The organism is Nonomuraea sp. NPDC050394 (genome assembly GCF_044459065.1).
In the GTDB taxonomy this organism is placed as follows: Bacteria; Actinomycetota; Actinomycetes; order Streptosporangiales; family Streptosporangiaceae; genus Nonomuraea.
Genome location: NZ_JBITIO010000015.1, coordinates 169619 through 280215 on the forward strand (window position 1 = coordinate 169619; position 110597 = coordinate 280215).

Consider the following 110597-nt stretch of genomic DNA (forward strand, 5'->3'; position numbering starts at 1 on the left):
CGCTCAGATCATGGCGCATGGGCAGCCAGCATCGGTTTCGAGCAAGTTTGGCTCGTAGGGCCCGTGGGGGACCTGACGCAGCGACTAGACCTTCACGACTAATGGAGAGGGAGGCCAGGATTCGGAGCCCCCTCTCGCGGACGACTGGTTGGCTGAGCGCGGCTGCTCGTGTTGACCAACGCAGGCCGGGACGCGCTGGCCAGTAGCGTGCCCCTCAGGATATGGCAGCAGCGCTCCCTGCGCCCTGGACTGCGGGACGAAATGGTTCGCGGCGAGTGCCATCATGCCCGCATGGACCTTGCAGCCTTCTGGGATCTGATCGAACGCTCCGGCGCTGAACACTCCACGCGACAGGCGCGCTTGGAGTGGTTGGAGAACGAGCTGTCTCGCATGCCGCTGCAGGAGATCGTCGAATACCAGGTCCTCTATGAGACGACGCATGCTCGTGGCCTCGAATACGACCTGCTCGGCGCGTATTGGCGGGTGTTCGGGTCGTCGATTGACGGCTTTGACTACGGCGTGCGCTGGCTGATCAGCTTGGGGCGCGAGCCGTACGAGAAGGTCGTCGAGCAGCCGGACCTCCTGACCACGCTGCCTGAGGTGGTGGCGGCGTACGCCAAGCTGTGGTGCTGGACAGACGAGGAGCGGCCGGAGTTCGAGCGCCTGGGCTACGTGGCGTCGCGGGCCTGCAAGAAATTGGGCGTCAAGGACGCCTTCCTTGATGCCGTCGTCGAGCGGCGTCCCTCCGACTACGGCTGGCTTGGGCAGAAGTGGGATTGTGAGGATTGGGCCGAAGCCGAACGACGCCTGCCCCGCACGATGGCTTTCCTGGACTCCGATGGTGATTCAGTCTGACGTCTTGAAGCGCGGCATTGCCTGCCTTGTAGCTGCTAGGCAGGGCTGGTGGGCTCGTTGCAATGATGAGACGCTGCGCGATTTACCATCGCGAACGCCCAAAGTGGCTATGGAGGCCTTGATGTCTGAGCGTTTGGGGGAGATGCCCCCCGATCCTGGTCTACCCCAGAACCCGTTTACGCCTCCGCCGCACCACGATCCATCCTGCGGCGCGCCACCGTCGGTCCAGCCGAGGAAACACAGCCGGGCATTCGCATTCGTCATGCTGTGCATCGGCGCTGTCGTCGGTGCCCTGGGCGTTCTCGGTGCCATCGCCGCCATGGACGGGTACGGGCCCTTCGCCCCGCAGGCGCCCATGGGCCAGGTGGTCACGGTTGGTGATTTCCGCATCGTCGTCATTGCGGTCGAGCGACAGGGCCCCGTCGAGGGCATGTCGGCCGAACTGATCCCCCAGGGCGAATTCGTCCTCGTCAGGATGTCGGTGCAGAACACCGGCTCCAGTGCTCAGACGTTCGCGGTCGCCCCTCAAAAGCTGCAGGCGGGCGGGGCGGAGTATGACAGTGTCCGCGTACGTGAAACTGGGCCAACGTTCGATCGGATCCCGCCCGGCGGCACTGCCTCCGGCCCGATCGTCTTCGACGTGCCAGAGGGCGCTCAACTCGAAGCGGTCGAACTGCACGGGAGCGCCTTCTCGTGGGGGGCCAAGGTGAAGGTTTCAGAAGGCTGAACCTCTTCGTGTCGCACATTCGTTCGGTCGTATGATCCCACAAGAGGAAAGCCCGCTCCCTTTCGGCGTTGGGGGCGGGCTCTCTGCATGTTCACTGCGCCAGCAGTTTTGCAGCCAGTCCGAACTGGCCACCGGTTATAGGAAGTCGCGCCAGAAGGGGACGACTGTTGGCGGAGTCCAGTTTGGGTTGATGCCGAGGCCGGCTCCGCCGAACTCCTGCTGGATGTAGTCGAAGAGGTCGGTGCCGTAGTAGATGATGTCTGTCTGGTGCATCGACAGGACCGGGTGTCCGTAGGACCCTCGTCCGGCTGACAAGTCCCGTCTACACCAGCCGGCGGGCGGCTGATGTGCCGAGCGCGGAACCTGCGGTGGAATCGTAGCCGGGTCTTCGAGCAGCTGGGCTGCTTGGCCTACGTTGGCGTCGCGGCGCGCGCAGGAACTGCGTCGGTGGCCTCTGGGATACGCCGCCCCAGGCCGCCCTGCACGACTTCGGTGCCCTTCTCAGTGCAGCCGTCGCCGCGCCGGTCCCGTAGCCGCATCACCCATCCTGACCAGCTCTCTGCCTGCTCCCATCCACCGCTGGTGATGACGATGTGTGGTGCGGCTGCAGCCGGCGCGAGCCCGAATCCGTCATCGAGCGCCGCCCAGACCTCGTGGTGGACGGGGGTGGAGTACAAGAGATCTTGGCTGGCGACCGCACGGCGCTGGTCGTGAAGCCCTAGCGGGGAAAGTGGGGAGAGACGATCTTGAGCTGGATTCACCGAGATTCACGAGCGTTGGCCCTGCTCGCCTCGTGACCAGCGGAATCCATGATCCGCCTGGTCGGCGTGATCGCCTGACTGTGCGGATAAGAGGTCCCAGGTTCAAGTCCTGGTAGCCCCACCCAGTCTCATCAGTACAAGCAGAGCCGCTCTCGATCGTGAGGCGGCTCTTTTGCGTGTCCGGGGTTCAGCAGGGGTAGACGGAGATGCCGGGTGGGTCCTGTAGGCAGGCGAACGTGCCGTCGGGCAGGGCGATGATGACGACCTCGATGGTCTGGCCGTCGTCGGCCTGGGTGCTCTGCTTGGGCTCGTACTTGACCAGCGAGTCGGCGGGGAAGTCGCGGTCCAGGGTGCGGCCCATGATGAGGCTCACCTCGTAGAGGCGGCTCTTGACCTCTTCGGTGAGCCTTTTGACCCGCGCGCGGTCGTCCGTGCTCAGAGGGACGCGGGTCTGTTCTGTGGTGCTCGTCATGATGGGTCCCTTTCGTGGTTTCTAGGACCATCGTGTGGTTGCGGGGTTCCTGCCGGCATGAGCAACCCCCTACTCAACCTGGTCACCGGGATGAGGGTCAGTGCCGTCACCGCCGCCAGGGCGCCGAAGGCGAGGCGGAAGTCGCCCATGGTGTCGCGCAGGGCGCCGACGAGGACGGGGGCGAGGGCGGCGCAGCCGTACCCGATGAAGAAGGCCATCGCGCTGATGCGGCCCGCCTGCGCGGCGTCGTGGCTGAGGACCACGGGGAGCGTGAGGACCAGGGTGAACAGGCCGCCGTGGCCGACGCCCAGGGTGGTTATCCACAGCCAGGTCGCCGTGGCGGGAGCGAGGGACAGGCCGGCGAAGCCTATGGCGGTGAGGGTGGTCGTCAGTGCCAGTCCTACGCGACGGTCTCGTCGCTCGCCCAGCAGCGCGGGTACGGCCAGCATCGCCGCCACCTGGATGCCGATCATCACGGTCAGCAGGCCACCGCCGCCGGTGCCGCTCTCCCGCAGAAGGGGCACGATCCAGGCCAGCTCGCAGTAGTACAGGGCGGAGCTGGCGGCCGACAGGACGGTCACCCGCCAGGCCACGGCGCTGCGCCACGGCAGGCCCCTGGTGGCGGGGCCGGCGGGGGCGGTCGCATCGTGCAGGGCCAGTGAGCGCCGCGATGCCGTCCAGACGGCGGTGCCGGCGAGCGCGAGCAGGGACCAGGACGCCAGCGCGCCGGGCCACGAGTTCAGGAAGCCGGCCAGGGGAGAGCTGACCCCGGCCGCGACGGCGCCGCCCGCGCCGAGCCCGGCGGTGTAGACGCCGGTGGCGAGGCCGGCGCGGTCGGCGAAGCGGGTCTTCACGACGGCGGGGAGCAGGGTCTGGGCGATGGCGATCCCGGCTCCGACCGCCGCCGCGCAGCTCAGCTGCAGCCAGGTGGACGCGCCCGCGGCGCGGGCGGCCGTGGCCAGGGTGATGACGGCCAGGCCGAGCAGTACACCGCGCTGAAGCCCGAGACGCCGGCCGGCCACGGCGGCGAGTGGCGCGCACAGGCCCATGGCCAGGGTCGGGATGGTCGTCAGGAGCGCGACGGCGGTCGCGGTCAGGTCCAGGTCGGCGCGGATGCGGTCCACGAGCGGGGAGACGGCGGCGATCGCCGGCCGCAGGTTGGCCGCCGCCACGAACATCGCCAGCCCGGCCATGCCGAGCGTCTGCTTGCCCATCGTCCAGCCTCCATTGATCTCGGACATTCTCTATCCGAGTTCTATCACACAACTCGGACAGAAAATGTCCGTAAGATGGGGCCATGAAGCTGTCCAACGGGGTGGAGTGGGCGCTGCACAGTTGCGTCACGCTCAGCCAGAGCCGCGAGCCCGTGCCCGCGGCGCGGCTCGCCGAACTGCACGGCACCCCGCCCGCCTACCTGGCCAAGCATCTGCAGGCGCTGTCGCGGGCGGGCATCGTGCGCTCCACGGCGGGCCAGGTCGGTGGCTACTCCCTGACCAGGCCCGCGGCCGAGATTTCTGCGCTGGAGGTGGTACGGGCCATCGACGGCACCGAGCCCGCCTACCGGTGTACTGAGATCCGTCAGCGTGGGCCGCTGGCCCTTCCGGCCGAGCGGTGTGAGCGGCCCTGCGCGATCGCCCGCGCGATGGCGGCCGCCGAGGAGGCCTGGGCGCGGGCGCTCGGCGAGGTCACGGTCGCGGACCTCGCCGAGCGCATCGACGCCGACAGCGGGGGTACGGCGATGGCCGCCGTCGGACGCTGGCTCACCCGCGAAACCGCCGGTCGTTAGACCACCGGGGCGAGGCCGGCCGATCGGGTGCGGGCCGGCACGAGATAGAGCGGGACGGTGACGGCGAGGCTGATGTCAGTGCCCGACGGGGCTGCGGCGACCGTGGTCAGAGGCGCCGGATCGGAAGGGTTCTGGGGCCGCGGACCTGGCCGGTGGCCCAGGTGACGGCGTCCGGGTCGGACAGGGTGAAGGACGGGACGCGTTCCAGCCACACCTCCAGCGCGATCCGGAGCTCCATGCGGGCCAGGTGCGAGCCGACACAGCGGTGGATGCCGAGGCCGAAGGCGACGTGCCGGTTGACCTCGCGGTCGATCACGACCTCGTCGGCGCGCTCGAAGTAGGCGGGGTCGCGGTTGGCGGCGGGGAACGACAGCAGGATCCAGTCCTCCGCCTTCATCTCCACGCCGTTCCAGCTCAGATCCTCCTTGACCAGCCGCGCCATGGTCACCGGCGCGTAGGCGCGCAGGAACTCCTCCATGGCGGTCGGCAGCAGCTCCGGCTCGGCGACCAGGCGTTCGCGGTCGGCGGGGGTCTTGGCCAGGTGCCACAGGGAGGCGCCGATCGCGCTCCACGTGGTGTCGATGCCGGCGATGAGAAGCAGGGCCATCGTGCCGGCGACGTGGTCGGGGGAGAGCTTCTGGCCGTACAGCTCGGCGTCGATGAGGAAGGTGGTCAGGTCCTCGCGCGGGCGGTCGAGGTGGTCGCGGATCTGGACCAGCAGGTAGTCGAAGAGCCTGCCCATGTTGGCGATGCGCTGGTCCGGCGGCAGGTTGACGCCTTCCAGCGCGCTTTCGATGAACTCGCGGAACCTGGGCCCGTCCTCCGCCGGGAAGCCGAGCATGTCGGCGATGACGCGTACCGGGATGTGCTGGGCGTAGTCGCGGGCGGCGTCCACGACCTCCCGGCCCTCCATGGCGTCGATCAGCGAATGACAGAACGCCCTGGTCGCCGCCTCTCTCTTGCCCACCTCGGTCTTGGTGAAGGCGGGCAGCAGCAGCTTGCGCGCGTCGTGGTGGAAGGGCGGGTCGGAGGAGATCGGCGGCACGCCGCCCACGGGCGCGATCTCCTTGGGCGGGCGGAAGTTGCTCATGATGATCGAGCGCGAGGAGAAGCTCTCGGTGTCGTAGGCGATCGCGGCGACGTCCTCGTAGCGGGTGGGCAGCCATCCGCCGCCGAACCGCTCGGTGTGCGCGATGGGACACCGCTGCCGCAGATCGTCCTGGATGGGGTACGGATCAGCCGCCCATTCCCCCTCGGTGTGGGAGAAATCGGTCGCCCAGTCGGCGACGGGGCCGGTGATGATCTCGTTGCGGGTGCCTTCGAGCGGGGCGTCCTGCCGGTCGTCCGCGGCTGGGGTGAAGCGGTCGTCGACGGTCATCTCACGCCTCCTGTACGGCTATCGCGCGTTCCGGGCAGTTGGCCGCGGCCAGCCGGGCGGCGGGTACGGCGGCGTCCCGAACGAGGCCGTCGCCGGCGACCTGCCCATAACCCTCGTCGTCCTCGGTGAACAGCTCGGGCGACAGGTCGTAGCACCGCCCGTGACCCTGACATCGTTCGGCGTTGATGTGGACTTTCACTGCTTGTGCTCCTGTGCTCCTAGCGCGGTCACGACGCGGGAGAGCAGCTTGGCCCACTCCCCGGCGTCGACGGCGTGCAGGTCGGGGGTGATCAGGGCGCTGCCCATCGCGAGCAGGAGGCAGAAGTGGGCGAGGGCGTCCGGCGACAGGTCGGACTCGATCTCCCCGGCGTGCTGGGCCGCCTCCACCAGCCCGGCCAGCCAGTCGGCGCGCTCGCCGACGTACCCGCGCATGGGCCTGGCCAGTTCCTCGTCCCGGCGGGCGGCCACCAGGGCTTCGACGATCAGGTAGCCCGCGGCCTCGCGCCGTTCGGGCAGGCGGCCGCCGACGATGAGGAGCAGATCGGTGATCGAGCGGTCGGGCTCGGCGGTGAGCAGTTCGGCCAGCAGTCGCGGGCCGTGCGCGCGCAGCGCGGCCACGAGCAGGTCGGCCTTGGAACCGAAGTGCGCGTAGAGCGCCCCGTTGCTGACCCCGGCGGCGGCGGCGATGTCGGCCACCCTGGTTCCGTCGTACCCGCGCTCGGCGAACGCCTCGGCGGCGGCGTGCAGCAGCCGTTGACGTGTCTCGGCGGCGGTGACGCCGGCGATGCGGCCCATGCCCGAATTAAAAGACCGTTCATTTGATACGTCAAGCCCCCGAGGGACATGCCTGGGGTCCGGACGGGCCCGTGATGGTGGGCCCGTCCGGGCTTTGGGTCAGGGGTGGTCGGGGCCCTGGGTGTTCCAGAAGTGGCGGACGATGTGGCTGCTCGGGCACAGGGCCCGGGACACGCCGGTGCCGCCGGTCATGGGGCCGAGGTGGTCGCGGTCTGGGCGTCCGCGGGGGTGAGGAGGAGCAGAGGCGCCAGGTGGGCGAGTTTGAGGGTCATGGGCGGCTCTGTCCGGGGTTGATGCAGCTTGCCCAGCCGTTGCCGACCTTCTCGCCGGTGTCGCGCCAGGTGCTCCGGTAGAAGTTGTGGATGTTGTTGTCGACGTGGTCGTAGGTGAAGTCGATCCGGCCCTGGCGCCATCCCCAGCTCATGTACTTGCTGTAGTCCTTCTTGTCGCAGTCGTTCGGGAAGGGCCAGTTCGGGTCGGCCTGTACCGGGCTGGTGAGGATGGCCAGGGTTCCGGCGGCCATGAGGGCGGCTACGAGGGCGCTTCTTACGCGCATGGTGGATGTCTCCTGTTCGGTTCGCCTGTGTGGCTGATGTCAGCCAAGCCGCCCCGACCGGGTGTCCAACAGCGCCGCGGACGGACTCGGCCGTTCCCGGACACGTTCGGCGATCGCTCGTACACTTTCTGTCGTGGTCGATAGGGGTGGGCTGGATTCGGTGATCAGCCACGAGGACCTGGCGAGGCTGCTGGCCGAGGAGTTCGCGCGGGCCGATGTGTCGCTCAGGGAGCTTGAGACGCGGGCCGAGCGGGCGGGCGGGGCGCGGCTGCCGCGTACGACCTGCGCGGACATGCTGGCCGGTCGGCGCTTTCCCAAGAAGGCGGTCATGGTGGCCTTCCTGCGGGGGTGCCGTGTTCCCGATGATCAGGTTCCGGCTTGGGAGCGGGCGTGGGATCGGGTGCGGATCGGTCGGCTGCCCGCGGGGGGCAAGGAGGAGGAGGCGCCTCCGGCCGCCGGACGGCGCTGGTGGTGGGTCGGGCTGTCGGCTCTGGTGGCGGTGGCCGCCATCGGCCCCTGGTTGATGGCGCGGGGGGAGGCGCCCGACCGGGCGGTGCGCCCTGCCCAGGTCGTCAGCGACGACGGGCGGGCGTTTCCGCGCGGCGGGTCGAGCCGGTTCACGGTGGCCGTCGACCCCGCCAACACCGGTGTACGCCTGACCCGCCGCCTGGACGTGGGCGTGGGCCTGCAACATGCGACGATCACCGTCAACGGGAGTCCGGCGGGCCAATGGCGGCCGTTGCTCGAGGACGGCGTCTACAAGTGGCGCAACCAGGTCATCATCATCCCTCCGCACCTGACGGCGGGACAGCGTTCGCTCACCGTGGTCAACACGTCGGTGTCCGCCTCGGGCTACAACGAGTTCCTCTACACGGTGGAGCACCGGGTCGGCGGCGCCTGGTCGGTCGCCGACACGGTCGACGTCGGTCGCGACCATGCCGCCAGCGAGGCCGCGCATGACTACCGGGTCGTGGGGGAGGACTGGGCGGATGTCCAGACCTTCGCCTATCCGCCCCGGAAGGAAGACTGGAACGTCCGATAGGTTAGTTATGCGAATATAATCGTTCTATGACTATAACGAGTCAGCGACCCGGGCTGAGCTCACGGCGGCGGATGCTCGTGCTGGCCATCTGCTGTACGAGCCTGTTCATCGTCGGCCTCGACAACACGATCGTGAACATCGCGCTGCCCTCCATCCGGCGCGACCTGCACGCTTCCCTCTCCGGCCTGCAGTGGATCATCGACGCGTACACGGTGGTGCTGGCGAGCCTGCTCATGCTGGCCGGTTCGACGGGTGACCGGATCGGGCGGCGCCGTACGTTCCAGATGGGGCTGGTGCTGTTCACGCTCGGCTCGCTGATGTGCTCGCTCGCGCCGAGCCTCGGCTGGCTGATCGCGGCGCGGGCGCTGCAGGCGGTCGGGGGTTCCATGCTCAACCCGGTCGCCATGTCGATCATCACGAACACGTTCACCGAGCCGCGCGAGCGGGCGCGGGCCATCGGGGTGTGGGGTGGCGTGATCGGGGTCAGCATGGCGCTGGGGCCGCTGGTCGGGGGCTCGCTGGTGGGGACGGTCGGGTGGCGGGCGATCTTCTGGATCAACATCCCGGTGGGGCTGGCGGTGTTCGTGCTGTGCGCGCGGTTCGTGCCGGAGTCGCGCGCGCCGCGGCCGCGCCGGGTGGACCCGGTCGGGCAGGTGCTGGTCATCGTGTCGCTGGCCGTCCTGACGTTCACGCTCATCGAAGCTCCGGCGCTCGGGTGGGGGTCGCCGTGGACGGTCGGCGGGTTCGCGGTCGCGGGGCTGGCGCTCGTTCTTCTGGTGCCGTACGAGCTGCGCCGTGCCGAACCCCTGATCGAGCTGCGCTTCTTCCGCAGTGCGCCGTTCACCGGGGCCACGGTGACCGCGGTGTGCGGGTTCGCCGCCTTCGGCGGGTTCCTGTTCGTCAACACGCTCTATCTCCAGGATGTGCTGGGGCTGTCCGCCCTGCACGCCGGGCTCTACACGCTGCCCATGGCCGGGTTGACGCTGGTCTGCTCGCCGCTGTCGGGGCGGATCGTCGCGAACGCCGGTCCCCGGGTGCCGCTGCTGCTGGCCGGAACCACCATGGCGGCCAGCGGGCTGATCATGACGGGGCTCACGGCGGAGACGCCGACCTGGCGGCTCATGGCCGCGTACGTGTTGTTCGGGCTGGGGTTCGGCATGCTGAACGCGCCGATCACCAACACCGCCGTGTCCGGCATGCCGCGCACCCAGGCCGGGGTGGCCGCGGCCGTGGCCTCGACCAGCCGCCAGATCGGTCAGTCGCTCGGCGTCGCGATCATCGGCTCGCTGGTGACCTCGGCGGTGGTGGGGTCGTTCGCCACCGGGTTCCCCTCGGCCAGCCGCGTCGGATGGTGGATCGTCGCAGGCTGCGGGCTCGCCATCGCGCTGCTCGGTATTCTGACCACGACCGGCTGGGCTCGCCGGAGCGCCGCCCGTACCGCGGAACGGCTTGCCCCAGCTCCCGACAGAACGGCGGACGCCTCATGAGCGACACCCTCGACCAGGAGGCGGTGACCCGTGTGTGGACCACCATGTACGACATCGTCCTGCGGCAGGAGGACCGCCGCAAAGAGGTGGCCGAGACGCTGGGCGTGAGCTTCTTCCGGGTCAAGGCGCTACGCCGCCTGCTGTCCGGGCCGATGACCATGCGGGAGCTGACCGCCGAGCTGTCGACGGACAAGCCGTACACGACCCTGATGGTGGACGACCTGGAGGAACGCGGCTACGTGACCCGCAGCGTCTCCCCCGACGACCGCCGTATCAAGATCGTCACCCTGACTCCGGAGGGCACGGCCGCCGCCGAGGCCGCCGAGCGCATCCTGGCCCGCCCGCCCCGTTCCCTGCTCGCCCTGGACCCCGACGACCTGGCCAGCCTCGACCGCATCCTGACCAGCCTGCGCACCTGAGCCGGTCAGCGCCAGGTGATCTTCTCGGTGGAGCGGCCGGGGTAGACGACGATCAGGTGTTCCTCGCCGGGGGCGTCGGGGTCGAGGTCGTCCCAGGGCAACTCGCGGGCGTACACGCGCATCCGGTACTTCCCCGGCCCGGTCACGGCCAGGTTCGGCAGCGGGCCGATCGCGCCGCTGTCGCCCCACTCCGGGTAGGGCGGCACCACCAACCGTCCGGTCCGGCTGGCGATCCCCACCTCGACCACCTTGTCCCAGCCCTTGAGGCGCAGCGGCGGAGCCTTCTTGAACGCCTTGACCGTGAGGCACATCGGCTCGTTCCCGCCGAACGTCATGATGGACGCGCTGGTGCCAACAGCTTCGATGAAGCCGTCCTCGGCGGCCCTGAAGAAGTCGGCGCCCTCGCCGGAGACCTCGTCCCGGTCGTCGAAGACGGCGTAGCCGCCGCCCTCGAACAGCAGGTACCCGGAGGTGCCCTGCCGGACAGCCCGCTGCCGGCGCCACGGGTCGGAGCAGCGCGCGTTCGTCTTGGCCAGGTAAGCCTTCCACTCGGCCTGTTCACGCTCGCGGACACGGTCGTACTCAGCCTGTACGCGCGCTTCGTCGGCCTTCTGCCGGGCGAGGATGCCCGGGCACAGGAACTCCAGGGCGGCGGCGAGCTCCGGCGGCTCGGCCGAGCCGCCCACGGCCTCGAGGTGGTCCCCGCGCTCCTTGGCGGTGGGTAAGGCGCACAGGTCGGCGCCGTGCGCCAGGACGCGCTGGTCAGGCTGGTCCTCGGGGAACATGGGCGCCCTGACGGCGTTCTCCTCGCTCCTGGCCAGGCACAGGAACGCGTCGCGCGGGTCGGCGTAGGCGGGGCAGGTCTCCCGCGCGGCGGTGAAGCTGAACCGGGCGCTCTCCTCGGAGCCGACCAAGAGGACCGGCAGGGCGAGCAGGAACGCGACGTACGCCCTCGGCGCGCGGGCGGCGGCGGGTCCCGCGGCGGCGTCGGGACGGGCGAGTTCCTGCGCGGTCCGCGCCATCCACACCGTGAAGAAGACGCCGAGCGCGTTGAACAGGGTCACCAGGCCGCTGAAGTACAGCTCCCCGAGGGCGTCGTTGAGGATGATCAGGGGGAAGATCAGCCGGGGGAGGAGGCTGAGCTGCCCGATGCCGATCGTGGCGGCGCTCCAGCGACCGTCCCGGACCTGCCCGATGAGGATCATCACCGTCAAGGCGGAGCCCGCCACCGCAAGCAGGACGGTGCCCACCGGGGGCAGGCGGCCGAAGAAATCCGACACGAGGCCGGCCAGGCTGAGCGCGACGGCCACCACCCGGAACCACGCCGGGACCCCCGAGATCACGCGGAACAGCAGGATCACCGTGGCGACCCACAGAGCCGAACTCCCGAAGTCCGCCACGGGGTCGGACAGGATGTCGACGAGTTCCCAGAGCAGCAGGTCTCCGGCGATCCCCGCATAGAGCAGGCGCCGCAGCCAGGCCACGACCGGCGGCAGGCGTTCCGCCCGGGGCAGCGCCGGTCCGCGCAGCACCTGCCACAACATCCAGGCATGGAGCCCGCTGTACACGAGAACCACCAGCGTGTGGCGGTCTCTGAGGCCGAAGCCCCAGAACGAGCCCAGATCCCAGTCGTCGCCGGACACGACGGAGCCCGCCAGGACGACGGCCCCGGCGACCAGGTAGAGGGCGGCGATGACGGCGGCCGTCCGGCCGAAGCGGTAGCGGCCGACGGCGGCCCGGAGGCGAGCGACGATGTGGTGATCTTATTGGGAAATATCAGTTGAAAAGGTCGGGCTCGGTGCGGATGATCTGCTCGTAAAGCGGCTGGAAGTTGAGCCAGCCGACGAAGTCGTTGCCGATCTGGCCGTGGGTGAGCTTGGCCTGGTCGTGGTCGATCCGCACAGTCGGGCCCGCGGCCTTCGCCAGCAACTGCGCCTGGCACGAGCGCTCCATCGTGATGAACCACCAGGCGGCGGCGTCCACCGAGTCGCCCACGGTCAGCAGGCCGTGGTTGCGCAGGATGACGGCCTTGTGGGAGCCGAGCGCCGTCGCGATCCTGCGGCCTTCCTCGGTCTCCACGACGACGCCGGTGTAGTCGTCGAACAGGCCGTGGTCCTCGTAGAAGGCGCAGGCGTCCTGGGTGAGCGGTTCCAGCATGGCGCCGAGTGAGGACAGGGCCTTGCCGTACACGGAATGTGAGTGCGCGGCGGCCACGGCGTCGGGGCGGGCCTGGTGGACCATCGCGTGGATGGCGAACGCGGCCTGGTTGACGTGGTGGCGGCCGTGGACGACCTGGCCCTCGTGGTTGACCAGGATGAGGTCGCTGACCTTGATGTGCTTGAAGCTCATGCCGAACGGGTTGACCCAGAAATGGTCGGTGTGCTCGGGGTCGCGGGCGGTGATGTGCCCGGCGACGCCCTCCTCGAAGCCGAAGCGGCCGAACAGCCGCAGCGCGGCGACCAGGCGCTCCTGGCGGTGGCGCCGCTCGTCGGCCACGTCGTCGAACTTCGCCGGCATGGGGAAGGACAACTGGTCGGTGGGGATGGGCTCCAGGTTCATCGTTCCTCCAGGATCGACGGGTCGAGTTCGGCCGGGGTGCGGAAGCCGGCCAGGCCGAGGGTGAGGTCGAGGTCGGCGAGCAGCGCGCGCACGACGTGCCGCACGCCGTCCTCGCCGCCGCACGCCAGCCCCCAGACGTAAGGGCGGCCAAGGAGTACGGCCCGCGCCCCGAGGGCGAGCGCCTTGACCATGTCCGCCCCGGTCCGGATGCCGGAGTCGAACAACACGGTCAGCCGGTCCCCGGCCGCCGCGACGACCCCGGGCAGCGCGTCGAGCGAGCCGAGCGCGCCGTCCACCTGGCGGCCGCCGTGGTTGGAGACGACGACGCCGTCCATGCCCGCGTCGGCGGCGCGACGGGCGTCGTCCGGATGCTGGATGCCCTTGAGGACGATCGGCCCGTCCCAGTTGTCACGCAGCAGCGGGAGCTGGTCCCAGGTGTGGGCGCGGCCGTTGAACATGGGCGCCCACGTCATGATCGCGGCGTTGAGGTCCTCCTCGACCGGCCGCTCCAGCCGGGACCGGAAGACCGGGTCGGACAGCGGGATCGCGAGCCCGGTCCCGCGCAGGAACGGCAGGTAGGCGCGGTCGAGGTCGTTGGGCCGCCAGGCCAGCGTGAAGGTGTCGAGGGTGACCACGAGCGTGTCGTAGCCGTTCTTGCGGGCCCGTTCCAGCAGGCTGAGCGTGACCTCGTCGTCGTGCGGCCAGTAGAGCTGGTACCAGCGCGGCCCGCCCGCCTCGGCCACCTCCTCCAGCGTGTGCGAGGAGGCGGTGCTCAGGATGGTCGGCAGCCCCAGCGAGGCGGCGGCGCGAGCGGTCGCCAGTTCACCGTGCGGGTGCACAATCGACTGCACGCCGATCGGTGCCAGGGCGAGCGGCGCGGGATAGGTACGGCCGAACAGTTCGGTGCTCAGGTCGCGCTCGGTGGTCTCGCGCAGCATCCTGGGCACGATCGCGCGCCGCAGGAACGCCGCCCGGTTGGCCGCGTCGGTCTCGCCGCTGCCGGCCGAGCCGGCCACGTACCAGTAGGGGCCCTCCTCCAGCAGGCTGCGGGCGGCCTCCTGGAGCTTGGCCGGGTCCACCGAGTACGGCGGGAGCGCGCCGGTCAGGCCGTTGAGGTAGATCTCGAGCTGGAAGTCGGAGTAGGCCACCAGGCCAGCCTGTCTCGCGGATCACCGGCGGGCAACGTTCACCGGTCGCGAATCCGGTTCGGCAGATTGTGTCGTGGCACAATGAGCGGGTGGATCCCAGGTTCGCGGCGCTGAGCGCGCGGTTGCTGGAGCGGGTGGACGAACTGGGCGGCGAGCTGGCAAGGCGGGTGCGCGCCGCGGAGGCCGAACTGGCCGTGGTGCCGCCGGACGACCTGGCCGCGGTCTGCGCCGGGCAGTTGCGGCTTTCGCTCACGCACCTGTCGGGCGGCGCGGGGATCTCGACCGCCTCCACCGAGGCCAACGCCCGCCGCCGCGCCGAGCGGGGAGTGCCGCTGGCCGCGCTGCTGCACAGCTACCGGGTGGGCACCCAGTTCCTGTGGGAGAGCTTCGTCGCCGAGGCGGGCGACGACGAGCACGCGATCCTCATCGCCAGCGCGAGCGAGATGTGGCTCGGGCTCGACCTCATGTCGGAGGCCATCCGGACCGCCTACCGCGAGGTGGAGGCCGAGCGCGACCAGCGGGCCAGGCGGGATCGGGACGTGCTCTTCGACGCCCTGCTGGGCACCGATCCGGTGCGGATCCGGCAGAGCGCCGACGCGCTCGGGCTGCCGCATCGCGGACGCTTCCACGTGATCGCCGCCGAGGTCACCGCGGGGATGCCGGTCGCCGCGGTGTGGCGGCACCTGCCGACGGAGCGGCTGGCCGTACTGCCGCTGCCGGAGAACGCGGCGTTTCCCGCGTTGACGGGAGGACGCTACGGGGTGAGCCCCGCCTACGAGCAGATCTCGCAGACCGCGGCGGCGCTGCGGCTGGCCAGGCTGGCGCTGGCGGCGGGCGCCGAAGGCGTCTCCCACTACGGCGACCGCCCGGTGGCCACCCTGGTGGCCAGCAGTCTGGAGACCGCCGACGACCTGGCCCACAGGGTGCTCGGCAGGCTGCTCGACCTGCCCGCCGACGACCGGGACGCCCTGCTGGCCACCGCCTACACGTGGTTCGCGGAGGGTGGCTCGACGGTGCGTACCGCGCAGGCGCTCTTCTGCCACCGCAACACCGTCCGCTACCGGCTGGGCCGGGTGAAGGAGCTCACCGGCCGCTCGGTCGACCACCCGCGGCAGGCGGCCGAGCTCTTCCTGGCCCTGGAGACCGTCTACGTCCGCAGATAGGCGGCGAACGGCTCCCGCACCTCGGCCGGCGTGACGTGGGGGAGATGGACGATCCTGTTCCCCACGGTGGGGCCGTGGCGCGGCGGCCCCACCGGGCGGGAGTCCGACGTCAGCGGCGGCTGATCCGCGCGTCCCTTATGTCGGCGGGCAGGACCGGCTTGCCGTCCACGGGCGGTGTCGGGCCGTCCGGGGTGGGCTGGATGCCACCGGCCGCGATCCGGTCGAGGGCGGCCAGGCCGGGGCCGTCGACGGTGCCGAAGACCGTGTAGTTGGGCGCCAGCCCGGAGTCGCCGATGACCAGGAAGAACTGGCTGCCGTTGGTGTTGGGCCCGGCGTTGGCCATGGCCAGCAGGCCGCGCGCGTACGTCTTGCGCACGCCCGTCGGGTCGCCCGGCCACGGCGGCAGGTCGGTCGGCAACTCGTCCTTGTACTTGTAGCCGGGTCCGCCCTCTCCGGTGAAGCTCGGGTCGCCGCACTGCAGCACCTTCAGCCGGTCGTAGGCGGTCAGGCGGTGGCAGGAGGTGCGGTCGTAGAAGCGGTGCCTGATCAGGTGCACGAAGCTCTGGACAGTGCACGGCGCCTTGACCGGGTCGAGCCTGAGGCGGATGTCGCCGTGGTTGGTCTCCAGGACGGCGGAGACCGGCCGGGTGGGGGTGCGGCGCGGGTCCGGCGGTAGGTGCACCCAGCGGGCCGGCGGCTCGTCGGGCGTCTGGGTGTAGGCGCACGGGCCCTTGGTCGTCTTCGGCGGCCGGTCGGCCGAGACAGCCGAGGCGGGGGTGGCTACGAGCGCGACCAGCGAGCCCGTCGCCGCTGCGGTTAAGGCGAGTCGTGCCAGCGACATCTGTCCTCCACAGGGGTTGTCAACGGATCAACCCTAGGACGTCAAGGCATGGGCGTCGACAGCCGGAAAACCAGAGGAGTTCCCGGCTCCGCATTGCTACCTTCGGCGGAAATCAGCGAGCGAAAAAGGAGAGCGAAAATGCCGATGACCGCCGACCGGCTCAGGTCAGCGTTCCTGGACTATTTCACCGCGCGCGCCCACGAGCGCCGGTCGTCGGCAGGTCTCATCCCGGCACACGCGGCCGCCCCGCTCTTCGTCAACGCGGGCATGGTGCCCTTCCTGCCGTATTTCCTGGGCGAGGAACGGCCCGGCTTCACCCGGGTGACCACCGCGCAGAAATGCGTGCGGGTCCGCGGCAAGCACGACGACATCGACGTGATCGGCATCAGCCGGCGCCATCTCACGTTCTTCGAGATGCTCGGCAATTTCAGCTTCGGCGACTATTTTAAGCGCACGGCCATCGAATACGGGTGGGATTTCCTCACCGAGGTGCTCGGCATCGATCCCGACCGGCTGTGGGTGACCGTGCACGAGAGCGACGGCGAGGCGGCCGAGCTGTGGCGGGAGATCGCGGGAGTGCCCTTCGCGCGGATCCAGCGGCTCACCGGCGACAACTTCTGGGAGATGGGGCCCACCGGACCCTGCGGGCCCTCTTCTGAGATCTTCTACGACATGGGCGCCGAGCTCGGGCCCGACGGCGGGCCCGCGCACGGTGGCGAGGACCGGTTCGTGGAGATCTGGAACCTCGTCTTCATGACCTACAACCGGCTTGAAGACGGCTCCCTGCGGCCCTTGCCGCAGGTCAACATCGACACGGGCGCGGGCCTGGAGCGCATCCTGCCGATCCTCCAGGGCACCTCGTCGGTGTTCGAGACCGATGTGGCGCAGCGGTTGATCTCGGTGGCCGAGGAGGCGTGCGGCCGGCCGTACGGGATGGATGAGGGGCGTGACGTCAGCCTGCGCATCGTCGCCGACCACGCGCGGTCGATGACGTTTCTGCTGGCCGACGGCGTCGTCCCGAGCAACGGGGAGCGCGGGTACGTGCTGCGCCGCATCATCAGGCGGGCGGCCCTGCACGCGCGCCGGGCCGGGGCGCGCTCCGGCGTGCTGCCGCGGATGGCGGGAGCGGTCGCGCAGGTCATGGGCCAGGGGTATCCGGAGCTCGCCGGTACGATCGAGCAGGTCCAGGAGACGCTGGAGCGTGAGGAGCACCGCTTCCACGAGACGCTCACCCAGGGGCTCGGGTTGCTCGACGGCCTGGCCGGGCGGGAGGGGATCTCCGGCGAGGTCGCCTTCCTGCTGCACGACACCCACGGCTTCCCGATCGAGCTCACCAGAGAGGTCGCGGCCGAGCGCGGGCTGGCTCTGGACGAGGACGGCTTCGCCGCGGCCATGGAACGCCGGCGGGCCGGCCCGAGGGTCGTGAAGGCCGTGACCACGAGCGGCACCGGCCGGGAGGTCCTGGACGAGTCCGGCACCACGGAGTTCCTGGGCTACGAGGTCACCGAGGCCGACGCCACCCTGCTGCGCGTCACCGCGACCGAGCGGGGCCGCGCCGAGCTGTACGCCGACGCCACCCCCTTCTACCCCGAGGGCGGCGGCCAGATCGGCGACACCGGCCAGGTCCGCGGACCGACCGGGCAGGGCCGGGTGCTCGACACCGACGCGCCCGTCCCCGGCGTGATCCGCCACCTGGTCGAGGTGGAGGAGGGCACGTTGGAGCCGGGCCAGCGGGTACGCCTGGAGGTCGACCGGGACCGGCGCGCGGCGCTGCGGCGCAGCCACACCGGCACCCATCTGCTGCACTGGGCGCTCAACAAGGTCGTCGGCGGGCACGTGCGGCAGCAGGGCTCGCTGGTCGCCCCCGACCACCTGCGCTTCGACTTCAACCACCACGCGCCGCTCACCGACGACCAGATCCACGAGGTCGAGGCGCTGATCGCGGCCGAGGTCCTCGGCAACCATCCGGTCGAGGTCACCCGGGCCGGCTACGACGAGGCCAGGCGCGCGGGCGCGATCTCCTTCTTCGGCGAGAAGTACGGCGACGTGGTGCGCGTGGTCAAGGCCGGTGAGCACTCCATGGAGTTGTGCGGCGGCACCCACGTCTCCCGGCTGGGCGACATCGGCCAGGTGCTCATCACCGCCGAGTCGTCCATCGGCGCCAACCTGCGGCGCGTGGAGGCGCGGGTGGGCCTGGCGGCGTTCGAGGAGGTCCGCGGGCAGCGCGCGCTGCTGCGTACGGCCGCGCGGCTGCTCAAGAGCGAGCCGGGCGAGGTGCCGGACGGCATCGAGCGGCTGCGGGAGTCCGCGCGCGGCGCCGAGCGCGAGCGCAGGCGGCTGGCGGCCGAGCTGGACGGGGAGCTGGCCGCGGCGATGGCGCGCGGGGCGGAGGGCGGCGTCGTGGTGCGCCGGTGTGACGGGCGCGACCAGGCGGCGCTGCGGCACCTGGCCGGCGAGGTCCTGGCGGCCGGCGTCCGCGCGGTGGGCCTGGTCGGCTCGCCCGACGGCAGGACGGTCGCGCTCTCGGTCGACCTGGCCGAGGGCGGTTCCGGCGCGCCGGAGATCGCCCGGCGGGCGGCCGGGGCGGTGGGCGGCGGCGCGGGCGGCAAGGACCCGCGCCGCGCGGTGGCCGGTGGGCGTGACGTCTCCGGTGTCGAGCGGGCGCTGGCGATCCTGCGCGAAGAGCTTGCCTGAAGCATGTCGAGAACAGGGCGTCGGCTTCTACGTCCCGGGTGAAGACGTACATGAGGAGGAACGATGTCCTACACCCGTGACCCGCGAGTCGACGCCTACATCGACGCCCTGCCCGAGTGGCAGCAGGCGATCTGCCAGGAGGTGCGCGACCTCGCCCACGCCGCCGACCCCGAGCTGGGCGAGACGGTCAAGCGCACCGTCCTGCCGTACTTCGTGCTGCGGGGCAACGTCTGCGCGCTGCTGGCGGCCAAGAACCACGTCAACGTGTTCCTGTACGACGGCGCGATCGTGCCCGACCCCGAAGGCATCATCACCGCGGGCCACGGCAACAAGACCGCCAGGATGATCTCGGTACGGCAGGGCGAGCCGATCAACAGGCCCGCCCTGCTGGCCATGCTCCGGCAGATCATCGCCAACAACCGGGCCGGAGGCTGGCGCAAGATCAAGGCCCAAGGCTGACGCCTGTTGCGCACACCGTTCTCCATGGGTACAGTGTTCTCATACGGGAACGACGTACTTCGCAGCTGGAGGCAACCCCATGGACGCCCGCAATCCCCGCAGGTGGCTCATCCTCATCGTGTTGTGCCTGAGCACACTCGTGCTGGTCATCGACAACATGGTCCTCACGGTGGCCATCCCGCCGCTGGCCGTCGACCTCGGCGCCACCGCGCAGGACGCCCAGTGGATCCTGGACTCCTACATCCTGGTCTTCGCCGGCCTGCTGCTCACCGCGGGCAGCCTGTCCGACCGGTTCGGCCGCCGCCGGGTGATGATCATCGGACTGGCCCTGTTCGGGTTGTCCTCCCTGGCCGCCACCTTCGCGACCGACCCGGGCACGCTGATCGCCGCCCGCGCCGTCATGGGCATCGGCGGCGCGCTCATCATGCCGAGCACGCTGTCCATCCTGATCGTCGTCTTCGACGAGGAAGAGCGGCGCAAGGCCATGGGCGCCTGGTCGGCCGTGGCCATGCTCGGCCTGGTCGGCGGCCCCGTCCTGGGCGGCGCGCTGATCGCCTGGTTCTGGTGGGGCGCGGTCTTCCTCATCAACGTCCCCATCGCCGCCATCGCCATCGTCGCCGCGCTCGTCCTCATGCCCGAGTCCCGCGGCCCGGCCACCAAGGCCGACCCGCTCGGCGCGATCCTGTCGGCCGTCGGCATGGTCACCCTGGTCTGGACCATCATCGACCTCCCGCACGGCCTCAACTGGGTCAGCCTCGTGACCTCCGTCGTCTCGCTCGCCGCCTTCGTGGTGTGGGAGCTGCGCACGCCGTACCCGATGGTCCCGCTCGCTCTGTTCCGCAACCGCACCTTCTCCGGCGCCAGCTTCTCCCTCACGCTCGTCCAGGTCGGCAACGGCGGGCTGCTGCTCGTGCTGACCCAGTTCCTGCAGTACGTGCTCGGCTACACGCCCACCGAGGCCGGTATGGCCTTCATCCCGATGGCCATCGCCTCGCTGGTGTTCAACGGGCTCGGCGCCGGGCTGGGCGCCAAGATCGGCAACCGGCCGCTCATCGCGGGCGGCATGCTGGTCATGGCGGGTGGCTTCGTCCTGCTCGCCTCCCTGGGCACCGGTTCCGGGTTCGTGCTGACGGCCGTGGCGCTGTTCGTCCTGGGCGCCGGTGGCGGGCTGGCCATGCCGGCCGCGATCGCCGCGCTGATGGGCACCGTCCCGCCGGAGCAGGCCGGCGTCGGCTCCGCGCTCAACGACACCATCCAGCAGGCCGGCGCCGCGCTCGGCATCGCCGTCCTGGGCAGCATCCTCACCTCCGGCTACACCGGCGCGCTGCCCGCCGGCGCCCCCGCCGAGGCCAAGAGCTCCATCGGCGACGCCCTGGCCCTCGGCGACGCCGGTCTGGCCACCGCCGCCAGGGACGCCTTCACCACCGCGATGTCCAGCGCCTTCACGCTGAGCGCGATCGGCGTCGCGGCGGCCGCCCTGCTCGCCGTCCTGGTCATCAGAGACCGCAAGCCCGCTGCCGCCCCCGATCGGGAGCTGACCCTCACCCACTGAGACGAACGCCCATGACCCCGGCCTCGACCAGGCCGGGGTCAAACGCGTGTCGGGGGGCGGGCGGGCGGCGGCGCGGGGTTAGCCTGCGGTGCGATGAAGAGTGCCGCCGCCTGGCTCCTTCCCGGCGAGGAGCGCGGAGTCCTGCCCGCCATGCTCGTCGTCCTCACCGTGGTGACGGGGATCGTGGACTCGGTCAGCTTTCTCGGCCTGGGCAACGTGTTCGTGGCCAACATGACGGGCAACGTGGTGTTCGTCGGGTTCGCGCTGGCGGGGGTCACGGAGCCGAGCCTGTGGGCCTCGCCGCTGGCCATCGCGTCGTTCGCGCTCGGGGCGTGGGCGACGGGGCGGGTGGCGCGCAGGGTGTCGTTCGCGGCGTTCACGCTGGTGCATCTCGGACTGCTCGTCGCGGCCGTTCTCGTGCTGGCCGGGCCCGGGGCGGAGGCGGTGGTGATCGTCCTGCTGGCGCTGGGCATGGGCATCCAGAACGCCTCCGTACGCCACACCGGCATCCCGGATATGACCACCACGGTGCTGACCACCACGCTGACCGGCCTGGTCGCCGACTCCCCGGGAACCGCCAACCGGCGGCGGGCGGCCTCGATCCTGGCCATGTTCACCGGCGCGCTGATCGGCGGGTTCCTTCACCTGCGCGTGGGTGACGCCGCCGCGCTCGCGGTCGCCGCCGTCCTGCTCGCCGCCGTGAGCGTGGTGCTGGTGCGGCTATCCGGCTGAGGGCAGGCGGGCCACGGCGCCGAGCAGGCCAGGCTTGCCGAAGTCGGGTTTGTGCTCCTCCCACTCGGCACGCCAGGCGTCGACCGGGACCACGCCGGGATCCAGCAGGTCGAGGCCGTCGAAGTAGGAGCCGAACGTGTCGGCGCCGCGCGGGACCACGGAGCCCGTCGAGGACGCCCGGTAGACGGCCTGCCCGGCGCGGACGGTCTCGGTGGCCAGGTCACCGGCGTAGCCGTGCGACATGGCGAGATAGCTGCCGGCCGCCATCGACGCGCGCAGACGGCTGACGATCGAGGCCGCCTCCAGGTCGGAAGGGACGAAGTGCAGGATCGCGAACAGCAGCATCGCGACCGGCCGGTCGAAGTCGATGTGGGCGCGGATCTCCGGATGGCCGGTGATCGTCTCGGGCCGCCGGAGGTCGGCGTCGACGACGATGGTCCGCGTGTTGTCGGCCAGCAGGGCGCGCGCGTGGGTGAGGACGATGGGGTCGTTGTCCACATAGGCGATGCGGCAGTCGGGGGCGGCGCCGAGCGCGACCTCGTGCACGTTCCGCTGCGTGGGCAGACCGGCGCCGATGTCGACGAACTGCCGTACCCCCGCCTCGACCAGCACGCGGACCACCCGGATGAGGAAGTCGCGGTTGGCGCGGGCGATCTCGGTGATTTCGGGGACCAGCCGCACGATCTTCTCGGCGGCCTGGCGGTCGGCGGCGAAGTTGTCCTTCCCGCCGAGGAAATAGTCGTACATTCGCGCGACGCTCGGCGTGTGTGGATCGATGCCCGGGACGTGCTCGCCAGCCGACATGGGTAAATCTTAGGTCCAGACGGTCACTATTACCCCGCTGGTTACGTCATAGAGACTATGAAGAGCAATCTGCGTGACGTGATCAAGGGCCGGGTGCTGCTCCCCGGCGACGAGGACTTCGACGAGGCCCGCAAGCCCTGGAACTCCGCAGTGGATCAGCCGGTCGCCGCGGTGGCGCACGCCGCCGACGCCGAAGACGTCGCCTCCCTGGTACGGCATGCCGCCCAGGCCGGTCTGACCATCGCCACCCAGCCGAGCGGCCACGGCGCCTCCGGCAACACCGACGGCGTGATCCTCCTGCGCACCGCCGCGCTCGACCGGGTGGAGATCGACCCGGAGCGCCGCCTGGCCCGCGTGGGCGCGGGCGCGCGATGGGGCCAGGTGCAGGGGGCGGCGGGCGAGTACGGCCTGACCGGCCTCGCGGGCAGCATGCCGCTGGTCAGCGTCACCGGCTACACGCTCGGCGGCGGCCTCAGCTGGTTCGGCAGGAAGTACGGCCTGGCCAGCGACGCCGTCCTGGCCTTCGACGTGGTGTCCGCCGACGGCGTGCCCGCCCGGGTCACCGCCGACTCCGACCAGGACCTGTTCTGGGCGCTGCGCGGCGGTGGCGGCGACTTCGCGCTGGTCACGGCGGTCGAGTTCGCGCTCTACCCGGAGCCGGAGCTCTACGGCGGCAGCATGATGTGGCCGGACGAGCGCGCGCCCGAGGTGTTCGCGGCCCTGCGCGAGGTCGTGACCTACGCGCCGGACGAGCTGTCGATCTGGCTGAACCGGGTGCAGTTCCCCTCGGCGCCGCCCATGGCCGGGATCAGCACCGCCTTCCTGGGCTCGGCGGAGGAGGGGCGGCGGCTGCTGCGCAGGTTCGAGGAGATCGGCGGGATGCTGTCGGACAGCCGGGGGCCGCTGCCGACCGCGGAGCTGGGCTCCATCACCAACGAGCCGACGAACCCGTCGCCCGGCGTCTCGCGGGGCGAGCTGCTGACCGGGCTCGACGACGAGGCCGTGGCGATCCTGCTCGCCGAGCCGATCGACCCGCTGATCAACGTTCAGGTCAGGCAGCTGGGCGGGGCACTGGCCAGGGGCGGGGAAGGCGCGAGTGGCGGGGTGGCGGAGCCGTACCTGCTCTATCTGCTCGGTCTGGCGATCGATCCGCAGCTCTCCGCGGCGTCGCGGGACAAGCAGGAGCGCCTCGTGGCGGCGCTGGGCGAGCGGGTGCCGGGGCGCAAGCCGTTCACCTTCGTGGCGTCGGGGGAGAGCGCGGCGGCGGCGTTCTCCGCGCAGACGCTCCAGCGGCTGCGGGCGATCAAGCGGGCCCGCGACCCCGAGGGCGTCTTCCGCTCCAACTTCCCCGTGCTCGGCTAGGACGGGCACGGCTCCCGCGCGGGGGCGGGGCGCAGCGCGCCGGCCAGGACGCCCATGAGGAGCACGACCACGATGATCAGGGCGAAGGCCGCGGGATAGGACAGGACATCCGCGGCCCCGCCGATGACGGCGGGCGCGATCAGGCTGGACAGGTAGGTGATCGTGGTCACGCCGGCCACGCCCTCGCCCGGCGAGCTTCCGGTACGGCCGGCCGCCGCGTAGGCCAGCGGCGCGCTGACCGCGACCCCGATCCCGATCAGCGCGAAGCCCGCGGCGCACACCCAGGTCGTCCGCCCGGCCACGACCAGGACTCCGCCCACGGCGGCGACGACCCCGCCCGCGCGCACGACGCCGACCGCGCCGAACCGGCCGACGATCCGGTCGCCGAGCAGCCGGGTCCCGGCCATGAAGAGCATGAAGACCGTGTAGGTGGCGGCCGCGGCGGCGGGTGCGGCGGCGGCGACCTGGGTGACGTAGACGGCGGCCCAGTTGGCGGAGGCGCCCTCGGCGAAGGTGCCGCAGAAGCCGACCAGCCCGATCGCCGCGATGGCCCGCGTCGGCAGCGCGAACCTGCGCGGCGCCGGTTCGCCGGCGGCGGCGGGTTCGTCGGCCAGCAGTCCGCGTCCGGCGACCGTGCTCAGTCCGAGCAGCAGCACGGCGACCGCCGCCAGATGCAGCCGGGCGTCGATGCCCAGGTGGGCGGCGAGCACGCCGAGCCCGCCCGCGGCGAGGCTGCCGACGCTCCACAGGCCGTGCAGCCCGGCGATGATGGAGCGGCCGAGCCTGCGCTCCAGGACGACGGCGTGCGCGTTCATGACCACGTCGCTGGTGCCCGCGGCGGCGCCGAGCAGCAGAAACGCCCCGAACAGCCATGCGGGCCCCGGCGCGACCACAGGCGCCAGGACCAGCACACACCACAGCGCGATGAGGATGCGCGTGGCCCGCCGCCCGCCGATCCGGTACGCCAACCGGCCGGCCATCGGCATCCCGATGAAGGCCCCGATGGGCTGACAGAGCAGAACCAGCCCGAGCATGCCGGGAGTGAGCGCGAAGTGGTCCTGCAGCCAGGGGATCCGCGTGGACAGGCTGCCCGCGACGGCCCCGTGGGTGGCGAACACGAGAGCGATGGCGCGATGGTTGGTCACAGACGAAAATTAACAGTTAGCCTTCCTGATGAAAAGAGCGCGTGGCTATCATGGGCCCGTGAAGACCGCGACCCCGGCCATGGCGCGCGCCATCAACGATCGGCTCGCCCTCGACCTGCTGCTCGAACGCGGCCCGCTGACCGCGCCACAGCTGCGCGAGATCACCGGCCTGTCCCGGCCCACGGTCTCCGACCTGGTCGAACGGCTGCGCTCCGCCGGACTGATCGAGGTCACCGGGGAGTCGGGCGAAGACCGGCGCGGGCCGAACGCCCGGGTCTACGGGCTGGTGGCCGATCGCGCGCACGTCGCCGGGGTGGACATCCGCTGGACCGGGCTGCGCGTGACCGTGGCCGACCTGACCGGGCGTGAGGTCGGCACCGCCGTACGGGAGCCCTCTGAAGATCTGTACGAGGCGATCACCGGAGCGGTCGCGCAGGCCGCGGGCGGGCGGCGGCTGCAGGCGGTCGTGATCGGCTCGCCCGGCCTCGTGCATCCGGAGACCAGCGCGCTGACCAGCGACTACCGCGTGCGCGGCTGGCATCCCGGCCTGCTCGGCGAGCTACGGCGGAGCCTGGGCGTCCAGGTCGTCCTGGAGAACGAGACCAACCTGGCGGCCATCGCCGAACACCGGCAGGGCTCGGCCCGCGGCGTCGCCGACTTCGTGCTCATGTGGCTGGACGACGGCGTCGGCGGCGCGATCGTCCTGGGCGGCAAGCTGCGCAGGGGCATGTCCGGTGGCGCCGGCGAGATCGGCACGCTCGACCTGGGCATGCACGATCCCACCCTCTGCCGTGCGGTCGAGGCCGCGCTGGAGGACGGCACCGCTCTGGCCGAGCGCATCGCGAGGGGCGTGTTCGCGATCGTCGCCGTGCTCGACCCCGGGCTGGTCGTGCTCGGCGGGCGCATCGGCCGGGAGGGCGGCGAGGAGCTGGCCGCGCTGGTCGAGGAGCAGGTCGCGCTGCGCTCGCCGGCGCCCACGCGGGTGCGGCCGAGCACGGTCGAGGGCAACGCCGTCCTGCAGGGCGCCGTGCTGACCGCGCTGGACCTGGCCCGCGACGAGGTGTTCGGCTAGCGGAAGCCGAGCTTTTCGCCCATCTCGCGCAGGCACTCCTCGTAGACCGGGGTCAGGTCGGTGAAGGCGAAGTCGAGCTGGTGAAGGACCTCCATGCACAGCAGGCCGTACAGGCGGATCCAGCAGGACAGGAAGACGTGCGCGGCCTCGGGCGGCAGCGCGCCGCCGATGGCGGCCGAGTAGGCGCGTAGCTGCTCCCGCAGGGAAGGTGGCAGGTCGGCCAGGTCGGGCACGGGGAAGGGCCTGGTCCGCCACAACTCCGCGATCAGGCCGCTGAAGACCAGTTCGAAGCGGTGGGCGGCCTGGTACCTGGGTGATTCCGGCAGCTGGTTGGGCGGGCTCGGCGGGCTGGCGAAGATCCAGCCGAACTCGGCCGGGTGCGCGATCGCCCACGCGCGCATGGCGCGGCACGTCTCCAGGATGCGCGTCTCCAGCCGTTCGCCCGCGTGCCGGTCGCGGGCGGCCTCCATCACCTCGGCCATCTCGCGCAAGAAGCCCGCGGTCACGGCGCCGACCAGCTCGTCGTGGCCGGAGTAGTAGTGGTAGAGCGCGGGGCCGCTCATCCCCACCTCCCTGGCGACGGCGTTGATCGTGACCGCGCCCGATCCCTGTTCGACCAGCAGCCGCCGCGCCGCCGCGTGAATCTCGGCCAGCGTCGCCTGCCGGAGTCTGTCTCGCCTTGTCGTTCCCACGTTGACATCCTAGAGCATCTATGTTTGCTTAATAGCTCTAAGGTAGCTTAGCTCTATTAAGGAGGCGTGATGCGGAAATACTTCGCCCGTTACACGGTCGAGGCGACCGTCACCGACAACGAGCTGGTCACGCCCACGATGCGGCGGATCCGGCTGGTGGCGAGCGCGCCGATCGGCCTGCCGTACCGGCCGGGCCAGCACGTCAGGGTCCAGATCATCGACCCGCTGTCGGTCCCCGGAATCCTGCGGCCCGGTGAGACGCTGCGCACGTACACCATCTGGGAGCTCGACGGGCTAGCCATCGAACTGCGCGTGCACGACTACCCCGGTGACGGCATCGGCCTGGCCTGGGCCCGTGAGACCAAGCCCGGATCGGCCGTCACGCTGTGGTGGCCGCAGGGCGACTTCTTCACCCGCGAGGCGCCGTTCCACGTGTTCGTCGGCGAGGAGACGGCGAGCGCCGCGTTCGGGCCGATGATCCGCGAGCTCGGGCCGACGGCGCGGGTGTACGGCGTGCTGGAGAGCGAGAGCGCCGAGCACGACCTGCCGATGCCCGGCGAGCACCCGCTTCGGCGCGTCCATCGGCGCGGTGCCCCCGCCGTGTCCTCGACCGTGCTGCTGGCCGGGCTGGCCGAGCTCGAACTACCCGGCAACACCGGTGCCGCCTATGTGGCCGGCGAGGCCAAGACCTGTCAGATGGTGCGCGACTTTCTGGTGCGCGAGCGGAACTGGGCGCGTACCTCGATCAAGGTCAAGCCCTTCTGGGCCCCCGGGAAGAAGGGGCTGCACTGAGTCAGATCAGCGCGCTCAGGCCGGTGTGGAGGTCGGCGCGCTCCCTGTCCGTGAGGATCTTGTACGGCTCGGCCGCCGCCACGTTGGTGGCGTGTTCGATCTCGGCGTGCAGGGGGCCCTCCCGAAGGTTCACCACCTCTTCGGCCGTGAGACCCGCTGCCCGCCAGGCGGCGGCGTGGGCGTCGGCCCGGCTGTAGCGCAGGGCGGCCAGGCGGTTGAACAGCAGCAGGCCCGGTGCGGCGCCGGGGGGTTCGTAGGGCGGGGCCATCAGTTCCAGCGCGCCGCCCGGCTGCCTGGGGGCGGCGGCCAGCACGCGGGCCACCTGGGCGGCCAGGTGCGTCACGTCGGGCCAGATTCTGGCGGCGGTGGCTTCGTGGTGGGCGTACAGGGCCCTGATGAACGTGGCGGTCTTGGGGGTCGGGTGGAGGGCGTCGGTCTCCTTCAGGGTGCCTTGGGCCAGGTGGACGGCCACCTCTTCGGCCAGGTCCGCGGGCTTGGTGTAGCGGTAGATCGTGGACAGGCCGGCGCGGGTCAGGGGGCGGAGGGGGAGCGTGTAGCGCAGATCGACCAGGAAGCCCGGCGTGAACGCCGGGTGCTCGAAGCCGGGGCGGGCGGCGGCGTGCAGGCTGACGTGGGCGGCGTCGATGAGCGGCGCGATGCGTGCGGCGAAGAGGTGAAATTTCGGCATTTGGGTTGTGGGCGTTTGGGGTGCTGGGCATTTGGGGTGCTGGGCATCTGGGGTGCTGGGCATCTGGGGTGGTGGACGTCTGGGGTGCTGGCGTTTGGGGTGCTGGGCGGTCTGGGGGTTCTGGCATTACGGGGAGATTATGCGGCATCCGTAGCCGATCAGCAGGGGATCGGAACCGGCCGGGAGCAGAGTGAAACCGGTTCGACCGGGCTGGTGTTCAACCACCGCTCATCCCTCTCGCCCCAGGAGCCGTCGTGGTCCTCGCCAGTCCAGCCGTGCGCAGCCCCAGCCGCTGGCTGCCCCTGCCCGTCGTGCTGGTCGCGGTGTTCGTGACCACGCTCGACTTCTTCATCGCCAACGTCGCCATCCCCTCCATCCGCACCGACCTCGCCGCCGGTCCCGCCGCGACACAGCTCGTGTTCGGCGGGTACGGCCTGGCCTACGCCGCCGGCCTGATCATCTCCGGCCGCCTCGGGGACCTCTACGGGGCGCGCAGGATCTTCATGGCCGGGCTCGCGCTGTTCACGCTGGCCTCCGTGGCCGCCGGTACGGCGCCGGGCATCCTGGTGCTGATCGTGGCGCGGGTGGTGCAGGGGGGCGCGGCCGCCCTCCTGGCGCCGCAGGTCCTCACGCTGATCGGCGCCCTCTACCCCGGCGCCGACCGCGCTCGGGCTTTCGGCTGGTACGGCACCGCCACCGGCGTGGCCGGCGTCAGCGGGCAGGTGGTCGGCGGGCTGCTGATGGCGGCCGACCTCGGCGGGCTGGGCTGGCGCGCGGTCTTCCTCATCAACCTGCCCATCGGCGTCGCCGCACTGCTGATGGCCAGGATCGTCCTGCCCGAACTCCCGGCCGCCGCCCCGGCGGGTGCGGGGCGGACGTTGGACGTGCCGGGGGCGCTGCTGGTGGCGGGTGGGCTGGCGGCGATCGTGCTGCCGCTGGTCCAGGGGCCCGAGCTGGGCTGGCCGCTGTGGACCTGGCTGCTGCTCGCCCTTTCCGCGCCCCTGCTCACGGCGTTCGTGGCCCGCCAGCGTACGCGCCCAGAACCCCTGCTTGACCTGCGCGTGTTCGGAGAGCCGGGCTTCGCGACCGGGCTGGTGGCCGTGGCACTGCTGTTCGGAGGGTCGGCGGGGTTGTCGTTCGTCCTGGCCGTCTATCTGCAGGACGGCCTGGGCCTCGGACCGCTGTCCGCCGGGATGGTCTTCACCGCGCTCAACGCGGGCTTCTTCGTGGCCTCGCTGCGCCGGGGCCGCCCGGTGGCAGGGGCGCTGGCCATCGTGACCGGGCTGGTGCTGGTGCACGAGGCGGTCGGCGCGGGCGAGCCGTACCTGATAGCGGCGGCGCTCGGAGTGACCGGGGCGGGGATGGGCCTGCTGATGTCACCGCTGATCTCGACGGTCCTGGCGGGAGTACGCGGGGAGCGGGCCGGCGCCGCGGCCGGAGTGCTGGGCACGGCCCAGGAGACCGGCGGCGTCCTGGGCGGAACACTGACCGGCGCCGTCTTCCTTGCCGCCGCCGACCGGGGCTGGACGGCGGCGGCCCAGAGCGCATTGGTGCTGCTCGTGGTGTTCGCGGCGATCGTGGCCGTGCTCGTGCTCGCCAACAGGCAGTAGTTTCGGACGCTCGACGGAGGACGCTCGACGGAGGACGCTCGACGGAGGACGCTCGACGGAGGACGCTCGACGGAGGACGCTCGACGGAGGACAACCGGCTGAGGACGACGGAGGACGGCTGATGGAAGCGGCCGGCCGACGCCCGGCCGGGCCGCTTCCGCGCGGGAACTCAGGTCAGAAGGCCCGCGACGGCCACCCCGGTCTCCGGGTACGCCGCCAGCAGCGCGCCGATCTCGGCGTTCAGGTCGGCGACCGGCTCACATCCCAGCAGCTCCCCGACCGCCGCCCCGGTCGCCGGATACGCGGCCAGCAACTCACTGACCGGCCCGGAAACCGCCACAGCCCTGCGCGACGAAGGCTTAGCCAGCCACGGCGGCGTGAACGAGTCCACCTCGCCCAGCCGGGCGGGGAACGTCCGTTCGGCCTCACGAACCAGCACCGGCACCAGTTCGGGCGCCTGCTCCCGCAAAGTGGTGATCAGCTTGGGCAGCCAGGGCAGCAGCACGTCGTCGGGCAACTGCCCGAACGCCCTGGACAACACCTCCACCACGAACGGCGCCAGCGCGGGCGCCGACTCCAGCGCCTGCACGAACCCGCTCACGTACTGCGGCACCGACGGCACCACCAGCGGGCTGCCGAGCAGCTCACCGACCAGTTCCCGAAGCTCGGCCATGCTGAGCAGCCCGAGCTGGTACCGCGCCGTCCACAGCAGCGCCACCTTCGCGGGCACCGTGGGGTGCGACTGCTGTACGGCCAGCTCAAGCTGGGCCCGGTCGCAGCCCAGCGACAACGCCAGGCTCTCCATGGTGAACAGGAACCCGAGCATCGCGCCCACCTGGCGTACCCCGGTCTCCTCCTCGACGAAGGCCGTGGGCAGCAACGTGCAGTAGTGCGCGTACCCGGTGGTCACGAACGCCTTGGCCCATTCGGGCAGCTCCGGCTCCGTGGCCCGGTAGTGGGCCAGCAGGCGGCGGATGCGCCGTAGCACGTCGGGGGCGTCGTCGACGGTGCGCTCGCCGGACAGCAACTCGATGGCGCGGGCGCCGAGCTCGTCGGTGAACCGCCTGCTGCCCAGGTAGAGGATGGAGTCCTCGACCGCGTCCAGCGCCACCGAGGCGGTCGCCTTGGGGTCCCAGACCGCGCGCCGTAGCCGCTGCTCAAGGACCTGCTCGATGGTGACGCCCTCGTAGCCCAGCTCGATGATCGAGCGCTGGTTGCGGCCGATCGACAGGTCCCAGCTCTCCTGGTGGGAGCGCTCGCCGAGCCGGCGCGAGCCCATGATGGGACGGACGGCGTCGTCGGGCAGGAGCCTGCGCAGGATCCACAGCAGGTGGGAGCAGGGTTCGAGCTCGGGGTGGGCGTCGAGGTCGATCAGGGCCCGCTGGATGGTCCGCTTCTCCAGGTCGAGCCCGAGCGGCTTGAGCCGGTCGAGCACGTCCCTGGCCAGGGGCGGCAGCGAGTCGTAGCCGACCTGCCCGACCTTGTCGCCGCCGAGCATGATTTCGACCAGCCGCCGCACGTCCCTGCGGCCGGGCACGACGTCCTTCTCGATGCAGGTGACCGCGGCGTCCTGGAAGTCGTACGGCGTAGGCCGCTTCCTGTTGCGCATGCCCGCGAGCAGGATCGACGTCTCGAACACCGCGATGGCGTCGGCAGTGCTGGCCAGGTAGCCGTTGCGCCTGGCCAGCCGGACGATCTCGACGCACCACCCGAGCAGTTCCGCCTCGTCGAAGCCGTCGAGGACGGGCGGCTGGGTGAGGAAGGCGTGCAGCCCTTGCGACTCGACCGGGGCGGGCGCCTTGCCTTTGCGCTTGGAGCCGAGCTGGTAGGAGGCGAGGCCATGCCGTTTGAGTGACTTGTCCCAGGTCGCGGCCGCGATCGAGACCGAGCCCGGCGCGAGGCCGAACTGATTCTCGATGGCCGAGTGGCTGGAGGGGATGAGCCCGTAGAGCCAGCTCGTCTTGGTGCGCGGGCTGATGTCGAGGTGCTCGTCCATGACCGGGCTGGCGGCGTGGAAGGCGCCGCACACGTACAGGCAGTCGGCGGGGTCGGCGCCGGTCGCGGCCAGGTGCTCGCGCATCCTGGTCCACATGTAGCGCTCGCGGTCCTCGTCCACCTCGTTGCCGCCGGGCTTGATCCGGCGGAACAGGCTGCCGATGAGCACCATGACCTGACGGTAGGTCTCGTAGTCGGCGCCGGACAGCGGCTGCTCGACGTACTGGTCCCACCACTCCGACCAGTGGCGCACCTTGCCGTGGTGGAGCAGGTGCTCCTCCAGGGCGGCGAAGCCGGGCCGCAGGTCGCCGATCTCGATGCCGACGTCGGCCGGCTCCGCCCGCGGCTCCCACTGGAACACGTGGTCCACCGACCGGTCCACCAGGACGATCTCCACGCCCGGGGTGTCCAGGGCGTAGGCGATGGCCTGGTACTCCGCGGACGACTCGGTGATGGGCGCGACCACGCTCAGCGGCGCCCACTCCTTCGGGAAGCCGTCGATGTCGGTGGCGAAGGCCTGCAGCGCGACCGGGAGCTTGCAGTTGTGCAGCTCGTCCAGGACGGGGCGCAGGTCCTCGCACAACTCCAGGTAGATGACCTTGGGCTGCTTCTCCCGCAGCCGCCGGACCATCGCCATTCCGGAGGCCGGCGAGTGGTGGCAGACCGGGAAGATCTCCACGTCGGTCCGCAGCGCCTGCTCGACGTCGTCGATCAGAGCGGCGCCGAACGTCTCCGCGGCGCTCGCGAGCTGCTCGCGCAGGGGGTCGAAGGGGTTCATGACAGGGTGGAGATCGCCTCACGGCCGCCGTCGAGGAATTCCTTCCACGGCCCGCCCTCGTCCTTCTTGCTGCGCGGCTCGATCACGCCGTGCAGGTACTTGTTGAGGATCGCCAGGTCCTCGGGGCTGCGCCTGGCCAGCGAGCCGACCAGCGAACTGGCCAGGGTCGCCGCCTTCAGCGTGTTGTCGCCGAAGAACTGGCTGTGCAGGATGGCGTCCTCCAGCACGCCGATCTGCTCGGCGGTGGACAGCGCCGACTCCAGCTTCTCGTCGTCGCTGGTGGCCGAGGCCGCGGCGGCGCGCAGGTCGGCGAAGCTCTGCAGCAGGATGTCCAGCAGCGTGGGCGGCAGCTCCAGCTCGATCTGGTGCCTGCGCAGCAGCTCCTCGGTACGGAAGCGGACGATCTCCGCCTCGCTCTTCTTGTTCGTCACCACGGGGATGCGCACGAAGTTGAACCGGCGCTTCAGGGCCGAGGACAGGTCGTTGACGCCCCGGTCACGGCTGTTGGCGGTGGCGATGATGGAGAAGCCGGGCTGGGCGAAGACGATGTTGTCGTCGTCGGGCAGCTCGGGGATGGAGACGTACTTCTCCGACAGGATCGAGATCAGCGCGTCCTGCACGTCGCTGGTGGAGCGGGTCAGCTCCTCGAAACGGCCGATCACGCCGCGTTCCATCGCGGTCATGATGGGCGAGGGGATCATCGACTCCTTGGACTGGCCCTTGGCGATGACCATGGAGACGTTCCAGGAGTACTTGATGTGGTCTTCGGTGGTGCCGGCCGTACCCTGGACGACCAGTGTGGAGTTGCGCGAGATCGCCGCGGCCAGGAGCTCGGCCAGCCAGCTCTTACCCGTGCCGGGGTCGCCGATGAGCAGCAGGCCGCGGTCGGAGGCGAGCGTGACGATGCTGCGCTCGACGAAGCTGCGGTCGCCGAACCACTTCTGCGGGATCTCGCGGTCGAGCCCGTCGGCGCGGTCGGAGCCGAGCACGAAGATACGCACCATGCGCGGGCTGAGCCGCCAGGAGAACGGCTTCGGGGAGGTGTCGATCGACTCGAGGTAGTCGAGCTCTTCGGCGAACTTGATCTCTGCGGGGGCACGCAGCAACGGAGGCTCCTAGGTGTTCAGGAAAGTCTTGAGCTCGTTGACGAGCTTGCGGATGTGTCCGGAGATGACCGGTGTGCCGAGAGCTTTGAGCTTCTGGCGGTACCACGGGTCCACGCTGGCGTGGCCCGAGCTGTTCACCGAGCCCACCGGGATGAACTTGACGCCCGACTTGTGCAGTGCCTCGAAGTCCGTGATCAGCGACCGGTTGTCGTAGAAGTCGGAGATCCACACCATGACGGTGTTGCGCGGATCGGTGATCTTCGGGCGGGCCAGCGCCATCGCGACCGTGCCGTTGGTGCCGCCGCCGAGCGTGGTGCGCAGCAGCACCTCGAACGGGTCGTTCACCCACGGGGTCAGATCGAGCGCCCGGGTGTCGTACGCGACCAGGTGCACGTCCACCTTCGGCAGCCCGGAGAAGATCGAGGCCAGGATCGTGCAGTTGACCATCGCGTCGACCATCGAGCCGGACTGGTCGACGACCACGATCATCTTGGCCGGGGTGGTGCGCTTGGCGGTCTGCTTGTAGAAGAGCTTGTCGACGTAGAGCCGCTCGTCCTCGGGGCTCCAGTTGGTGAGGTTCTTCCAGATCGTGCGCTCAAGGTCGAGGTTGCGGTAGACGCGCTTCGGCGGCACCGACCGGTCGATCGTGCCCGCGCTGGTCTTCTCCACCTGTGTACGCAGCACCTGGGCGACCTCGTCGACGAACCGGCGGATCAGCGCCTTGGCGTTGGCCAGCGCCACACCGGAGAGGTTCGCCTTGTCACGCAGCAGCTGCTCGATCAGCGACATGCTGGGCGTGAGCTGCTTGGCCAGCTGCGGGTCGGCCAGTACCTCGCGCAGGTGCATGCGCTTGACCAGGTCGGCCTCGACCTTGCCGAGCTCGCCCGCCGCCTCGCCGCCGAACGCCTCCTGCAGCCACCCGGCGTCCTGCTTCCACCCGGCCAGCTGGGTGGCGCTGACCGTGCCGCCGCCGGTGGCGAAGGTGTTGAGCAGCAGCTTCGACACCAGCGCCGCGTTGGTCACCTCGTCGCCGTCCAGCTTGCGCAGCCTGTCGGCCAGCTCGGGGTGGCGCTGCACCAGGTTGTCGATGGACACGCCCGGGTCGAGCAGCGCGGGCGGCAGCCCGAGGTCGTCGACGATGGCGACGCTGGCCTTCTCCAGGGAAGGCTGCTCCTCGCCCTCGAACACACGCGCCAGCAGGCGCCAGTAAAGAATCTGACGTCGGGTTTCGCTCATTTGCGCAGCAACCGTCCCGCTCGCTCCTTGAGTACCGAGACGGGATCGCCAGCCTTGGCGCCGCTCTTGAGCACCTTCTGGTCGGTGGGTCCCTGCGCCCAGTCGCCGTTGTGCGCGGCCACCGGCTCCTTCTTCACGCTCGCCTGAACGGCCAGCGGTTGCAGCCGCCATCCCCCGCCGTCCCAGCGCATCAGCCCGATGCACGCGGTGGACGCCTTGAGCAGCTGCGGCGTCAGCGGCCCCGACTGCGGCAGCCGGTCGAGGTCGAAGGGCAGCTCGGCGCCGTCGAGCCGGATCATGGCCCCGTCGCTCTTGTAGCCCTCAACGAACACCGGCTCGGCGACGCGGACCGGGTGGCGGTCCAGCGGCGGCACCGCCGGCGCGCTCGCCCCGCCGAGCTGGACCCGGGCGGTGGCGAACGGGTCGCTGTACGCGCCCACACCGGCCTTGGCCTCCTGCCAGAGCAGGTCGCCGCTGGACAGCAGCGTCATACCGGTGATCTCCAGGCTGAGGTGCTTGGCCAGCGCGCCGGTCAGCACGGGGTAGTCCTGGAACAGCTGCCACACGAACGGCCCGGCGATCGTGTCGACCTTGGCCGCGGACACGCTGGTGCGCACCAGGCGGCCGTGCGGCTCCAGGATCGCGTGGAGCTGGATCTGCGCGGCCGTACCGTGCTCATGGATGTCGACGCCGAGCGGCAGCAGCCGGCCGGAGACCTCTTCGGCGCCCTCCACCGCGCCCGTCTGGGTGAGCAGCAGGGCGCGCGCCCACAGGTCGGCCCAGCGGCGCACGGGCAGGTGCTCCATCGCGCCGACCGGGGAGGAGGCGCGCAGCTCCGCGGCGAGCCCGTCGAGCAGGACGCCCGCCCGGCGCAGCCGCGGCTCGGCCAGCATGCCCTGGATCGCCTGGTCGGCGGAGGAGGCGAGTTCGTGGTCGACGCCGCGCCAGCCGGTGATGGCCAGTTCGGCCAGCCAGGAGCGGCAGGCGCTGGTGAGCGGGTCGGCGGCAGGGGGCTGGGCACCGTTCCAGGGGGCGCGGGTACGGCCGAGCGCGGTGTCGAGCCGGGCGAGCAGCATGTCGTGCACCGCGCCGAGCAGCGTGGTGCGCGCTCCTGCCAGCGCCGTCAGGTGCTCCTCCGCGATCGAGCCCGCGGTGAGCTTCCCGGCGGCGTCCGCGGCCAGGGGGCCGAGGGGAGTGGCGGCGACGGCGCCGGCGAGCGCGGTCAGCGCTTCCGCGCGCTCCTCGCCCAGCCGGGCGAAGCCGTTGGCCAGCGCGTCGTCGAAGCCGGCCACCAGGCCGAGCGCCTCGTCGAGTCCGGGCTGCGGGCCTTCGCGCAGGGCCGCGAGCTGCGTGGCGAGCATCAGCTCACCGCCCCGAGCGAGGGGAACCAGTGCATCTCGGCGACCGGTTCGCCGGTGGAGGGCAGTTCGAGGTAGGCCAGGTGCCGCAGGAAGCGGCTGAAGACCACGGCGGCGGGGATGGACTCGTGCCCGCCGTCCAGGTTGCGCACCAGGTCGCCCGCGCTCTCGCCCTCGACGCGCAGGTAGCGGGTCACCTGGTCGAGGCCGTACTGCAGGATGGCCTCGTCGACCAGCGAGCGCAGGTGCTTGCACGGCGCGCCGCGCAGCCCCCCGCAGGGCCGGTTGTTGTTGGTGCTGCAGTTGTAGCCGTGGGTTCCGGCGGTGATCGAGGAGACGTACACCCGCTCGATGTCGGAACCGCTGGACACCACACCTTGCAGCCGGCCCTCCGCCATCTCGACGAAGGGCACTTTAGCCAGCTTGCGCGGCTGGAGGGGTGACACCACCCGCAACGCGCTGAGCTGCTCCCACGCGGGTCTGTCCGCGTTCAAAGGACGACCTCCAAGATTGGTATCGGTCGATCAGTGAACGGGAATTTACCCGACCAGTCCGACAATTTCCGATCAACGAAAACCTTCGCCGGGCAGCGCGCGGCGCAGGAAGTCGAGCTGGTGCGTGAGGAGGAACTCGGCCGTCGGCCGGTGCCCCGCGCGGGTCAGCGGCAGCACCTCGTGCGGGCGTCCGGCCTCCAGCAGCGCAGCCGAGAAGCGCAGCGTGTGCGCGGCCACCACGTTGTCGTCGGCCAGCCCGTGGATCAGCAGCAGCGGCCTGGTCAGCCGCTCGGCCTCCAGCAGCGGTGAGCACCGGTCGTAGGCCTCCGGGTGCTCGTGCGGCTGGCCGAGGTGCCGTTCGCGCCAGTGGGTGTCGTACATGCGCTGGTCGGTGACGGGCGCGCCGGCGATCGCCGCGTGGAAGACGTCCGGCCGGCGCAGCACCGCGACCAGCGCCAGGAAGCCGCCGAACGACCAGCCGCGGATCGCCACCCGGCTCAGGTCGAGCGCCGGCTCCAGCTTCGCCGCCTCGTGCAGGCCCTCGACCTGGTCGTCGAGCACCGGCTGGGCGATGTCGAGGTGGATCGCACGCTCCCAGGCGGGGCCGCGGCCAGGGGTGCCCCTGCCGTCGACCGCGAGCACCGCGTAGCCCTGCTCGGCGAACCACTGCGAGACATAGGTGGCCCAGAACGGCTCGGCGGTCACCTTGCGGATGGCCGGCCCGCCGTACGGGTCCACCAGGACCGGAAGCGGCCCGTCCTCCTCCCGGTGCCACGACGGCAGGAACAGCGCCGCCCGCAGCTCGCGCGGGCCCAGCCTGAGCAGGCGCATCCTGAGGTCGAGCACCGGCTTCTCGGCGTGGGAGACGATCTCCTCGCCGCTCTCGCGGATCCTGGCGCCGATCACCGTGGTGCCGCCGCGCGCGGTGTCGTCGAGCCCGGCCCGGCCGAGCTTCTCCAGGCCGGCGTCCGGGTGGTAGGACCACAGCTGGGTCTCGGTGGGCTCGTCGGTGGCGGTGAACAGCACGCTCTCGCCGTCCACCGACCGCACCGTCAGCAGGTTCAGGCCGGGCGGGGTGACGGGCCGCCCGCCGTACAGGAGGGTGCGGGTGTCGTCGCGGTCGTCGCTCGTGAGCCACACCCCCTTCCCGGTACGGCGCGGCAGTCCCGGCACCAGCGTCACCCAGGCGGCGTCACGCTGCTCGGCCAGGAGTTCCGTCCGCCCGGTGGCGGGATCGACGGCGAACATCCGGACCCGGCGCTGGTCGCGGCTCTGCACGGCGGCATAGGGCCCGTGCGCGTCCCAGCCCGCGGCGGTCAGGTACTCGTCGTCGGCTTCGACCCGGATCCGTGTGCCGTCGAGGTCGACGATCCACAACGTCACGTCGGCGTTGGCGGTCCCCACGGCCGGATACGGGAAGGAGCGCGACGGCCGGGACGGATCGGACGGATCGGCGAGATGCCAGCGCTGGACGGGCGCGGTGTCCACCCGCGCCACCAGCAGCCGCCGCCCGTCGGGCGCCCACCAGAAGCCCTCGCGCCGCCCGATCGACTCGGGCGCGACGTACTCGGGCAGTCCCCATGTCACCTCCGGCCCGTCGGGCTCGGCCACGGCCCGGTCGCCGTCGCCGTCCACGCCGATGACCCGGAGCGCGCCGGCGCTGACGTAGGCGATGCGCTCGCCCGTGGGGTCGGGCCGGGGGGCGCGCACCGGCTCGGCCGAGGGCAGCGCGCCGCCGGCCGTGCACAACTGCCCGTCGCGCTCGAAGGCCAGGACCCGGCCCTCGTCGTCGGCCGCGTACGCGGTGATGCCGGGCCCCGCCACCAGGCGTTCCTCGCCCTGGGCATGCGCCCACAGACTGCTGTCACGCAGGAAGAAGACAGTACGCCCGTCGGCGGAGACGGTGAAGGAGGACGGCCGGCCGAGCGTGAACCGCTCGGTGCGCGCGAGCTGGCTGAGAAAGGTCATGAACGCAGCATGGCCGCCCCCGTGATCACGGGAAGCGGCCTTCTCCATCTTCATTCTACCAGGCTGGTGTCTCCCAGCGACTCCAGCAAGGTGCGCAGCAGCCCGGCCAGCTGATCGCGCTCGGCGGGACCGAGGGCGGCCAGCAGGCGTTCCTCGTTGTCCACGTGCGCCCCGACGAGCCGGTCGACCAGCTCAAGGCCCTGCGGCGTGAGCCGGATCCGCACCGACCTGCGGTCGTCGCTGGCCCTGACGCGTTCGACGAGGTCCTTGGCCTCCATGCGGTCGATTCGGTTGGTGATCGCGCCCGAGGTGACCATGGCCGCCTTGAGCAGTTCCCCCGCGCTCAGCTCGTACGGCGCGCCGGACCTGCGCAGCGTGGCCAGCACGTCGAACTCCCACCGCTCCAGCCCGTGCTCCTGGAAGAACGCCTTGAGCTCGCCGCCGAACAGCAGGCTGAGCCGGGAGATCCGGCCGATGACCCCCATCGGGGAGGGGTCGATGTCGGGGCGTTCCCTCTTCCACTGGGCCAGCAGCATGTCCACCGCGTCGCTCATGGCGAAACCTCTTAACGTTCATAGACTTGACGTTCACACAATAAAGTGATGATATCTCAACGTTGAGATTATCAATGAGAGGTGATCGGCGTGTCCATCGTCACGCAAGAAGAGGTCTCACTGAAGGAATGGCTGGCCGTGGCGGCCGTGGCCGTGGGCACGTTCGCCATGGTCACCGTGGAGCAGTTGCCCGTGGGCCTGCTCACCGCCATCGGCGGATCCCTGGACATCTCCGAGGGCGCCGCCGGGCTCATGGTGACCGTGCCCGGCCTGGTCGCCTCCGCCACCGCGCCCCTGCTGCCCGTGGCGATCGGGCGGCTGGACCGGCGTACCGTGCTGATCGGGTTGCTCAGCCTGATGGTGGTGGCCAACGCGGTCTCCGTGGTGGCGCCCAACTTCGGCGTCATGCTGGCCTCCCGGTTCCTGGTGGGCATCGGGATCGGCGGCTTCTGGGCCCTCGCGGCGGGCATCGCCGTACGGCTGGTGCCGGAACGTCATGTCGCGCGGGCCACCTCGCTGGCCTTCGGCGGTGCGACCGCGGCGAACGTGCTCGGCGTCCCCGCCGGGACGCTCGTCGGCGGGCTCACCGACTGGCGGGTCGCCTTCGCCGCCGTCGGCGTGCTGGCCCTGCTGGTGGTCGGCGCGCTGCTGTGGCTGCTGCCGAGGATTCCCGCCACCGCCCCCGTCCGTCTGCGCGAGCTGCCGCGCCAGTTCCGCAACCCGGTCGTACGCGCCGCCGTCATCTCCACGTTCCTCGTGGTCAGCGGCCAGTACGCGGCCTTCACCTTCATCAGCCCGATCCTGCAGAACGTCTCCGGCGTGCCCGCCGACCTGATCGGCCCGGTCCTGCTCGGCTTCGGCGTCGCCGGAGTCATCGGCACCTTCGTCGGCTCGTCCTGGAACGTCAGGCGCCGGGTCATCACGCTGAGCGTGACCCTGGCCGTGATCATGCTGATCTTCCCGCTGGCCGGCACCACGCCGGTGACCGGCTCGATCCTCCTGCTGATCTGGGGTCTGGCCTACGGCGGCGCCCCCGTGGCCGTGCAGACCTGGATCCTGCAAGGGGCCGGAGCCTCGGCCGAGGCGGCGACCGCGCTGAACACCACCGTCTTCAACCTGGCCATCGCCTTCGGCGCCGCGTTCGGCGGGATCGTGGCCGACAACCTGGCCATCACCGGTGCCCTCTGGTTCGGCGCCCTCCTGATGGGACTCACCGCGCTGGCGGCTGTTACTGTGAGCGCGCGACGCGGGGTGCCCGCCAAGGGCTGAGATCCAAACCCGTCGAACCTGATCTAGTTCGGACTAGCGAAGGGACTGTCGTGTTCACCGACGACGCCTGGGCCCAAACCGCCGACCTGCTGCGGGCCATCCACGAGCACCCGTTCAACACCGCCCTGGGCGACGGCACGCTCTCCCGTGAGCGCTTCGCCTTCTACATCGTCCAGGACGCCCGTTACCTGGAGGCGTTCGCCAAGGCCCTGGCCACCGCGGCCGTCAGGGCGGCTGACCCGGACGAAATGGCCTTCTGGTCGCAGGCCGCCCACGACGCCATCGCCGCCGAGCGCACCCTTCACGAGGGCTACATCGAGCAGTACGGCCTGACGGCCGCCGACCTGACCGGCGTGCCCACCTCGCCGACGGCCCTCGGCTACTCCTCCTGGCTGCAGGCCACCGCGCTGTCGGCGCCGTACCCGGTGCTGGCGGCGGCGGTGCTGCCCTGCTTCTGGATCTACGAGGACGTCGGCGCCGCGCTGGTCGGCCGCAGCTCCGAGACCCATCCGTACCGCGCCTGGATCGCCACCTACGTCGATCCCGCCTATACCGCGTCGGTCACGCGGGCCAAGCAGATCACCGACCGCCTGGCCGCCGAGGCCGACCCGGCGCTCCTGGAGCAGATGCGCGCCGCCTTCGTGAAGGCGGCGGAGTTCGAGTGGATGTTCTGGGACAGCGCCTGGCAACTGGAGTCCTGGCCTACCGCGAAGTGGCTTTAGCCACCCGGATCAGCAGCACCACCACGGCGACCGAGCCGGCGGTGGTGAGCACGAGCTTGGCCCAGCTGGCGGCCGTCGCCCAGGCGGGCATGGCGTCCAGGGCCGCGGCGACCAGCGCGTGCGTGTCCACGCCGGGCAGCACCGGCTCCAGGAAGCGGGCCGTGAACACCTGGCCGGGAATGATGACGACGCCGAGCACGAGCAGGATCGGCTGGAAGATCCAGGAAAGGATCCGGCCGATCCGCCTGCCGGTCAGGTTGAGCACCGCCAGGGCCACCAGGATGACGATGATCACGATCGCCAGGCCCTCGCTGCCGGCGAAGCTGATGCCGTTCCGGGTCAGCAGTTCGAGAGGCTGGTTCTGGCGGGCCATCTCGGTCTCGGCGGCCTGCTGGGCGGCGGCGCCGTAGAAGGTCACGGAGTAGATCCCCAGCAGGAACGGGACCACGGTCAGTAGCTGGATCACCGCTGCGGCGATGCGGGCGTTCATGGATGTCTCCTCGTTTTTGAACTTAGTAAAACTGTAGGGCGTTGTTGAACTAAGTGCAATACGATGGCCGTATGTCGCTGACCAAGGAGCAGATCGTCCTGGCCGCCGTCGAGGTCCTGGATGCCGAAGGCGTGGCCGGCCTGAACATGCGGCGGCTCGGCGCCCAGCTCGACTCCGCCGCGACCGCCATGTACTACCACGTCAAGAGCAAGGACCGGCTCGTCGAGCTGGCCGCCGACCACGTCTTCGGCGAGATCGGGCTGCCCGATCCGGTCGCCATGGGCTGGCGCGAGGCCGCCGCTGAACTCGCCCGCGGCGCCCACGAGATGGTCGTCCGCCACTTCTGGCTGATCCCGGCCATGAGCACCCACGTCATCTACGGCCCCAACAAGGCCCGCTACGACGAGCACTGCCTGACCATCCACGAGTCGGCCGGGTTCGGCGCCGCCGCCGCCGACCGGGTCGCCGCGTCGATCCTGATGTTCGTGATCGGCGCCGCGCAGGGAGAGGCGGCCGAGTCGGCCCTGCGCGCGAAGGTACGCCGGGCGGGCGCCGACGAGGAGAAGCGGATGGACGAGGCGATGGCGGAGATGATCGAGACCGCCCGGCGCTTCCCCCGCCTGCGGGCCCGCCTGGAACCGGATTACCCCGGCGGCGGCGACGCCTTCGAGTTCGGCCTCTCGTCGCTGCTCGACGGTCTTTTCGCGCGCCTGGCTTGACCTCAACCTTGCTAGAGGTTGAAGAGTAGGGGGCATGAGAGCCATTCACGTGCGAGAGTTCGGCGGCCCTGAAGTCCTGACGCCCGTCGAGGTGCCCGACCCGGTCCCCGGCGCGGGCGAGCTGGTCGTCGACCTGGCCGTCGCCGACGTCATCTACCTGGACACCCTGTTGCGCGCCGGCTGGGGCGGTGACTACTTCCCCCGCGACCTCCCCTACGTGCCCGGCGGCGGCGGAGCGGGCGTGGTGTCGGCCGTGGGCGCGGGCGTCGACCCGTCCTGGACCGGGCGGCGGGTGGTCGCCAGGTCGTCCACCGGGTACGCCGAGCGGATCGCCGCCGCCGCCGGCGAGGTGGTCGAGATCCCGGACGGGCTGGGGTTCCGGGAGGCGGCGGCCGTACTGCATGACGGGGTGACGGCGCTGATGCTCGCCCGGGACGGGGCGATCGGGAAGGGGGAGTGGGTTCTGGTCACCGCGGCGGCGGGCGGGGCCGGGTCGCTCCTGGTGCAGCTCGCCCGTGACGCCGGAGCCAGGGTCGTCGCGGCCGCGCGGGGCGGGAAGAAGCTGGACCTGGCCCGCGAGCTGGGCGCCGAGGTCGTCGTGGACTACTCGGCCGGGGACTGGCAGCAGCGCGTACGCGCGGCCACCGGCGGCGTCGACCTCGTCTTCGACGGCGTGGGCGGCGCGCTCGGGCTCGCGGCGTTCGAGACGGCCGCCGAGGGCGGGCGCTTCATCACGTACGGCACCTCCGGCGGGGAGTTCACCACCATCGACCCGGACCTCGCCGAGCGGCGCCGGGTACACGTCCACAACGCGCTGGAGGCCGGCCCGCCCGAGCAGGACGAGGTCCGCGACATGCTGGCCCGTGCGCTCGACCTCGCCGCGAAGGGCGTCATCACGCCGCGCGTCGGCGCCACGTTCCCGCTGGATCGCGCCGCCGACGCCCACACCTCCCTCGCCGAACGCGCCACGGTCGGCAAGTCGCTGTTGATCGTCACCTGACGCCGGCGGGTGCGGCTCACCGGCGCTCGGGGAACACGATCACCAGGAGATGCCCCACCCCGTCGTCGTGCGCGATCCGGTAGTGCGTCCGCACCCGGTAGCGTCCGGGCCCGGCGATGGCCAGGTTCGGCAGTCCTGACGGCCCCGCCAGCGGATCGTGCACCACGATCGCGCCGGTCGGGCTGAGGTACGCGACCTCCTCGACCCGCTCCCACCCACGCGACTCCCGAGGAGGAGCCTGGCGATACGCCTCGGCGGTGACGCAGACGGGGTAGTCCCCGGCCACGTCGAACGCCAGGCCGTCCTCCTCGGAGTCCTCGAACACCGCGAGCCCGGCTTCTGACAGGATCCGCTGCCTGCCCGCGACCACCGGTTTGATCTTCGGCCGGTGCCTGCCCCGGTCACAGGCCCGCAGGCTGTCCGCCTCCCACCGCTCGAACTCCCGTTCCTGCTCTTCCTCGGCCCGCCGCAGGTCCGCGGCCGCCCTCGGGCACAAAGGGGCGACGAACACGGCGTCCGGCAGCTCGCCCGAGTAGGCGGCACAGGCCGTACGCGCGTGGGCCAGCACCACATGATCCGGCACACCTTGGTACTGGCCGCCGCGCCGGGCCTTGCACACCAGCGCCCGCTCACCGGTCTCCCCGGCTCCCTCGCAGTCGGTGGTGATCGGCCCGGATCCCAGGTCGGCCGCGGGCACCAGGGCCAGCGTCACCACTACAGCCAGGCCGGTCACCCGCCGGGCGTTCAGGAGCCTCCGTCCGGGCGCGCGTACCGCCGCGATCATGCACAACGCCGCCAGCGGCGGAAGCAGGTCGAGACGCGTGAACGCCGACCAGCCCCACATGTCCAGACATCCCGGGCTCAAGAACAGATCCACGAGGAAGCCGAACTGCTCAAGGCCGAAGAAGAGCAGCAGCAACGCCGCCAGCCACCGCACGATCTGCCGGGCGATCCACGGCTCCCACAACCAGCACGTCACCACGACCAGGCCGACCGCCGGTATCCCCGAATACCAGACCAGCGGAACCCACTCCGCGATCGACCGCAACTCTGCGGCGACCACCTGATACAGGCCGATCCCCGCACAACCGATGCCGCCGGAGGGGACGGCGAAGACCATGTGCGCGTGCGTGAGCACCACGGCGACGCCCCACCATAACCACGATCTTGGCGACATGGCCCGACAAGATATCCCTATCCTGGAACGGTGTGGTGGGCAGGCTCGTTCGCGGCCGTCGCGGTGGTGGCGGGACTGTCCTTTTCCTGTACGGCCCGCGTCGTCCTCTGGTTCGTGACCCTGGCCGCGGCGAGCGCGACAACCGTGACCCTGGCCGGCGGCGGCACCCCCGACCAGGTCGCCGGGGTGGCCTTCCTGGCCGCGGGCCTCAGCGCCGCCGGCTGGGCACTGGGCAGGTCGGCACGGGTACGCGGAGCCAGGAGGCGCGCGTTCGCCGCGTACGCCTCGGGTGCGGCGGCGGTGCCCGGTCTGGCGGCCGAGGCCGAGCGGCACCGGCTGGCCGCCGACCTGCACGACACCGCCGCCCACCGGCTGACCGGCATCATGATCGGCGCCTCGTCCGCGCTGCATGTGCGCGATGACCGGCTGACGGCCGAGGCGGGGGCGCACGCCGTACGGGAAGGGCGGCTTGTCGTCGCGGAGCTGACCAGGCTGACCGGGCTCGACTCCCGCGCGGACCACGCGCGTCTGGCCGACCTGGACGCGCTCGTCGCCGGCTGGCCGGAGCGCGGGGTCTCCTACCGCAGGGACGCCGAGGACGCGCCGCCACCGATCGCGGCGCTGGCGGTGCGGATCGTGCGCGAGGCGCTGACCAACAGCCGGCGCCACGCACCGGGAGCGCCGGTCGAGGTGCTGGTCACGGAGCATGGCGGGCGGCTGGTCGTCGCCGTCACCGACCAGGGGCGAGGCGGCGCGTTCGACGCGGGCAGCGGTTGCGGCCTGGCGGTTCTGCGCTCGGAGGCCGCGGCCGCGGGCGGATCGCTGGAGGCGGGCCCCACAGCGGGCCCCACAGCGGGACCTACAGCGGGCCCCGCAGCGGGACCCATGGCGCGCGGCTGGCGGGTGCGTGCCGTGCTGCCGCTCGGCGACGGCGGGCCGCGGCGGGCGCGGTGGTGGAGCGAGCATGTCCGGAACTGGGCGCCGGTGGTCCTGGGCGTCGGGATTCCGGTGGGCGGGCTGCTGGTGCCCGATCCGGGCGACGTTCCGCTGCCGGCCAAGGAGATGGCGCTGCTCGTACCCCTGCTGATCCTGCACGCGCTCCCCCTGCGCTGGCACCGCGCGCGCCCGATCCCCGCGCTCGCCGTGGCCCTGTCCCTCTACCCGCTGATCGAGCTGGCGCGGGTCGCCGGCTGGCCGATCACTCCGGGCGGGGACCTCCTGCTGTGGTGCGGCTGGATCGAGTTGATCATGGTCTACGGCATCGGCGTCGCCCGCGGCCCGCGCGGCGTGCTCGCGCCGCCGGCCGTGGGTGCCGCGATGGGTGCCGCGCTCGCCTGGGGGCCGGGGATCGTCGGGAACGGGTTCGCCGCGTGGGCGGTGCTGAGCGCGTTCGCGCTGGTCCCGGCGGGGGTCGCCTGGGCGGCCGGTGTGCTGCTCGCCGCCGGCGGGGCGCGCCGCCGCGACGGGGCGGCAGCCCGCCACGGGCGGCTGGGCGAGCGGGCGGCGCTGGCCGAGCGTGCCCGCGTCGCCGCCCGGCTGCGCGCGACCGCGCTGCGGCACGCCGAAGCGCTCGTGGCCGCGGGCGACGACCTGCCCGTCGTCGCCGCGCGGTCGCGGGCCGCGCTCAACGCGCTGCGGGACCTGCTCGGCGAACTCCGGCGCCCCGCCGACGACGACCCGCCGCCGTGCCTGGCCGGCATCGACGCCCTCGCCGTACGGCGTGGCGGGCTCGTCACCAGCGTCGGTGAACGGCGCCAGATGCACGGCGCGGTGGAGGCGACGGCGTTCTGGGCCGCCCGCGAACTCCTCGGCCACGACGCCCCGCTCACCGTCACCTACCTGCCGGAAGGCGTAGAACTGTCCGCCCCGGCCGCCCGCGTCACCCACAGCCTGCGCGCGGTCGCGGAAGCGGCCGGCGGCGCCGTGTCCGCCAGAGGTGCCCGGGTCCGCGTCTGGCTGCCGGCATGATCAGCGTCCTGCTCGCCGACGACCACGCGATGGTACGCGCCGGCATCGCCGCCGTCCTGTCCGCCGAATCCGACATCACCGTCGTGGCCCAGGCCGCCGACGGCGCCGCCGCGATCGCCCTCGCCGAAGACCTGCGTCCCGACGTCATCCTGATGGACATCAAGATGCCCGGCACCGACGGCCTGGCCGCCACCCGGACGATCACCACCGCGCTGCCCGGCTCCCGCGTCGTCGTCCTGACCACGTTCGGACTGGACGAATACGTCTACTCCGCCCTGCGCGCCGGCGCCTGCGGCTTCCTGCTGAAGGACGCCGAGCCCGGCCGGGTCATCGAGGTCGTCAGGCTGACCGCCACCGGACAGTCGTTCCTCGACCCCGCCGTCACGGGCCGCCTGATCCAGCAGTTCGCCCGCCACCGCCCGCCCAGCCGTTCCGAGGCGCTCGCCGCACTGACGCCCCGGGAGAACGACGTCCTCGGGGAGGTGGCCAGGGGCCACAGCAACGCCGAGATCGGCGCGAAGCTCGGCATCAGCGCCGCCACCGTCAAGGACCACGTCGCCGCCATCCTGGCCAAGCTCGGCGTCCGCGACCGCCTGCACGCCACGATCTTCGCCTACGACAACGGCCTCGTCCTGCCGGGCGGCGACTAGTACGCTGAAGTGATCGCGCGGTCGCGAGGGAGGACCCCATGGTCTTACGGATCACCGTCACCCTGCTCACTGCACTGGCGCTACCCGCTCAGCCGGGCGCCCCCGGGTTGACCATCAAGGAGAACGCCCACCAGGTCAGAGCCGTCGGCCCCGGCTTCGTCCTGAAACTCACCCCCCACAGACTGTCGGTACGCGTGGACGAGGACCGGTTCGGCGACCCCACCACCGGCAACCCGATCGTCCGCGAGACCATCGACCTGACCGGCCGCACCCTGCGCCCGTTCGTGTGCGACCACGGCACGTACACCATCAGGACCGGCACCTTCAAACGCATGTGGCGGATCTCCCAGCTCGCCAAGCGCCCGCAGCCGTACCCGGACGGCTTCGCCACGGCCGCCCCCGGCCTCTTCACCCCGTTCCTGGGCGAACTGGAAGGCACGGTGACCGACGCCGGAGGCCGCACCCTGCGCTTCCTGATCTCCGACCTCGTCCAGGAGGTCCAGGGCCGGCATGGTTTCGCCGCGACCGCCCCCATCCACGGCTACTTCGTGGACAGCCGGGGAAGGGTCCGCGACCGCATCTCCCTGACCGGCCGCTTCAACATCGGCCGCGACGGCCGCCCGATCTACGGAATCGAGGACCGGGGAACCTGCCGCCAGATCGCCGACCTCCCCTTCGGACCGGGCAGCGAACAGGCGGTCGTCACCGGCCCCCTCTTCGTCCTCCCCTTCAAGGCCCCCCTGACCACCAAGGTCCTGCCGTGATGGACGAGGCGTTCTACGACGATCCGCACTCCCGCTACATCGCCTGGCGGAGCGAATCGCCGGTGCTCTGGATGGAGCAGGCGCCGGGTGGCACCCCGGGCTGGCTCATCACCGGCTATGCCGAGAGCCGGGCCGCGCTGGCCGATCCCGCGCTGTCCAAGGCCAACGCGAACGTCGAAGCCGCGCTCGCCCGGTACGGCGCCCGCCCGATGATCAGCGGCCTGTGGCTCACCCAGAACATGATCAATTGCGATCCGCCCGACCACACGAGGCTCCGCCGCCTGGCGGCCAAGGCGTTCAGCCCGAAGGCGATCGACGCGCTCCGCCCCCGGATCGTCGAGATCACCGAATCGCTCCTGGACGACCTCGCCCGCGACGGCGGCGTGGCCGACCTCATGGCCCGATTCGCCGGGCCCCTGCCGATCACCGTCATCTGCGAGATCCTCGGCATCGTCCCCGGCGAACGCGGCGACTTCGAGGCCTGGACCGACGCGCTCATCGGCCACGCGCCCGCCGAGGAGAAGGCGGCGGCGACCGCCGCGATGGTCGGCTACCTGTCGGCGCTGGTCGCCGCCAAGCGGGCCGACCCGGGCGAGGACATGCTGTCGACGCTGGTCCAGGCCCGCGACGAGGGTGACGCCCTCACCGAGCGGGAGCTGATCGCCACTGCGTTCCTGCTGCTCGTCGCCGGTTACGAGACGACCGTCAACCTGATCTGCAACGCCCTGAACGCCCTGTTCGACCATCCCGACCAGCTTGCCGCGCTACGTGAGGACCCGTCCCTGGTTCCGGGCGCGGTCGAGGAGTTCCTGCGCTTCGACGGCCCGGTCGGTCAGGCGAGCCTCCGGGCGACGACCGCGCCGGTGTCCTATGGCGGCGTCAAGATCCCGGCCGGTGAGGTCATCCACGTGTCCTTGCTGGCCGCCAACCGGGATCCGGCCCGTTTCAACGGGGCCGACGCGCTCGACGTCAGGCGCCCCGCCTCCGGCCACCTGGGGTTCGGCCACGGCATCCACCACTGCCTCGGCGCGCCGCTGGCCAGGATGGAGGCGGAGATCGCCTTCACCGCGCTGCTGGCCCGCTTCCCCGCCTTCTCCCGCGCCCCGGGCCGCCCTCCGGTCTGGACGCGCAGCGACCGCCTCCGGGGACTGCGTTCCCTCTGGGTGGATCTGGGCCCACCCGCTCAGGAACTCACCCCCAGCCGCAGCGGCCGGTAGATCAGCCCGTCGGAGCTCCACCGGACCGACGCCAGATCCTCCGCCGCCCGCAACCCGGGCAGCCGCCCGCTCAGCGCGCGGAAGGCCTCCTGGAGCTCCATCCGAGCCAGGTTCGCGCCCAGGCAGTAGTGCGTCCCATGCCCGAAGGACAGGTGCGGATGGGGCGGGGACGTGGCGAAGCGCCGGATGTCGAAGCGGCCGGGATCGGCGTACACGGACGGGTCGTGGTTGGCGGCCGACGGGTTGGGCAGCACGACGGAACCGCCGGGCACGACCCCGCCGGACAGTTCGAGGTCCCTGGTCACCAGCCGCAGGAGCCCGTTGCCGCCCGACCCCTCGTAGCGGAGGATCTCCTCCACCGCGGGTTCCAGCAGCCCGGGGTACGCCACCAGCTGCCCGTACTGCTCAGGATGGCTCAGCAGGCGGAACACGCCCCTGATGATGATCGAGGCCGTGGTCTCGTGCCCGGCCAGGATCAGCGTGAACACCATGTTGGTCAGCTCGTCCTCGCTCAGCCGGTCGCCCTCGTCGCGGGCCTCGATGAGCAGGTCGAGCAGATCGTCGCCGGGCTTGGCCCGGTGGGCGGCGATGAGCTCGCGGGCGTAGTCCAGGAAGGCGCCGAACTCCGCCGCCCTCGCCTCGGCGCCGGCGTCGGAGGTGGACAGGAACGTCTCGGTCCAGCCGCGGAATTGCTCGAAGCGGTCCATCGGGACGCCGAGCATCTCGCAGATCACCCGGGCGGGCAGCGGCAGCGCGAAGTCGGCCACCACGTCGAAGTCCGTGCCCGCCCGGTCGAGCAGTTCGTTCGCGATGGCCGCGGCGCGCGGGCGCCAGCGTTCGATGTGCCGGGGCGTGAACGTTCCCTGCATGATCCGCCGGTACCGGGTGTGTTCCGGCGGGTCCTGGTTGATGAGGGCGGCGGGGTCGTCGTCCACGCTGGTGCCGCTGACCATCCTGGGCAGGCCGGGAGTCCGCAGGTTCCGGCTGCACGACGGCGAGGTCATCAGGGTGCGGACGTCTTCGTACCGGACGGCCATCACGATCTTGTCGCCGCTGGGCATCGTCGTCGGCTCCAGCGGAGCCTCGGCGTGCCGGCGGGACAGGTCGGGCGAGGGTGCGCCGAGGGGGCCGGGCGGCAGGTCCGGCCAGGGCCATGTGGTGCTGGACTGTTCCATTGAGGTCGCCTCCTGGCGATACGTCCAACGCGCTGAATGGAACGTACGAGACCGTCCGTAGCTGGTCAATCTCTCCAGGTGCTTATGGCGTACGACACCAAGATTAAGAGCCGCGAAATTTCATTCGACAAAGATTGAATGAAGACAACCTTCGCCACTATCTTCATGATCTATATCGGGGGACCGCACCCCCCGAAATGCGCTTTCAGAGAGGTAAGCATGCCCACCACCTGGCCGAAGCTCCTCACGTCCGCGACCGTCACCGCGTTATGCGCGCTCGCCGTCGCGACGATCCCCCAGGTTGCCTCGGCACAGGACGCGAGTGTCCTGGCCGTGTCCCACAAGAGCCCGTTCAACTGCGGAAAGACCTTCAGCGCCAATAACTGGACCCCGAACCACAACCCCGTGGGCTCCATCGACTGGCAGAACCACAACGGCGACGACATCAACGGCGAAACCGTGCGCGCCACCGCCGCCGGAACCGCGTACTTCCGCGACGCGGGCGGCTCCAGTTACGGAAAGTGGGTCGAAATCCGCCACAGTGACGGCAGCAGGACCCGGTACGCGCACCTGTCGAGCATGGTCCGGGGCGCCGGGGGCTCGATGAGCGTCGGCCAGGGCACCGTCATCGGGGCGGTCGGCTCGACCGGCGGCTCCAAGGGTCCGCACCTCCACTACGAGCAGCGGACCTCCGGCGGTGCGATGGACACCAGCCCGACCGTGGAAGGCGTGACCGTTTCGCTGGGCCAGCGCAGGCCCGTCGGCAGCACCAACGGCTGCGGCGGTGGCGGCAACCCGGCCCCGACCAACCCGTACACCCCCGAGAAGGCCTGCGGCGGCGGTTACGCGGTCATCGACTCCGCCGCGCTCACCGGCGGCCGTACCTACCTGCTCTACAACGCGGGCAACGGCAACAACTGCGTCGTGACGATGAAGTCGGCGAACCTCGGCACGGCGTCGGCGGTGTCGGCCTTCCTCGAACCGCAGGGCGAACGCCGTGCCGCCGACTCGGGCAACTACGGCTACTACGCCGGGCCGGTCCGGTCGAACGCGGCCAAGCAGTGCGTCAGGTGGGGCGGCTCGATCGGCAGCAGCGGGTACACCAGCCCGTTCGAACACTGCGGCTGACCTTCTCCGGAGTGGTTCCTCGGAGGCCACTGCCCGGGTCACCGGGGAGTGGCCTCCGCCAGCACGGCCTGTTCCTCGGCCGCCGTGAACCCGCTGCGCAGCGGTGGCTCGCCGCGCTCGCGATCCCACGCCAGGACGTCGGCCGCCGTGGTCTCCAGCGGGGTCGCGGGCAGGCCCGCCGCCCGCGCCTTCGCGGGGTCGCGTTGCTGCGAGGGCCAGTTCGGGCGTACGAGGGGGAAGAACGGCGGCACTGACCCGGGCGGAACCGGCACGATCTCCACCTCGCTGCCCGCCACCCGCGCGCAGGTCTCGATCAGCCCGCCGAGCGTGGTCGGCTCGGCCGGACCCACCGCGTGGAAGGCGCCGGGCCTCTCGTCGGCGAGCAGCCGCACCACCAGGTGGGCCAGGTCGCGCGAGTCGACGACCTGGATCGGCTGCCCGGGGTCCGCGGGGAGCGCCACCCGGCCGCCCTGTGCGGCCCGCCGTACCCAATAGGTGAACATGTCCGACGGGTCGTACGGCCCGGCCACCTTGCCCGGCCGCACGATCGTGGCCCGCGAGCCGTACCTGGCCATGACGTCGTCCTCGCACGCGACCTTGAGCGGACCGTAGGTGTCGTCGTCGAGCTCCTCGGCGTCGCGCAACGGCGGCCTTCTCGGAGTGTCCTCATCCGAGCCAGGTCCCACGCCCGTGCGCTGGTAGACGGCATGGCTGGAGATGAACAGATACCGGCCCACCCGATCTTCCAGCGCCGCCATCGCCTGCTCCACGTGGCGCGGGAAGTAGCCGCTGACGTCCACCACCGCGTCCCACGTCCCGTCGCGCAGCGCCGCGTAGTCGCCGCTGTCGCGGTCTCCTCTGTACCGGGTCGCCGACGGGAACAGCTCCGGCCCGGTCCTCCCCCTGCCGAACAGGCTCACCTCGGCGCCCGTCCGCAGGGCTTCCTCCACGATGGCGCGGCCGATGAAGGACGTGCCGCCAAGAACAAGGATCCGCATGGTCGGCGACGTTACCAAGCTGCGAGGATGGACCGCCCCAGCTTCAGGAGCCTTCATGCGTACGTACGCGGTGATTGCCGCCATGATCGCCATCGCGGCGCTCACCTCATCCTGCGCCGATGCTTCCGCTCCCGCGCCGGTCGTGGCGCCCAGCGCCTCCCAAGACACTCGGATCCCGCCCGTTCCGGGCCCGGAGGCGCGGGCCGGCTACATCCGCGCACTGGACACGATCGACCGGGACATCGTGCACGGCGACGAGGAGAAGGCCGTGGACCGGGGGCGCAACCAGTGCCCATGGCTCCGGGAATGGCCGAAGGTGAAGATGGAGGCGCTCATTCAGGCGAGCAAGCGTTTCACCTCCCCTAACCACCCGAAGGGCTTCGGGGCGGCCAAGGAGAAGGGCATCAACAACGCGATCAAGAAATACATCTGCCCTACCTGACCACACCGGCCATGGCCACCCCCACCGGATGCACGTACCAGATCGGCTCAGGCTCGGCCTCCAGCACCTGCACCGGCGGCACCGGCGAACACCGCATCCACGTCGTCCAGCGGCACTTCTCCCCGGAGGTCGGCCTCATCGCGATCGAGGGCCCGTGGGCCCCCGTGGGATCTGTCTCCTTCACCCGGATCACCCCGCACACGGTGATCAGAGTCTGGGTTGAGACCCGAGGCTAACCTTTCCTGGGTACGGTCTCCGGCATTGCGCCGCTCCTCCCCGCGTGGGTACCGCCCGGTGCGCCGGGCGGCAGGCGATCGGGCACGGCGCCGAGGAAGCTGGACAGCACCGGAGACCGTGCCTTTGGTCGTGGACGGCCGCTTCATGAGTTGAGAACCGACGCTCTCCAAAGGGCCGTGAAGGATGAAGTGGCAAGCACGGCGGGAGCCTGGAGCGGCGGAGCAGCAGCTGTCGAGGGATTTCTCCGGAGGGTCGTCGCCGATATCGGCCGGCTTCCTCACGTTGGAGTTCACCACGCGGAGTACCGGCATTACGGTTCCGGATACGCGTCCTACGTCGACGTGTTCGTGACCAGGCGTGCCGGTCCTGATATCGAAGGGCTGTCCCTGGCACTGTGCCGGCTCGCTCCATTCGCAGCGCTCTTCAGGTCTTCGAGCCTTCATGAAATGCCTCAGCTGTCGCGGGTCGCGGATGGCGATCTCCCGGGATGGAAAGAGGAATGCCGGGAGCTCCGCCATATCCTCGATCGGCACGGCATCGCCTTGCTCGACTCGCGGGTACTCGCCCTGCCCTTGGACCCGCTACTCCGGGTGGAGACGATCCTCGGCGACCCGCCGTACAGGGTGTTCGACGCCTGGTTCCACTGGATCGACTAACCGCGGATGGCCGCCGTGGACCGTTGGGCGGTGAAGAAAGCCGTTGCTGAATACCGGCCGCCCTGCCTACCGTGTCACGATGAGAGAGGCCGATGAGGCGAGCAGTCCCACCCTGTTGTGCATTGTCGGACCACCCGCGGTCGGCAAGATGACCGTCGGCGATGAAATCGCGAAACGAACCGGCTACAAGCTGTTCCACAACCACCTGTCGGTCGAGCCGGTACTGCGATTCTTCGACTTCGGCAGCGAGCCCTTCGGCAGACTGGTCGGAGAGTTTCGCAGGCGAGTGTTCGAGGAAGTGGCCGAGAGCAACCTGCCCGGCCTGATCTTCACCTACGTGTGCGCATTCGACGTCCCGGAGGACCTAGCCGAACTGGACGGCTACGCCACCCCGTTCCGCGACAACGGCAGCAGAATTCTCCATCTGGAACTCTCCGCAACCCAGGAAGTGCGCCTGGAGCGGAACCAAGGAGAACTCCGCCTGGCCGAAAAGCCCTCCAAACGCGACCTCACCCGATCACGACAGCACCTGTTGGACGCCGACGCCCGGTACCGCCTCAACTCGAACGGCGAATTCGACGGCCGGGCGGACTACCTGCGCATCGACAACACCGCCCTGTCGCCAGAAGCAGTCGCGGCACGCACCATCGAACACTTCGGCCTGCCTTGAGACACGGTGGCTCCCCGTATCCAAAGGCATGCCACGCCCGGTGCGGGAAGTACAGCGCGGGTTACCCTGCACCGGCCGACCACGCGCGTCTAACCACACGCACTTTCCACACCCTGTGGACAATGCTTCTGGATAATGCCCGGCCGGCATCGAGGCATGATGCCCACACGCGCTTACCTCTACTGCTCCAGAGCAAGCAGGCGGCCACCATTCAGCGCTACGTCATGCCTGGCCGGGGAAGCGTTCGCCCCTACCTGAAGCTGCTCGGCGGTTTCCCGTACCTGCCGGACAGGGAAGCGATCCACTTCGGGCGCGCCTCGGCAAGAGACGCCCGCCGAATGCACGGCAGACATGGACGAACGCTGCGCCTTCGCCGCCATGTACAGAAGACTCCCCGAGTGCGCAACTGGCCGCAAAACATAGCGGCGAAAGCACGTACCGGCAGATGCCTTTTAGCTCCCTACGGTCTTCTGCAAGTTTGTGCCCTTGTCACCCATAAATGCCGAGCCACTACCTACGGGGACGCACGATGGCGCATCTCCCTCCGTACGCCGGAAATCCTGCGCGGACCAAGAAAGCGGTTGAAGCGACCCCACTCGCTTACGAACGCGACGTCCTGGACATCGCGAACATGACATCCCAAACCTAAGCTGTTCGGCCAATTCTGAGGGCAACGGCATCAGGCCTTTCCGCTTAAACCCTCAACGCAATCGATCGTCCAGGAGCCGGGAAGGCCCCGCGAGCGGCACAATGAAGCGAAAGGCGGCCGAGCGGAAGGCAGTTGTCGATGTCTGATGTCCAGCGGGTGGATCACGGCACTTGTACCGTCCTGCGACTCGTCGGCGCGTTCGGCAGAGAAACCGAGCCCGCGATGCGGCTTCAAGAGGTGATGGACCTGCTTCCTGCTCCAGCGTGCGTGGTACTCGACGTGGCCGACATGACCGACTGGGATGAGACGACAGTCGGCGCCCTCATCGCCGCCGGAAAGCAAGCCTGGTCCGAGGCCGGATGGCTGGTGATCGCCGCCGCACCACCGGCCCTGGCCGAACGTTTCCACGAAGCAGCACTCCCGTTCGTGCTGTACGACACGACAGCAGACGCCATAGCCGCCTTCGGCAGCCAGCGCTAACACTCCGGCCGTAGTTCATGATCCCGATGTGAGCGGGTGCCGGGGAGACAGATGGCCGGCGTCGATCGTCCGGACGAGATCGGCCACGCCATCGTGGGCGTCGGTTCCTTCTCCGCCTACCCAAGCCCGCCGAGACGGAGGGCGTCCTCAATCTCGGTGAGCTTCGCGGAGGACAGGACGCCCGCCCGCTCGATCAGGTCGTCCCGGGACACGGTGGTCAGCCACGTGCAAGGGGTGAAGCCCGGACGCGGGAACGCGAGCCGCAGCACGCCTTCAAAGGGCAGCCCTTCCATGGCGCCGACTCGCACTTCGACAGCCAGACCGCTGACGTCGACGCCCGCCGGAGCGACTACCTGCATCGCCCGGATCCCGGACGCGTCGTCTGCCGACAGCAGGACGACCGGCCGCCGCTCGTCGAACTCGACCCACCAGACTTCGCCGCGTTGCACATGTCCTCCTGACACAGGACGGCAGGCGAACGCCGCGCGACCCTGACGCGCTGTGGAGACGGGTGCGGCCACGTTGACCATCGGTGTGAAGACCAACGATCACGCGGTGGCCGCAGGTCACAGCGTAGACCCCGCCCGCCGGCAGGAGCCGTTCGAGGGCCTGATGAGCCGGATCGCAGGCCGGTTCACGCGGGTCAAACCCCGGCGCCGGGTCCGGCGGTTGGTACTCGGCCTGCGGTCGGACCTGCCGCGCAAGAACTGCCGGACCATCGCCGAGTGGGCAGGGCAGAGAACCCCAGACGGCACGCCCAAGTGGGGACGCGAGCCAGGTCCGCGACGATGTGCGTGGCGGCGTGGTGGAGTAATCTCCCCGGAGACACGTTCTCCAGAGATGATTAATGCTGTGCCCGACCTGTTGTGGGATGACGTAAAAGCCCTCTTCGACCCCGAGGCTTGTGGAGCGTTGCCTGATGTGGTCGTAGAAGGGACGTCTGTCGAGAACTGGCAGATGGTGCTGGATCTCGTTCAGGCGCAGGGTTGGCGGTATGCCTACTTACGGAATGGCGAGCCGACCGAGTTGACTTCGGCTGCTGAAATGGCCGCAGGCGTAGCGTCCGAGTCGAGGGTAACGCCCGAGCTGAGAGTCTGGCCGATCCCCGAGGTACTGATGATCTTCCGGATGTATCAGGTTGAGTCCATCGACTTCGACGTTGATCTCAGAGAGTTGCAGGGACAGGAACGGCTGGACCTCCTGGTGGACGTGTTCCGGCTGATCGGACGGCGGGTCGGGAAGTCCGTATGGATGTCTGCGGAAGGCAGTCCTGGTCATCCGGATATCGGGTTCGACGTCGAGGCTGACCGGGTGGTACTGATGGTCGAACCGGCCGGGTAGCGACTGTCACAAGGCCTGGGGCGGTGACGTATGTCACCCGACGCGGCGCGAACCCAGGATTCGATCAGAAGTCGTAGCGGTGGTAGCCGGCGGCCTTGGCCTCTTTCTCCCCGCAGAAGAACGTCTCGTCGAACGGTGTCACCGCGTAGCTCTCGTCACCGGGGACGTTGTAGCTCATGGCGGCCGCGAAGCCGGTGGCAACGACGGGCAGGCCACCGCATCTGACCACGTGGTACGGATAATGGATCATCGTCCCGACCAACGGCGTGACCGACGCGATCACGTACATGACCACGGCCGCCACCAGCGCGCGCAGCCAGTCCGGCCGGAAGCGCAGCAGCACGAGCAGGACCAGGCCCACGAGGTAGGCCAGCATGAACAGCACCAGATACGGCACCGAGAACATCACCCACGACCGACCCCGCAACGCGACAATCACCGCGACCAAGCCAAGTCCGGGCAGACCGATGACGAACGCGGCCAGCCACGCGCTCGCCCGTTGGAATGACCTCATGGATGGTGTGATGGCCAGGTCCGTGGGTTGGTTCTTGACCGACCAGAAAGAGACGTCCAGGCGGTCATGTCGCTGGCCCGTGGGGTGTTGGATGCAGGCCACCTGAACGGCCCGCCGCCGAACCACCACCACCAGCTCGCCGATTCCAGCGATCACGGCATAACTTGAGGGCTGTCTCAGCCTGCGGCACGCCTGACAGGGTGGCATTCATGATCGAGATCGACGGGCCCTTCCTTCGTGTCAGCGACCCGGGCTTCGAGATGTTGATCCCCGCGTGAGTGGGGTACACCACCGCCGATTAGACCGACGCAACCATCACCCTGCCAGATGGCACTCATCGGTACGCAGCGGTCAGGACTTGGCGTCGTCAGGGGATCATGGATCGGTGGCAGGAGACGGGCGAGCAGCTCAGCGGCCGGTACTTCTCCTGCCCGGACCTGATCATCATCCGTGAGCCCGGCTTCCCCTTGATGATCGCGGCCATGCGAGACCTGGTCGCAGGCGGAGACGTGCGGCCTGCTTCCGCGAAGGCGCAGGTTAGAGGTGAAACCAGCCTTCTACCAGGCCGTCCGCTTTTCCATGCAAGTCGTTTCCTCCGTGCCCGAGCTTCCCCATCGGGCACGGCTCCGTAAGGCCGCCGACCTACCGATCACGAGGGCTTGGTGCCGTCGGTCCGTTCGCGCGCGATCGACCCGTCCAGAACTTCTCGGGTGAGGCCGTAGTGGTAGTACGGCGCCAGAGAATGCTCAGGTCCGATGGTGAGCCGCTTGAAGACCTTGTTGTGCGGCCAGATTCGCAGGTCGTTGTCCAGATCGACGCAGGCGTTGTTCTGCTCGATGTCATAGGCCCACCGTCCACCGCCATTACGGACCATCAGCTCGCCGAGATACGCCCCCATGCTCATCACCATGGTGTGGAGGTAGTCCTTCGTCGGCCTACCGGTCCAGCGACTCGTCGGGGTGAGCTCTCCAGCCATGAACGCATCGCAGTAAGGATCGAGCTGGAGAGCAGAGGCCGAGGTCCAGTCAATGGAGAATCCCTGGAGTGTGGCTCCATCAACAAAGGTTTCAGCGAGGCCCTGCATCATCTCCGTCGTCTCGGCGTCCGTCGGGACCGAGTCGGACTGGACCGTCCGGCTGCGACGTCGCCACATTTTTGCCTCCGTACGAACTGAGCCAATCGTCCGGCCCAGAGTAGCGATAGACGCCCGCATGCACCTGCGGTCTGTCCACCCCGGCTCTCCGCGCGACCCCTGGCCATTCTTAGAAGTTCTAACAGACAGATCAGCGGACAGGGTTCACGCGATCGGCGTCAGTCGTAGTCGCCTCCTCAGCTTGGTTGACCAAGCTTCCGCATGGAAAGACCATCTCACTTGGGACGCGAGGGAAACCGCGTATCGGCGAATGTCCCTGTTGATCTGTATCGTTCGCGCTGGTCAGCACGGTGGGCCCCTGTCTGAGCCGTAATGCGACGGCTCCGTCAAGGTTGCCTGTCCTCGGGGGAGGCTCTAGGTTCGCCGCCATGGTGGATGCGGAGATGTCGGAAACCCTGTACTTACAGCGAGTAGTTGCGGTGTGCGTCCTGGGAATATCGGTGGCTGTCTGGGTTCTGCTGTTCCTCGCGTACTTCCTCGTTCCCGGTGCAATAGCGAACAATGAGTGCGGTCTCGACCCTCTAACCAACTATGAGACCGACAGGTGCGCGCCTGTAGCCGCGTGGGGCAGCTTCACATTCTGGTCTTGGCTGGCTTCTCCGCTGACCTGGATGGCGTCCGGCCTTGCCCTTTTGTGGGCGCGGAAAGACCGGATCGGCTTTCGTTGGTCGGTAGTCGCTTCGATGCCCGTGCTCCCCTTGATTGGCATGGCGTCCGTGTTCGTGATTGAGGCGCTGTATGGGCCGTCGCCCGTGTGATTGAGCGGGACACAGGGGAGACCGAACAATGGCGGGCGTCCCTCCCTGGGTCGATTTGTTTGCGCTGGTCTGCTGGGTTGGGACAGCGGGACCGTGTCTCCCAAACTCGCCCCTTGGTGGCCCCATGCCTTGCCGGGTCACCCTCGGCTACGACGGATCTCGGCAAGCCGGTGTCTTTGCACCCTGGCGAGTAGTTCCTGCTTGCCAGCCTCAACAGCGTCCTCGCCGCCGGCACGCTCGACATGCTCGGCACGAATGTCCTTCCAGCGCGAATATGCCATCACGTACCGCCTTCCTATGCCTGCCGTTCCTTCATGTAGATCTCGTAGCGCTGCTCGGCGAGTGTTATGGCGTGCTTGTCAAGGCATTTCGCTGTCCGGCTTTGTCACCCGCGGCAAGGAGGACACAGGACCGCTTTGGATCGAACGTGAACAAGAATCGCACGGCGCCGGTCGAAGGTTCTTCAAGTTCTGCAGACGAGAAGCGGTGACCGTGTCGTCCAGCGGCCGTCCCACGCGGAATCGCTGTCCCCGATGCACGATTCCGTAGGGGTCGATGTGCTGTGGGTGGGTATCTGGTGACGCGCCTGTTCGGGTGTAACAGCGCGTCCTCGGTGGCGCAAGCTCAAGGAGAAACGCGCGGAGCGAAGCGGAGCACCGATGGGCCGGGGTGGGATCCAGCGGGTCAACCACCTAGTTGGGCAACGGGCGGGCCTTAAAAGGCAGTCCGACCGGCGGGAGGTCCTTCAGGGGTCGAGCTTCAGCTCGACTGGAGAAACAGCCTTGCCCCCCACGCGCGAAGCGCGCATGAGGGGCAAGACCATGCCTGTGGAGCCTAGGAGATTCGAACTCCTGACATCCTGCTTGCAAAGCAGGCGCTCTGCCAGCTGAGCTAAGGCCCCTTACGACGCACTAGCTTACCGGCCCGCAGCGGCTACCTGGTGCGTCCCCAAGTCTTCGATCAAGATCAAATCAGGAAGGTCGGCGATCGAGTCCAGGATGTGGGTGGCGCCGCCCTTGAGGAGGCGTTCGCGGCTGTGTACTCCGGTCATCACCCCGGCCACCACCGAAGCCCCCGCCCGCCGTCCGCACAGCATGTCGCTCTCGGCATCCCCGACGACGGCGACCTGCCGAACGTCCTCGATCCCCAACCGGAGTACGGCATGCAGCACCATGTCCGGCCAAGGCCTACCCCGCCCTCCAGCGTCCTCGGGGCATATGGCCAGATCGACCCGGTCGTGCCACCCGAGTACGCCAAGCACCCGGCCTAAGGTGGCGCGGCTGAATCCGGTGATCAGGGCGAGCTGTACGCCGGAGCCGCGCAACTTGTCGAGCGTCTCCAGCACGCCGGGGATCGGGACGAGCCCGGCGCGGTCCAGGGCACCCTCGTAGGAGCGTTCGAACGTCAGGTTCGCCGCTTGTGCCTGGGCCTCGTTGCCGGGGAAGATCCCGCGGAAGACCTCGATCTTGGGGCATCCCCGGGACCGGTGCACGTGAACCATGGCACGCGCATAGGCCCCGGTCCCGGGGACGATGCCCTGAGTTGCGATCGCCTCGGCGAACGCACGCTCGACCATGGCGATGTCACCGATCGTGGTGCCGGCGAGGTCGATGCACGCCAGCTTGATGGGGACGACGACGTCGCTCATCGCCTCGCCAGGTCGGTTAGTTCTCGCTGCCGGTCGCCTCGGTCCAGAGGTCGAGCTCGGCGCGGTCGGCCTGCACCTTACGCCAGATCAGCAACCCCCCAAGGGCGATCAGCGCCAGAACGATCAGCTTCTTCACGGTGTGACCCCACTTCTTCGACGGTCTCACCTGCCGGGGTGAGACCCAACGGTTGGATGCAGCCTAGCAAGTGATGGCCGTACTCCCGCTGTCGAGCACCCATGAACCTCCCGAATCAGGCAAGTAGACAAACCCCCATGGGGTATGTTACGTTCCTCGCCGTCGAGATACCCCATGGGGGTATAAGCGCAAAGGAGAATCGCAGTGGCTACCGAAAATCCCAGGCGGTGGTGGGCACTTCTCGTGCTCGCGACCGCCCAGTTCATGGTGATCATGGACACGTCCATCATCGGCGTGGCGCTCCCCGAGATGCAGCGGCAGCTGGGGTTCACCCCGGGCGGTCTCCAGTGGGTCTTCAACGCCTACGTGATCGCGTTCGGCGGTCTGCTCCTGCTCGGCGGCCGGCTGTCCGACCTGCTGGGCGCGCGCAAGGTCTTCACCACCGGCTGGATCATCCTGATCGCCGGCTCGGTGCTGGCCGCCGCCGCGAGCACGGCGTGGGTCGAGGTGCTCGGCCGCGCCGTACAGGGAGTGGGCGGGGCGCTCATCGCGCCCGCGGCGATGACGCTGCTCATGATGCTCTTCGGGCACAGCCAGAAGGAGCTCGGCAAGGCCATGGCCCTGTACGGCGCCGCCGCCCCCGCCGGCGGCACCGCCGGAGTCTTCCTCGGCGGCGTCATCACCGAGTACCTGAGCTGGCCGTGGGTCTTCATCGTCTACATCCCGATCGGCCTGGCCACGCTGGCCGCCACCGGACTGCTCCCCGCGGTCAAGGGCAGGCGCGGCTCCGTGGACGTCGTGGGCGCGATCTCGGTCACCGCCGGCCTGGCGCTGGTCGTGTACGCGATCGTGGCGGAGAACCTGATCGCCGGAGCCGCGGGCGCGGCGCTGCTGGTGCTGTTCCTGATCGTGCAGCGCATGGTCAGGCAGCCGCTGATGCCGCTGTCGATCTGGCGTACGCCCGGCCTGGCCACCGCCAACCTGGCCATGGCGCTGCTCGGCGCCGCCTGGATCCCGATGTGGTACTTCCTGAACCTCTACCTGCAGCAGACCCTCGGCTACGGCGCGTTCGCCAGCGGGGCGGCGCTGCTGCCGATGACGGTCGCGGTCATGATCTTCATGATCGGCATCACGGCCAGGCTGCTCGGCCGGTTCGGGGCCAAGCCGCTCATCGTGCTCGGGCTGGCGGTGCTGGCCGCGGGCGTGGCGGGATTGTCGTTCGCGCGGCCCGGCGGGACGTTCGTGGCGGACGTGCTGCCGGCGAGCCTGATCGCGGCCGTGGGCATGTCGCTGGCCTACATTCCGGCCATGATCTCGGCGATGTCCGGCGCCAAGCCGGAGGAGGCCGGGCTGGCCTCGGGCATCGTGAACACCACCTACCAGGTCGGGTCCGCCGTCGGACTGGCGGTCATGACGGCCATCGCGACCTCGCAGGCCGAGCTCATCGACGGCTTCCAGGGCGCCTTCATCGGCGCCGCGGTCGTGGCGGGGCTGGGCGCCCTGCTGAGCGTGGTGCTCATGCGCCGGCCGCGCGCCGCCGTTCAGGATCAGGACAAGGTTTCCGTGTAGCCCCGAAATACCCTAGGGGGGTACGGTGTTACACTCAGAGGCAGACAGAGAAGCTAAGGAGATCGACATGACCAACGCCACCTACACCGTCAAGGGCATGACCTGCGGCCACTGCGTCAGCTCCGTCAAGGAAGAGGTCAGCGAGGTCGCGGGAGTCTCCTCAGTGGAGGTCGACCTGGCCAGTGGACTGCTGACCGTGGAGAGCGTGAGCCCGATCGACGCCGCGGACATCCGCTCGGCCGTCGAAGAGGCCGGATATGAGCTGGTGGCGAAGTGAACACCGCCGCGAAGCTCGGGACATATGTGCTCGGTCTTGCGGTCGTCTTCGGCGGAACCTGGGGCGTCGGTAATCTGGTCGGCCCCCAGGCCACCCCGCAGAAGCCCGCAAGTCATGACATGTCGCAAATGTCCAAGCCAGCAACAACGCAAAGCGCTCCAGCAACAACTCAGAGCGCCAGTGATACCCCCGGGGGGCTCCAAGTGTCGCAGAACGGCTACACCCTCAACCCGCTCACCGCCGCCAAGGCCGGTGCGCCCACCGACTTCCAGTTCACCGTGACGGGCCCCAGCGGCAAGCCGGTGACCGACTACCAGGTCGAGCACGACAAGAAGCTCCACTTCATCGTCGTCTCCCGTGACCTGTCCAGCTTCCAGCACGTCCACCCCGAGATGAGCGCCGACGGCACCTGGTCGGTCAAGATCGCCTTCCCGGCCGCCGGAACCTTCCGCGCGTTCGCCGACTTCACCCCGACCGGCGGCCAGGCGCTGACGCTCGGCGCCGACATCCAGGTCGCGGGCGACTTCCAGCCGAAGCCGCTGAAGGCGGTCAGCCGGACCTCCGAGGTCGACGGCTACACCGTGACGCTCGACGGAGACCTGGTCCCCGGCCAGTCGAGCAAGCTCACGCTGAACGTCAGCAAGGACGGCAAGCCGGTCACCGACCTGCAGCCGTATCTAGGAGCGTATGGACACCTCGTGGCCCTGCGCGCCGGCGACCTGGCCTACCTGCACGTGCACCCCGACGGCGCACCGGGCGACGGCAAGACGCGGCCGGGTCCGGGAATCACGTTCTACGCCGAGGCACCCAGCGGTGGCGACTACCGTCTGTTCCTGGACTTCCAGCACGGCGGAGCCGTACACACCGCGGACTTCACCGCGAAGGCCGGTGAGGGCACGGTGGCCAAGCCGACCGCGAAGAACGACCACGACTCCACCCCGCACGGCCACTAGCAGGACGCGACGTACAGAAAGGAGAGGTGATGTCCTCCCTCACCGACGACCAGCCCCAGGGCGCCGTCGAGCTATCGATCGGCGGCATGACCTGCGCGTCCTGCGCCAACCGCATCGAGCGCAAGCTGAACAAGATGGACGGCGTGACCGCGACGGTCAACTACGCGACGGAGAAGGCGAAGGTCACCTTTCCTGAAGGTCTGGACCCCGAGCAGCTGATCGCGACGGTCGAATCGGCCGGCTACACCGCGGCGCTGCCGAAGGTCGAGAAGGCCGAGGCGGGAGCCACCGGCGAAGAGGACGACGAGCTCAGGCCGCTGCGCAACCGGCTCATCACCTCGCTCGTCCTCGGCATCCCGGTGATCGCGATGGCGATGGTCCCGGCGCTGCAGATCGAGTACTGGCAGTGGTTGTCGCTGACGCTGGCCGCGCCGGTCGTGGTCTACGCGGGCTGGCCGTTCCACAAGGCCGCCTGGACGAACCTGCGCCACGGCGCCGCCACCATGGACACGCTGGTCTCCATCGGGACGATCGCCGCGTTCCTCTGGTCGATCTGGGCGCTGTTCCTCGGCACCGCGGGCGTACCGGGGATGACGCACCCGTTCGAGTTCTCGATCGAGCGCACGGACGGCTCGGGCAACATCTACCTGGAGGCGGCCGCGGGCGTCACCGCGTTCATCCTGGCCGGCCGCTACTTCGAGTCGCGCTCCAAGCGCCGCGCGGGCGCCGCCCTGCGCGCGCTGCTGGAGCTCGGCGCCAAGGAAGTGGAGCTCGCCGACGGGCGCCGCATCCCCACCGACCAGCTCGCGGTCGGCGACACCTTCGTCGTACGGCCCGGCGAGAAGATCGCCACCGACGGCGTGATCCAGGAAGGCAGCTCCGCGGTAGACGCCTCCATGCTGACCGGGGAGTCCGTCCCGGTGGAGGTACGGCCCGGCGACGGGGTCACCGGCGCCACCGTCAACGCCGGCGGCCGGCTCATCGTGCGGGCCACCCGGGTCGGCGCCGACACGCAGCTGTCGCAGATGGCCAAGCTCGTCGAGGACGCGCAGACCGGCAAGGCCGCGGTGCAGCGCCTGGCCGACCGCATCTCGGGCGTCTTCGTCCCGATCGTGATCGCGCTGGCCGTGGGCACGCTCGGCTACTGGCTCGGCACCGGCAACGGCGCGGGTGCCGCCTTCACCGCGGCGGTCGCGGTCCTGATCATCGCCTGCCCCTGCGCCCTGGGCCTGGCCACGCCGACGGCCCTGCTGGTCGGCACCGGCCGGGGCGCCCAGATGGGCATCCTGATCAAGGGTCCGGAGGTGCTGGAGTCCACCCGGAAGATCGACACGATCGTCCTGGACAAGACCGGCACCGTCACCGAGGGCAGGATGACGCTCACGGACGTGCACCTGGCCGAGGGCGAGGACCGCGACGAGGTGCTCAGGCTGGCGGGAGCGCTGGAGCACGCCTCCGAGCACCCGATCGCGCAGGCCGTCGCCAAGGCCGCGCAGTCGGATGCCACGGTGGAGGACTTCGCCAACGTCGAGGGCCTTGGTGTGCAGGGCGTCGTCGACGGGCACGCGGTGCTGGTCGGGCGGCCCAGGCTGCTGGAGGAGTGGTCGCAGCACCTGCCCGCGAACCTGGTCGAGGCGCTGGAGGCCGAGCAGAACGCCGGCCGTACCGCCGTCGCGGTCGGCTGGGACGGCAAGGCCCGCGCGGTCCTCGTCGTGGCCGACGTCGTGAAGCCGACCAGCAAGGAGGCGATCGAGCGGCTGCGCGCGCTCGGACTGACCCCGGTGCTGCTCACCGGCGACAACCAGGCCGTCGCGGCCACCGTCGCCGCCGAGGTCGGCATCGACCAGGTCATCGCCGAGGTGCTGCCGGCCGACAAGGTCGACGTGGTCAAGAAGCTGCAGCAGGAGGGCAAGGTCGTGGCGATGGTCGGCGACGGCGTCAACGACGCCGCCGCGCTCGCCCAGGCCGACCTCGGGCTGTCGATGGGCACCGGCACCGACGCCGCCATCGAGGCCAGCGACCTGACGCTCGTCCGGGGCGACCTGCGGGTGGCGGCCGACGCGATCCGCCTGTCCCGCAAGACGCTGAAGACCATCAAGGGCAACCTGTTCTGGGCGTTCGCCTACAACGTGGCGGCGTTGCCCCTGGCGGCGCTGGGCCTGCTCAACCCCATGATCGCGGGTGCGGCGATGGCCTTCTCCAGCGTGTTCGTGGTCTCCAACAGCCTGCGGCTGAAGGCCTTCAAGTAGATTGTGATCCAGGCGCCGGCCCCGACCTCACAGGGGGCCGGCGCCTTTCACGTGCTCGAGGATGGCCTTGGTGACCACGTCCGGGCGGGCGCGGTGCACGTAGTGCCCGGCGTTCTCGGCCACGATGTGCCTGCTGCTGGTCGACAGGCCCGTCAGTTCCCGCTGCATCGGGAACCAGACGCGGTAGTGGCGGCTGAAGCTGGCGGCCTGCTCGGGCGTCCTGTTGTCCTCGTTGTCCTCGCTGCACGTCACCACCGTCAGCGGGATGTCGCCCAGGGTGGGGGCGCGGCGGCCGGTCTCCGTGCCGATCTGGGCGCGCAGGGTCTGCTCCCACCACGTGGTCCGGCGCTGGTGGTCGCCGAGGTCGAGGTGGCCGGGGCTGTCCAGGAGGCCGAGGTCGATGGCCAGGCGGCGCAGGCCGTACGGGGTGATCCGCTCGATGAGGGCGCGCCTGATCGTGGTGAGGTGGTAGCCGGGGTAGCGGCTGGCCTGGTCGTGGTGGCTGGAGTCCACGAGTACCACTCCGGACACCTCGCCGGGGTGGGCCGCGGCGAACAGCCGGACGACGTAGCCGCCCATCGAGTGCCCCACCAGCACGTACGGCGGGCCGTACCCGGCCAGGGCGAGGGTTCTGCGCAGGTCGGCGGCGGCGTCGAGCATGGCCAGCGGCGAGCTGACGGGGTCGCTCCATCCCATGCCGGCGCGGTCGAAGACCACGGCCGAGGTTTCCTGGCCGAGGACGGGCAGGAGGGGGGCGTACTCGATCGAGGTCGTCCCGAGCGCCGGGACGATCACCACGGTGGGGGAGCCGTGACCGGCCTCCAGCATGTGGATCATGCGTCCGCCGATGTCCACGAGGCGTCCTGGCGGCGGGTGCCGGAGTCGATCCTGATGTGAGCGCCAGCTCTGGTAGAGGGCGCTGGCGAAACCGGTTAGGGCGAAAGCGGCAAGCGATCTTCTCAGAAGGGCCACTCTCACCATCAAAGCAATGAGCGGGCATTTGTCCAGTTCAGGACAGTATCCACTCAACCCCCCAAAGCCTACCTTTTAGGGGGAAGGGTGCAGTGAAGGGGCGGATAAATACATTGGCGCATCCGCAAATCGTCCGGCTATCTTAGTGATCGTTCGTGACACAAAAGCCTTTATCGAGAAAAGTCGTCCTGAAAGAACAGGGACGCGGCCTCCGGCCTGCCCGACGGGAATGGCGCCCCCCGGGTGGACGCGGAGACCACCAACGCCCCGGGAACGCGCCTACGCCAGCCGCTCCCGGGGCACAGTGCAGGATCGTCAGGCGCGCACGGACAGGCCGTGGTGGAAGACTCCGCGAGGGTCCCAGCGTGCCTTGACCCGCTGCAGGCGGGCGTAGTTCTCGCCGTAGTAGAGGGTGGACCAGGGAACGCCGGAGGTGTTCCAGCGCGGGTCCGCGTGGTCGGTGTCGGGGTAGTTGATGTAGGCGCCACCGCAGTTGCCGCCGGGGACGGGGACGCCTCCGGTCTGCGCGAACGTCTTGCTGTGCAGGCTGCGGACCCATTCCAGGTGGGCCTTGCCGTCCTGTTCCGGGGCCCATCCGGCCAGGTGGATGACCTTCAGGATGGACGAGCGTTCGTGGGTGGCCGTGGCGGTGGGGGCGACGGTGTTGATCCGCCCGCCGTACGACAGGAGCCAGAGCATTCCGCCGTCGGCCACCGGGCCGGGAGCGGTGAGGTGGTCGTAGGCGACGTCGGCCTGCGCGTCGGTGAAACGTCTGCGGAGATGGGCGGACTTGCCCTTGTAGCGGCCGGTCTCCTGCTCCGCGCCGAGGGAGAGGGCGCGGACCGCCTGGAACCACGGCTGGTGCAGGATGGGCGGGACGAACGCCTCCGGGGTGACGCCCTCGCCCACGGCGGCGAAGAAGTCGCGCAGCAGGCGCTCGGCGTCGGGCACGTCCCCGGCGATCTGGGTGGGCAGGATCATGCCGCCGGGGTCGTCGCCGGACTTGCGGCCGGGGATGATCAGCGAGCCCATCATCGCGGCGTAGGGGGAGTCGGGGGAGCTGTTGCGCTCGTGCCAGGTTCCGTGGTTGCGCAGGAGCCGGCGGAAGGACTCCTTGGTCATGCCCGCCCAGGACCAGATGGCCACGCCGGACACGACCTTCGCGGGTGGCTTCGGCAGCAGCTTGGCCGGGTCGTCGCCGCGGGCCGCCGGGTCGCGCAGCCAGTAGCGGGTGACGATGCCGAAGTTGCCGCCGCCTCCGCCGGTGTGGGCCCACCACAGGTCGTGGTTGGGGTCGGACGGGTTTCTGGTGGCCACGACGGCGCGGGCGCGGCCCGACGCGTCGACGACGACCACCTCGACGGCGTGCAGGTAGTCGACGGTGAGGCCGAGCCGGCGCGACAGCGGGCCGTACCCGCCGCCGGCGATGTGGCCCCCGGCGGCCACGCCCCCGCATTGGCCGCCGGGGAGAGTGACGCCCCAGCCGAAGTAGAGGGTCCGGTACGCCTGCATGAGCGTCGCACCCGCCTCGACCAGGAAAGCTCGGCGTTTCTCGTCGTAGGTGACCTCCTTCATCTCGCACAGGTCGATCACCACCTGCGCGCCGTCGCCGACGAAGTTCTCGTAGCAGTGGCCGCCGCTGCGGACCGTGACGCGGCGGCCGGCCCGTACCGCCTGGTTGACCGCGGCCACGACCTGCTCGGTGGAGCCGGCCATGTGGAAGTACTCGGGCTCGTGGCGGAAACGCTGGTTGGTGCGGCGCTCGGCCAGGTCGTCGTAACGGGGGTCGCTACGCTTGACGATCACCGGGCCGATGGCCGGGTGGTCACCGGCGGCGCCGTACGCGCTTTCCGCCAGTATCGCCGTGCCGCCCACGGCGGCCGTGCCACCGATGAAACCTCGACGCGTGACATTCATATCAATGACGCTAGAAGTACGGCACAGCCCCAGGAATGCACTCAGATGCACGCCAGGGTGGAGCTAGGTCCACCCGGCCGAAAAAGAGGGGTGAAGAGTGGACTTCCACGTCAGCCTCGAAGGCCGCGGCGACCTGGCCGCGCGAATATACCGGCAATTGCTCGACGCGATACTCGACGGCCGCCTCCGGCCGGGCGAACGGCTGCCGCCCACCCGCGAGCTGGCCGGCCGCCTCGACGTCTCGCGCAACACCGTAGCCGTGGCCTACGACCGGCTGGTGGCGGACGGCTTCCTGACCGGCCGGGCCGGGGCGGGAACGTTCGTGACGGGAGAGCCGGTCAGGGGGAGGGCGGCGCCGAGAGGTGTGGTGCGGCCGAGGGCGTTCTGGCGCGCGGCCGAGCCGCCGATGCCGCCGCGCGGCCGGGTGCTCCACGACTTCACGGTCGGGCTGCCGGACCCGAAGCTGTTCCCGATCGCGAGCTGGCGACGGCTGCTGGCACGGGAACTGCGGGTGGGCTCGGCGGCCTACATCGACCCCGCGGGGGACGGCTCGCTCAAGGAGGCGATCGCGCGGCACGTGGGCATCAGCCGCTCGGTACGGGCCGGCGCCGACGACGTGATCGTCACCCAGGGCGCCCAGCAGGCGCTCGACCTGATCGGCCGGGTGCTGATCGAGCCCGGGGCGTGCGTGGCCGTCGAGGAGCCTGGCTACCCGCCTGCCCGCCGGCTCTTCCGCTCGCTCGGCGCCCGCGTGGCCGGGGTGCCGGTGGACGAGGAGGGCCTGGAGGTCGCCGCCCTGCCCAAGGCCGCCCGGCTCGTCTACGTGACGCCGTCGCACCAGTTCCCGCTGGGTGTGCCGATGTCGCTGGCCCGCCGTACCGCGTTGCTGGAGTGGGCGCGGCACCGCGACGCGGTGATCATCGAGGACGACTACGACAGCGAGTTCCGCTTCGGCGAGCGCCCGCTGGAGCCGTTGCAGAGCCTCGACGGCGCCGGCCGGGTCGTCTACGTCGGCTCCTTCTCCAAGACGCTGCTGCCGACGCTGCGGCTGGGGTTCCTGGTCGCGCCCGCCTCCCTCCGTACGGCCCTGCGCGCCGCCAAGCAGCTCACCGACTGGCACGGCGACCCGTTCGCGCAGGCCGCGCTGGCCCGCTTCATCGACGAGGGACTGCTGGCCAGGCACATCAGGAAGGCCACCAAGGAGTACGCGGCCCGGCACGCGCGGATCACCGCCCTGCTCGCGGCCGACGGCCGTTTCCGGCTGGTCCCGTCCGCCGCGGGCCTGCACGTCTGCGCCCGCCTCGACCCCACCATGGAGGTACGGCCGGCGCCGTCCCTGGCCGTCGAGTCCCTGGCCTCCTACTACGCGGAAGGCGCCCCCGGCCACGGCGTGGTCCTGGGCTACGGCGGCGTCTCCCGCACCGCCATCCCCGAGGGCATCCGCCTGCTGACAGCCGCTCTAAAGCGAATCGATAACCCGCTCGCCTAACGTCTCCCCCGTTCGCGGATACGAGGGGAACACAATCATGCGAGTGCGTACAGCGATCATGGCGGTAGTGGCGGCGGCCGGGGTCACGGTCGGCATCGGCGCGGCGGCCCAGGCCCAGAACCCGCCGTGCTACGCCCAGGGGGACGGCAGCCTGAAGTGCGGCAACTACGCGCCCAGGCCGATCTACAACAAGACCAGCTGGGGCGACCCGGACAACCAGCACACCTGGCCCAAGCGGGTGGACACGCTCCGCTCGAACCCGAGCTGGTTCAAGTGCTACGTCAGGGGCGAGAAGCACAGCGGCGGCAACAACGTCTGGTACTACACCCAGGGCGACGACAGCGGCCGCTACGGCTGGGTGCCCGCCAGCACCCTCTACACCTGGAAGGACCCCTTCCCGGGCGTCAAGAAGTGCTAGCGCTAGCCTGACGCGCATGGATGAGCTCGACGGGGTGGAAGTCCTCGCCTTCGCCGACGGCCCGGCGTTCGAGGGCTGGCTGGCCGTACACCACACGCGGCAGGAAGGCGTGTGGATCAAGGTGGCCAAGAAGAAGTCGGGCATTGCGACGGTGACCGAGGACGAGCTCGTCGACATCGGGCTCTGCTACGGCTGGGTCTCCGGGCTGCGCCGTTCGCTGGACGAGCGGTACTACCTGCAGAAGTACGTGCCACGCCGGGCCAGGAGCCTGTGGTCGCAGGTGAACGTGGACAAGGTCGCCATGCTGGCTGCGGTGGGCCGGATGCGCGAGCCCGGCCTGGCAGAGGTGCGCAGGGCGCAGGAGGACGGCAGGTGGGCGGCCGCCTACGAGTCGCAGAAGACGGCCACGGTGCCGCCGGACCTGGCGGCGGCGCTGGAGGCGGACCCCGCCGCCAAGGAGGCGTTCGAGCGGCTCGACAGGACCGGGCGCTACCTGGCCATGCTGCCGGTGCTTCAGGCGCTGACGCCGGAGGCCCGTCAGGATCGGCTCGACAAAGCCCTGCTTCTCCTGACAAATCGCCCGGTGTAAGTCAACGGCTCCAGAATCGTCGGTGCCCGCGTTCGCCCGAGACCTCCGGCTCGTCGGGCGGCGCGGGCTCACGCACGATCACCACCGTGGCCCGCGCGTGGCGGGCGCAGTACATGCTGGTCGAGGGCAGCAGCATCCGGCTGAGCAGGCCGCGCCTGCTGCGGCCGAGCACCAGCAGGTCGCACTCGCCGGCCAGGTCGACCAGGTGGTAGCCGGGGTCGCCCATCCGGCCGACGACGGCGGTCACGATGTCGGTGGGCACACCGCCGCACACCTCGACGAAGGCGTCGGCGACCACCTCCGTACTTCGAGCCTCCTCTCCGGACCTGGCCGCGTGCTGCAGCGGCAGTGCCTCGGGGAAAGGATGGATCGGCGCCCGGCTCACGTGCACGGCGACCAGCGGCATGCGGCGTAGTCGTGCGGCGCCGATGGCCCAGGCCAGCGCCAAGCGCGCGGCCGGCGACTCGTCCACACCGACGATCACGCGCGCTCCGCCGGGCAGGTCTTGATCCACGGCGCCCTCCTCGGAAAGAGGTACCTGACCATAGTGCTCCTCTCCGAGCGTTACCGGGAGGTGGCACTTTCCGAACTCTGGAGTCGCCCGCGAAACGGGGCGTAACATGCGGGGGTGGAACGCGGGTGGGTGCGGCCCCGTCCAGCCCTCGACCGGCGGCTCGACGGTGCGCTGACGCACAGGCTCACCACGCTCGTCGCGGCCACGGGCTACGGCAAGTCGATCGCGCTGGCCGGTTGGAGCCAGGCCGTCGGCGGCGTGCTGCACCGCTTCGACCCGGGTGACCGGGAGCTCGCGCCGTTCTCCGCCGCGGTGATCGCGGAGCTGGCCACGCGCGTGCCCGACCTGCCCGCGGAACTGCCCGCCGCCGCGGACGCCCCGCTCGGCCCCGACGCCGACGAACCCGCCAGGGCGGCGGCGCTGGCCGGCGCGCTGGCCGAGGCTCTGCGGTTACGGCTGCGGCGTGGCCTGGTGGTGGTCTTCGACGGCCTCGACGTGATCGCCGGCGCGCCGGGACCGGTGCGGTTCGTGGAGACGCTGGTGCGCGCCGCGCCCCGGCACCTGCACATCGTGACCGCGTCCAGGGCGCCGCTGCCGTTCCCGACCGCGCGGCTGCGCCAGGACCTCGAAGTGCTGACCTTCGACGCGACCGACCTCGCCCTGAGCGTCGGGGAGTGCGCCGACTGGGCCCGCGACCGGCTCGGCGCGTCCGGCGCCGCCATCGCCCCCGCCCTGCACGCGGCCAGCGGCGGCTGGCCCGCCGCGGTGCGGGCCGCGCTCGACGCCATGGCCCGCGCGGAGCCCGCGCTGTGGCCCGCGATTGCCTCCGGCCTGGCCGCGACCTCCGACACCCTCGAACGACTCACGCTCGACGCCCTGCGCGACCTGCCCGCCCAGATGCGCGAGCTGCTGCGGGCGGCGACGGTCCTGCCGGTGCTCACCGCCGACCTGGCCGCCACGCTCGGCGTGCCGCCCGACACGCTGACCTCGCTGACCAGCCGCGGGCTCTTCCTGGAAGCGGCCCAGGGCGGTCACCGGCTGACCGCCACCAGCCGGCACGTGCTGGCCAGGCACGCGCCGCTCGACCGGCACGAGTCGCACGACACGGCCGAGGTGGCCGCCCGCTGGTACGTCGAGCACGACCAGCCCGAGCAGGCGCTGCGCGCCGCCGTCGCCACCGGGCACCCCGAGCTGACCGCGTCGCTGCTGACCGCGCACGGACCCCGGCTGGCCGAGCGCGGCGACGACGTCCTGGCCGGGCTGGCGCTGCTGCCGGAGGACCGGCGGGAGAGCCCGGCCATGCTGAGGCTGGCCGGGATCGCCGAGCAGAACCGCGGCGACTGGCGCCGCGCCCGCGAACTGCTCGCCAGAGCTGCCGGCAGTTCCGCCTTCGACGCCTTCCTGGCCCGGCGCCTCGGCTTCATCGACCACCTGCGCGGCGACCTCGACACCGCCATGGCCATGTATCTGCGCGGCGCCGAGCACGGATCGCCACCGGCCGACGCGGTGATCTGTACCGCCTCGGCCGCCTCGGTGCTGTGGTTGCGGGGCGACCGGGCGGCCTGCGCGGAGATGGCCGAGCGGGCGCTCGACGCCGCGGCGCTGCTGGGCGACCCGGGCGCGCTGGCCGCCGCCACCACGGTGATCGCCATGGTCGCCGCGCTCGACGGCGACCGCCGCGCCAACGACGCCTACTACCTGCGGGCGCTGGAGTACGCCGAGCGCGCCGGTGACATCCTCCAGCTCATCCGCATCCGGGCCAACCGGGCATCACGCCACATCGACGAGGCCGACTACCACGCCGCGCTGGCCGACGTGGACATCGCCGGCCGGCTGTCCGACCTGGTGGCGTTCGCGCCGTGGGCCGCCCTGACCGTCTCCAACCGGGCCAAGGCGCTCATCGGGCTCGGCCGGCTCGAAGAGGCCGCCGTGGACGCCGCCGACGCCGTCGCGCGCTGGGAGGCCATGGGCTCACGCATCGGCTACGGCCTGCTGCAACTGGCCAGGATCCAGACGCTGCGCGGCGAGCGCGCCGCGGCGGCGGCCACCTACCGCCGGGTCCGGGTGGAGGCCGGGCGCTCGCGTGACGCCCAAGCCCTCGGCAACACACTGACCGAGCTGGCCGAACTCCTGGCCGCCGAGGATCCCGACGAGGCCGCCCGCCTGGCCGCCGAGGCGCTCAAGCACACCGAGGGCATGGCCGCGGTGAGCGCCCGGGTGGCCGCCGCCCGCGTGGCCGTCGCCGCCGGCCGCGCGGAGGCCGCCAGGAAACTGCTGGACGAGGCGGAGCCCATCGCGGCCGAACGCCGCCACCACACCGGCCTGGCCGGCATCGCCGAACTCCGGGCCGAACTGGACAAGGACCACGACCGCGCCGACGACGCCGTACGCATCTGGAGCACGCTCGGCGACCCCGTCGGACGCGCCAGGGCCGAGCTGGTCAGAGCGGCACTCGCCGACCCCGCCGTCGGCGCCGAGGTCGCCGGGGAGGTGGCCGAGCGCATGCACGCGATCGGCTGCCGCATGCTCGACGACCGCATCGACGCGCTGCTGGCGCGCGTCACCCCCGCCTCGGGCGCGCGGGTGACGGTCGAGACGATGGGCGCCTTCCGCGTGCTGCGCGGCTCCTTCCCCGTCCCGCGTACGGCATGGCAGTCCCGCAAGGCCCGTGACCTGCTGAAGATCCTGGTCAGCAGGAGAGGCAGGGCGATCGGCAGGGAGCGCCTGGTCGAGATCCTCTGGCCGGAGCAGGAGGACGAGGCGGTCGGGCTCAAACGGCTCAACGTGATGGTCTCCACGCTGCGCGCGGTGCTCGACCCGGCGCACGAGGTGGAGATCGTGGTCTCCGACGAGGGCGCGCTCCGGCTCGACCTGGACCACGCCGACGTGGACATCGAGCGGTTCCTGGGGCTGGTCGGCGCGGCCGTACGGCTGGAGCAGGCCGGGCGCGGCGGTGAGGCGCTGGCGCGGTGGAAGGCGGCCGAGGCCGCCTATGGCGGGGAGTTCTGCGAGGAGGACCCCTACGCCGACTGGGCCGTGGGTCTGCGCGAGCAGGCCAGGCTCGCCTACGTGCAGGCGGCGGCGCGGCTGGCCGGCGCGCGGGCGGAGGAGGGACGCCACCACGAGGCGGCCCGCTACTGGCTGCGGCTGCTGGAGCGCGACGGCTACGACGAGCGCGCCCACCTGGGGCTGATCCGCTCCCTCGACCAGGCAGGACGGCGCGGCGACGCCCGCCGCCGCTACCACGTCTACGCCGAGCGCATGCGCGAGCTGGAGGTCGAGCCCGCGCCCTTCCCCACCTGAAAACCACCCGAAAACCACCCGAAAACCCACCTGAACCAGACCTGAACCGCGCCGGTGGATCGTGCGGGCATGAGGACGGTGATCGTACGCCTGGTAGAACCCGAGCAGTCCGGCGGCCAGCTCCGCGGGCTGCTCGAGGAGGTGGGCGGCGAACCGGTGCCGTTCAGCGGGACCGACGCGGTGGTGGATCTCCTGCTGACGGCGGCGGGACTGAAGACCTGAACCTCCCGCGAACCGGGATCCCGACGATGAGATCCGGGAGGAGGGGCTGCGATGAGCAATCGATGGCGATTCATCGGACGGCAGGGCCCGCTGGCCGCCGTCCACCGGGCGTTGCGATCCTGCACGGGAGCGATGATCGCGGGCGAGGCCGGAGTGGGGAAGAGCAGGCTGGCGGCCGAGGCGGCGGCGAGCCTGACGGAGTACTGCGTGGTACGGGCCCTGGGCACGGAGACCGCGGCGATGATCCCGTTCGGGGCGTTCGCGCACGTGCTGGGCGGCCCGCCGGACGGCGGGGAGAACCTGCTGGGCTGGGCCGCCCGGCATCTGCGGACCCGGGCGGGGCGGGCGCCGCTGCTGGTCACCGTGGACGACGCGCACCGGCTGGACGCCGCCTCCGCCGCGCTGCTGCACTACCTGGCCACGCGCGGCGAGGCGGCACTGCTGGTCACCGTGCGGACCGGCGAGCCCGTGCCCGAGCCGGTGGCCGCCCTCTGGAAGGAGGAGCTGGTCACCAGGATCGAGCTGGCGCCGCTGACCCGCGACGAGGTCGGCCAGGCGCTCACCGCGGCGCTGCGCGGCGACGTGGCGGCCGAGACCGTACGCCACCTGGCGAGGGTGAGCGAGGGCAACATGCTCTACCTGCGTGAGCTCGTCCACGCCGGGCGCGACATCGGCTGCCTGTCCGAGCAGGGCGGCCAGTGGCGCTGGCGGGGCGGGCTGTCGATGACCACCCGCCTGCGCGAGCTGGTCAGCGAGCGGATCGGGCATCTCGACCCGGACGAGCGCGAGGTGCTGGAGCTCGTGGCGTTCGGCGAACCGCTCGGCACCGACCTGCTGGTCACGATGGCCTCGGCGGGCGCGGTCGAACGGGTGGAGGACCGCGGTCTCATCGTCGCCGACGGACCCGGCATGCGGCTCGGCCATCCGCTCTATGGCGAGGTGGTGCGGGGGCGCTGCCGTACGCTCAGGGCCCGGCGGCGGTTGCGCACGCTGGCGGAGTCGCTGGAGGCCAGCGGGATGCGCGGGCGCGACGACATGCTGCGCGCGGCCGTGTGGCGGCTCGACAGCGGCTCGCCCGCCGACCCGCGCATGCTCCTGGTCGCCGCGCACCTGGCGTGGGGGCGCCAGGACCCGCACCTGGCCGCCCGGCTCGGCCGGGCCGCGGTCGAGGCGGGCGCCGGCATCGAGGCGGTCGCGCTGCTCGGGCAGGTGCTGACGATCCTCGGCGACACCGGCGGCGCGCAGGAGGTGCTGCGCCGTCAGGGCGGGCCCGGCGCCACCGACGCGGAACGTGCCCAGCACGCGCTCGCGCTCGGCGTCAACATGCTCTGGTCCGGCGACACCCACGAGGCCGGCCGCGTCTTCGAAGGCGCCGCCGACACGCTGGCCGACCCGGCCTGGCGCCAGGAACTGCTCGTCTACCGCGGCGTCGTCGACTTCTTCACCGGCCGGCTCGACGCCGCCGGGCGCACGCTCACCCGCGCCCGCGAGCTCGCCCCCGACACCGCGCGCGGCAGCGGGCACCTGGCCGCCCTGGAGTCATGGGTGAGCGCCCACTCCGGCCGCAGCGCCCGCTGCGTGTCCGTCGTGGAACGTGCCATGGCCGACGCGGACGCCTGGCGCGACCGCGCCCCGCACGCGCTGCCGGTCATGCTGGACGCGCGGTGCGCGGCCCACCTGTTCGCGGGGGAGCTCGCCGACGCTGCCCGCGTCGCCGTCCAGGGCACCGAACTGGCCGCGCCGGACCTGTCGGTCGGCGGGTTCGGCGCCTACCGCGCGCAGGTCTGCCGCCTGCGCGGCGACGTGGCCGCCGCCCTGCGCTGGTGCCGCGAGGATGTCGTACGGCTGCGCGCCCGCTCGCCGTACCTGGGCAGGTGCCTGGCCGAACTGGCCCACTCGGCGGCGCTCCTGGGCGACCTGGAAACCGCCAGAAAGGCGTTGACCGAAGCCGAAGAACTGGCCGGATGCTGGAACTACACGCTCCAGCCCGTGCTGCTGGCCAAGGCCTGGCTGGCCGCCGCCGACGGCGACCTCGACGGGGCCGTGCGGACGGCGCTGTCCATGGCCGCCGACTGCCCCTATCTCGGCTACCGGATGCTCGCCCTGCACGACGTCGTCAGAATGGGCGCCGCCGACCTGGTGACCGGCCCGCTGGACGAGCTGGCCGGGCGGGCGGAGGGCCCCTTCGCCCAGATCTGCGCCCGCCACGCCCACGCCGCCGCCCGCAGCGACCCGCCCGGCCTGCGCGCGGTGGCGGCCGAGTTCGAGTCGCTCGGCGTCGTGTTGTACGCCGCGGAGGCCACGGCGCAGGAGGCCGCCGCCTACCGCCGGATGGGCCGCGGCACCGCCGCCAAGGGCGCCCAGACCCGCGCCTGGGCCCTGGCCAGGCGCTGCCCCGGCGTCACGACCCCGGCCCTGGTCGAACTCGCCACCCCGGACCTGACCCCGCGCCAGCGGGAGATCGTCCAGCTCGCCGCGGCCGGCCTGACCAACCGCCAGATCGCCGACCGCCTCACCCTGTCCATGCGCACCGCCGCCAACCACCTGCAGGCGGTCTACGACAAGCTGGGCGTCAACGACCGCGCGGAGGTGGCCCGCCTGCTGGGGACGAGCTTCTAGTCCCGCCCACGTACCAGAACACCGCCGCCCCCACCAGACACAGAAGAGCGGCCGCCGTGATCGGATGCCACCAAACCGAAGGTCACCCAGGTTAAGGCGATCATCACCTGTCCAGTATGACCCGTTCCAGAGTGGTGAGGCGGACGTGCGGGCCGGTGATGGTGGCGTGGGCGAGGTCGGCGGCGGGGATCTCGGTGGTGCCCGGCATCTCGCCCGCGTGCTCGTCGCACCAGGCGACCACCTTCTTGGGGTCGGTCAGCGGCGCGGCGAAGTGGACCAGGCTGATGTACCAGCGCTCCCGGGGCCGCGACTCGAACGACCCGCGTGCCCCCAGCGCCTCGGCGTACCGGCGCTGGAGGGTCCAGATGGTGTCGTCCTCCGGGTAGCCGAAGGCCAGGACGCCACCGGCGTGCGCGCTGACGCCCTCGACGCGCATCCGCACCGGCGGCAGCCCCCGGGCCGCGGAGCGCAGGGCGGCGGCGAAGGTCAGCAGGGCCGGGTCGGCGGCGGGGATCACCCGCCGGTACGCCTCCAGCGAGCGCAGGGTGAAGTGCAGGACGCCGCGGCCGTGAGTCCAGTGGCCGGGGCCGGCGGCCGCGCCGGCCGCTCCGGCCAGCGACTCCAGGCGGTCCAGCGCGGGGCCGGTCGGGCGCAGGATGGTGGTCATGCCCCAGCGCGGGCTGCCTTCGGTTAAGGGCAGGTCGTGGGTGGCCTTGCCGTCGAGCAGTGCCCGCCGCCCGCGGGCTTGGAACGCGGCGTAGTCGGCGGCGAGCTCGTTCCGGCTACGCATCCGCGGAAATGGCATAGGTCCCGAGGGAGGGCTCCAGCAGGTCGAAGGCCATGCGCCCGGCCTCGGTCAGCGCCGCGGCGATCCCGTCGTGGTCCTGGCCGTCGAGCACCCGGGCCAGCGTCTCGTCGAACAGCAGCCGGTGCGCCGCCCCGAGCTCGGCCGCCGCGAGCCGGGGCAGGAAGCCGGGCTCGGTCTCGGCCGCGAGCTGGGCGGCCAGGGCGGCCTCGCGCTCGTCGTGGAACTCGCGGAGCCTGGCCACCAGCGCGGGGCTGTCGGTGATCATCCGGGCGAACTCCAGGGGCGCGAAGCCGATCACCGGGTCCTTGCGTTCCACCGCGGCCAGGAAGGCGTCACGGAGCGCGGCCAGCGCCGACCGGCCCGCGGGCCGCTCGGCGACGGTGTGCGCCAGCCCGGAGACGAACGCGTCGCCCAGGTCGAGCGCCAGGTCCTCCTTGCGGGGGAAGTAGTTGGTCACCGTCATCTTGGCCACCTGCGCGGCGGTGGCGACGTCGGCGATCGTCACCTTGTCGTAGCCGCGTTCCAGGAAGAGCCTGGTGGCGTGCTGGGAGATGTTCTCTCTGGTCTGCTGCTTCTTCATCGCGCGGAGCCCTGTCGTCATGCCGCCATTTTGGCATGACCGACTCAAGTTTGTCATTGACCTAAATTTAGGTGTCAGCCCTCTGGCTACCGTGGCGGGGTGAGCACCTCCGCCCTCGAAGCGATCGGCTCCCGGCCGCTGCCGTTCCTGCGTTCGTCCTGGCCCTGGCGGGCGCTGGCGTACCTGCTGGCCGGCGCGGTCTTCTGCGTCGCGCCGCTGGTGGTGGCGGTGGTGTCCGAGGTGCTGCCGGGGTGGGCCGCGGTGGGTGCCGGGATCGTCGCGCTGGTGGCGTTCGGGCCGTTCGTGACGCGCTTCGAACGGTGGCGGATGCGGCTGGTTGACCTGTCGCCGGTGCCCGGGACCCGGGAGCGGCGGCGGGAGATCGGGCTGGCCGTGCTCACGCTGGTCGCGTTCTGGTGGATCGACCTGGCGATCGTCGGAGTCGCGGTGGGCGGGCCCATTCTGCTGGTGCTCTCGCCCGTGGTGCAGCCGGAGGCGACGGGGGCGATCGCGGTGGCCGCCTCGTTCGTGGGAGTGGCGCTGGTGCCCGTGGGGGCGTACGTGCTGACGGCCTGGGCGGGGGCGCGCGCGGCGATGGTCAGGGCGGTGCTCGCGCCCGAGCGGGCGGAACTGGAGGAGGTCAGGCGGTCGCGGGCGCGGCTGGTCGACGCCTTCGAGGTCGAGCGGCGCCGGATCGAGCGCGATCTGCACGATGGCGCGCAGCAGCGGCTGGTCGCGCTGACCATGACGCTCGGGCTGGCCAGGCTGGACGTTGCCGACGAGGCCCCGCTGGCGCGTACGCTCGACCGGGCGCACGCCGAGGCCAAGCAGGTGCTGGCCGAACTGCGGGAGCTGATCCGCGGGGTGCACTCCCAGGTGCTGACCGACCGCGGCCTCGCCGCCGCCGTCGGCGAACTGGCCGCGCGCTCGGCCATCCCCGTGACGACCAAGACAGATCTGGACGTACGGCTCCCGCCGCCCGTGGAGATCGCCGCCTTCTACGTGGTCAGCGAAGCCCTCACCAACGCCACCAAACACAGCAACGCCACCAACATCACGATAAAAGTGGAAAAATCGCGCGAAAGCGTGTCGATCGCCGTCACCGACGACGGCCGCGGCGGCGCCGACGCGGCGGCGGGAACCGGGCTCACCGGCCTGGCCGACCGGCTCGACGTGGTGGGCGGCAGACTGTCCCTGTCCAGCCCGCCGGGCGGCCCGACCACCATCAGAGCGGAGATCCCGTGCGCGTAGTCATCGCCGAGGACGCCGTCCTCCTGCGTGAGGGCCTCGTGAGCCTGCTCGGACGCTTCGGCCACCAGGTGGCCGCCGCAGTCGGCGACGCGGCCGCCCTGCTCGCCGCGGTCCGCGAGCACGCGCCGGACATCGTGGTCACCGACGTGCGCATGCCGCCGGGGTTCGCCGACGAGGGCCTGCGCGCCGCCCTGGAACTCCGGCGCGACGGCCTGCCCGTGCTCGTGCTCAGCCAGTACGTCGAGCAGACCTACGCCGCCGAGCTCCTGGAGACCGGCACCGGCGTCGGCTACCTGCTCAAGGACCGGGTCGGCGACGTGAAGGAGTTCGCCGACGCCCTCGACCGGGTCGCCGCCGGCGCCACCGTCGTGGATCCCGAGGTCGTCCGGCAGTTGCTCGGCCGCCGCCGCGACCCGATCTCCCGCCTCACCCCGCGCGAGCGCGAGGTGCTGTCGCTGATCGCCGAGGGCCGGGCCAACGCCGCCATCGCCAGGGAACTCGTGGTCACGGAGGCGGCCGTCGCCAAGCACATCGCGAGCATCTTCGCCAAGCTCGACCTGCCGCCCACGCAGGACGGTCACCGCCGCGTGCTGGCGGTGCTGGCCTACCTGACTAGGTGACGCAGAACTCGTTGCCCTCGGGGTCGGTCATCGTCACCCAGGAGTGCGGTCCCTGCTGTCCCCGGTGGGAGAAGCTCGCGCCCTTGGCGGTCAGCCGTTCGACCTCCGCCTCGACGTTGTCCTGACCGACCTGGACGTCGAGATGGACCCGGTTCTTGACGGTCTTGGCCTCGGGCACGAGCTGGAACAGCACCCGCGGATGCCCCTCGCTGCGGATGGCCACGCCTTCCCGCCAGCGAAGCTGCCCGTCGTGCACGATGGTGTCGGCCTCGGTGGCGAACCCCTTGGAGACCATGTCGCGGATGAAGTCCGCGTCCTGGGGTTCGACCTCCCAGCCGAGCGCGTCCGCCCACCAGTCGGCCTGCGCGTGCGGGTCGGCCGCGTCGACGCTCACTTGGAAGCCATAGCTCATGTTCGACAACATAGGCCAGACCATGGCTGAAACGATCCGCCGCGCCGAGCCCCGCGACGCCGGGGCGCTCACCGCGCTCATGCACGCCTCCAGCGCCTACCACGGCGAGTACGCCACGATCCTGGAGGGATACCAGGTCACCGCCGCGTACATCGCCGCCCACCAGGTCTACACCACCGACGACCATCTCGGCTTCTACGCCCTGACCGGCGACGAGCTCGACCTGATGTTCGTCGCCGACCACGCCCAGGGCACGGGTCTCGGCCGCCGACTCGTCGAGCACATGCTGGACCAGGCCCGCCGGGCCGGGCTGTCCCGGGTACGGGTGGTCTCCAACCCGCCCGCCGAACCGTTCTACCTGCGCATGGGCGCGGAACGTGTGGGAACGTGCCCGCCGAAGCCGCCCCGCGTCACCTGGGAGCGGCCCGAACTGATCTTCAGGACGGGCGCGTGAGCGAGCCGTGGCAGGAGGTCGGCGACCGCGTCTTCGTACGCAGGCACGAGTCCGTCGACCTCAACGTGGGCCTGGTCGTCGGCGACGGGCACTGCCTGGTGTTCGACACCCGCATGTCCCACCGGGAGGCCACGGATCTGATCGCCGCCGTCCGCCGGATCACGCCGGACCCGTGGACCGTGGTCAACAGTCACGCTCACTGGGACCACTTCTTCGGCAACGCGATGTTCCTGCCCGCGGAGATCTGGGGGCACGCCGGGTGCGCGGAGGAGATCCGGACCGGCGGCGAGGCGCAGCGGGCGGGCGTGCTGGGCTTCGTGGCGGAGGAGCGGCGGGCGGAGATCGAGGAGATCGACCTGGTCGCGCCCGACCACACCTTCACCGACCGGGCCACGCTCGACATCGGCGGGCGGGCCGTACATCTGCGGTATTTCGGGCGGGGACACACCGACAACGACATCGTGCTGCACGTGCCGGACGCTGGGGTGGTCTTCGCCGGAGACCTGGTCGAGGAGGGCGCGCCGCCGGCCTTCAGCGACTCCTACCCGCTCGACTGGCCGGACACGATGGCCGCGTTGCTGGCCGGACTGCCCGAGCCCGTGGTCGTGCCCGGTCACGGCGCGGTCGTCGACCGCGCGTTCGCGCTGGCGCAGCGCGAGGAACTGGCCGAGGTCGCGTCGCTGGCCCGCCGCGCCCACGCCGAGGGCCTGCGCGACCTGATCGGCCGCTTCCCCTATCCGGAGGACGTGGCCCGCCAGGCGATCGAGCGCGCCTTCAAGCAACTCGACTAGCGGGTACATACGCACTAGTGCATAATGCAATATAGAAGGAGGCAACATGGCGCGTCGTCCCGATCTGGTGGGCCTGACAGTGCTGGCCATGCTCTCGGTACGCGCCAGCCACCCGTACGAGCTGCACCGCTTCATCGTCGACACGCACAAGGACTACGTGACCGGGCTCCCCCGGAGCCTCTACCACGCGGTCGAGAAGCTCACCGGCGACGAGCTGATCGTCGCGGTGGAGACCACCAAGGAGGGCCGCCGCCCCGAGCGGACGGTCTACGAGATCACCGACGAAGGCCGCAAGGAACTGTCCACCCGGCTCCGGTCGCTCCTGCAGAGCCCCGGCGGCGACCGTCGCGCGTTCACCGCGGCGGTCTCGCTGATCGGCTGCCTGCCCGTGCCCGAGGCGGTCAACGCGCTGCGGGCCAGAGCGGCCTCGGTACGCGGGCTGATCACCGCCATGGACGGACACGTCGCCGCCATGCGCGACAGCGGCCTGCCCGAGCTGCTCATGATCGAGGTCGACTACGAGCGGACGCTGAGCCAGGCCGAGCTGTCCTGGATGGACGGCCTGATCGCGCGGCTGGAGAAGGGCGAGCTGTCCTGGCAGGCGACGCTCACGCGCGAGCTGATGGAGAAGACCCTCGAATAGGAGAAGACCGTGAAGAAGCTCATCACCGAGGTGTCCGGCGTGGTCGAGGCGCCCGGCGCCAAGGTCTGGGACGACCTGGCGCGGAGCCTGCTGCCCGGCGGCCACGAGGAGGGCCGGTTCACCGTGGAGGACTTCCCCGGCCACACCTCGACCGTCGAGGTCGCCGGGCGGACCATCGCCTTCCAGGGCGGCTGGTGGTACCGGGGCGAATGGAGCGTCGAGCCGCACCCGCAGGGCTCCCTCCTGGTCCACCGCGTCTTCAACGTGGCGACCTGGATGCGCTGGGGCGTACCGCTCGCCAACCGCTTCTTCGTCGGCTTCAAGGAGTCCACCCGGAACGGCTTCGCCGAGCGGCTTGCCCAGCTAGGAAATCGTTTGGGGTGTTCGACCAGGCTGGCTTAGGCTGCCGCTCCATGAGCATCACGTGGGGGCCGTTGCGCAAGGACGACGCCGGACGGTGGGCGGAACTGACCGCCGCGATCCAGGCCGTCGACCAGGACGGCGAGAACTACGGCGCCGAGGACCTCGCGGAGAGCCTCACCAGCCCGCTGGTCGACCTCGCCGACGGCACGCTCGCCGCCAGGGACGGCGACCGCCTCGTGGCCTTCGCCTTCCTCCCGATCAGGCAGACCGCCCCGGAGGTGCACCGGATGGGGCTGTGGGCCGGCGTCCACCCCGAGCACCGCCGTACCGGCCTCGGCACGCGCGTACTCGACTGGGCCGTCGAGGCCGCGCCGCTCCTGCACGAGCGCGCGTACCCCGGCAAGCCCCTCGAACTCCAGGTCCACACGCGCGACACGCAGGTCTGGGCGGCGAAGCTCTTCGAGAGCAGGGGCTTCGCCCAGGCGCGCTGGTTCTTCCAGATGGAACGCGATCTGGCCACGGAGATCGAGTCCCGCCCGCCCGTCGCCGGCCTGCGCCTCACCACCTGGACCCCCGACCGCGACGCGGGCGCCCTGAACGTGCGCAACGAGGCCTTCAGCGGCCACTGGGGCACCACCCCCCACACCACGGAAAGCTGGAAGGAGAAGATCACCGGCACCCGCGCCTTCGTCCCGGAAGGATCCTTCCTCGCCCTCGACGGCGACGAGGTCGTCGGCATCCTGATCACCCACTACTTCGCCGCCGACACCGCCGTGACCGGCGTGCGCGAGGCGTGGATCCAGATCATCGGCACCCTCGCGCCCTGGCGTGGCAAGGGCGTCGCGAGCGCGCTCATCTCACACGCCCTCACCGAGCTCAAGAGTCAGGGGTACGGCAGAGCCGGCCTCAGCGTCGACGCCGACAACGGCACCGGAGCACTCGGCGTCTACGAGCGCTCCGGGTTCACCGTGATCCAGCGCACCTCCGCCTACACGAGGATGCTCACGCCAGTCTGATCTTGCCGCCGGACACCTTGATCTTCTTGCGGGGCAGCGCGCGGGTGGCGGGGCCCTGGACGACCGCGCCGGTGGAGATGTTGAACCTGCTGCCGTGGCATGGGCAGTTGATCGTGCCACGGCTGACGCTCGCCAGCGTGCAGCCCTGGTGGGTGCACTTGGCGCTGAAGCACCGGAAGACGTTCTTCTTCGGCTGGGTGATCACGTACTTGTTCTTGATGATCCTTCCGCCGCCGACGCGAATGTTCTTCGTGAGGGCCAGGACCGGCTTGGCGGATTCCGCGTCCGCGTCGGCCCGGTGCGGCGCGGTGTCCGCGTCGGCCCGGCTGGGCCATAGGAACACGATCGCGGCGCCGGTGAGGGTGCCGCGGGTGACCAAGGCACGGCGTGTGAGCATGGTTACCTCCTTCAACCGTCCACACGTACCGCATCGGTGTAGTGGTTCATGGGGAAACGTGCGACAAATCCCCCGGATCTGGCGTGGACGGTGCCGCCGTGGAGCGTCGCGATGTCCCTGGCGATCGGCAGGCCCAGGCCCGCGCCGCCGGCGTCACGCGCCCTGGCCTCGTCGAGCCTGGTGAACCGGCCGAACACCGCCTCCCGCTGCTCCTGCGGAATCCCCGGCCCGTCGTCCTCGACCTCCAGCACCGCCGACGTACCCTCGCGGCGGACCCGGACCACGACGGTCGAGGCGGCGTGCCGTACCGCGTTGCTCGCGAGGTTCGTCACGAGCCGGCCGACGTGCCCGCGTACACCCTCGATCACCACGTCCGGCTGCACGTCCAGCTTCAGCTCCACCTCGGGACGGCGCTCGACCCGCACCGCCTCCTCGGCGGCGATCTGGCCCAGGTCCACGTCGGCCGCCTGGAGTGGTTCGCCAGCGTCCAGCCGGGCAAGCAGGAGGAGGTCACCGGCCAGCGCCTGCAGGCGTTCGACGTCGGCGAGGGCCTCGGCGGTCAGTTCGCTCGGCTCGGCCAGCTCCAGCCTCGCCCTCAGGGTCGCGATCGGGCTGCGCAACTCGTGGGCGGCGTCGGCGACGAAGCCCTTGTGCCGGTCGACCGCAGTCTCCAGCCGGTCCAGGGTGCCGTTGACCGTGGTGGCCAGGGCGGCGATCTCGTCCCCCGAACGCGGGACCGGGACCCGCTGGTGCAGGTCGCGGGCGGTGATGTCGGCGACCTTGGCGCGGATGGCCGCCACCGGGCGCAGCGCCCGGCCCACCGACAGCCACGTCATCACCGCCACGACCAGCAGCAGCGCGGGCACGCCCGGAAGCAGCACGCTGTTGAGCGTGGTCAGCGCCTCCTCGGCCGGGGCCAGCGAGGAACGCGCGAGCACCATGCCCGGCCCCGCCTCGGTGGTCACCGCCATCCCCACCACCCGGAACCCGTCGACCTGCTCCCAGGCGGTGCTGAAGGTCTTGCCGTCCGCACTGAGCATGACGTCCGGGTCGACGACGGTCGTCTGGTACGGCTGGGTAGTGCCCACGTTGGCCGGGTAGGACTGGGCGGGGTCGGTGACAGTGAGCGTATCGGCCTTCATGGCATCGGCCCGCGCCACCGACGCCTGCAGGACGGGCGCCGCCTCGACGGCCCGCCGGGTGGCGTCCGCGTCGACACTCGCCAGGAGGCTGCCGCGCATGGACTGGGTCAGCACGAGCGCCGTCACCCCCAGGGCCAGGGCCACGACCAGGGTGGCGGCGAGGGTGGCGCGCAGCCGTACCGAGGAGGCTCCCTCCCGCACCCGAGCAGCCAGAGACCCACCCACCTGAACCCTCCCCGAGCCCTGCCCCCGCACCTCACGCCCCCACACACCCCGACGCCCCCGAGCGCCCTGTTCCCCCCGAGCGCCCTGTTCCCCTCGCACGGCCCGTTCTCCCCGTGCGGCCCTGTCCCGCCCCCGCGCGGCCTGTTCTCCTCGCACGGCCCTGTCCCGCTCCCTCGCGGCCATGCGCGCCCGCGCACCTTCGTGTTCCTCCACGGCCATGTGCGCCCGCGCGCCTTCGTGTTCCTTCGAGGCCATGTGCGCTCGCGCGGTCTTGTGCGCCCCCGTGGTCTGGTGGTCTGGCATGGGCTCGTGTTCCCTCGCGGCCTGGCTTTCCCCCGGGGTTTCGTGCTCCTGCGTGGTTTCGGGTGGCTGGGGGCGGGGCTGCGAGCTGTGGGGGGTTGGGTCGCCGTTGCCGGTCATTCCGCCTCCAGCCGGTAGCCCGCGCCGCGGACCGTCACCAGGGTCGTCCTGCCGAACGGCAGATCGATCTTGCGGCGCAGCGCGCTGATGTACACCTCGATGATGTTCGCGTCGCCGTCGTAGGAGAAGTCCCAGGCGGCCGCCAGCAGGTCGCTCTTGGACACCACCTCGCCCGCCCGCCTGGCCAGCCCGTGCAGCACCGCGAACTCCTTCGGCGTCAACGACACCTCCGTCTCACCCCTGCGGCAGCGCAGCCCGGCCGGGTCGATCACCAGGTCCCCGACCGTGATGGACACCGGCCGCTCCCGCCCGCCCCTCCGCACCAGCGCACGCAACCGGGCCAGCAGCACCACGTACGAGAACGGCTTGGCCAGATAGTCGTCGGCTCCGGTGTCGAGTGCCTCGGCCTCGTCGTAGACGCCGTCCTTGGCGGTCAGCATCATGATCGGCGTCCAGTTGCCCGCCTCGCGGAGCTTGGCGCAGACGGCGTAGCCGTTCATCCGCGGCAGCATCACGTCGAGCACGATCACGTCGTAGTCGTTCTCGGTGGCCATCCACAGCCCGTCGCGCCCGTCGTAGGCCACGTCAACCGCGAACCCCTCGCCGGTCAGCCCGCCCTTCACCAGGTCGGCCAGCCGCTGCTCGTCCTCAACCAATAGCACTCGCACGCCTCTCAGAGTGCAGCAAGCCACCTAAAGCCAACCTGAAGATCATTTAGGGCGCCTTCAGCCTCTCTTCAGGTACGGCAGAGCAGATTCGTTCCCGTCCGACCCACACGACAGGAGAATTCATGTTCAAGCGACGCGTAATGGTCCTCAGTGCGGTAGGCGTGCTGGGGCTCGCCGCCTTGGCCGGATCGGCGATGGCCGACGAGACACCCGCGCCCGGCGCAGGCGGCAAGGTCGTCTGCACCGACGAGAACGGGAAGGTCGTCGCCGAGCTCACCCAGGCGACCAAGGCGATCGCCATCGACAAGGACGGCAAGGTCACCACCTCGGCCGACGCGGAATGGGCGCCCACCGAGCGCGCCGTCCCCGCCCCCGGCAAGGACGCCGAAAAGGCCGACGAACCGCGCAAGGGCGGCGTCCTGGAGTTCACGGAGGCGGTGCCCGCACTTCCGGCCGAGAAGGGCACGGAGCAGGGCGGCAAGGCCGAGGCCGGTTCCGAGCCTTCGCTGACCGTGATGGGCACCCCGCCCGCGGACGGACTGGCCAAGACGGTCTCCATCAAGTGCGCGAAGGTCGACTAACCCGGCAACCAGCCCCGCACCGGCAGCCAGCCCCGCACCGGTGACATGTCCCGCGCCGGCACTGGTTCGTGGCGGTGACAGGTCCTGTGTCGGCACCGGATCCGTAGCGGGGACGTGTCCCACGCCGCGACCGCGACCGACCGCGGCTGATCCCGATCGATCATGACTGGTCACGATCGATTAGGACCGGCCATGGCCTGCCGTGACCGACCGTGATTGGCCGTGACCGACCGCAGCCGGTTGTGGCCGATCGGTTGGCTGCGATATGTCGGCCTCGGGCACCGGATGGGGACGTGCGCCGGCCGTACGGACGGGGAGTACGGGCGGTGCGTGGTTCTGGTGGGAGATCTAGGTGAAGGTCGGGTGCGGGCCCAGGGCCCAGTACTCGTACAGGCCGTGCCCGACCTGGCCGTCGTATTCGAACCGGCCGACCGCGTCGACCATGCCCCACATGCGCGCCGTGTCGTCCGGGAGCGTATAGGTCACACCCTGAACCACCGGGTCCGGACCCTGGTACATCCCGTGCTTCCAGTCGGGCTCCAGGCCGTACCCGGTGCCGACCATGAGGTGGACGGGCAGGATCGGACGGGCGCGAACCTCGAACGGCTTGCCGCCGGGCGGGGAGAAGCCGATCACGGCCTCGACCACGTCACGAGTGCCGGGGGCGTACACGGGCTGGTATTCGGGGCGGCCGAGGTACTCCTCCTCCCGGCCGTCCGACCAGACCCGTGTCGCCTCCTCCAGCACCCTGCGGCCCTTCTCGTCCTCCTGGATGATGCAGAGGATCGCGTGGTCGTCGAACTGCATGGGCGCGTACAGCCAGTAGAACGTGCCCGGGTTCTTCGACTGGATGCCGGGCGGCTCGGGTTCGCCCACGGGTCGTACGCCCCAGGAGCGGTCGCGGGTGCCCTGCCAGCGGTCCGGGGTGACGGCGATCTCTTCCTCCCCGATCCAGATATTTCCGGACCACCGTCCGGTCTGCGCCATCCGTACCGAATCGAACATGACCCGCTCCTGCCAGCGCACGAAGTGGCGCGGCTCCAAGGTCGCCGGGATCGTGCCCTCCCAGGTGAGGTCGAAGGACAGGCCATGCTCGTTCGGCTCCAGCAGCACCCGGAGCCGCTTGAGCCCTTCGATGACCTCCACCCGGAACGGGCCGATCTCGGTGTTCATCCGGTCCGCGCCCAGCTCCCGCGAGGCGCGGACCACCCGGTGCAGCCGCTGCGTCCTGACGCAGGCGAAGGCGTCGGTGACGCCCAGGTTGGGGTACTGGCCCACGCCGATGATGAGCATGAGCTCGTCGTTGGCGGCGTGGCAGTTGAAGTAGTAGCGGTCGTAGAAGTTGCGGTCGGAGGTGGCCACGTGCCGCATGACCTGGGGTGCCTGATGGATCGGGTAGTCGTCCAGGGGTGAGAGCGCCATGCCAGCGTTGTAGCAAGCGCTTGGTACGACGTCAACGCCCCATCCCGCGTGGCTCTCATCCCGTGCGGCTCTCGTCCCGCGTGGCTCTCATCCCGCGGTGGCTCTCGTCCCCGTGGCTCTCATCCCGTGCGGCTCTCATCCCCGTGCGGACGCGTGCCCGCGTGCTCCGCGTCGGCTCGCCCGCTCCGGTCTGCACTGTGCTGCCGTTCCGGGTGTGCGGCGTCCGGGGTGCCGGGGTACCCGGGGGGTGATGCCAGGATGCCGGGATGCGGGGTGTCCATGGCGCGGTACCCAAGGCGGAGGGTACCGAGGGCGCGGGGCGTGGAAGTGCGGGGCAACGGGGTGGTGCGCCGTGGGGCTTGGAAGCGCGGGCTCGGGTTGCGGGGTGTGGAAGCGCGGGGCTCGGGGTGTGGGTGCGGGGCGATGGGTTGCGGGGGTGCGTGGGGGCCGGGCCACCAAGGGGGTAGCAGAAAGCGCGCCACCCCTTTGGTGGCGCGCTTTCTGCGGATAAATCAGGACATCTTGCGAGATGCCTCATTGGCCGTGGACGAGATGTGGTCCGCGGCCTTGTCCGCCGTGTCGGAGACCCGGTCGGCAGCCTTCTCCGCCCGGTCGTTCACCCACTGTGAGGCGTCCGAGGCGGAGTCCTTCATGTGGTCAGTCCACTGCTGCGCGTTGCGGCGGTAGAACATGTAGCCCATGGCGCCCACCGCCAGACCGGTCATCAGCAGGATCACCGGCCACCGGCGGGACTTGGACATGGGCGTCGGATCGATCTTGTGCGCGGCTTGGGTCAGCATGGTGCTGACCGCCGGCGCGAGCCGATCCTCCACTTGATGCGCCGCGTCTTCCAACCTGGGCGCAGCCCAGTAGCGGGCATCTTCGATGCGCTGGGCGGTGGCCACTTTGGCCTGGTCCGCCATCGGCGCGAGCCGGCGGCCCGCCTGCACGGCCTGAGCCTTGACGCGGCCCATCCATGTATCGGGTACTTCGATCACCGCACGGCGTCTTCTGAGTGTCAGGGACACGACAACCTCCCCTGTCATTGGGGCCCCGGAGCGTGACCTTCCCGGTACAAGGCGGCTCAATCATCGTGAGCCGTGGGAGGATGCTGCCAACGGCCCAAGGGCCATCGTCATCAAAACACCACAAAACCAACCCTGTGCATAGAGGGGGGCAGCTGTCTCGTGGCTGAGAAGCTGATCGCAAACCTGAAGACAAACCACGGCCTGATCCGTATCAAGCTCTTCCCTGAGCTTGCTCCGAACACGGTCGCCAACTTCGTCGAACTCGCCGAAGGGACGCGCGAGTGGACCCACCCGGAGACGGGGGAGAAGTCCACCAAGCCGCTCTACGACGGCACGATCTTCCACCGCATCATCGACGGCTTCATGATCCAGGGCGGGGACCCGCTCGGCCAGGGCATCGGCGGCCCGGGCTATGCCTTCGACGATGAGATCCACGCCCAGAACAACTTCAACCGCCCGTACCTGCTGGCCATGGCCAACGCGGGCATCCGGATGGGCAAGGGCACCAACGGCTCGCAGTTCTTCATCACCGTGAGCGCCCAGCCGCACCTCAACGGAGGTCACACGATCTTCGGCGAGGTCATCGAGGGCAAGAACGTCGTCGACGCCCTCTGCAAGGTGCCGACCGGTCGCAACGACCGGCCGCAGCAGGACGTGGTGATCGAGTCGCTCACTTTCGACCGCCAGCCCGCCTGAGTTCGGTTGCGCGTCGGGCGGGCTGAAGGCCGTAGGCTGCGAGCATGACCAGCCAGCCGCCCAGCCCGCCCGAGCATCCCGCCGAGGCGGTGCCGACGTGTTACCGGCATCCCGACCGTGAGACCTGGGTCCGCTGTCAGCGCTGCGACCGGCCCATCTGCCCCGACTGCATGCGCGACGCCGCCGTGGGCTTCCAGTGCCCCGAGTGCGTCGCCGCAGGCAACAAAGGGGTACGGCAGGCCAGAGCCACCTTCGGCGGCACGGTCGTCGCCACGCCCTACGTCACCTGGGCCATCCTGGCGGTCAACATCCTGGTCTTCGGCGCGCAGTACCTCACCGGCAACGCCGTCACGGCCCGGCTGGGGATGTGGCCGATGGGCGTCGCCTTCGGCGAGCAGTACTACCGGCTGATCACCGCCGCGTTCGTGCACGGCGGAGTTTTCCACATCCTGTTCAACAGCTGGGCGCTGTACGTCGTCGGTCCCTACCTGGAGCGCGCCTTCGGGCACGTGAAGTTCACGGCCATCTACGTCGTCAGCGCGCTCGGCGGCTCCACGCTCGGCTACTGGCTCGACACGCCCGACACGCTGACGGTCGGCGCGTCCGGCGCCATCTTCGGCCTGTTCGGCGCGATCTTCGTGGTCGGCCGCAAGCTCAACATGGACGTGCGCGGCATCGCCGTGCTGATCGTGATCAACCTGGTGATCACGTTCCTGCCCGGACTCAACATCAGCTGGACCGGCCATGTGGGCGGCCTGATCACCGGATCGGCGCTGGCCGCGGCGCTGGCGTACGCCCCCAAGAACAACCGCGCCCTGGTGCAGACGCTGACCGTGGTGGGGGCGGTGGTCGTCCTCGGCGTGCTCGTGTTGCTCCGGACGTCCGCGATCGTGAGCTGACTTTCCCCAGGTGTGGAAAAGACTGTGGAAAGAACTAACGCCAGCGGGTGGAAAGCACCACACCGAAGATGATGAAAACGAACCCGATCAGCAGGTTCCAGTTCTGTAGGTCGCCGATGAAGGGCGCATCGGGCGCGATGTAGTAGACGGCGATCCACAGGATGCCGATGATCCACGTGCCCACCATCGTCGGTGCCAGCCAGCGGGGGCTGACCTTGACCTGCTGGGTCTTCTGCGGCGGTGTGTAAACCGCCTTCTTGCGAGCCTTGGGCTTGGACACTGGATAACTCCTGCTGAGGGCCTGGGGCATCCGGATCGTCCACAGGCTCTGTGGTTAGCGTAGTTGAAGCGTGGCCCAGGATAGTCGCCACGCGCATGACATGGCGATCCCCAGGGAACCGGATCAGTCACGAATACCCTGGCCGGGTGAGGGCCATCCTGCGGAGCGTGGGCGAGCTGAGCATCACGGCGGGCGTGATCATGCTGCTCTTCTGCGCTTACCTTCTCTGGGGCACCAGCGCCTACACCCAGCGCCAGCAACTCCTGCTGCAGCAGCAACTCGCGGAGGAGAGCGCCACCGCGGCGCAGCCGGCCGCCGACGGCAAGATCCCCAAGATCGCGCTGGGCAATGCGATGGCGCTGCTGCGCATCCCCAAACTGGGCCGCGACTACCGCTACGCGGTGGTGGAGGGCGTGGAAACCGACCACCTGAAGAAGGGTCCGGGCCACTACCCGGGTACGGCCCTGCCCGGCCAGGTGGGCAACTTCGTCGTGTCCGGTCACCGGACCACGTACTCGGCGCCCTTCAACCGGATCGACGAACTCCAGCGCGACGACGAGATCGTCGTCGAGGCCCGCGAGGCCCGCTACACCTACCGGGTCACCTCCCAGGACATCGTCGAACCCAACGAGATCGAGATCATCGCCCCCGTCCCCGGCAAGCCCGACATCAGCCCCATCCGCTCATATATCACGCTCTCTACCTGTCATCCCGAGTACTCGGCCGCCCAACGGCTGATCGTCTACGGCGTGCTCAAGGAGACCGAGGAACGAAAGGTCTGACATGTACGGCTGGCTCTGGCACAAGCTCCCCACCCCGCTGGGCAAACGGCTCCTGACGGCCGCGGTCCTGGCCGCGATCGCGGCAGCCGTACTCTGGTATGTGGTTTTTCCTCTGCTCGAACCCGCGGTGACGCTCGACGAGGTCACCGTCAGAAAGTGAGCTCCACGTGACCAGGGTGCTGGTCGTCGACAACCACGACAGCTTCGTCCACACGATCGTCCAGTACCTGCGTGAGCTGGGTGCCTCCTGCGACGTGCGCCCGCGCGACGAGGTGCTGCCGGCCGACGCCGACGCCTTCGACGCGGTGCTGATCAGCCCGGGGCCCGGCACCCCCGAGGCGTCCGGCATCAGCGTCCCGCTGGTCCACCACGCGGCGAACCGCGGCCTGCCGCTGCTGGGAGTGTGCCTCGGCCACCAGGCCATCGCCGTCGCCTACGGCGCGACCGTCTCGACCGCCCCCGAGCTCATGCACGGACGCACCAGCCAGGTGGAGCACGACGGCAAGACCGTCTACGAGGGTCTGCCCAGCCCGGTCGAGATGACCCGCTACCACTCGCTGGCCGTGGACCCGGCCACGGTCCCCGACCTCCTGGACGTCGTCTCCCGCACGCCCGACGGCGTCATCATGGGCCTGCGCCACCGCACGGCGCCCGTGGAAGGCATCCAGTTCCACCCAGAGTCGATTCTGTCCCATCATGGGCACCGACTCCTGGCGAACTGGCTGAACTCAACGCTGTAACGCGCTCGGGGCCGCGCACGACTACTCATTAAGCGTCCCCGCCGTTGCCCCCGAGCGGCGGGGGCGCCTTTTTGCGCCGCACGCCGACGGGCCCCCCGGAAACCGGAGGGCCCGTCGTCTGCCTCAGAAGCTGTCGTCGCCCGGAGGATCGTCCTCCGTCGGCTCCCCGGTCGGCTCTTCCGTGGGGAACGGCGGGTCGGTCGTGGGCGTTTCCGTCGGCTGCACGTCCGGCCCGGTGGAGACCACGATCGTGACCGTGGTCTTGGGCGCCACCTTGGTCCCCTCACCCGGGTTCTGCTGGATGACGACGCCCTCCGGCTTGTCCGGGCTGGACTGCGGGACCACCTTGACCCGGAAACCGGCCGCGCGCAGCGCCGCGGCGGCGTCGGCCTCGGTCAGGTCAAGCACGCTCGGCACCTCGGACAGCTCGGCCGGCACGAAGAGCGTGACCGTGGTGCCCTCGTTGACCTCGGCGCCCTCCGCCGGGTCGGTCTTGTACACCTTGCCCTGCGCCTTGCCGGACACCCCGGTCTTGAACACGGGTTTCAACCCGAGGTCGGTCAGCATCGTCCGGGCGGCGTCCTTGTCGAGCCCGACGAGCCCGTCCGGCACCTTCACCTTCTGCACGCCCTTGGACACGGTGAGGGTGACCTCGCCGCCCTTGGGCACCTCGGCGCCGACCGCCGGGTTGCTGGAGATCACGACGCCCTTCTTGACGTCGCTGCTGAACTCCTCCTCCACCTTGGGCGTGAGCCCCAGGGTGGTGAGCTGTGTCTCGGCTTCCTTCTGGGTCAGGCCGGTCAGCGGCGGCACCTTCACTGGGGCCGCGGTGGTGGGCGTGCCGCCGCCGCCTCCGCCGAGGAAGGCGTACGCGACACCGATGAACGCGCCGATGATCAGCAGCGGGATCACGATCCACAGGGCGGTCTTGACCGCCTTGTTGCCGCCGCCGGCCGCGCGCCGGCGACCACCCCGGCCGCCGTGCTCGGTGTCCCCGTACTCGTAGGGCGGGACGGCGCCGGTGCGGCCGGTGGCCGGGCCACCCTGCTGCTGCGTGGCGGCCATGGTGCGGGTTCCCGCGCCGTAGTTGGTCATCGCCATCGTCTGCGCGTCGACCGGCATCCCGGACATGGCGCGCTGGATGTCGGCGCGCATGTCCTGGGCGCTCTGGTAGCGCTGGGCGGGGTCCTTGGCCATCGCCTTGAGCACGATCGCGTCGGCCCACGCGGGGATCTCGGGGTCGATCTGCGACGGCGGGATGGGCTCCTCGCGCACGTGCTGGTAGGCGATCGCGACGGGGGAGTCGCCGGTGAACGGCGGCTGCCCGGTCAGCAGCTCGTAGAGCACGCACCCGGTGGAGTAGATGTCGCTGCGGGCGTCGACGCGCTCGCCGCGGGCCTGCTCCGGCGACAGGTACTGGGCGGTCCCTATCACCTGCGCGGTCTGCGTCATGGTGGCGGCCGAGTCGGCCATCGCGCGGGCGATGCCGAAGTCCATCACCTTGACGTCGCCGGCCCGGGTGATCATCACGTTGGCCGGCTTGATGTCACGGTGGACGATGCCGCCGCGGTGGCTGTAGTCGAGCGCGCGCAGGATGCCGTCGACCAGCTCGACCGCGCGCTCCGGCATCAGCCGCCGGTCCTGGCGCAGCAGGTCGCGCAGCGTCCGGCCGTCGACGTACTCCATCACGATGTAGGGCACGGGGGTGCCCTCGGTGCCGTCTTCGCCGGTGTCGTAGACCGCGACGACGGCGGGGTGGTTCAGGGACGCCGCCGACTGCGCCTCGCGCCGGAACCTGGCCTGGAACGTATGGTCTCTGGCGAGGTCCGCCCGGAGCGTCTTGATGGCGACGATGCGGTCCAGCCGGATGTCTCGGGCGCGATACACCTCGGCCATGCCGCCGCGCCCGACGACACCGTCGAGTTCGTAGCGACCACCGAGTAGCCGAGGCTGAGTCATTTCCTGCACTGTCCCTTACCGTTCATCTTGGGTACCGGCCTGCACCGTGCTGTAACGAGTGGCCGCCGGTGTCCATCATCGACCCCGAGACGCATCACGTCTCCTCCTTCGGCGGGTTTGTGTCACCCGGGTCAGGTGAGGCCGTCGGTGTCGGTGTCGGCGACATCGTGGGCGTTGGGGTGGGTGTCGGAGTCGGGGTCCGGGTCCGGGTCGTCGTCGGGGTCGGTTTCGGAGTCGGCTTCTGACTTGGAGTTGCCGACGAGCTTACGGTAGCTGACCGCGAGGTTACCGGCCGCGTCGACTTCACCGGAACCACCGACGGACGCGGGGTCGGCGTCTTGGTCTTGCGCGGTTTGATCTCCGCGGGCCGGTTGAGCGACGCCTGAGTGGGTTCGGCCACGTCAGGCGGTGGCGCCTCCTGCCCTCTTGCCACCATGAAAGCGCCGAAACCCACCGCCGCCACGGACGCCGCGGTGGCGAAGAGCACAACGGTGCGCCGGCCCTTGCGGGCCGCCGGAGCCTGCCGCGTGGTGAGGGGCGCGCCGCCGCCGAGGTCGTCGGTGGTGCGATCCGACCCCTCCGGCTGCGGGTACGCCTCGCCGTACCCCTGAGCCACGCCCTCGACCTCACCCGATCGCGGCCCGCTCGCTTCACCGGTGTACGGCTCCCGCACCCGGAACCCGGCCGGGTCGGTGAACATGCTCAGATCGGTCCGCTGCTGGAGCGCGGCCAGCGAGTCGCGCAGCACGTACGCCCGATCGGCCAGCTCCATCGCCGAGGCGGGCCGGCGCTCGGGGTCCTTCGACAGCAGCGCCATGATCAGCTCGCGCACCGGCCGCGGCACGTCCACGCCGAGCGGCGGCGGCGACTCGTTGAGGTGCATCAGCGCGATGGCGACCTGGGTGTCGGCCTGGAACGGCGGCCGCCCGGCCAGGCACTCGTAGGCCACGACGCCGAGGGAATAGAGGTCTGTCGACGGGGTGAGGGTGGTGCCCTGGGCCTGTTCGGGGCTGACGTACTGGGCGGTGCCGAGCACGGTGCCCGTCTGGGTGACCGGCGCGGCCTCCAGGGCCCTGGCGATGCCGAAGTCGGTCACCTTGATCTTGCCGTCGGGGGTGACCATCAGGTTGCCGGGCTTGATGTCGCGGTGGATCACGCCGGAGCTGTGGGCGGTGTGCAGCGCCTTGGCGGTCTGGTGGATGACGTCGAGCGCCACGTCGGGCCCGAGCGAGCCGTTGCGCCCGAGGATGGCCGACAGGGGCTCGCCCTGGACCAGCTCCATCACGAGGAAGGCCAGGTCGGCCTCTTCGCCGTAGTCGAAGACCTGGGCGATGCCGGGGTCGGCGAGCCCGGCGGTGATGCGTGCCTCGTTGCGGAAGCGGCTGCGGAAGGTGGGGTCGCCGGAGACGTGGCTGCGCAGCACCTTGACCGCGACCTCACGGGCGAGCAGCTGGTCGCGCGCACGCCACACCTCGCCCATGCCGCCCGCGGCGATGCGGGAGACGAGGAGGTAGCGGTTGGCCAGCTGCGTGCCCGGGGTCACTTGTTGAGCACCGCCTCGGTGATCGCCTTGCCGATGGGGGCGGCGACGCCACCGCCGGTGGCTTCCTCGCCGACTCTGGCGGCGCCGGACTCGACGAAGACGGCCACGGCCACCTGCGGGTCCTGGGCCGGGGCGAAGGAGATGAACCAGGCGTGCGGCGCCTTGCCCTCGCGGGTCTCGGCGGTGCCGGTCTTGCCGCCCACGTCGACGCCGGGGATCTGGGCGGTCTTGGCGGTGCCGTTGGCGACCACGCTGACCATCATGTTCTTGAGCTTGGCGGCGTTCTCGGGGCTCATCGCCTCGGAGAACTCCTCGGGCTCGCCCTCGTCGACCGCGTCGCCCTTGGCGTCAGTGATCTTGTTGACGAGGTACGGCTTCATGACCGAGCCGTTGTTGGCGATGCCCGCGGCGACCATGGCCATCTGCAGGGGCGTCATCACCGCGCTGCGCTGGCCGATCGAGGTCATGGCGATGGCGGCGGGGTCTTCCTTCTCCTCCGCGCCGATCGTGCTGGCCTCGACGCCCATGGGAATGCTCAGCGGCTCGCCCACGCCGAACTTCTTGGCCTGCTCGGCGATCTTCGCGTAGCCCAGGTCCAGGCCGATCTTGCCGAACGGGGTGTTGCACGAGCGCTCCAGCGCGTACACCATCGGCACCTGGCCGCCGCCGCAGGCCGCGCCGCCGTAGTTGGGCAGCGTGGTGGTGGTGTTCGGCAGCGACAGGCGGGTGGGCGCGTCCACGACCGTCTGGCCGTCGCGGCTGGAGTCGTCCTCCAGCCAGGCGGCGGTGGTGACGACCTTGAACGTCGAGCCCGGCGCGTAGAAGTCCCCGATCGCGCGATTGATCAGCGGCTTGTCGGGGTTCTTCTCCAGCTTGTTGTACGCCGCGAACGCCTTCGGCTTCTCCGGCACGGAGATCTTGGCCGGGTCGTAGGTCGGCAGTGAGACCAGGGCGAGGATCTTGCCGGTCTTGGGCTCGATCGCGACCGCGGCCCCGCGCTTGCCGCTCTGGCGCAGCGCGTCGTAGGCCGCCTTCTGCGCCTTGGGGTTGATCGTCAGGTCGACGTTGGCGCCCTTGGTGGGCTCGCCGGTGAACAGGTCGATGCTGCGGCGCAGGAGCAGGTCGGAACTGGAGCCGTCGAGCAGGCTGTTCTCGGAACGTTCGATGGCCGACTCGCTCTCCGGGGAGAAGAAGCCGGTGACGTGCGCGTAGAGCTCGCCCTCCGGGTAGTCCCGCAGGAACTTGAACGTGCCCTTGGTCTCGGTCGACTGCGCGAGGATCGTCTTGCCACTGGCGGTGATGCGTCCGCGCTGGACGGCGTACCGCTCGTAGTAGTTGCGGTTGTTCCTGGAGTCCTCGCGGTAGTTGTCGGCCTTGACGGCCTGCAGATAGTTGACGTTGATCATGAGCAGCGCGAACATGGCCAGGCAGGCCACGGCGGCGCGCTTGAGTGTGCTGTTCATCGCTGGAACACCTGCGTCAGTCCTTCGTCCTGGATCGCCTGGGGCGGAGGCCTTCTCGCCGCGTCCGACATGCGTACCAAAAGGGCGATAAGTATCCAGTTAGCCAGTAGGGCGGAACCACCCTGGGACATGAACGGGGTGACCAGGCCGGTCAGCGGGATCAGGTTCGTCACGCCGCCGACGATGATGAAGACCTGCCAGGCCAGCAGGAAGGAGAGGCCGCCCGCCAGCAGCTTGGTGAACGGGTCGCGGGCCGCGATGGAGGTACGCAGGCCGCGCTCCACGATCAGCGCGTAGACCATGAGCAGCGCCATCAGGCCGGTGAGGCCGATCTCCTCGCCGGTCGCGGCGAAGATGAAGTCGGAGAAGGCCAGCGGGATCAGGTCGGGGTGGCCCTGGCCGAGACCCGTGCCGAGGATGCCGCCCGAGCCCATCGCGAACAGGCCCTGCATGAGCTGCTCGCTGCCGCCGATCTTGACGAAGAGCTCGGGGTCCCCAGGATTGAGGAAGACCTCGAAGCGCTGCTGCACGTGGTCGAAGACCAGCCCCGCCAGTACGGCGCCGCCCACGAACAGCAAGATGCCGATGATGACCCACGAGATGCGCTGGGTGGCGATGTAGAGCATCGCGATGAACGTGCCGAACAGCAGCAGCGAGGAGCCGAGGTCCTTCTGCATGACCAGCACGCCGAGGCTGACGCCCCAGGTGATGAGAACGGGGCCGAGGTCGCGGGCGCGGGGCAGGTCGATGAAGAGCAGCCGGCGCCCGGCCAGTGCGAGCACGTCGCGCTTGGCGACGAGGTAGCCGGCGAAGAAGATGACCAGCGCCAGCTTGGCGAACTCGGCGGGCTGGATCTGGCCGACGCCCGGGATGCCGATCCAGATGCGGGCGCCGTTGATCTCCTGGCCCAGGCCCGGGATCAGCGGCGACACCAGCAGGAAGAGCCCGGCGGCACCGGCGGTGTAGGTCAGCCGCTGCAGCGCGCGGTGGTCGCGCAGGAAGATCAGGGTGGCGCTGAACAGCACGATGCCGATCAGCGTCCAGAGCAACTGCGTGTTGGGCGAGGCCAGCTTGGCCGACGGCAGGCCGGAGTCGGCCTCGGACAATCGGTAGATCATCACCAGGCCGAGGCCGTTGACCAGCGTAACCAGCGGCAGGATCAGGGGATCCGCCCAGGGCGCGAACTTCGCCAGCACCAGGTAGGCGGCCAGCATGAGTCCGCCCAGGCTGAGGCCGTACGTGAGCATGCCGGACGGGATCTTCTCGTCCATGGCCAGGCCGACGTTGGCGTACGCGCCCATCACGACGACCACCGCGAGCGCGAGCATGAGAAGCTGCGCCACACGCCGTTTCGCGGGCATGGGGACGGGGGCTGCTGCCACTTCGTTACTCACCTGTTCGGACCCTACTGCGACTTCTTCGTCGCTGTCGGGGTGGGCGAGGCGGAAGGCGGCGGAGTTGACTTGTTCGTGGAGGGCTTCAAGCCGCTGATCCTCTTGATGCCGTCATCAATGCTTTCGACAGGGATGCCCTGCTGGATGTCGGCTTTGTCGGGGTCTGAAAGGGTGGATACCTGCAGGCCGGTCCCCTTGACTACTTTGAAGAGTTCAAGCGGCCCGACTTGTTGCTGGATGCCGCGATATATGACCACTTCGTCGCCCCTAGCTCCGACGAAGAACTGGTCCTGGGTCCATTGCCAACCGACGTAGCCGCCGACGCCTACGACGACCGCGCCGACGGCGAGCACGGTGACCAGCACAGGCCACACCCGGCGACGCTTCGGCGAACGGCGGGACGTCTGGACGCCCGGCTCGTCGAAGTCATCGTCGGTGATGGCCGGCTGGGGCGCGGTCACCGCGCTTACTCGCCCCGCCGGATTGCCCGAGGGGTGCGAGCGATTCATGCCCGCCGCGCCGACGACCGCGGCCTCCGAAGGCAGTTGTTGCCCGTCGGTCAGCTCGATCACATCGGCGAGCACGCACGTGATGTTGTCGGGACCGCCGCCCCGGTTGGCCAGGTCGATCAGCTGGCGCACGACCTCTTCCGGGTCGTCGATGTTCGTCAGCGTGGCGTGCAGCGTCTCCGCGCTCACCACACCGGACAACCCGTCGGAGCAGAGCAGGTAGCGGTCGCCGATCTGCGCCTCGCGGAGCGTGAGGTCGGGATCGACCTCGCCGCTGCCGTCGAGCGCCCTGAGCAGGATCGACCGCTGAGGATGCGTCGCCGCCTCCTCGGGGGTGATCCTGCCGTCGTCGACCAGTTGCTGCACCAGCGTGTGATCGTGGGTGATCTGGTAGAGCTCCCCACGCCTGAGCAGGTAGGCGCGCGAGTCGCCGACGTGCACCAGGGCGACCTGGGTGCCGTTCCAGAGCATGGCGGTCAGGGTGGTGCCCATCCCCTTGAGGCTCGGATCCCTGCCCACCATCTCGTGCAGCTTGCGGTTGGCGTCGCGTACCGCTGCCTCGATGGCGTTGAGCAGGTCACCCCCCTGCTGGGCCTCTTCGAGTGAGGCCATTGCGGCGATGGCGACAGAGCTCGCCACCTCGCCGTGTGCGTGCCCGCCCATACCGTCCGCGACGGCGAGCAGGCGGCCGCTAGCGTACGCCGAGTCCTCGTTTCCTTCGCGGAGGAGGCCGACGTCCGAGCGGGCGGCGTAGCGGAGTGCGATGGTCATTTGCGCAATTCAATGACTGTCTTGCCGACGCGGATCGGAACACCGAGCGGCACCGGGGTCGGACGGGTGACTTTTGAGCGGTCGAGATACGTGCCGTTGGTCGAACCGAGATCTTCCACGATCCACTGACCGTCCTGAGGGAAGAGCCGGGCGTGCCGGCTGGAAGCGTAGTCGTCGCTGACTACCAGCGTGGCGTCGTTGGCCCGGCCGATGGTGATGGGCGTCTCCGTGAGGTTAATGGTGGTGCCTTGCAGGGGGCCACCCGTCACAACCAGTTGGCGTGGCTCGCCCTTCTTGGGCTTTGGCTTTGCCACGGGTTTGGCGGGTTTGGCGCCCTTGCGTGGCCCCGCGGGAGCAGTGCGTGACCCGAACAAGTCAGTCCGGATCACGCCGACTGCGGCAATGACGAAAAACCACAGCACCGCCAGGAAGGCGAGCCGGATCAGCAGCAGCGTGAGCTCGGACATGGACCGTTTGTCTACCCCTAATCGCGCCGGAACACCAGGGTCGTGCGTCCCAACGTCACTCGCGTGCCGTTCTGGAGCTCGATCCTGCGTACCGGCTGGCCATTGACGAAAGTGCCGTTCGTGGATCCCAGGTCGACGAGGGCCACCTGCTGGCCCTCGACGCGTAGCTCCGCGTGGTGACGGGAGACGCCGGGATCGACGAGACGGAGATCGCAGTCGGTGCCCCTGCCCAGCAAGGTCACCGGCGTGGTGAGCTCGTAGGAGCGGTCGCCCTGGGGGTCGTCCTGCGTGGAGACGAGCAGGCGGGGCCTGCCGTTGAAGGCGTTCGGCCGCGAGGGCGGCAGGTCGCTGGCCGGCTGGCGGATCTCGTCCTGCTCGACCGTGGCGCCGCGGATGACGCCCGACCTGATGCGGAACAGTCCGACCGCGAGGTCGTTGGCCGTCTCGAAACGCACCCGGACCGGTCCCACAAAGGAGTAGCCCTGCTCTTTGGCGTACTCCCTGGCGAGGTTGGCCAGCTCGTGGCTGATGCTGTCGGCGTAGACCTCAAGCCGTTCGCTGTCCGTGGTGGACAGCTCAACCACGAAGTCGTTGGGCACGAGTGTCCGACCCTGGGCGACGATCGCCGCGCGCTCGTCCATCTCACGCTGGACCGCGCTGGCGACCTCGACCGGCTGAAGGTCAGACTTGAACGCCCGCGCAAAGGCCCCCTCAACCAAGCCTTCGAGCCGTCGCTCGAAGCGCTGAAGGACTCCCACCGGGTACCTCCCTTCCTCCGTGCATATGATCGCGGCCGCCTAGAAGCTGCTGCTCCTAGGCTTCCGCACGTTCCACGCGACCGTGAGCCAGGCGCTCGTCGGCAGTCGCGCCCAGCTCATCCGCTCCCGTGTCTTATGCGATCGTATCCGGGTTCAGTACCAGCGGCAGTTCCGTGCTACTGTTTCTCCGCACCCAACAAGGGCGGGTGGCGGAACGGCAGACGCGCACGGTTCAGGTCCGTGTGTCCGAAAGGACGTGAGGGTTCAAATCCCTCCTCGCCCACGCGAATCGGCGGAGGCTTGTGGTTGTAGCCCCTTCGGGGCCACTCCCGCAGGCCTCTTCGCATTTCTCCCGGGGATAACCCCCGGACCCCCAGCCAGGCTTTCGCCCGGGTACCCCTGATTGCCCGAGCTTTCGCCCGCATTCAGGTGAGCTCCGGTCATCGTGATTCCCGGTTTGTGCTTTCGCCCCCGGTCATCGTGATTGCCAGGTCCTTCCTGTTTCCCGGGGTGTTGTTCCCGGGCTCTGATGCTTTGGCCTTGCTGGTGGCAGACCCACAGTGACGAAACGAGCCCTGGTTCGCAAGAGCCGGGGCTCTTCTTTTTTGCCATGCGCGCAGCGAGCGCCCGCGTCCGGAGAACCTAGACGCGGGCGCTTGCAACTCGCTTTCTAACCGCTTTCGCGGGTTTCGCCATGAGCGGACAAGATTTGACCTATCAGGCGGCGATCGCCCGCATGTCGAGGAGTTCGCCCAGAAGGTCGGTCAGGCTCACCAGGCCGATGACGGTGCCGTCCGCGCTGGTCACGAGGCCCAGGTGGGCTCGTGCCTCCTGGAGGGCCGTGACGGCCTCGGGAACCTGCGTGACGCAGGCCAGCCGGGGCAGCGGCCGCGCCAGGACGGCCGCGGTCGCGTCCTTGTGGAGCAGCGCGTCCCGGGCGTGCAGGACGCCTTGGACGTCGGTTCCCGTGCCCACCAGGAGCCTCAGGTGTCCGGTTCTGGCCGCGACTTCCTTGATCTGACCCGCCGTCGCCTCCGGCGGCACGCAGGCGGCCTCGGCGATGGGGACCATGAGGCGTTCGATGCCCTCGGCCTGCAGGCGCAGGGCACGGGTCAGCAGGTCGTGCTCCTCGCGGTCCAGCAGGCCCATCCTGGCCGACTCGCCCACCAGCATGGCGAGCTGGCGCGGCGTCCTGGTCGTGGCCAGCTCGTTGCGGGCCTCGACGCCGAACAGGCGCAGGATGAGATTGCTCACCCCGTTCAGCGACCACAGCAGCGGCTTCATCAGCGAGGTGAACGCCCTGAACGGCACCGTCAGCAGCAACGCCGCCCGCTCCGGGTGGGTCAGCGCCCAGGACTTCGGCGCCATCTCGCCGATGACCATGTGCAGGAACGTGACCAGCGCCAGCGCGATGGTCAGCGCGATCGGCATCCGCAGCGACTCCGGTACGCCGATCGCGGCGAAGACCGGCTCCAGGAAGTGCTCGATGGCCGGTTCCGTCACCTGGCCGAGGCCCAGCGTGCACAGCGTGATGCCGAGCTGGGCGCCGGCCAGCATGAGCGACAGCTGCCTGCTGCCGCCCACGGCGGACTTGGCGGCGAACCTGACCATGCGGTTGCCGCCGGTCGCCACCTCTTCCAGGCGGTGGCGCCGGGCGGAGACGAAGGCGAACTCGGCCGCGACGAACAAGGCGTTGAAGGCCAGCAGCGCGAGGCTTATGATGATCATGGTCATCGGGCGGCCCTCGCGTGGTGCTGGACCGGCGCCAGCCGTACCCACTCGGGGACCCTGCGGCTGAGCGACAGGACCGTGAGTTCGGCGAGGTGCTCATCGGGGTCTTCGGAGAACGGGTCGGTCTCCGGCGTGCACTCGACCGTCACCGCGTCGCCGGGCTCGGCCATGCGGCCGAGCCGGGCCAGCACGAGTCCGGCCAGCGTGTCGTAGTCGTCGCTCTCCGGCAGGGCGATGCCCGTCGCGCGCTCGACCTCGTCGAGGCGGAAGGAGGCGGGCACCTCCCAGGTGCCGTCGGGGTGCTCGGTGACGCCTTCGGGCTCGGGGTCGTTCTCGTCAACGAGCTCGCCGACCAGTTCCTCCGCCAGGTCCTCGGCCGCGACGACGCCGGCCAGCCCGCCGTACTCGTCGATGACGCAGGCGATGTCGTCCTTGGCCTGGCGCATACGCTCAAGCACCAGCGGGAGGGGAAGGGAATCCGGCACCAGGAGCGCGGGACGGGTGATCTCGGCGATCACGCCTTCCTCACGGCCGGAGGCCAGCAGCTCGCGTACCCCGGTGACACCGGCGACGTCACCGTCGGCGCCCAGGACGGGGTAGCGGGAGTGGCCGTGCTCCCGGATCGCGTCGACGAGGTCGGAGAACGGCCGGTCGGAGCGGAGCACGACGACGCGCGGGCGCGGCACCATGATCTCCTCGGCATTGCGGTCGCCGAACTCCAGCGCGCGCTCCAGCAGGTCCGACAGGCGCGGGGGCAGCTCGCCCGCCTGGGTGGACTCGGCGATGATCCGCGAGAGCTCCTCGGGGGTGGCGCCGTGCTCCACCTCCTCGACCGGCTCGACGCCCACCTTGCGCAGCAGGCCCGTGGCGGCGGAGTCGAACAGCCGCACGAGGGGGCCGACCACGGCCAGGTACACCAGCGTGGAACGGGCGAGGAACTTGGCGACGGCCTCCGGCCTGGCGATGCCCAAGTTCTTGGGGGCCAGCTCGCCGAGGACCATCTGCACGACCGTGGCGACGAACACGCCCGCGGTGACGGACAGGCCGGTGATCACGGCGGGCGGCAGGCCCTGGTCGGTCAGCCAGGGCCGCACCAGCGTCGCGATGGCCGGCTCCGCGAGGAAGCCGACGAGCAGCGCGGTGACGGTGATGCCCAGCTGGGCGCCCGACAGCATGAAGGAGAGCCGGGAGATCACCTTGAGGGCCTTCTCGGCGGACTTGTCGCCGGCCGCGGCCTGCTCACGCAGGATTCCCCGGTCAGCGGCGACGAAGGCGAACTCCTGCGCGACGAAGTAACCGGTCGCGACGGTGAGGAGGAGGAGGGCCAGCAGGCCCAGATAGGCGCTCACCGCAGTGAGCCGCCTTCAGCGGAACCCGTGCTCGTGCACGGGCAGCTACTCCATGGGTCCGAAGCGGACACAATCTTCCCTTCGATAGAGGTCGTCCATAAACCGTAACGACGCTGGTGGCATCAGATGTTTCCGAAGTGACCCAGAGTGTGTTCCGCGTACTTTTCCGTGGGAAATCCTTGGCGGGACGCATCCACTGGTGTGGGGCTCGACGTAGCGTTATGGCAACCGATGGGAGAGGGAAGACGTGGCAGAGGAAGATCGCACGCGCCCGCTGCGCTCGCCGGGCGAGGGTCGCCCGTTGCCGAGCCGGCCTGACGACGGCATGCGGTCGGCCGGAGCTCCGGCGCAACAGTTCCCGCCATCGCCCGCCGAGCCGCCGCGCTCTGCCGGGCGAGTCTACGGCCGCGAGCGCCCCGGCAACAGCCCGGTGAAGCCGCTGAAGGGGCGGGGCGGCGGCGGGGGCGAGGTGCCGCCCACGGCCGTCCACCAGGGCGGCGGGGGCCCATTCAACCGTCCACCGGCCAAGCCGCCCCGCACCGGACGGCGCCGGCCCATCGGTAAGATCATCGCGATCAGTGTGGCGGGCCTGCTGGTGTTGCTGCTGGTGGCGGCCATCGGCATGTTCTTCTGGGTCAATTCCCGGCTCACCGGCATTCCGGGCGTACTCGACGACTACGAGGGCCGTCCCGCCGACACCCCCGGCACCAACTGGCTGCTGGTCGGCTCCGACAGCCGCAAGGGCCTGTCCGCCGCCCAGCGCAAGAAGCTCGCCACCGGCCGCGCCGCCGGGCAGCGCACCGACTCCATGATGCTGCTGCACGTCCCCGAGGGCAGCGACAAGGCGACGCTGGTGAGCCTGCCGCGCGACTCCGCGGTCACCATCCCCGGCAAGGGCCGCAACAAGCTCAACGCCGCCTACACCCTCGGCGGGCCGAAGCTGCTCGTCAGAACCCTCGAGAACGTCACCGGCCTGCGCATCGACAACTACATGGAGATTGGTTTCGCCGGGTTCGTGGACATCGTGGACGCCATCGGCGGCGTCGAGATCAACGTGCGGGCCGACATCAACGACCCCAAGGCCGGGCTCAACCTCAAGAAGGGCAAGCAGGAGCTGACCGGCGGCCAGGCGCTCGGCTACGTCCGCACCCGCAAGGGCGGCGCGCTGCCGGACTTCGAGCGGACCAAGAGGCAGCGGCAGTTCCTGGGCGCGGTGGTGAAGAAGGCCGCGAGCCCCGGGGTGCTGATCAACCCGTTCACCTCGATCCCGCTGGCGGCGAGCGCGACGGACGCGGTCGTGGTGGACGAGTCGACGGGGGCGTTCGACATGCTGTCGCTGGGGCTGGCGATGGGCGACAGCCCGGTGACCACGGTGGTGCCGTTCGGCGGCAACGAGATCGCCGGCGGCGGCACGGCCGTCAAGTGGGACACCCAGAAGGCGCTGGCCCTCTTCAACGCCCTGAAGGCCGACAAGCCCGTCCCCAAGGAGATCCTCGACGCCAACTGACCGCTCTTTTCTTACGGGCAGTTTTTCCGTTACGGCTCCGCCGCCCCCACCCCCGCCCGCCGTAGTCCCTGGCCCTCCGTCCAGGGACACGGCAGGCAGGGCGCGCGGGCGGCCCGCCGCAACGACCGCCCCGCCGGCACGCGGCAGGGCACACCCACCCCTGGGCACTCCGGCGGCCACACCCGCCCCCTGGGCACGCGGGGGCACACCCCGGCGACAGCCCGGTCGGCAAGTGCACCCTGGTCCCTTTGGGGGCTTCCGGATCCCGGTGGGTGGGTCTCCTGGCGCATGGGGGTCTGGGCGGGTTGGGTCAGGTGGTGGTCGTAGAGGCGGTTACTGCGGCCGTGGTGGCCGTGATGAGGATGACCGAGTTGATGGCGGCGATGGTCTTGGCCACCGCGTCGCCCGCCCACTGGCCCTCGGCGATCTCCTTGACCCGCTTCCTGTCGGCCCCGGGGAAGGCCTTGCGGTCCAGGTTGGCGGCGTGCAGGACCGCGATCAGGACGGCGGTGCGCGCGTCGGGCTCAGTGCCGCCCAGTACGGCGGCCACCCGGGCGCGGATCTCGGCCTCGACCCGCCCGTCCACCTCGGGCCAGCGGGAGGTGGGGAACAGGCCGAGCACCTTGGCCCGCTCCTCGTTCAGGACTTCGGCGGCGGCCAGCCGTTCCAGAAGACGCTTGCGGAGTTTGCCCGAGTACAGTTTCTGCACCCACCACACCGGGCGGCGCGCCTTGCCGTCCTCGGCCATGCGGGCGAGGACGGCGTCGAGTTCGGGGTCGCCGAGCGGGGCGGCGCTCTTGACGGACACCTTCTTGTCCGAGAGCTCCAGCCGATCGTTGATCGCCAGCTCGGCGAGGATGGAGCCGCCCAGCGCGGTGTCCAGCTGGGTGCCGGGGATGAGCTGTTTGCCCTCTTCTTCGCTGTGGGCGAGAAGGAGGACTTCTTCGGCGATCGTCACGTTCATACCTTGACCCTAGCGCCGTGTTTTCCACAGCCTGTGGACCATAATCTGGATGCATGCCCGAACTTCCAGAAGTGGCGTCGCTCACCGATTTCCTGCGTGAGCGGGCTGTGGGCCGGACGATCCTGGCCGTCGACGTGGTCGCCTTCCAGGCGCTGAAGACCTTCGATCCGCCCGTCAGCGCGCTCGGCGGGCTCACCGTGACCGGCGTGGCGCGGCACGGCAAGTTCCTCGACCTCGACTGTGACGGTCTGCACCTGATCATCCATCTGGCGCGCGCCGGGTGGCTGCGCTGGAAGGACGACCTCTCGGGCGCGAAGCCGGTCCGTCCCGGCAAGGGGCCGCTGGCGGTCCGGGTACGGCTGGCGCCCGACGACGAGGGCCTGGCCCCCGGGTTCGAGCTGACCGAGGCGGGCACGCAGAAGCGCCTGGCTGTCTATGTCACGAAAAATCCGGATGAAGTGCCGGGTATCGCCTCGCTCGGTCCCGACCCGCTGGCCGACACCTTCACCGTGGACGTGCTGAAGGGGATCGTGGGTGGCAACCGTACCCAGATCAAGGGTCTTCTGCGCGACCAGAAGGTGATCGCGGGCATCGGCAACGCCTACTCCGACGAAGTGCTGCACGCGGCCAGGATGTCGCCGTTCAAGATCGCCGCCTCGCTGACCGACGCGCAGGTGGCCGACCTGCACGAGGCGATCGTGGCCACGTTGCGCGAGGCGGTCGAGCGGGCGCACGGGGTGGCGGCCAAGGACCTGAAGGCAGAGAAGAGGTCGGGCCTGCGCGTGCACAACCGGGCCGGGCAGCCCTGCGACGTGTGCGGCGACACCATCAGGGAGGTCTCGTTCGCCGACTCCTCGCTGCAGTACTGCCCGACCTGCCAGACGGGCGGCAAGCCGCTCGCCGACCGCCGTCTGTCGCGCCTGCTCAAGTAGCCCGGTGGGCGGCGAACTGGAAGCAGCCATACTCGACCGCCCGTACGTGCACCAAGGCCACCTCGGGGTCGGAGAGCACCTCCTTGAGCGCCACCTCGGGGTCGGCGCCCTCGGGCAGGAGACGGCCGCCGTGGATGCGCCCGTCGGCGGTGTAGGCACGCAGGACCCGCTGGGCGGTGTGGGCCGCGGGCCAGGCGGTCGTGCCGGGCCCTTCGCACGGCTCGGCGTGGACGAAGATGGGCCCCAGCTCGTCGTAGGGCCCGGGGTCGGCGCCGGTCTCGGCGGCCCAGCGGCGCAGCGGCGCGTACGACACCAGGGCGATCCGCTCGCCCGCCGCCGCCTTGCGCAGGCAGCACCGCAGCGGCGCGCCGCCCTCCTCGTCGATGCTGAAGCGGGGCGCCCGGCCCGCGTCGTCCGCCCGGAGCAGCTCGCGCACGATCACCGGGTCGATGGCGCTGATCTCGTATTCCATGCTCCGATGCTCGCCCGGCCGCCCTCCCGGCGCTGGCGGCGGTCGGACCTCGCATTCGGGGTCAGGCCACGAACGGTTCCTGGCCGCTCTCGCTCACCATCGGCCGCCTGGCGGCCTCCCACGACTGCATGCCGCCGCCCACGTTGACCGCCTCGCGGCCGACGTGGTTGAGCCAGGCCGCCGCGTGCGCCGAGCGGCCGCCCACCCGGCACACCACGTAGACCGGCTGCCCGGCGGGCACCTCGTCGAGACGTGACTGCAGTTCGCCCATGGGGATGTGCACGGCGTCGGGTGCGTGCCCCGCCAACCACTCGCCCTGCTCACGCACGTCAAGCAGGTACGCGCCCACGGGCACGTCCTTGGCCTCGATCTCGGGAACCGTCATGTACCCATTCTCCCAGGCCCCGGGACCGCCCGGTGTCTTGCCA

The 110597-nt window shown here is 70.4% G+C and carries 111 protein-coding genes, 2 tRNA genes, 1 pseudogene and 1 riboswitch; of the genes and pseudogenes, 58 read left to right on the plus strand and 56 right to left on the minus strand.

Going from position 1 to position 110597, the window contains the following annotated elements:
* The first annotated feature begins 291 nt into the window (after positions 1-291).
* The gene (locus ACIBKY_RS42810; protein WP_397106288.1) at positions 292-855 is read left to right on the plus strand and encodes a DUF4240 domain-containing protein; all 564 of its coding nucleotides are present in this window, start codon (positions 292-294) and stop codon (positions 853-855) included.
* Between the two features lie 121 nt (positions 856-976).
* Positions 977-1582 carry a DUF4352 domain-containing protein gene (locus ACIBKY_RS42815; RefSeq protein WP_397106290.1) on the plus strand — a complete coding sequence of 202 codons (606 nt, stop codon included), beginning with the start codon at positions 977-979 and terminating at the stop codon, positions 1580-1582.
* A gap of 135 nt (positions 1583-1717) precedes the next feature.
* On the opposite strand, the gene ACIBKY_RS42820 is transcribed toward ACIBKY_RS42815, so the two are convergent.
* The 3 genes from ACIBKY_RS42820 to ACIBKY_RS42830 all read right to left on the minus strand — a co-directional run bounded on the left by ACIBKY_RS42820 (position 1718) and on the right by ACIBKY_RS42830 (position 4056).
* A complete protein-coding gene (locus ACIBKY_RS42820) occupies positions 1718-1855 on the minus strand; it encodes a hypothetical protein (RefSeq protein ID WP_397106292.1) in 138 nt (45 codons plus the stop codon).
* A gap of 675 nt (positions 1856-2530) precedes the next feature.
* Positions 2531-2815, minus strand: a complete 285-nt coding sequence (locus ACIBKY_RS42825) for a hypothetical protein (RefSeq protein ID WP_397106294.1) — start codon at positions 2813-2815, stop codon at positions 2531-2533.
* On the minus strand, positions 2812-4056 hold the full coding sequence (locus tag ACIBKY_RS42830) for a CynX/NimT family MFS transporter (protein ID WP_397106295.1): 1245 nt from the start codon (positions 4054-4056) through the stop codon (positions 2812-2814). The genes ACIBKY_RS42825 and ACIBKY_RS42830 overlap by 4 nt, the downstream gene beginning before the upstream one ends.
* A gap of 56 nt (positions 4057-4112) precedes the next feature.
* Between ACIBKY_RS42830 and ACIBKY_RS42835 the strand changes: the two genes are divergently transcribed.
* Entirely contained in the window at positions 4113-4601 is a 489-nt protein-coding gene (locus tag ACIBKY_RS42835) for an RrF2 family transcriptional regulator (RefSeq protein WP_397106297.1), read from the plus strand.
* Between the two features lie 106 nt (positions 4602-4707).
* Here ACIBKY_RS42835 and ACIBKY_RS42840 read toward each other — a convergent pair whose 3' ends face one another.
* The 4 genes from ACIBKY_RS42840 to ACIBKY_RS42855 all read right to left on the minus strand — a co-directional run bounded on the left by ACIBKY_RS42840 (position 4708) and on the right by ACIBKY_RS42855 (position 7330).
* Positions 4708-5979, minus strand: coding sequence for a cytochrome P450 (locus ACIBKY_RS42840; RefSeq protein WP_397106299.1), 1272 nt, complete (start codon positions 5977-5979; stop codon positions 4708-4710).
* 1 nt (position 5980) lies between these two features.
* Positions 5981-6178, minus strand: coding sequence for a ferredoxin (locus ACIBKY_RS42845; protein WP_379613037.1), 198 nt, complete (start codon positions 6176-6178; stop codon positions 5981-5983).
* Positions 6175-6774 (minus strand): TetR family transcriptional regulator, encoded by a 600-nt coding sequence (locus ACIBKY_RS42850; RefSeq protein WP_397106301.1) that lies wholly within the window; start codon positions 6772-6774, stop codon positions 6175-6177. Before ACIBKY_RS42850 ends, ACIBKY_RS42845 begins: the two co-directional genes overlap by 4 nt.
* 268 nt (positions 6775-7042) lie before the next feature.
* Positions 7043-7330 carry a hypothetical protein gene (locus tag ACIBKY_RS42855; protein ID WP_397106303.1) on the minus strand — a complete coding sequence of 96 codons (288 nt, stop codon included), beginning with the start codon at positions 7328-7330 and terminating at the stop codon, positions 7043-7045.
* A 133-nt stretch (positions 7331-7463) separates the two neighbouring features.
* Between ACIBKY_RS42855 and ACIBKY_RS42860 the strand changes: the two genes are divergently transcribed.
* Genes ACIBKY_RS42860 through ACIBKY_RS42870 form a run of 3 tightly spaced genes read left to right on the plus strand, consistent with a single transcriptional unit; the run spans position 7464 to position 10278 of the window.
* Positions 7464-8372, plus strand: coding sequence for a hypothetical protein (locus ACIBKY_RS42860; RefSeq protein ID WP_397106305.1), 909 nt, complete (start codon positions 7464-7466; stop codon positions 8370-8372).
* A 26-nt stretch (positions 8373-8398) separates the two neighbouring features.
* Positions 8399-9859, plus strand: a complete 1461-nt coding sequence (locus tag ACIBKY_RS42865; protein ID WP_397106307.1) for an MFS transporter — start codon at positions 8399-8401, stop codon at positions 9857-9859.
* A complete protein-coding gene (locus ACIBKY_RS42870) occupies positions 9856-10278 on the plus strand; it encodes a MarR family winged helix-turn-helix transcriptional regulator (RefSeq protein ID WP_397106309.1) in 423 nt (140 codons plus the stop codon). Before ACIBKY_RS42865 ends, ACIBKY_RS42870 begins: the two co-directional genes overlap by 4 nt.
* Positions 10279-10283: 5 nt before the next feature.
* Here the strand turns inward: ACIBKY_RS42870 and ACIBKY_RS42875 are convergent, their stop codons facing one another.
* The 3 genes from ACIBKY_RS42875 to ACIBKY_RS42885 all read right to left on the minus strand — a co-directional run bounded on the left by ACIBKY_RS42875 (position 10284) and on the right by ACIBKY_RS42885 (position 13985).
* Positions 10284-11921 (minus strand): hypothetical protein, encoded by a 1638-nt coding sequence (locus ACIBKY_RS42875; protein WP_397106310.1) that lies wholly within the window; start codon positions 11919-11921, stop codon positions 10284-10286.
* 133 nt (positions 11922-12054) lie between these two features.
* Positions 12055-12837, minus strand: a complete 783-nt coding sequence (locus ACIBKY_RS42880; RefSeq protein ID WP_397106312.1) for a class II aldolase/adducin family protein — start codon at positions 12835-12837, stop codon at positions 12055-12057.
* Positions 12834-13985: a lactate 2-monooxygenase gene (locus ACIBKY_RS42885; RefSeq protein WP_397106314.1), complete on the minus strand. Its 1152-nt coding sequence runs from the start codon at positions 13983-13985 to the stop codon at positions 12834-12836. The genes ACIBKY_RS42880 and ACIBKY_RS42885 overlap by 4 nt, the downstream gene beginning before the upstream one ends.
* An 89-nt stretch (positions 13986-14074) precedes the next feature.
* Here ACIBKY_RS42885 and ACIBKY_RS42890 point away from each other — a divergent pair, with 89 nt between their 5' ends.
* Positions 14075-15148 carry a PucR family transcriptional regulator gene (locus tag ACIBKY_RS42890; RefSeq protein WP_397106316.1) on the plus strand — a complete coding sequence of 358 codons (1074 nt, stop codon included), beginning with the start codon at positions 14075-14077 and terminating at the stop codon, positions 15146-15148.
* A 109-nt stretch (positions 15149-15257) separates the two neighbouring features.
* On the opposite strand, the gene ACIBKY_RS42895 is transcribed toward ACIBKY_RS42890, so the two are convergent.
* Positions 15258-15989 carry a peptidylprolyl isomerase gene (locus tag ACIBKY_RS42895; RefSeq protein ID WP_397106318.1) on the minus strand — a complete coding sequence of 244 codons (732 nt, stop codon included), beginning with the start codon at positions 15987-15989 and terminating at the stop codon, positions 15258-15260.
* A 138-nt stretch (positions 15990-16127) separates the two neighbouring features.
* On the opposite strand from ACIBKY_RS42895, the gene alaS reads away from it, so the two are divergent.
* The 4 genes from alaS to ACIBKY_RS42915 all read left to right on the plus strand — a co-directional run bounded on the left by alaS (position 16128) and on the right by ACIBKY_RS42915 (position 21426).
* Positions 16128-18683, plus strand: a complete 2556-nt coding sequence (alaS, locus tag ACIBKY_RS42900) for an alanine--tRNA ligase (RefSeq protein ID WP_397106320.1) — start codon at positions 16128-16130, stop codon at positions 18681-18683.
* Positions 18684-18746: 63 nt separating this feature from the next.
* Positions 18747-19142, plus strand: a complete 396-nt coding sequence (locus tag ACIBKY_RS42905) for a DUF1801 domain-containing protein (protein WP_397106322.1) — start codon at positions 18747-18749, stop codon at positions 19140-19142.
* Positions 19143-19221: 79 nt separating this feature from the next.
* Positions 19222-20694 carry an MFS transporter gene (locus tag ACIBKY_RS42910; RefSeq protein WP_397106324.1) on the plus strand — a complete coding sequence of 491 codons (1473 nt, stop codon included), beginning with the start codon at positions 19222-19224 and terminating at the stop codon, positions 20692-20694.
* A gap of 93 nt (positions 20695-20787) precedes the next feature.
* A complete protein-coding gene (locus ACIBKY_RS42915) occupies positions 20788-21426 on the plus strand; it encodes a YoaK family protein (protein ID WP_397106326.1) in 639 nt (212 codons plus the stop codon).
* On the opposite strand, the gene ACIBKY_RS42920 is transcribed toward ACIBKY_RS42915, so the two are convergent.
* Positions 21415-22230 (minus strand): SAM-dependent methyltransferase, encoded by an 816-nt coding sequence (locus ACIBKY_RS42920; RefSeq protein WP_397106328.1) that lies wholly within the window; start codon positions 22228-22230, stop codon positions 21415-21417. The genes ACIBKY_RS42915 and ACIBKY_RS42920 overlap by 12 nt on opposite strands.
* Positions 22231-22287: 57 nt before the next feature.
* On the opposite strand from ACIBKY_RS42920, the gene ACIBKY_RS42925 reads away from it, so the two are divergent.
* Positions 22288-23592, plus strand: coding sequence for an FAD-binding oxidoreductase (locus ACIBKY_RS42925; protein WP_397106330.1), 1305 nt, complete (start codon positions 22288-22290; stop codon positions 23590-23592).
* Here the strand turns inward: ACIBKY_RS42925 and ACIBKY_RS42930 are convergent.
* The gene (locus ACIBKY_RS42930; protein ID WP_397106332.1) at positions 23589-24737 is read right to left on the minus strand and encodes an MFS transporter; all 1149 of its coding nucleotides are present in this window, start codon (positions 24735-24737) and stop codon (positions 23589-23591) included. The two genes, ACIBKY_RS42925 and ACIBKY_RS42930, sit on opposite strands and share 4 nt — an antisense overlap.
* A gap of 58 nt (positions 24738-24795) precedes the next feature.
* Between ACIBKY_RS42930 and ACIBKY_RS42935 the strand changes: the two genes are divergently transcribed.
* Positions 24796-25809, plus strand: coding sequence for an ROK family transcriptional regulator (locus ACIBKY_RS42935; RefSeq protein WP_397106334.1), 1014 nt, complete (start codon positions 24796-24798; stop codon positions 25807-25809).
* On the opposite strand, the gene ACIBKY_RS42940 is transcribed toward ACIBKY_RS42935, so the two are convergent.
* Positions 25806-26501: a TetR/AcrR family transcriptional regulator gene (locus ACIBKY_RS42940; protein WP_397106336.1), complete on the minus strand. Its 696-nt coding sequence runs from the start codon at positions 26499-26501 to the stop codon at positions 25806-25808. The genes ACIBKY_RS42935 and ACIBKY_RS42940 overlap by 4 nt on opposite strands.
* A 69-nt stretch (positions 26502-26570) precedes the next feature.
* Here ACIBKY_RS42940 and ACIBKY_RS42945 point away from each other — a divergent pair, with 69 nt between their 5' ends.
* Positions 26571-27293: a siderophore-interacting protein gene (locus tag ACIBKY_RS42945; RefSeq protein ID WP_397106337.1), complete on the plus strand. Its 723-nt coding sequence runs from the start codon at positions 26571-26573 to the stop codon at positions 27291-27293.
* A gap of 1 nt (position 27294) precedes the next feature.
* Here the strand turns inward: ACIBKY_RS42945 and ACIBKY_RS42950 are convergent, their stop codons facing one another.
* Positions 27295-27981 carry a hypothetical protein gene (locus ACIBKY_RS42950; protein ID WP_397106339.1) on the minus strand — a complete coding sequence of 229 codons (687 nt, stop codon included), beginning with the start codon at positions 27979-27981 and terminating at the stop codon, positions 27295-27297.
* 254 nt (positions 27982-28235) lie between these two features.
* On the opposite strand from ACIBKY_RS42950, the gene ACIBKY_RS42955 reads away from it, so the two are divergent.
* Positions 28236-29591, plus strand: a complete 1356-nt coding sequence (locus ACIBKY_RS42955) for an MFS transporter (RefSeq protein ID WP_397106340.1) — start codon at positions 28236-28238, stop codon at positions 29589-29591.
* Between the two features lie 169 nt (positions 29592-29760).
* On the opposite strand, the gene ACIBKY_RS42960 is transcribed toward ACIBKY_RS42955, so the two are convergent.
* From ACIBKY_RS42960 to ACIBKY_RS42990, 7 genes are all read right to left on the minus strand, one after another.
* The gene (locus ACIBKY_RS42960) at positions 29761-32364 is read right to left on the minus strand and encodes a DUF5682 family protein (RefSeq protein ID WP_397106342.1); all 2604 of its coding nucleotides are present in this window, start codon (positions 32362-32364) and stop codon (positions 29761-29763) included.
* Entirely contained in the window at positions 32361-33470 is a 1110-nt protein-coding gene (locus ACIBKY_RS42965) for an AAA family ATPase (protein WP_379613013.1), read from the minus strand. The genes ACIBKY_RS42960 and ACIBKY_RS42965 overlap by 4 nt, the downstream gene beginning before the upstream one ends.
* Positions 33471-33479: 9 nt before the next feature.
* Positions 33480-34706 carry a VWA domain-containing protein gene (locus ACIBKY_RS42970; protein ID WP_397106344.1) on the minus strand — a complete coding sequence of 409 codons (1227 nt, stop codon included), beginning with the start codon at positions 34704-34706 and terminating at the stop codon, positions 33480-33482.
* The gene (locus ACIBKY_RS42975) at positions 34703-36067 is read right to left on the minus strand and encodes a hypothetical protein (RefSeq protein WP_397106345.1); all 1365 of its coding nucleotides are present in this window, start codon (positions 36065-36067) and stop codon (positions 34703-34705) included. Before ACIBKY_RS42975 ends, ACIBKY_RS42970 begins: the two co-directional genes overlap by 4 nt.
* On the minus strand, positions 36067-36558 hold the full coding sequence (locus tag ACIBKY_RS42980) for a hypothetical protein (protein WP_397106347.1): 492 nt from the start codon (positions 36556-36558) through the stop codon (positions 36067-36069). The genes ACIBKY_RS42975 and ACIBKY_RS42980 overlap by 1 nt, the downstream gene beginning before the upstream one ends.
* Positions 36559-36630: 72 nt before the next feature.
* Complete coding sequence (locus ACIBKY_RS42985; RefSeq protein WP_397106348.1) at positions 36631-38526, minus strand: prolyl oligopeptidase family serine peptidase; 1896 nt, start codon at positions 38524-38526, stop codon at positions 36631-36633.
* A gap of 50 nt (positions 38527-38576) precedes the next feature.
* Positions 38577-39080: a MarR family winged helix-turn-helix transcriptional regulator gene (locus ACIBKY_RS42990; RefSeq protein WP_397106350.1), complete on the minus strand. Its 504-nt coding sequence runs from the start codon at positions 39078-39080 to the stop codon at positions 38577-38579.
* A 90-nt stretch (positions 39081-39170) separates the two neighbouring features.
* On the opposite strand from ACIBKY_RS42990, the gene ACIBKY_RS42995 reads away from it, so the two are divergent.
* On the plus strand, positions 39171-40349 hold the full coding sequence (locus ACIBKY_RS42995; RefSeq protein ID WP_397106351.1) for an MFS transporter: 1179 nt from the start codon (positions 39171-39173) through the stop codon (positions 40347-40349).
* Positions 40318-40412, plus strand: a riboswitch (TPP riboswitch). Its footprint overlaps the gene before it by 32 nt.
* Positions 40400-41071 carry a TenA family protein gene (locus ACIBKY_RS43000; protein ID WP_397106353.1) on the plus strand — a complete coding sequence of 224 codons (672 nt, stop codon included), beginning with the start codon at positions 40400-40402 and terminating at the stop codon, positions 41069-41071. (Overlaps the previous riboswitch by 13 nt.)
* On the opposite strand, the gene ACIBKY_RS43005 is transcribed toward ACIBKY_RS43000, so the two are convergent.
* Positions 41052-41561: a hypothetical protein gene (locus ACIBKY_RS43005; RefSeq protein ID WP_397106354.1), complete on the minus strand. Its 510-nt coding sequence runs from the start codon at positions 41559-41561 to the stop codon at positions 41052-41054. The two genes, ACIBKY_RS43000 and ACIBKY_RS43005, sit on opposite strands and share 20 nt — an antisense overlap.
* Positions 41562-41632: 71 nt before the next feature.
* Between ACIBKY_RS43005 and ACIBKY_RS43010 the strand changes: the two genes are divergently transcribed.
* Both ACIBKY_RS43010 and ACIBKY_RS43015 read left to right on the plus strand, forming a co-directional pair.
* Complete coding sequence (locus tag ACIBKY_RS43010) at positions 41633-42280, plus strand: TetR/AcrR family transcriptional regulator (RefSeq protein ID WP_397106356.1); 648 nt, start codon at positions 41633-41635, stop codon at positions 42278-42280.
* A 34-nt stretch (positions 42281-42314) separates the two neighbouring features.
* Entirely contained in the window at positions 42315-43280 is a 966-nt protein-coding gene (locus ACIBKY_RS43015; RefSeq protein ID WP_397106358.1) for a zinc-binding dehydrogenase, read from the plus strand.
* Between the two features lie 16 nt (positions 43281-43296).
* Here ACIBKY_RS43015 and ACIBKY_RS43020 read toward each other — a convergent pair whose 3' ends face one another.
* Positions 43297-44457, minus strand: a complete 1161-nt coding sequence (locus ACIBKY_RS43020; protein ID WP_397106360.1) for a hypothetical protein — start codon at positions 44455-44457, stop codon at positions 43297-43299.
* Positions 44458-44487: 30 nt separating this feature from the next.
* Here ACIBKY_RS43020 and ACIBKY_RS43025 point away from each other — a divergent pair, with 30 nt between their 5' ends.
* The 4 genes from ACIBKY_RS43025 to ACIBKY_RS43040 are packed head-to-tail and all read left to right on the plus strand — an operon-like array spanning position 44488 to position 49056.
* Entirely contained in the window at positions 44488-46425 is a 1938-nt protein-coding gene (locus ACIBKY_RS43025; protein WP_397106362.1) for an ATP-binding protein, read from the plus strand.
* Positions 46422-47075, plus strand: a complete 654-nt coding sequence (locus ACIBKY_RS43030) for a response regulator (RefSeq protein ID WP_397106364.1) — start codon at positions 46422-46424, stop codon at positions 47073-47075. The genes ACIBKY_RS43025 and ACIBKY_RS43030 overlap by 4 nt, the downstream gene beginning before the upstream one ends.
* Positions 47076-47113: 38 nt before the next feature.
* Complete coding sequence (locus ACIBKY_RS43035) at positions 47114-47839, plus strand: hypothetical protein (RefSeq protein WP_397106366.1); 726 nt, start codon at positions 47114-47116, stop codon at positions 47837-47839.
* Complete coding sequence (locus ACIBKY_RS43040) at positions 47839-49056, plus strand: cytochrome P450 (protein ID WP_397106368.1); 1218 nt, start codon at positions 47839-47841, stop codon at positions 49054-49056. Before ACIBKY_RS43035 ends, ACIBKY_RS43040 begins: the two co-directional genes overlap by 1 nt.
* Here the strand turns inward: ACIBKY_RS43040 and ACIBKY_RS43045 are convergent.
* Positions 49023-50231: a cytochrome P450 gene (locus tag ACIBKY_RS43045; protein ID WP_397106369.1), complete on the minus strand. Its 1209-nt coding sequence runs from the start codon at positions 50229-50231 to the stop codon at positions 49023-49025. The genes ACIBKY_RS43040 and ACIBKY_RS43045 overlap by 34 nt on opposite strands.
* A 219-nt stretch (positions 50232-50450) precedes the next feature.
* Between ACIBKY_RS43045 and ACIBKY_RS43050 the strand changes: the two genes are divergently transcribed.
* On the plus strand, positions 50451-51359 hold the full coding sequence (locus ACIBKY_RS43050; RefSeq protein WP_397106371.1) for a M23 family metallopeptidase: 909 nt from the start codon (positions 50451-50453) through the stop codon (positions 51357-51359).
* Between the two features lie 38 nt (positions 51360-51397).
* Here ACIBKY_RS43050 and ACIBKY_RS43055 read toward each other — a convergent pair whose 3' ends face one another.
* A complete protein-coding gene (locus ACIBKY_RS43055; RefSeq protein WP_397106373.1) occupies positions 51398-52357 on the minus strand; it encodes an NAD-dependent epimerase/dehydratase family protein in 960 nt (319 codons plus the stop codon).
* An 82-nt stretch (positions 52358-52439) separates the two neighbouring features.
* Between ACIBKY_RS43055 and ACIBKY_RS43060 the strand changes: the two genes are divergently transcribed.
* The 5 genes from ACIBKY_RS43060 to ACIBKY_RS43080 all read left to right on the plus strand — a co-directional run bounded on the left by ACIBKY_RS43060 (position 52440) and on the right by ACIBKY_RS43080 (position 55491).
* Positions 52440-52799, plus strand: coding sequence for a hypothetical protein (locus ACIBKY_RS43060; protein WP_397106375.1), 360 nt, complete (start codon positions 52440-52442; stop codon positions 52797-52799).
* A gap of 11 nt (positions 52800-52810) precedes the next feature.
* Positions 52811-53035 (plus strand): hypothetical protein, encoded by a 225-nt coding sequence (locus ACIBKY_RS43065; protein WP_397106377.1) that lies wholly within the window; start codon positions 52811-52813, stop codon positions 53033-53035.
* Between the two features lie 177 nt (positions 53036-53212).
* Positions 53213-53692, plus strand: coding sequence for a hypothetical protein (locus ACIBKY_RS43070; protein ID WP_397106378.1), 480 nt, complete (start codon positions 53213-53215; stop codon positions 53690-53692).
* A gap of 79 nt (positions 53693-53771) precedes the next feature.
* Positions 53772-54362, plus strand: a complete 591-nt coding sequence (locus ACIBKY_RS43075) for a hypothetical protein (RefSeq protein WP_397106380.1) — start codon at positions 53772-53774, stop codon at positions 54360-54362.
* A 787-nt stretch (positions 54363-55149) separates the two neighbouring features.
* Entirely contained in the window at positions 55150-55491 is a 342-nt protein-coding gene (locus ACIBKY_RS43080; RefSeq protein WP_397106382.1) for an STAS domain-containing protein, read from the plus strand.
* Positions 55492-55607: 116 nt separating this feature from the next.
* On the opposite strand, the gene ACIBKY_RS43085 is transcribed toward ACIBKY_RS43080, so the two are convergent.
* Positions 55608-55940, minus strand: coding sequence for a type II toxin-antitoxin system PemK/MazF family toxin (locus tag ACIBKY_RS43085; RefSeq protein WP_397106384.1), 333 nt, complete (start codon positions 55938-55940; stop codon positions 55608-55610).
* A 163-nt stretch (positions 55941-56103) separates the two neighbouring features.
* On the opposite strand from ACIBKY_RS43085, the pseudogene ACIBKY_RS43090 reads away from it, so the two are divergent.
* Positions 56104-56302, plus strand: a pseudogene (locus ACIBKY_RS43090) (IS701 family transposase); the annotation flags it as partial.
* Positions 56303-56343: 41 nt separating this feature from the next.
* Positions 56344-56832: a hypothetical protein gene (locus ACIBKY_RS43095; protein WP_397106386.1), complete on the plus strand. Its 489-nt coding sequence runs from the start codon at positions 56344-56346 to the stop codon at positions 56830-56832.
* A gap of 64 nt (positions 56833-56896) precedes the next feature.
* On the opposite strand, the gene ACIBKY_RS43100 is transcribed toward ACIBKY_RS43095, so the two are convergent.
* Both ACIBKY_RS43100 and ACIBKY_RS43105 read right to left on the minus strand, forming a co-directional pair.
* A complete protein-coding gene (locus ACIBKY_RS43100) occupies positions 56897-57502 on the minus strand; it encodes a hypothetical protein (protein WP_397106387.1) in 606 nt (201 codons plus the stop codon).
* A gap of 493 nt (positions 57503-57995) precedes the next feature.
* Complete coding sequence (locus tag ACIBKY_RS43105) at positions 57996-58499, minus strand: hypothetical protein (RefSeq protein ID WP_397106389.1); 504 nt, start codon at positions 58497-58499, stop codon at positions 57996-57998.
* 368 nt (positions 58500-58867) lie between these two features.
* On the opposite strand from ACIBKY_RS43105, the gene ACIBKY_RS43110 reads away from it, so the two are divergent.
* Positions 58868-59257 carry a hypothetical protein gene (locus ACIBKY_RS43110; protein WP_397106391.1) on the plus strand — a complete coding sequence of 130 codons (390 nt, stop codon included), beginning with the start codon at positions 58868-58870 and terminating at the stop codon, positions 59255-59257.
* A gap of 828 nt (positions 59258-60085) precedes the next feature.
* Here ACIBKY_RS43110 and ACIBKY_RS43115 read toward each other — a convergent pair.
* The 3 genes from ACIBKY_RS43115 to ACIBKY_RS43125 form a co-directional block, all read right to left on the minus strand.
* A tRNA-Ala gene (locus ACIBKY_RS43115) sits at positions 60086-60158 on the minus strand.
* Between the two features lie 15 nt (positions 60159-60173).
* Entirely contained in the window at positions 60174-60905 is a 732-nt protein-coding gene (locus ACIBKY_RS43120) for an HAD family hydrolase (protein WP_379615762.1), read from the minus strand.
* A gap of 16 nt (positions 60906-60921) precedes the next feature.
* A complete protein-coding gene (locus ACIBKY_RS43125; RefSeq protein WP_214319204.1) occupies positions 60922-61041 on the minus strand; it encodes a DLW-39 family protein in 120 nt (39 codons plus the stop codon).
* 204 nt (positions 61042-61245) lie between these two features.
* Here ACIBKY_RS43125 and ACIBKY_RS43130 point away from each other — a divergent pair, with 204 nt between their 5' ends.
* From ACIBKY_RS43130 to ACIBKY_RS43145, 4 genes are all read left to right on the plus strand, one after another.
* Entirely contained in the window at positions 61246-62610 is a 1365-nt protein-coding gene (locus ACIBKY_RS43130; protein WP_397106393.1) for an MFS transporter, read from the plus strand.
* Between the two features lie 67 nt (positions 62611-62677).
* Entirely contained in the window at positions 62678-62887 is a 210-nt protein-coding gene (locus tag ACIBKY_RS43135; protein WP_397106395.1) for a heavy-metal-associated domain-containing protein, read from the plus strand.
* A 203-nt stretch (positions 62888-63090) separates the two neighbouring features.
* Complete coding sequence (locus ACIBKY_RS43140) at positions 63091-63840, plus strand: hypothetical protein (protein ID WP_397106397.1); 750 nt, start codon at positions 63091-63093, stop codon at positions 63838-63840.
* A gap of 29 nt (positions 63841-63869) precedes the next feature.
* Positions 63870-66089: a heavy metal translocating P-type ATPase gene (locus ACIBKY_RS43145; protein ID WP_397106399.1), complete on the plus strand. Its 2220-nt coding sequence runs from the start codon at positions 63870-63872 to the stop codon at positions 66087-66089.
* A gap of 27 nt (positions 66090-66116) precedes the next feature.
* On the opposite strand, the gene ACIBKY_RS43150 is transcribed toward ACIBKY_RS43145, so the two are convergent.
* Positions 66117-66944, minus strand: coding sequence for an alpha/beta fold hydrolase (locus ACIBKY_RS43150; protein ID WP_397106401.1), 828 nt, complete (start codon positions 66942-66944; stop codon positions 66117-66119).
* A gap of 432 nt (positions 66945-67376) precedes the next feature.
* Positions 67377-68978 (minus strand): FAD-binding oxidoreductase, encoded by a 1602-nt coding sequence (locus ACIBKY_RS43155; RefSeq protein ID WP_397106403.1) that lies wholly within the window; start codon positions 68976-68978, stop codon positions 67377-67379.
* Positions 68979-69075: 97 nt separating this feature from the next.
* Between ACIBKY_RS43155 and ACIBKY_RS43160 the strand changes: the two genes are divergently transcribed.
* The 3 genes from ACIBKY_RS43160 to ACIBKY_RS43170 are packed head-to-tail and all read left to right on the plus strand — an operon-like array spanning position 69076 to position 71474.
* Positions 69076-70467: a PLP-dependent aminotransferase family protein gene (locus ACIBKY_RS43160; RefSeq protein ID WP_397106405.1), complete on the plus strand. Its 1392-nt coding sequence runs from the start codon at positions 69076-69078 to the stop codon at positions 70465-70467.
* A 37-nt stretch (positions 70468-70504) separates the two neighbouring features.
* The gene (locus ACIBKY_RS43165) at positions 70505-70885 is read left to right on the plus strand and encodes a hypothetical protein (RefSeq protein WP_397106407.1); all 381 of its coding nucleotides are present in this window, start codon (positions 70505-70507) and stop codon (positions 70883-70885) included.
* Positions 70886-70901: 16 nt separating this feature from the next.
* Positions 70902-71474: a YdeI family protein gene (locus ACIBKY_RS43170; RefSeq protein WP_397106408.1), complete on the plus strand. Its 573-nt coding sequence runs from the start codon at positions 70902-70904 to the stop codon at positions 71472-71474.
* A 1-nt stretch (position 71475) separates the two neighbouring features.
* Here the strand turns inward: ACIBKY_RS43170 and ACIBKY_RS43175 are convergent, their stop codons facing one another.
* Positions 71476-71988 carry a universal stress protein gene (locus ACIBKY_RS43175; protein WP_397106410.1) on the minus strand — a complete coding sequence of 171 codons (513 nt, stop codon included), beginning with the start codon at positions 71986-71988 and terminating at the stop codon, positions 71476-71478.
* A gap of 114 nt (positions 71989-72102) precedes the next feature.
* Between ACIBKY_RS43175 and ACIBKY_RS43180 the strand changes: the two genes are divergently transcribed.
* The 3 genes from ACIBKY_RS43180 to ACIBKY_RS43190 all read left to right on the plus strand — a co-directional run bounded on the left by ACIBKY_RS43180 (position 72103) and on the right by ACIBKY_RS43190 (position 78132).
* Positions 72103-75291 carry a BTAD domain-containing putative transcriptional regulator gene (locus ACIBKY_RS43180; RefSeq protein ID WP_397106411.1) on the plus strand — a complete coding sequence of 1063 codons (3189 nt, stop codon included), beginning with the start codon at positions 72103-72105 and terminating at the stop codon, positions 75289-75291.
* 69 nt (positions 75292-75360) lie between these two features.
* Positions 75361-75513: a hypothetical protein gene (locus ACIBKY_RS43185; RefSeq protein ID WP_184959051.1), complete on the plus strand. Its 153-nt coding sequence runs from the start codon at positions 75361-75363 to the stop codon at positions 75511-75513.
* Between the two features lie 51 nt (positions 75514-75564).
* Positions 75565-78132 carry a LuxR C-terminal-related transcriptional regulator gene (locus tag ACIBKY_RS43190; protein WP_397106413.1) on the plus strand — a complete coding sequence of 856 codons (2568 nt, stop codon included), beginning with the start codon at positions 75565-75567 and terminating at the stop codon, positions 78130-78132.
* Between the two features lie 103 nt (positions 78133-78235).
* On the opposite strand, the gene ACIBKY_RS43195 is transcribed toward ACIBKY_RS43190, so the two are convergent.
* Both ACIBKY_RS43195 and ACIBKY_RS43200 read right to left on the minus strand, forming a co-directional pair.
* Complete coding sequence (locus ACIBKY_RS43195; RefSeq protein ID WP_397106415.1) at positions 78236-78922, minus strand: hypothetical protein; 687 nt, start codon at positions 78920-78922, stop codon at positions 78236-78238.
* Positions 78915-79541 carry a TetR/AcrR family transcriptional regulator gene (locus tag ACIBKY_RS43200; RefSeq protein ID WP_397106417.1) on the minus strand — a complete coding sequence of 209 codons (627 nt, stop codon included), beginning with the start codon at positions 79539-79541 and terminating at the stop codon, positions 78915-78917. The genes ACIBKY_RS43195 and ACIBKY_RS43200 overlap by 8 nt, the downstream gene beginning before the upstream one ends.
* A gap of 78 nt (positions 79542-79619) precedes the next feature.
* Between ACIBKY_RS43200 and ACIBKY_RS43205 the strand changes: the two genes are divergently transcribed.
* Both ACIBKY_RS43205 and ACIBKY_RS43210 read left to right on the plus strand, forming a co-directional pair.
* Positions 79620-80771 (plus strand): histidine kinase, encoded by a 1152-nt coding sequence (locus ACIBKY_RS43205; RefSeq protein ID WP_397106419.1) that lies wholly within the window; start codon positions 79620-79622, stop codon positions 80769-80771.
* Entirely contained in the window at positions 80762-81391 is a 630-nt protein-coding gene (locus ACIBKY_RS43210) for a response regulator (RefSeq protein ID WP_397106421.1), read from the plus strand. The genes ACIBKY_RS43205 and ACIBKY_RS43210 overlap by 10 nt, the downstream gene beginning before the upstream one ends.
* On the opposite strand, the gene ACIBKY_RS43215 is transcribed toward ACIBKY_RS43210, so the two are convergent.
* Positions 81384-81803, minus strand: coding sequence for a VOC family protein (locus ACIBKY_RS43215; RefSeq protein WP_397106422.1), 420 nt, complete (start codon positions 81801-81803; stop codon positions 81384-81386). The genes ACIBKY_RS43210 and ACIBKY_RS43215 overlap by 8 nt on opposite strands.
* Before the next feature lie 22 nt (positions 81804-81825).
* On the opposite strand from ACIBKY_RS43215, the gene ACIBKY_RS43220 reads away from it, so the two are divergent.
* The 5 genes from ACIBKY_RS43220 to ACIBKY_RS43240 are packed head-to-tail and all read left to right on the plus strand — an operon-like array spanning position 81826 to position 85070.
* Complete coding sequence (locus ACIBKY_RS43220) at positions 81826-82257, plus strand: GNAT family N-acetyltransferase (RefSeq protein WP_397106424.1); 432 nt, start codon at positions 81826-81828, stop codon at positions 82255-82257.
* A complete protein-coding gene (locus ACIBKY_RS43225; RefSeq protein WP_397106426.1) occupies positions 82254-83048 on the plus strand; it encodes an MBL fold metallo-hydrolase in 795 nt (264 codons plus the stop codon). Before ACIBKY_RS43220 ends, ACIBKY_RS43225 begins: the two co-directional genes overlap by 4 nt.
* A 46-nt stretch (positions 83049-83094) precedes the next feature.
* Complete coding sequence (locus ACIBKY_RS43230; RefSeq protein ID WP_397106428.1) at positions 83095-83691, plus strand: PadR family transcriptional regulator; 597 nt, start codon at positions 83095-83097, stop codon at positions 83689-83691.
* A gap of 9 nt (positions 83692-83700) precedes the next feature.
* Positions 83701-84093 carry a hypothetical protein gene (locus ACIBKY_RS43235; RefSeq protein ID WP_397106430.1) on the plus strand — a complete coding sequence of 131 codons (393 nt, stop codon included), beginning with the start codon at positions 83701-83703 and terminating at the stop codon, positions 84091-84093.
* Between the two features lie 11 nt (positions 84094-84104).
* A complete protein-coding gene (locus ACIBKY_RS43240; protein WP_397106432.1) occupies positions 84105-85070 on the plus strand; it encodes a GNAT family N-acetyltransferase in 966 nt (321 codons plus the stop codon).
* Here ACIBKY_RS43240 and ACIBKY_RS43245 read toward each other — a convergent pair.
* The 3 genes from ACIBKY_RS43245 to ACIBKY_RS43255 form a co-directional block, all read right to left on the minus strand.
* Entirely contained in the window at positions 85057-85467 is a 411-nt protein-coding gene (locus ACIBKY_RS43245; RefSeq protein ID WP_397106433.1) for a Rieske (2Fe-2S) protein, read from the minus strand. The genes ACIBKY_RS43240 and ACIBKY_RS43245 overlap by 14 nt on opposite strands.
* Positions 85468-85478: 11 nt before the next feature.
* Positions 85479-86834, minus strand: a complete 1356-nt coding sequence (locus ACIBKY_RS43250) for an ATP-binding protein (protein WP_397106435.1) — start codon at positions 86832-86834, stop codon at positions 85479-85481.
* A gap of 416 nt (positions 86835-87250) precedes the next feature.
* The gene (locus ACIBKY_RS43255; protein WP_184959038.1) at positions 87251-87922 is read right to left on the minus strand and encodes a response regulator transcription factor; all 672 of its coding nucleotides are present in this window, start codon (positions 87920-87922) and stop codon (positions 87251-87253) included.
* Between the two features lie 122 nt (positions 87923-88044).
* On the opposite strand from ACIBKY_RS43255, the gene ACIBKY_RS43260 reads away from it, so the two are divergent.
* Complete coding sequence (locus ACIBKY_RS43260; protein WP_397106437.1) at positions 88045-88503, plus strand: hypothetical protein; 459 nt, start codon at positions 88045-88047, stop codon at positions 88501-88503.
* 348 nt (positions 88504-88851) lie between these two features.
* Here the strand turns inward: ACIBKY_RS43260 and ACIBKY_RS43265 are convergent, their stop codons facing one another.
* Positions 88852-89925 (minus strand): hypothetical protein, encoded by a 1074-nt coding sequence (locus tag ACIBKY_RS43265; protein WP_397106439.1) that lies wholly within the window; start codon positions 89923-89925, stop codon positions 88852-88854.
* A 512-nt stretch (positions 89926-90437) separates the two neighbouring features.
* A complete protein-coding gene (locus ACIBKY_RS43270) occupies positions 90438-90953 on the minus strand; it encodes a hypothetical protein (protein ID WP_397106441.1) in 516 nt (171 codons plus the stop codon).
* Between the two features lie 159 nt (positions 90954-91112).
* Between ACIBKY_RS43270 and ACIBKY_RS43275 the strand changes: the two genes are divergently transcribed.
* Complete coding sequence (locus ACIBKY_RS43275; RefSeq protein ID WP_397106443.1) at positions 91113-91649, plus strand: peptidylprolyl isomerase; 537 nt, start codon at positions 91113-91115, stop codon at positions 91647-91649.
* Positions 91650-91693: 44 nt separating this feature from the next.
* Positions 91694-92548, plus strand: a complete 855-nt coding sequence (locus ACIBKY_RS43280; RefSeq protein WP_397106444.1) for a rhomboid family intramembrane serine protease — start codon at positions 91694-91696, stop codon at positions 92546-92548.
* 34 nt (positions 92549-92582) lie between these two features.
* Here the strand turns inward: ACIBKY_RS43280 and ACIBKY_RS43285 are convergent, their stop codons facing one another.
* Entirely contained in the window at positions 92583-92858 is a 276-nt protein-coding gene (locus ACIBKY_RS43285) for a cell division protein CrgA (RefSeq protein ID WP_184959033.1), read from the minus strand.
* 116 nt (positions 92859-92974) lie between these two features.
* Between ACIBKY_RS43285 and ACIBKY_RS43290 the strand changes: the two genes are divergently transcribed.
* Genes ACIBKY_RS43290 through ACIBKY_RS43300 form a run of 3 tightly spaced genes read left to right on the plus strand, consistent with a single transcriptional unit; the run spans position 92975 to position 94350 of the window.
* A complete protein-coding gene (locus ACIBKY_RS43290) occupies positions 92975-93610 on the plus strand; it encodes a class E sortase (protein ID WP_397106446.1) in 636 nt (211 codons plus the stop codon).
* A 1-nt stretch (position 93611) separates the two neighbouring features.
* Entirely contained in the window at positions 93612-93770 is a 159-nt protein-coding gene (locus ACIBKY_RS43295) for a hypothetical protein (protein ID WP_397106448.1), read from the plus strand.
* Positions 93771-93777: 7 nt separating this feature from the next.
* Entirely contained in the window at positions 93778-94350 is a 573-nt protein-coding gene (locus tag ACIBKY_RS43300) for an anthranilate synthase component II (RefSeq protein ID WP_397106450.1), read from the plus strand.
* A gap of 123 nt (positions 94351-94473) precedes the next feature.
* On the opposite strand, the gene pknB is transcribed toward ACIBKY_RS43300, so the two are convergent.
* From pknB to ACIBKY_RS43335, 7 genes are all read right to left on the minus strand, one after another.
* Positions 94474-96309, minus strand: coding sequence for a Stk1 family PASTA domain-containing Ser/Thr kinase (gene pknB / locus ACIBKY_RS43305; RefSeq protein ID WP_397106452.1), 1836 nt, complete (start codon positions 96307-96309; stop codon positions 94474-94476).
* Between the two features lie 94 nt (positions 96310-96403).
* Positions 96404-97852: a serine/threonine-protein kinase gene (locus ACIBKY_RS43310; protein WP_397106454.1), complete on the minus strand. Its 1449-nt coding sequence runs from the start codon at positions 97850-97852 to the stop codon at positions 96404-96406.
* Positions 97849-99315: a peptidoglycan D,D-transpeptidase FtsI family protein gene (locus ACIBKY_RS43315; protein WP_397106456.1), complete on the minus strand. Its 1467-nt coding sequence runs from the start codon at positions 99313-99315 to the stop codon at positions 97849-97851. The genes ACIBKY_RS43310 and ACIBKY_RS43315 overlap by 4 nt, the downstream gene beginning before the upstream one ends.
* A complete protein-coding gene (locus ACIBKY_RS43320) occupies positions 99312-100676 on the minus strand; it encodes an FtsW/RodA/SpoVE family cell cycle protein (RefSeq protein ID WP_397106502.1) in 1365 nt (454 codons plus the stop codon). Before ACIBKY_RS43320 ends, ACIBKY_RS43315 begins: the two co-directional genes overlap by 4 nt.
* A gap of 44 nt (positions 100677-100720) precedes the next feature.
* The gene (locus ACIBKY_RS43325) at positions 100721-101989 is read right to left on the minus strand and encodes a Stp1/IreP family PP2C-type Ser/Thr phosphatase (RefSeq protein ID WP_397106458.1); all 1269 of its coding nucleotides are present in this window, start codon (positions 101987-101989) and stop codon (positions 100721-100723) included.
* A complete protein-coding gene (locus ACIBKY_RS43330) occupies positions 101986-102456 on the minus strand; it encodes an FHA domain-containing protein (protein ID WP_397106460.1) in 471 nt (156 codons plus the stop codon). The genes ACIBKY_RS43325 and ACIBKY_RS43330 overlap by 4 nt, the downstream gene beginning before the upstream one ends.
* 17 nt (positions 102457-102473) lie before the next feature.
* A complete protein-coding gene (locus ACIBKY_RS43335; protein WP_184959026.1) occupies positions 102474-103214 on the minus strand; it encodes a DUF3662 and FHA domain-containing protein in 741 nt (246 codons plus the stop codon).
* Between the two features lie 200 nt (positions 103215-103414).
* Between ACIBKY_RS43335 and ACIBKY_RS43340 the strand changes: the two genes are divergently transcribed.
* Positions 103415-103497, plus strand: a tRNA-Leu gene (locus ACIBKY_RS43340).
* 434 nt (positions 103498-103931) lie between these two features.
* Here ACIBKY_RS43340 and ACIBKY_RS43345 read toward each other — a convergent pair.
* Together ACIBKY_RS43345 and ACIBKY_RS43350 are read right to left on the minus strand one after the other, a co-directional pair.
* Positions 103932-104948, minus strand: a complete 1017-nt coding sequence (locus ACIBKY_RS43345) for a hemolysin family protein (RefSeq protein ID WP_397106462.1) — start codon at positions 104946-104948, stop codon at positions 103932-103934.
* Entirely contained in the window at positions 104945-106294 is a 1350-nt protein-coding gene (locus tag ACIBKY_RS43350; protein WP_397106464.1) for a hemolysin family protein, read from the minus strand. Before ACIBKY_RS43350 ends, ACIBKY_RS43345 begins: the two co-directional genes overlap by 4 nt.
* Positions 106295-106541: 247 nt before the next feature.
* Here ACIBKY_RS43350 and ACIBKY_RS43355 point away from each other — a divergent pair, with 247 nt between their 5' ends.
* Entirely contained in the window at positions 106542-107801 is a 1260-nt protein-coding gene (locus ACIBKY_RS43355; protein WP_397106466.1) for an LCP family protein, read from the plus strand.
* 310 nt (positions 107802-108111) lie between these two features.
* Here the strand turns inward: ACIBKY_RS43355 and ACIBKY_RS43360 are convergent, their stop codons facing one another.
* Positions 108112-108765: a GPP34 family phosphoprotein gene (locus ACIBKY_RS43360; protein WP_397106468.1), complete on the minus strand. Its 654-nt coding sequence runs from the start codon at positions 108763-108765 to the stop codon at positions 108112-108114.
* A 53-nt stretch (positions 108766-108818) separates the two neighbouring features.
* Between ACIBKY_RS43360 and ACIBKY_RS43365 the strand changes: the two genes are divergently transcribed.
* Positions 108819-109697 carry an Fpg/Nei family DNA glycosylase gene (locus tag ACIBKY_RS43365; protein WP_397106470.1) on the plus strand — a complete coding sequence of 293 codons (879 nt, stop codon included), beginning with the start codon at positions 108819-108821 and terminating at the stop codon, positions 109695-109697.
* Here the strand turns inward: ACIBKY_RS43365 and ACIBKY_RS43370 are convergent.
* Together ACIBKY_RS43370 and ACIBKY_RS43375 are read right to left on the minus strand one after the other, a co-directional pair.
* Complete coding sequence (locus tag ACIBKY_RS43370) at positions 109690-110169, minus strand: DUF1203 domain-containing protein (protein ID WP_397106472.1); 480 nt, start codon at positions 110167-110169, stop codon at positions 109690-109692. The two genes, ACIBKY_RS43365 and ACIBKY_RS43370, sit on opposite strands and share 8 nt — an antisense overlap.
* Positions 110170-110230: 61 nt before the next feature.
* Positions 110231-110554: a rhodanese-like domain-containing protein gene (locus ACIBKY_RS43375; RefSeq protein ID WP_397106474.1), complete on the minus strand. Its 324-nt coding sequence runs from the start codon at positions 110552-110554 to the stop codon at positions 110231-110233.
* Positions 110555-110597 lie beyond the last annotated feature (43 nt).

Coding starts and splice junctions, on each gene's coding strand:
- ACIBKY_RS43185 (WP_184959051.1), top strand. CDS start 75,361: ATGAGGACGGTGATCGTACGCCTGGTAGAACCCGAGCAGTCCGGCGGC.
- ACIBKY_RS43035 (WP_397106366.1), top strand. CDS start 47,114: ATGGTCTTACGGATCACCGTCACCCTGCTCACTGCACTGGCGCTACCC.
- ACIBKY_RS43045 (WP_397106369.1), bottom strand. CDS start 50,231: ATGGAACAGTCCAGCACCACATGGCCCTGGCCGGACCTGCCGCCCGGC.
- ACIBKY_RS43170 (WP_397106408.1), top strand. CDS start 70,902: ATGGATGAGCTCGACGGGGTGGAAGTCCTCGCCTTCGCCGACGGCCCG.
- ACIBKY_RS42850 (WP_397106301.1), bottom strand. CDS start 6,774: ATGGGCCGCATCGCCGGCGTCACCGCCGCCGAGACACGTCAACGGCTG.
- ACIBKY_RS43280 (WP_397106444.1), top strand. CDS start 91,694: ATGACCAGCCAGCCGCCCAGCCCGCCCGAGCATCCCGCCGAGGCGGTG.
- ACIBKY_RS42815 (WP_397106290.1), top strand. CDS start 977: ATGTCTGAGCGTTTGGGGGAGATGCCCCCCGATCCTGGTCTACCCCAG.
- ACIBKY_RS42960 (WP_397106342.1), bottom strand. CDS start 32,364: ATGAACCCCTTCGACCCCCTGCGCGAGCAGCTCGCGAGCGCCGCGGAG.
- ACIBKY_RS43325 (WP_397106458.1), bottom strand. CDS start 101,989: ATGACCATCGCACTCCGCTACGCCGCCCGCTCGGACGTCGGCCTCCTC.
- ACIBKY_RS42855 (WP_397106303.1), bottom strand. CDS start 7,330: ATGCGCGTAAGAAGCGCCCTCGTAGCCGCCCTCATGGCCGCCGGAACC.
- ACIBKY_RS42990 (WP_397106350.1), bottom strand. CDS start 39,080: ATGAGCGACGCGGTGGACATGCTGCTGGCCCAGTGGAAGAGGGAACGC.
- ACIBKY_RS43370 (WP_397106472.1), bottom strand. CDS start 110,169: ATGGAATACGAGATCAGCGCCATCGACCCGGTGATCGTGCGCGAGCTG.
- pknB (WP_397106452.1), bottom strand. CDS start 96,309: ATGACTCAGCCTCGGCTACTCGGTGGTCGCTACGAACTCGACGGTGTC.
- ACIBKY_RS42840 (WP_397106299.1), bottom strand. CDS start 5,979: ATGACCGTCGACGACCGCTTCACCCCAGCCGCGGACGACCGGCAGGAC.
- ACIBKY_RS42895 (WP_397106318.1), bottom strand. CDS start 15,989: ATGTCGCTGGCACGACTCGCCTTAACCGCAGCGGCGACGGGCTCGCTG.
- ACIBKY_RS43050 (WP_397106371.1), top strand. CDS start 50,451: ATGCCCACCACCTGGCCGAAGCTCCTCACGTCCGCGACCGTCACCGCG.
- ACIBKY_RS42915 (WP_397106326.1), top strand. CDS start 20,788: ATGAAGAGTGCCGCCGCCTGGCTCCTTCCCGGCGAGGAGCGCGGAGTC.
- ACIBKY_RS43055 (WP_397106373.1), bottom strand. CDS start 52,357: ATGCGGATCCTTGTTCTTGGCGGCACGTCCTTCATCGGCCGCGCCATC.
- ACIBKY_RS43015 (WP_397106358.1), top strand. CDS start 42,315: ATGAGAGCCATTCACGTGCGAGAGTTCGGCGGCCCTGAAGTCCTGACG.
- ACIBKY_RS43375 (WP_397106474.1), bottom strand. CDS start 110,554: ATGACGGTTCCCGAGATCGAGGCCAAGGACGTGCCCGTGGGCGCGTAC.
- ACIBKY_RS43345 (WP_397106462.1), bottom strand. CDS start 104,948: ATGACCATGATCATCATAAGCCTCGCGCTGCTGGCCTTCAACGCCTTG.
- ACIBKY_RS43295 (WP_397106448.1), top strand. CDS start 93,612: ATGTACGGCTGGCTCTGGCACAAGCTCCCCACCCCGCTGGGCAAACGG.
- ACIBKY_RS43065 (WP_397106377.1), top strand. CDS start 52,811: ATGGCCACCCCCACCGGATGCACGTACCAGATCGGCTCAGGCTCGGCC.
- ACIBKY_RS43135 (WP_397106395.1), top strand. CDS start 62,678: ATGACCAACGCCACCTACACCGTCAAGGGCATGACCTGCGGCCACTGC.
- ACIBKY_RS43320 (WP_397106502.1), bottom strand. CDS start 100,676: ATGCCCGCGAAACGGCGTGTGGCGCAGCTTCTCATGCTCGCGCTCGCG.
- ACIBKY_RS42945 (WP_397106337.1), top strand. CDS start 26,571: ATGCGGAAATACTTCGCCCGTTACACGGTCGAGGCGACCGTCACCGAC.
- ACIBKY_RS42925 (WP_397106330.1), top strand. CDS start 22,288: ATGAAGAGCAATCTGCGTGACGTGATCAAGGGCCGGGTGCTGCTCCCC.
- ACIBKY_RS43285 (WP_184959033.1), bottom strand. CDS start 92,858: ATGCCCCAGGCCCTCAGCAGGAGTTATCCAGTGTCCAAGCCCAAGGCT.
- ACIBKY_RS43165 (WP_397106407.1), top strand. CDS start 70,505: ATGCGAGTGCGTACAGCGATCATGGCGGTAGTGGCGGCGGCCGGGGTC.
- ACIBKY_RS42830 (WP_397106295.1), bottom strand. CDS start 4,056: ATGTCCGAGATCAATGGAGGCTGGACGATGGGCAAGCAGACGCTCGGC.
- ACIBKY_RS43265 (WP_397106439.1), bottom strand. CDS start 89,925: ATGGCGCTCTCACCCCTGGACGACTACCCGATCCATCAGGCACCCCAG.
- ACIBKY_RS43075 (WP_397106380.1), top strand. CDS start 53,772: ATGAGAGAGGCCGATGAGGCGAGCAGTCCCACCCTGTTGTGCATTGTC.
- ACIBKY_RS42810 (WP_397106288.1), top strand. CDS start 292: ATGGACCTTGCAGCCTTCTGGGATCTGATCGAACGCTCCGGCGCTGAA.
- ACIBKY_RS43260 (WP_397106437.1), top strand. CDS start 88,045: ATGTTCAAGCGACGCGTAATGGTCCTCAGTGCGGTAGGCGTGCTGGGG.
- ACIBKY_RS43240 (WP_397106432.1), top strand. CDS start 84,105: ATGAGCATCACGTGGGGGCCGTTGCGCAAGGACGACGCCGGACGGTGG.
- ACIBKY_RS43360 (WP_397106468.1), bottom strand. CDS start 108,765: ATGAACGTGACGATCGCCGAAGAAGTCCTCCTTCTCGCCCACAGCGAA.
- ACIBKY_RS42825 (WP_397106294.1), bottom strand. CDS start 2,815: ATGACGAGCACCACAGAACAGACCCGCGTCCCTCTGAGCACGGACGAC.
- ACIBKY_RS43110 (WP_397106391.1), top strand. CDS start 58,868: ATGGTGGATGCGGAGATGTCGGAAACCCTGTACTTACAGCGAGTAGTT.
- ACIBKY_RS42950 (WP_397106339.1), bottom strand. CDS start 27,981: ATGCCGAAATTTCACCTCTTCGCCGCACGCATCGCGCCGCTCATCGAC.
- ACIBKY_RS42985 (WP_397106348.1), bottom strand. CDS start 38,526: ATGACCTTTCTCAGCCAGCTCGCGCGCACCGAGCGGTTCACGCTCGGC.
- ACIBKY_RS43080 (WP_397106382.1), top strand. CDS start 55,150: ATGTCTGATGTCCAGCGGGTGGATCACGGCACTTGTACCGTCCTGCGA.
- ACIBKY_RS43145 (WP_397106399.1), top strand. CDS start 63,870: ATGTCCTCCCTCACCGACGACCAGCCCCAGGGCGCCGTCGAGCTATCG.
- ACIBKY_RS43200 (WP_397106417.1), bottom strand. CDS start 79,541: ATGACGACAGGGCTCCGCGCGATGAAGAAGCAGCAGACCAGAGAGAAC.
- ACIBKY_RS43010 (WP_397106356.1), top strand. CDS start 41,633: ATGTCGCTGACCAAGGAGCAGATCGTCCTGGCCGCCGTCGAGGTCCTG.
- ACIBKY_RS43020 (WP_397106360.1), bottom strand. CDS start 44,457: ATGTCGCCAAGATCGTGGTTATGGTGGGGCGTCGCCGTGGTGCTCACG.
- alaS (WP_397106320.1), top strand. CDS start 16,128: ATGCCGATGACCGCCGACCGGCTCAGGTCAGCGTTCCTGGACTATTTC.
- ACIBKY_RS43030 (WP_397106364.1), top strand. CDS start 46,422: ATGATCAGCGTCCTGCTCGCCGACGACCACGCGATGGTACGCGCCGGC.
- ACIBKY_RS42870 (WP_397106309.1), top strand. CDS start 9,856: ATGAGCGACACCCTCGACCAGGAGGCGGTGACCCGTGTGTGGACCACC.
- ACIBKY_RS43230 (WP_397106428.1), top strand. CDS start 83,095: ATGGCGCGTCGTCCCGATCTGGTGGGCCTGACAGTGCTGGCCATGCTC.
- ACIBKY_RS43190 (WP_397106413.1), top strand. CDS start 75,565: ATGAGCAATCGATGGCGATTCATCGGACGGCAGGGCCCGCTGGCCGCC.
- ACIBKY_RS43120 (WP_379615762.1), bottom strand. CDS start 60,905: ATGAGCGACGTCGTCGTCCCCATCAAGCTGGCGTGCATCGACCTCGCC.
- ACIBKY_RS43315 (WP_397106456.1), bottom strand. CDS start 99,315: ATGAACAGCACACTCAAGCGCGCCGCCGTGGCCTGCCTGGCCATGTTC.
- ACIBKY_RS43330 (WP_397106460.1), bottom strand. CDS start 102,456: ATGTCCGAGCTCACGCTGCTGCTGATCCGGCTCGCCTTCCTGGCGGTG.
- ACIBKY_RS42880 (WP_397106312.1), bottom strand. CDS start 12,837: ATGAACCTGGAGCCCATCCCCACCGACCAGTTGTCCTTCCCCATGCCG.
- ACIBKY_RS43245 (WP_397106433.1), bottom strand. CDS start 85,467: ATGCTCACACGCCGTGCCTTGGTCACCCGCGGCACCCTCACCGGCGCC.
- ACIBKY_RS42975 (WP_397106345.1), bottom strand. CDS start 36,067: ATGCTCGCCACGCAGCTCGCGGCCCTGCGCGAAGGCCCGCAGCCCGGA.
- ACIBKY_RS43215 (WP_397106422.1), bottom strand. CDS start 81,803: ATGAGCTATGGCTTCCAAGTGAGCGTCGACGCGGCCGACCCGCACGCG.
- ACIBKY_RS43220 (WP_397106424.1), top strand. CDS start 81,826: ATGGCTGAAACGATCCGCCGCGCCGAGCCCCGCGACGCCGGGGCGCTC.
- ACIBKY_RS43040 (WP_397106368.1), top strand. CDS start 47,839: ATGGACGAGGCGTTCTACGACGATCCGCACTCCCGCTACATCGCCTGG.
- ACIBKY_RS42820 (WP_397106292.1), bottom strand. CDS start 1,855: ATGCACCAGACAGACATCATCTACTACGGCACCGACCTCTTCGACTAC.
- ACIBKY_RS43195 (WP_397106415.1), bottom strand. CDS start 78,922: ATGCGTAGCCGGAACGAGCTCGCCGCCGACTACGCCGCGTTCCAAGCC.
- ACIBKY_RS43105 (WP_397106389.1), bottom strand. CDS start 58,499: ATGTGGCGACGTCGCAGCCGGACGGTCCAGTCCGACTCGGTCCCGACG.
- ACIBKY_RS42970 (WP_397106344.1), bottom strand. CDS start 34,706: ATGAGCGAAACCCGACGTCAGATTCTTTACTGGCGCCTGCTGGCGCGT.
- ACIBKY_RS43155 (WP_397106403.1), bottom strand. CDS start 68,978: ATGAATGTCACGCGTCGAGGTTTCATCGGTGGCACGGCCGCCGTGGGC.
- ACIBKY_RS42905 (WP_397106322.1), top strand. CDS start 18,747: ATGTCCTACACCCGTGACCCGCGAGTCGACGCCTACATCGACGCCCTG.
- ACIBKY_RS42865 (WP_397106307.1), top strand. CDS start 8,399: ATGACTATAACGAGTCAGCGACCCGGGCTGAGCTCACGGCGGCGGATG.
- ACIBKY_RS42920 (WP_397106328.1), bottom strand. CDS start 22,230: ATGTCGGCTGGCGAGCACGTCCCGGGCATCGATCCACACACGCCGAGC.
- ACIBKY_RS43365 (WP_397106470.1), top strand. CDS start 108,819: ATGCCCGAACTTCCAGAAGTGGCGTCGCTCACCGATTTCCTGCGTGAG.
- ACIBKY_RS42835 (WP_397106297.1), top strand. CDS start 4,113: ATGAAGCTGTCCAACGGGGTGGAGTGGGCGCTGCACAGTTGCGTCACG.
- ACIBKY_RS43005 (WP_397106354.1), bottom strand. CDS start 41,561: ATGAACGCCCGCATCGCCGCAGCGGTGATCCAGCTACTGACCGTGGTC.
- ACIBKY_RS43060 (WP_397106375.1), top strand. CDS start 52,440: ATGATCGCCATCGCGGCGCTCACCTCATCCTGCGCCGATGCTTCCGCT.
- ACIBKY_RS42910 (WP_397106324.1), top strand. CDS start 19,222: ATGGACGCCCGCAATCCCCGCAGGTGGCTCATCCTCATCGTGTTGTGC.